Annotated in this window: 97 protein-coding genes, 1 tRNA gene, 7 rRNA genes and 11 pseudogenes (2 of these 116 cut by a window edge); 52 read left to right on the top strand and 64 right to left on the bottom strand. The window is 41.3% G+C overall.

The genetic code is table 11. From position 1 onward, the window contains the following. On the top strand, positions 1-42 hold the final stretch of the coding sequence (locus ACU8V8_RS01655) for an inosine/guanosine kinase (protein WP_446888620.1). The gene continues 1,263 nt to the left of window position 1, outside the view; only the last 42 of its 1,305 coding nucleotides appear in the window; its start codon lies off the left edge, out of view; the stop codon is at positions 40-42. An 8-nt stretch (positions 43-50) separates the two neighbouring features. Here ACU8V8_RS01655 and glsB read toward each other — a convergent pair whose 3' ends face one another. From glsB to rph, 7 genes are all read right to left on the bottom strand, one after another. Beyond that, positions 51-974, bottom strand: coding sequence for a glutaminase B (gene glsB / locus ACU8V8_RS01650; protein ID WP_446888619.1), 924 nt, complete (start codon positions 972-974; stop codon positions 51-53). A gap of 321 nt (positions 975-1,295) precedes the next feature. Beyond that, positions 1,296-1,410: ribosomal RNA gene (gene rrf / locus ACU8V8_RS01645) — 5S ribosomal RNA — on the bottom strand. Between the two features lie 63 nt (positions 1,411-1,473). Further along, positions 1,474-1,588 (bottom strand): 5S ribosomal RNA (rrf, locus tag ACU8V8_RS01640). 135 nt (positions 1,589-1,723) lie between these two features. After that, positions 1,724-4,612: ribosomal RNA gene (locus ACU8V8_RS01635) — 23S ribosomal RNA — on the bottom strand. A gap of 295 nt (positions 4,613-4,907) precedes the next feature. Then, positions 4,908-6,443, bottom strand: a 16S ribosomal RNA gene (locus ACU8V8_RS01630). The 16S, 23S and 5S rRNA genes sit together here, the layout of an rRNA operon. Before the next feature lie 608 nt (positions 6,444-7,051). Continuing rightward, positions 7,052-7,696 (bottom strand): orotate phosphoribosyltransferase, encoded by a 645-nt coding sequence (pyrE, locus tag ACU8V8_RS01625; protein WP_087533049.1) that lies wholly within the window; start codon positions 7,694-7,696, stop codon positions 7,052-7,054. A gap of 22 nt (positions 7,697-7,718) precedes the next feature. After that, positions 7,719-8,432, bottom strand: coding sequence for a ribonuclease PH (rph, locus tag ACU8V8_RS01620; RefSeq protein WP_058560283.1), 714 nt, complete (start codon positions 8,430-8,432; stop codon positions 7,719-7,721). A 177-nt stretch (positions 8,433-8,609) separates the two neighbouring features. Here rph and ACU8V8_RS01615 point away from each other — a divergent pair, with 177 nt between their 5' ends. The 6 genes from ACU8V8_RS01615 (at position 8,610) to ACU8V8_RS01590 (ending at position 14,973) form a co-directional block, all read left to right on the top strand. Then, entirely contained in the window at positions 8,610-9,470 is an 861-nt protein-coding gene (locus ACU8V8_RS01615; RefSeq protein WP_290209522.1) for a YicC/YloC family endoribonuclease, read from the top strand. Positions 9,471-9,590: 120 nt separating this feature from the next. Beyond that, entirely contained in the window at positions 9,591-10,211 is a 621-nt protein-coding gene (gene gmk / locus ACU8V8_RS01610; protein WP_446888618.1) for a guanylate kinase, read from the top strand. Between the two features lie 104 nt (positions 10,212-10,315). After that, on the top strand, positions 10,316-10,591 hold the full coding sequence (rpoZ, locus tag ACU8V8_RS01605; protein WP_058560306.1) for a DNA-directed RNA polymerase subunit omega: 276 nt from the start codon (positions 10,316-10,318) through the stop codon (positions 10,589-10,591). Positions 10,592-10,719: 128 nt separating this feature from the next. Further along, the gene (spoT, locus tag ACU8V8_RS01600; RefSeq protein WP_446888617.1) at positions 10,720-12,819 is read left to right on the top strand and encodes a bifunctional GTP diphosphokinase/guanosine-3',5'-bis pyrophosphate 3'-pyrophosphohydrolase; all 2,100 of its coding nucleotides are present in this window, start codon (positions 10,720-10,722) and stop codon (positions 12,817-12,819) included. Between the two features lie 17 nt (positions 12,820-12,836). Then, positions 12,837-13,229: a RidA family protein gene (locus ACU8V8_RS01595; RefSeq protein ID WP_446888616.1), complete on the top strand. Its 393-nt coding sequence runs from the start codon at positions 12,837-12,839 to the stop codon at positions 13,227-13,229. A gap of 139 nt (positions 13,230-13,368) precedes the next feature. Then, a complete protein-coding gene (locus tag ACU8V8_RS01590) occupies positions 13,369-14,973 on the top strand; it encodes a DUF342 domain-containing protein (RefSeq protein ID WP_446888615.1) in 1,605 nt (534 codons plus the stop codon). A gap of 50 nt (positions 14,974-15,023) precedes the next feature. Here ACU8V8_RS01590 and asnA read toward each other — a convergent pair whose 3' ends face one another. Continuing rightward, positions 15,024-16,019: an aspartate--ammonia ligase gene (gene asnA / locus ACU8V8_RS01585; protein ID WP_446888614.1), complete on the bottom strand. Its 996-nt coding sequence runs from the start codon at positions 16,017-16,019 to the stop codon at positions 15,024-15,026. 189 nt (positions 16,020-16,208) lie between these two features. Between asnA and asnC the strand changes: the two genes are divergently transcribed. The 3 genes and pseudogenes from asnC to recG all read left to right on the top strand — a co-directional run bounded on the left by asnC (position 16,209) and on the right by recG (position 19,539). After that, complete coding sequence (gene asnC, locus ACU8V8_RS01580) at positions 16,209-16,667, top strand: transcriptional regulator AsnC (protein WP_446888613.1); 459 nt, start codon at positions 16,209-16,211, stop codon at positions 16,665-16,667. Between the two features lie 42 nt (positions 16,668-16,709). Then, a pseudogene (gene trmH, locus ACU8V8_RS01575) lies at positions 16,710-17,397 on the top strand (tRNA (guanosine(18)-2'-O)-methyltransferase TrmH). Positions 17,398-17,457: 60 nt separating this feature from the next. Further along, positions 17,458-19,539 (top strand): ATP-dependent DNA helicase RecG, encoded by a 2,082-nt coding sequence (gene recG / locus ACU8V8_RS01570; protein WP_446888612.1) that lies wholly within the window; start codon positions 17,458-17,460, stop codon positions 19,537-19,539. Between the two features lie 94 nt (positions 19,540-19,633). On the opposite strand, the gene ACU8V8_RS01565 is transcribed toward recG, so the two are convergent. After that, the gene (locus ACU8V8_RS01565; protein WP_192542748.1) at positions 19,634-20,551 is read right to left on the bottom strand and encodes a porin; all 918 of its coding nucleotides are present in this window, start codon (positions 20,549-20,551) and stop codon (positions 19,634-19,636) included. Positions 20,552-21,150: 599 nt separating this feature from the next. Between ACU8V8_RS01565 and ACU8V8_RS01560 the strand changes: the two genes are divergently transcribed. From ACU8V8_RS01560 to ACU8V8_RS01545, 4 genes are read left to right on the top strand one after another with little or no spacing between them, the layout of a single operon-like run. Next, the gene (locus tag ACU8V8_RS01560) at positions 21,151-23,256 is read left to right on the top strand and encodes a TonB-dependent siderophore receptor (protein ID WP_192542749.1); all 2,106 of its coding nucleotides are present in this window, start codon (positions 21,151-21,153) and stop codon (positions 23,254-23,256) included. 9 nt (positions 23,257-23,265) lie between these two features. Next, a complete protein-coding gene (locus ACU8V8_RS01555; RefSeq protein ID WP_446888611.1) occupies positions 23,266-23,985 on the top strand; it encodes an ABC transporter ATP-binding protein in 720 nt (239 codons plus the stop codon). Further along, positions 23,985-25,385, top strand: coding sequence for a DUF3526 domain-containing protein (locus ACU8V8_RS01550; RefSeq protein WP_192542751.1), 1,401 nt, complete (start codon positions 23,985-23,987; stop codon positions 25,383-25,385). The genes ACU8V8_RS01555 and ACU8V8_RS01550 overlap by 1 nt, the downstream gene beginning before the upstream one ends. Next, entirely contained in the window at positions 25,382-26,851 is a 1,470-nt protein-coding gene (locus ACU8V8_RS01545; protein WP_446888610.1) for a DUF3526 domain-containing protein, read from the top strand. Before ACU8V8_RS01550 ends, ACU8V8_RS01545 begins: the two co-directional genes overlap by 4 nt. An 89-nt stretch (positions 26,852-26,940) precedes the next feature. Here the strand turns inward: ACU8V8_RS01545 and ACU8V8_RS01540 are convergent, their stop codons facing one another. Then, positions 26,941-27,798, bottom strand: a complete 858-nt coding sequence (locus ACU8V8_RS01540; RefSeq protein WP_446888609.1) for a LysR family transcriptional regulator — start codon at positions 27,796-27,798, stop codon at positions 26,941-26,943. Between the two features lie 91 nt (positions 27,799-27,889). Here ACU8V8_RS01540 and ACU8V8_RS01535 point away from each other — a divergent pair, with 91 nt between their 5' ends. Next, positions 27,890-28,264, top strand: a complete 375-nt coding sequence (locus ACU8V8_RS01535) for a DUF413 domain-containing protein (protein ID WP_446888608.1) — start codon at positions 27,890-27,892, stop codon at positions 28,262-28,264. Positions 28,265-28,370: 106 nt separating this feature from the next. After that, positions 28,371-29,606, top strand: coding sequence for a diguanylate cyclase (locus ACU8V8_RS01530; protein ID WP_446888607.1), 1,236 nt, complete (start codon positions 28,371-28,373; stop codon positions 29,604-29,606). Here the strand turns inward: ACU8V8_RS01530 and rarD are convergent. After that, positions 29,603-30,526 carry an EamA family transporter RarD gene (gene rarD, locus ACU8V8_RS01525; RefSeq protein WP_446888606.1) on the bottom strand — a complete coding sequence of 308 codons (924 nt, stop codon included), beginning with the start codon at positions 30,524-30,526 and terminating at the stop codon, positions 29,603-29,605. The two genes, ACU8V8_RS01530 and rarD, sit on opposite strands and share 4 nt — an antisense overlap. A 52-nt stretch (positions 30,527-30,578) precedes the next feature. Beyond that, positions 30,579-31,034 (bottom strand): thioesterase family protein, encoded by a 456-nt coding sequence (locus ACU8V8_RS01520; RefSeq protein ID WP_446888605.1) that lies wholly within the window; start codon positions 31,032-31,034, stop codon positions 30,579-30,581. Between the two features lie 109 nt (positions 31,035-31,143). On the opposite strand from ACU8V8_RS01520, the gene recQ reads away from it, so the two are divergent. The 4 genes and pseudogenes from recQ to ACU8V8_RS01500 all read left to right on the top strand — a co-directional run bounded on the left by recQ (position 31,144) and on the right by ACU8V8_RS01500 (position 35,668). Further along, positions 31,144-32,967: a DNA helicase RecQ gene (recQ, locus tag ACU8V8_RS01515; RefSeq protein ID WP_446888604.1), complete on the top strand. Its 1,824-nt coding sequence runs from the start codon at positions 31,144-31,146 to the stop codon at positions 32,965-32,967. A gap of 15 nt (positions 32,968-32,982) precedes the next feature. Next, positions 32,983-33,282, top strand: coding sequence for a DUF3630 family protein (locus ACU8V8_RS01510; protein WP_446888603.1), 300 nt, complete (start codon positions 32,983-32,985; stop codon positions 33,280-33,282). 114 nt (positions 33,283-33,396) lie between these two features. After that, positions 33,397-35,051: pseudogene (locus ACU8V8_RS01505) on the top strand (hypothetical protein). 77 nt (positions 35,052-35,128) lie between these two features. Further along, entirely contained in the window at positions 35,129-35,668 is a 540-nt protein-coding gene (locus ACU8V8_RS01500; RefSeq protein ID WP_446889562.1) for a mechanosensitive ion channel domain-containing protein, read from the top strand. A gap of 61 nt (positions 35,669-35,729) precedes the next feature. Here ACU8V8_RS01500 and ACU8V8_RS01495 read toward each other — a convergent pair whose 3' ends face one another. The 3 genes and pseudogenes from ACU8V8_RS01495 to ACU8V8_RS01485 all read right to left on the bottom strand — a co-directional run bounded on the left by ACU8V8_RS01495 (position 35,730) and on the right by ACU8V8_RS01485 (position 38,120). Further along, positions 35,730-36,788: a succinylglutamate desuccinylase/aspartoacylase family protein gene (locus ACU8V8_RS01495; protein ID WP_446888602.1), complete on the bottom strand. Its 1,059-nt coding sequence runs from the start codon at positions 36,786-36,788 to the stop codon at positions 35,730-35,732. Continuing rightward, positions 36,775-37,680 carry a 30S ribosomal protein S6--L-glutamate ligase gene (rimK, locus tag ACU8V8_RS01490; protein WP_446888601.1) on the bottom strand — a complete coding sequence of 302 codons (906 nt, stop codon included), beginning with the start codon at positions 37,678-37,680 and terminating at the stop codon, positions 36,775-36,777. The genes ACU8V8_RS01495 and rimK overlap by 14 nt, the downstream gene beginning before the upstream one ends. 10 nt (positions 37,681-37,690) lie before the next feature. After that, positions 37,691-38,120: pseudogene (locus ACU8V8_RS01485) on the bottom strand (ATP-dependent zinc protease family protein). Positions 38,121-38,270: 150 nt separating this feature from the next. Here ACU8V8_RS01485 and zntB point away from each other — a divergent pair. Then, complete coding sequence (gene zntB, locus ACU8V8_RS01480; protein ID WP_446888600.1) at positions 38,271-39,242, top strand: zinc transporter ZntB; 972 nt, start codon at positions 38,271-38,273, stop codon at positions 39,240-39,242. On the opposite strand, the gene ACU8V8_RS01475 is transcribed toward zntB, so the two are convergent. Continuing rightward, positions 39,220-39,441 (bottom strand): Rho-binding antiterminator, encoded by a 222-nt coding sequence (locus tag ACU8V8_RS01475; RefSeq protein WP_446888599.1) that lies wholly within the window; start codon positions 39,439-39,441, stop codon positions 39,220-39,222. The two genes, zntB and ACU8V8_RS01475, sit on opposite strands and share 23 nt — an antisense overlap. A 68-nt stretch (positions 39,442-39,509) precedes the next feature. Continuing rightward, a tRNA-Arg gene (locus ACU8V8_RS01470) sits at positions 39,510-39,584 on the bottom strand. 252 nt (positions 39,585-39,836) lie between these two features. On the opposite strand from ACU8V8_RS01470, the gene ACU8V8_RS01465 reads away from it, so the two are divergent. Beyond that, on the top strand, positions 39,837-40,019 hold the full coding sequence (locus ACU8V8_RS01465; RefSeq protein WP_446888598.1) for a helix-turn-helix domain-containing protein: 183 nt from the start codon (positions 39,837-39,839) through the stop codon (positions 40,017-40,019). A 29-nt stretch (positions 40,020-40,048) separates the two neighbouring features. Here ACU8V8_RS01465 and ACU8V8_RS01460 read toward each other — a convergent pair whose 3' ends face one another. The 3 genes and pseudogenes from ACU8V8_RS01460 to ACU8V8_RS01450 all read right to left on the bottom strand — a co-directional run bounded on the left by ACU8V8_RS01460 (position 40,049) and on the right by ACU8V8_RS01450 (position 41,748). Then, the gene (locus tag ACU8V8_RS01460; RefSeq protein ID WP_446888597.1) at positions 40,049-40,834 is read right to left on the bottom strand and encodes a phosphotransferase; all 786 of its coding nucleotides are present in this window, start codon (positions 40,832-40,834) and stop codon (positions 40,049-40,051) included. 14 nt (positions 40,835-40,848) lie between these two features. Further along, positions 40,849-41,471 (bottom strand): annotated as a pseudogene (gene pnuC / locus ACU8V8_RS01455) (nicotinamide riboside transporter PnuC). A gap of 25 nt (positions 41,472-41,496) precedes the next feature. After that, positions 41,497-41,748 carry a hypothetical protein gene (locus tag ACU8V8_RS01450; protein ID WP_058560330.1) on the bottom strand — a complete coding sequence of 84 codons (252 nt, stop codon included), beginning with the start codon at positions 41,746-41,748 and terminating at the stop codon, positions 41,497-41,499. A gap of 133 nt (positions 41,749-41,881) precedes the next feature. On the opposite strand from ACU8V8_RS01450, the gene ACU8V8_RS01445 reads away from it, so the two are divergent. Further along, positions 41,882-42,121 carry a DUF2960 domain-containing protein gene (locus tag ACU8V8_RS01445; RefSeq protein WP_446888596.1) on the top strand — a complete coding sequence of 80 codons (240 nt, stop codon included), beginning with the start codon at positions 41,882-41,884 and terminating at the stop codon, positions 42,119-42,121. Between the two features lie 2 nt (positions 42,122-42,123). Here the strand turns inward: ACU8V8_RS01445 and alr are convergent, their stop codons facing one another. The 23 genes and pseudogenes from alr to radC all read right to left on the bottom strand — a co-directional run bounded on the left by alr (position 42,124) and on the right by radC (position 63,071). Beyond that, entirely contained in the window at positions 42,124-43,203 is a 1,080-nt protein-coding gene (alr, locus tag ACU8V8_RS01440) for an alanine racemase (RefSeq protein WP_446888595.1), read from the bottom strand. Then, positions 43,203-44,583: pseudogene (dnaB, locus tag ACU8V8_RS01435) on the bottom strand (replicative DNA helicase). The gene alr and the pseudogene dnaB overlap by 1 nt, the downstream one beginning before the upstream one ends. A 132-nt stretch (positions 44,584-44,715) precedes the next feature. Next, complete coding sequence (locus ACU8V8_RS01430; protein ID WP_446888594.1) at positions 44,716-45,660, bottom strand: DUF4097 family beta strand repeat-containing protein; 945 nt, start codon at positions 45,658-45,660, stop codon at positions 44,716-44,718. A 9-nt stretch (positions 45,661-45,669) separates the two neighbouring features. Continuing rightward, positions 45,670-46,155 (bottom strand): hypothetical protein, encoded by a 486-nt coding sequence (locus ACU8V8_RS01425; protein WP_446888593.1) that lies wholly within the window; start codon positions 46,153-46,155, stop codon positions 45,670-45,672. Next, on the bottom strand, positions 46,142-46,693 hold the full coding sequence (locus ACU8V8_RS01420) for an RNA polymerase sigma factor (protein ID WP_446888592.1): 552 nt from the start codon (positions 46,691-46,693) through the stop codon (positions 46,142-46,144). Before ACU8V8_RS01420 ends, ACU8V8_RS01425 begins: the two co-directional genes overlap by 14 nt. Before the next feature lie 196 nt (positions 46,694-46,889). After that, positions 46,890-48,710, bottom strand: a complete 1,821-nt coding sequence (locus ACU8V8_RS01415; protein WP_446888591.1) for a pilus assembly PilX family protein — start codon at positions 48,708-48,710, stop codon at positions 46,890-46,892. Beyond that, positions 48,711-49,232: a prepilin-type N-terminal cleavage/methylation domain-containing protein gene (locus ACU8V8_RS01410; RefSeq protein ID WP_446888590.1), complete on the bottom strand. Its 522-nt coding sequence runs from the start codon at positions 49,230-49,232 to the stop codon at positions 48,711-48,713. A gap of 1 nt (position 49,233) precedes the next feature. Further along, positions 49,234-49,638: a type IV pilus modification PilV family protein gene (locus tag ACU8V8_RS01405; RefSeq protein ID WP_446888589.1), complete on the bottom strand. Its 405-nt coding sequence runs from the start codon at positions 49,636-49,638 to the stop codon at positions 49,234-49,236. After that, positions 49,635-50,084, bottom strand: a complete 450-nt coding sequence (locus tag ACU8V8_RS01400; RefSeq protein ID WP_421960981.1) for a GspH/FimT family pseudopilin — start codon at positions 50,082-50,084, stop codon at positions 49,635-49,637. Before ACU8V8_RS01400 ends, ACU8V8_RS01405 begins: the two co-directional genes overlap by 4 nt. Before the next feature lie 2 nt (positions 50,085-50,086). Then, a complete protein-coding gene (locus ACU8V8_RS01395) occupies positions 50,087-50,521 on the bottom strand; it encodes a type IV pilin protein (protein ID WP_446888588.1) in 435 nt (144 codons plus the stop codon). Positions 50,522-50,807: 286 nt separating this feature from the next. After that, on the bottom strand, positions 50,808-51,260 hold the full coding sequence (gene rplI, locus ACU8V8_RS01390; protein ID WP_087531154.1) for a 50S ribosomal protein L9: 453 nt from the start codon (positions 51,258-51,260) through the stop codon (positions 50,808-50,810). Positions 51,261-51,295: 35 nt separating this feature from the next. After that, on the bottom strand, positions 51,296-51,523 hold the full coding sequence (gene rpsR / locus ACU8V8_RS01385) for a 30S ribosomal protein S18 (RefSeq protein WP_002962753.1): 228 nt from the start codon (positions 51,521-51,523) through the stop codon (positions 51,296-51,298). Positions 51,524-51,535: 12 nt separating this feature from the next. Further along, positions 51,536-51,838, bottom strand: a complete 303-nt coding sequence (gene priB / locus ACU8V8_RS01380; protein ID WP_087531192.1) for a primosomal replication protein N — start codon at positions 51,836-51,838, stop codon at positions 51,536-51,538. Between the two features lie 68 nt (positions 51,839-51,906). After that, the gene (rpsF, locus tag ACU8V8_RS01375; RefSeq protein ID WP_036980061.1) at positions 51,907-52,248 is read right to left on the bottom strand and encodes a 30S ribosomal protein S6; all 342 of its coding nucleotides are present in this window, start codon (positions 52,246-52,248) and stop codon (positions 51,907-51,909) included. Between the two features lie 200 nt (positions 52,249-52,448). After that, on the bottom strand, positions 52,449-53,876 hold the full coding sequence (lpdA, locus tag ACU8V8_RS01370) for a dihydrolipoyl dehydrogenase (RefSeq protein ID WP_446888587.1): 1,428 nt from the start codon (positions 53,874-53,876) through the stop codon (positions 52,449-52,451). A 199-nt stretch (positions 53,877-54,075) separates the two neighbouring features. After that, positions 54,076-55,983 carry a pyruvate dehydrogenase complex dihydrolipoyllysine-residue acetyltransferase gene (gene aceF / locus ACU8V8_RS01365; protein WP_446888586.1) on the bottom strand — a complete coding sequence of 636 codons (1,908 nt, stop codon included), beginning with the start codon at positions 55,981-55,983 and terminating at the stop codon, positions 54,076-54,078. 11 nt (positions 55,984-55,994) lie between these two features. Next, positions 55,995-58,661, bottom strand: coding sequence for a pyruvate dehydrogenase (acetyl-transferring), homodimeric type (gene aceE / locus ACU8V8_RS01360; protein ID WP_446888585.1), 2,667 nt, complete (start codon positions 58,659-58,661; stop codon positions 55,995-55,997). Between the two features lie 96 nt (positions 58,662-58,757). Then, positions 58,758-59,507, bottom strand: a complete 750-nt coding sequence (gene pdhR, locus ACU8V8_RS01355; protein WP_087531158.1) for a pyruvate dehydrogenase complex transcriptional repressor PdhR — start codon at positions 59,505-59,507, stop codon at positions 58,758-58,760. Between the two features lie 649 nt (positions 59,508-60,156). Next, the gene (ampE, locus tag ACU8V8_RS01350) at positions 60,157-61,008 is read right to left on the bottom strand and encodes a beta-lactamase regulator AmpE (protein ID WP_446888584.1); all 852 of its coding nucleotides are present in this window, start codon (positions 61,006-61,008) and stop codon (positions 60,157-60,159) included. Between the two features lie 24 nt (positions 61,009-61,032). After that, entirely contained in the window at positions 61,033-61,578 is a 546-nt protein-coding gene (gene ampD, locus ACU8V8_RS01345; RefSeq protein ID WP_446888583.1) for a 1,6-anhydro-N-acetylmuramyl-L-alanine amidase AmpD, read from the bottom strand. 141 nt (positions 61,579-61,719) lie between these two features. Continuing rightward, positions 61,720-61,875, bottom strand: coding sequence for a 50S ribosomal protein L33 (rpmG, locus tag ACU8V8_RS01340; protein ID WP_004587947.1), 156 nt, complete (start codon positions 61,873-61,875; stop codon positions 61,720-61,722). Between the two features lie 11 nt (positions 61,876-61,886). After that, a complete protein-coding gene (gene rpmB / locus ACU8V8_RS01335; RefSeq protein WP_006793236.1) occupies positions 61,887-62,123 on the bottom strand; it encodes a 50S ribosomal protein L28 in 237 nt (78 codons plus the stop codon). A gap of 273 nt (positions 62,124-62,396) precedes the next feature. Continuing rightward, a complete protein-coding gene (radC, locus tag ACU8V8_RS01330; protein WP_087531161.1) occupies positions 62,397-63,071 on the bottom strand; it encodes a RadC family protein in 675 nt (224 codons plus the stop codon). Between the two features lie 164 nt (positions 63,072-63,235). On the opposite strand from radC, the gene coaBC reads away from it, so the two are divergent. The 3 genes from coaBC (at position 63,236) to ACU8V8_RS01315 (ending at position 68,104) form a co-directional block, all read left to right on the top strand. Further along, a complete protein-coding gene (gene coaBC, locus ACU8V8_RS01325; protein WP_446888582.1) occupies positions 63,236-64,429 on the top strand; it encodes a bifunctional phosphopantothenoylcysteine decarboxylase/phosphopantothenate--cysteine ligase CoaBC in 1,194 nt (397 codons plus the stop codon). A gap of 112 nt (positions 64,430-64,541) precedes the next feature. Then, positions 64,542-65,129 (top strand): nucleoid occlusion factor SlmA, encoded by a 588-nt coding sequence (gene slmA / locus ACU8V8_RS01320; RefSeq protein WP_446888581.1) that lies wholly within the window; start codon positions 64,542-64,544, stop codon positions 65,127-65,129. Positions 65,130-65,344: 215 nt separating this feature from the next. Then, on the top strand, positions 65,345-68,104 hold the full coding sequence (locus ACU8V8_RS01315; RefSeq protein ID WP_446888580.1) for an alpha/beta hydrolase family protein: 2,760 nt from the start codon (positions 65,345-65,347) through the stop codon (positions 68,102-68,104). Positions 68,105-68,169: 65 nt separating this feature from the next. On the opposite strand, the pseudogene ACU8V8_RS01310 reads toward ACU8V8_RS01315, so the two are convergent. Both ACU8V8_RS01310 and ACU8V8_RS01305 read right to left on the bottom strand, forming a co-directional pair. Next, positions 68,170-70,343, bottom strand: a pseudogene (locus ACU8V8_RS01310) (YgiQ family radical SAM protein). Between the two features lie 103 nt (positions 70,344-70,446). Then, positions 70,447-72,642 (bottom strand): bifunctional diguanylate cyclase/phosphodiesterase, encoded by a 2,196-nt coding sequence (locus tag ACU8V8_RS01305; protein WP_446888579.1) that lies wholly within the window; start codon positions 72,640-72,642, stop codon positions 70,447-70,449. 186 nt (positions 72,643-72,828) lie between these two features. On the opposite strand from ACU8V8_RS01305, the gene ACU8V8_RS01300 reads away from it, so the two are divergent. Both ACU8V8_RS01300 and ACU8V8_RS01295 read left to right on the top strand, forming a co-directional pair. Further along, on the top strand, positions 72,829-73,407 hold the full coding sequence (locus ACU8V8_RS01300; RefSeq protein WP_446888578.1) for an SRPBCC family protein: 579 nt from the start codon (positions 72,829-72,831) through the stop codon (positions 73,405-73,407). Next, complete coding sequence (locus ACU8V8_RS01295; protein WP_446888577.1) at positions 73,376-74,263, top strand: TIGR03899 family protein; 888 nt, start codon at positions 73,376-73,378, stop codon at positions 74,261-74,263. Before ACU8V8_RS01300 ends, ACU8V8_RS01295 begins: the two co-directional genes overlap by 32 nt. Positions 74,264-74,288: 25 nt before the next feature. Here ACU8V8_RS01295 and ACU8V8_RS01290 read toward each other — a convergent pair whose 3' ends face one another. The 8 genes and pseudogenes from ACU8V8_RS01290 to ACU8V8_RS01255 form a co-directional block, all read right to left on the bottom strand. After that, complete coding sequence (locus ACU8V8_RS01290) at positions 74,289-75,068, bottom strand: TIGR04219 family outer membrane beta-barrel protein (RefSeq protein WP_446888576.1); 780 nt, start codon at positions 75,066-75,068, stop codon at positions 74,289-74,291. 3 nt (positions 75,069-75,071) lie between these two features. Then, on the bottom strand, positions 75,072-76,058 hold the full coding sequence (locus ACU8V8_RS01285) for a DUF2333 family protein (protein ID WP_446888575.1): 987 nt from the start codon (positions 76,056-76,058) through the stop codon (positions 75,072-75,074). Positions 76,059-76,066: 8 nt separating this feature from the next. Further along, on the bottom strand, positions 76,067-76,585 hold the full coding sequence (locus tag ACU8V8_RS01280) for a copper chaperone PCu(A)C (RefSeq protein WP_446888574.1): 519 nt from the start codon (positions 76,583-76,585) through the stop codon (positions 76,067-76,069). 99 nt (positions 76,586-76,684) lie between these two features. Further along, positions 76,685-77,008: a hypothetical protein gene (locus ACU8V8_RS01275; protein WP_446888573.1), complete on the bottom strand. Its 324-nt coding sequence runs from the start codon at positions 77,006-77,008 to the stop codon at positions 76,685-76,687. 10 nt (positions 77,009-77,018) lie between these two features. Continuing rightward, positions 77,019-77,222 (bottom strand): PspC domain-containing protein, encoded by a 204-nt coding sequence (locus ACU8V8_RS01270; protein WP_446889561.1) that lies wholly within the window; start codon positions 77,220-77,222, stop codon positions 77,019-77,021. Between the two features lie 11 nt (positions 77,223-77,233). Further along, positions 77,234-77,902 carry a PspA/IM30 family protein gene (locus ACU8V8_RS01265; RefSeq protein WP_446888572.1) on the bottom strand — a complete coding sequence of 223 codons (669 nt, stop codon included), beginning with the start codon at positions 77,900-77,902 and terminating at the stop codon, positions 77,234-77,236. Positions 77,903-78,163: 261 nt separating this feature from the next. Next, entirely contained in the window at positions 78,164-79,123 is a 960-nt protein-coding gene (dusA, locus tag ACU8V8_RS01260; RefSeq protein WP_446888571.1) for a tRNA dihydrouridine(20/20a) synthase DusA, read from the bottom strand. Between the two features lie 330 nt (positions 79,124-79,453). Next, a pseudogene (locus tag ACU8V8_RS01255) lies at positions 79,454-80,072 on the bottom strand (MarC family protein). 93 nt (positions 80,073-80,165) lie between these two features. Here ACU8V8_RS01255 and ACU8V8_RS01250 point away from each other — a divergent pair. From ACU8V8_RS01250 to ACU8V8_RS01235, 4 genes are all read left to right on the top strand, one after another. Further along, complete coding sequence (locus tag ACU8V8_RS01250; protein WP_087531174.1) at positions 80,166-80,600, top strand: transcriptional repressor; 435 nt, start codon at positions 80,166-80,168, stop codon at positions 80,598-80,600. An 81-nt stretch (positions 80,601-80,681) separates the two neighbouring features. After that, positions 80,682-81,149 carry a chemotaxis protein CheX gene (locus ACU8V8_RS01245; RefSeq protein ID WP_087531175.1) on the top strand — a complete coding sequence of 156 codons (468 nt, stop codon included), beginning with the start codon at positions 80,682-80,684 and terminating at the stop codon, positions 81,147-81,149. Then, positions 81,146-81,571: a secondary thiamine-phosphate synthase enzyme YjbQ gene (locus tag ACU8V8_RS01240; protein WP_446888570.1), complete on the top strand. Its 426-nt coding sequence runs from the start codon at positions 81,146-81,148 to the stop codon at positions 81,569-81,571. The genes ACU8V8_RS01245 and ACU8V8_RS01240 overlap by 4 nt, the downstream gene beginning before the upstream one ends. A 227-nt stretch (positions 81,572-81,798) precedes the next feature. Continuing rightward, on the top strand, positions 81,799-82,119 hold the full coding sequence (locus ACU8V8_RS01235; RefSeq protein WP_446888569.1) for a diguanylate cyclase domain-containing protein: 321 nt from the start codon (positions 81,799-81,801) through the stop codon (positions 82,117-82,119). A 72-nt stretch (positions 82,120-82,191) separates the two neighbouring features. Here the strand turns inward: ACU8V8_RS01235 and ACU8V8_RS01230 are convergent. After that, positions 82,192-83,377 (bottom strand): annotated as a pseudogene (locus ACU8V8_RS01230) (NAD(P)/FAD-dependent oxidoreductase). A gap of 309 nt (positions 83,378-83,686) precedes the next feature. On the opposite strand from ACU8V8_RS01230, the gene ACU8V8_RS01225 reads away from it, so the two are divergent. Further along, the gene (locus tag ACU8V8_RS01225) at positions 83,687-85,813 is read left to right on the top strand and encodes a S8 family peptidase (protein ID WP_446888568.1); all 2,127 of its coding nucleotides are present in this window, start codon (positions 83,687-83,689) and stop codon (positions 85,811-85,813) included. Positions 85,814-85,900: 87 nt separating this feature from the next. Here ACU8V8_RS01225 and ACU8V8_RS01220 read toward each other — a convergent pair whose 3' ends face one another. The 4 genes from ACU8V8_RS01220 to ACU8V8_RS01205 form a co-directional block, all read right to left on the bottom strand. Continuing rightward, on the bottom strand, positions 85,901-86,374 hold the full coding sequence (locus ACU8V8_RS01220; protein ID WP_446888567.1) for a redoxin family protein: 474 nt from the start codon (positions 86,372-86,374) through the stop codon (positions 85,901-85,903). Between the two features lie 616 nt (positions 86,375-86,990). Then, positions 86,991-87,105 (bottom strand): 5S ribosomal RNA (gene rrf / locus ACU8V8_RS01215). A 145-nt stretch (positions 87,106-87,250) separates the two neighbouring features. After that, positions 87,251-90,137 (bottom strand): 23S ribosomal RNA (locus tag ACU8V8_RS01210). A 294-nt stretch (positions 90,138-90,431) separates the two neighbouring features. After that, positions 90,432-91,967: ribosomal RNA gene (locus ACU8V8_RS01205) — 16S ribosomal RNA — on the bottom strand. A 670-nt stretch (positions 91,968-92,637) separates the two neighbouring features. Between ACU8V8_RS01205 and ACU8V8_RS01200 the strand changes: the two genes are divergently transcribed. The 6 genes from ACU8V8_RS01200 (at position 92,638) to ACU8V8_RS01175 (ending at position 97,847) form a co-directional block, all read left to right on the top strand. Next, positions 92,638-93,477: a metalloregulator ArsR/SmtB family transcription factor gene (locus tag ACU8V8_RS01200; protein WP_446888566.1), complete on the top strand. Its 840-nt coding sequence runs from the start codon at positions 92,638-92,640 to the stop codon at positions 93,475-93,477. Between the two features lie 15 nt (positions 93,478-93,492). Next, positions 93,493-94,509 carry an ACR3 family arsenite efflux transporter gene (gene arsB / locus ACU8V8_RS01195; protein WP_446888565.1) on the top strand — a complete coding sequence of 339 codons (1,017 nt, stop codon included), beginning with the start codon at positions 93,493-93,495 and terminating at the stop codon, positions 94,507-94,509. Positions 94,510-94,521: 12 nt separating this feature from the next. Next, complete coding sequence (locus ACU8V8_RS01190; protein WP_446888564.1) at positions 94,522-95,013, top strand: phosphatase domain-containing putative toxin; 492 nt, start codon at positions 94,522-94,524, stop codon at positions 95,011-95,013. A gap of 20 nt (positions 95,014-95,033) precedes the next feature. Continuing rightward, positions 95,034-96,044 carry an ArsJ-associated glyceraldehyde-3-phosphate dehydrogenase gene (locus ACU8V8_RS01185; protein WP_446888563.1) on the top strand — a complete coding sequence of 337 codons (1,011 nt, stop codon included), beginning with the start codon at positions 95,034-95,036 and terminating at the stop codon, positions 96,042-96,044. Between the two features lie 6 nt (positions 96,045-96,050). After that, entirely contained in the window at positions 96,051-97,277 is a 1,227-nt protein-coding gene (arsJ, locus tag ACU8V8_RS01180; protein ID WP_446888562.1) for an organoarsenical effux MFS transporter ArsJ, read from the top strand. A 153-nt stretch (positions 97,278-97,430) separates the two neighbouring features. Beyond that, positions 97,431-97,847, top strand: a complete 417-nt coding sequence (locus tag ACU8V8_RS01175; RefSeq protein ID WP_446888561.1) for a hypothetical protein — start codon at positions 97,431-97,433, stop codon at positions 97,845-97,847. 65 nt (positions 97,848-97,912) lie between these two features. On the opposite strand, the gene ACU8V8_RS01170 is transcribed toward ACU8V8_RS01175, so the two are convergent. Further along, a complete protein-coding gene (locus ACU8V8_RS01170; RefSeq protein ID WP_446888560.1) occupies positions 97,913-98,443 on the bottom strand; it encodes a periplasmic heavy metal sensor in 531 nt (176 codons plus the stop codon). A gap of 177 nt (positions 98,444-98,620) precedes the next feature. Here ACU8V8_RS01170 and ACU8V8_RS01165 point away from each other — a divergent pair, with 177 nt between their 5' ends. From ACU8V8_RS01165 to ACU8V8_RS01155, 3 genes and pseudogenes are all read left to right on the top strand, one after another. Then, complete coding sequence (locus ACU8V8_RS01165) at positions 98,621-99,310, top strand: response regulator (RefSeq protein WP_446888559.1); 690 nt, start codon at positions 98,621-98,623, stop codon at positions 99,308-99,310. Further along, positions 99,288-100,703, top strand: a pseudogene (locus ACU8V8_RS01160) (ATP-binding protein). The gene ACU8V8_RS01165 and the pseudogene ACU8V8_RS01160 overlap by 23 nt, the downstream one beginning before the upstream one ends. Before the next feature lie 2 nt (positions 100,704-100,705). Continuing rightward, positions 100,706-101,650 (top strand): alpha/beta fold hydrolase, encoded by a 945-nt coding sequence (locus ACU8V8_RS01155; protein ID WP_446888558.1) that lies wholly within the window; start codon positions 100,706-100,708, stop codon positions 101,648-101,650. On the opposite strand, the gene ACU8V8_RS01150 is transcribed toward ACU8V8_RS01155, so the two are convergent. Continuing rightward, positions 101,623-102,531, bottom strand: coding sequence for a cation diffusion facilitator family transporter (locus tag ACU8V8_RS01150; RefSeq protein ID WP_446888557.1), 909 nt, complete (start codon positions 102,529-102,531; stop codon positions 101,623-101,625). The two genes, ACU8V8_RS01155 and ACU8V8_RS01150, sit on opposite strands and share 28 nt — an antisense overlap. Before the next feature lie 109 nt (positions 102,532-102,640). Here ACU8V8_RS01150 and trmL point away from each other — a divergent pair. Together trmL and ACU8V8_RS01140 are read left to right on the top strand one after the other, a co-directional pair. Next, positions 102,641-103,106: pseudogene (gene trmL, locus ACU8V8_RS01145) on the top strand (tRNA (uridine(34)/cytosine(34)/5-carboxymethylaminomethyluridine(34)-2'-O)-methyltransferase TrmL). A 500-nt stretch (positions 103,107-103,606) separates the two neighbouring features. After that, on the top strand, positions 103,607-105,295 hold the full coding sequence (locus tag ACU8V8_RS01140; RefSeq protein WP_446888556.1) for a putative bifunctional diguanylate cyclase/phosphodiesterase: 1,689 nt from the start codon (positions 103,607-103,609) through the stop codon (positions 105,293-105,295). A 56-nt stretch (positions 105,296-105,351) separates the two neighbouring features. Here the strand turns inward: ACU8V8_RS01140 and gpsA are convergent, their stop codons facing one another. From gpsA to ACU8V8_RS01120, 4 genes and pseudogenes are all read right to left on the bottom strand, one after another. Next, positions 105,352-106,359 (bottom strand): NAD(P)H-dependent glycerol-3-phosphate dehydrogenase, encoded by a 1,008-nt coding sequence (gene gpsA, locus ACU8V8_RS01135; RefSeq protein ID WP_446888555.1) that lies wholly within the window; start codon positions 106,357-106,359, stop codon positions 105,352-105,354. A gap of 3 nt (positions 106,360-106,362) precedes the next feature. Next, positions 106,363-106,849: pseudogene (gene secB, locus ACU8V8_RS01130) on the bottom strand (protein-export chaperone SecB). Positions 106,850-106,898: 49 nt separating this feature from the next. Next, positions 106,899-107,156, bottom strand: a complete 258-nt coding sequence (grxC, locus tag ACU8V8_RS01125) for a glutaredoxin 3 (RefSeq protein WP_446888554.1) — start codon at positions 107,154-107,156, stop codon at positions 106,899-106,901. 31 nt (positions 107,157-107,187) lie between these two features. Continuing rightward, positions 107,188-107,619, bottom strand: coding sequence for a rhodanese-like domain-containing protein (locus tag ACU8V8_RS01120; protein WP_087534388.1), 432 nt, complete (start codon positions 107,617-107,619; stop codon positions 107,188-107,190). 204 nt (positions 107,620-107,823) lie between these two features. Here ACU8V8_RS01120 and gpmM point away from each other — a divergent pair, with 204 nt between their 5' ends. The 8 genes from gpmM to ACU8V8_RS01080 all read left to right on the top strand — a co-directional run. Then, complete coding sequence (gene gpmM, locus ACU8V8_RS01115) at positions 107,824-109,368, top strand: 2,3-bisphosphoglycerate-independent phosphoglycerate mutase (RefSeq protein ID WP_446888553.1); 1,545 nt, start codon at positions 107,824-107,826, stop codon at positions 109,366-109,368. Between the two features lie 3 nt (positions 109,369-109,371). After that, entirely contained in the window at positions 109,372-110,511 is a 1,140-nt protein-coding gene (locus tag ACU8V8_RS01110) for a murein hydrolase activator EnvC family protein (protein WP_446888552.1), read from the top strand. Positions 110,512-110,548: 37 nt separating this feature from the next. Further along, positions 110,549-110,974, top strand: coding sequence for a hypothetical protein (locus ACU8V8_RS01105; protein ID WP_446888551.1), 426 nt, complete (start codon positions 110,549-110,551; stop codon positions 110,972-110,974). Continuing rightward, positions 110,952-111,809, top strand: a complete 858-nt coding sequence (locus ACU8V8_RS01100) for a S41 family peptidase (protein WP_446888550.1) — start codon at positions 110,952-110,954, stop codon at positions 111,807-111,809. The genes ACU8V8_RS01105 and ACU8V8_RS01100 overlap by 23 nt, the downstream gene beginning before the upstream one ends. Positions 111,810-111,843: 34 nt before the next feature. Continuing rightward, positions 111,844-112,608, top strand: a complete 765-nt coding sequence (locus ACU8V8_RS01095) for a divergent polysaccharide deacetylase family protein (protein WP_446888549.1) — start codon at positions 111,844-111,846, stop codon at positions 112,606-112,608. Positions 112,609-113,068: 460 nt separating this feature from the next. Continuing rightward, the gene (gene nadC / locus ACU8V8_RS01090) at positions 113,069-113,914 is read left to right on the top strand and encodes a carboxylating nicotinate-nucleotide diphosphorylase (RefSeq protein WP_446888548.1); all 846 of its coding nucleotides are present in this window, start codon (positions 113,069-113,071) and stop codon (positions 113,912-113,914) included. Positions 113,915-114,408: 494 nt separating this feature from the next. Next, positions 114,409-114,861 carry a pilin gene (locus ACU8V8_RS01085; protein WP_446888547.1) on the top strand — a complete coding sequence of 151 codons (453 nt, stop codon included), beginning with the start codon at positions 114,409-114,411 and terminating at the stop codon, positions 114,859-114,861. Positions 114,862-114,911: 50 nt separating this feature from the next. Continuing rightward, positions 114,912-115,343: the beginning of an O-antigen ligase family protein gene (locus ACU8V8_RS01080; RefSeq protein ID WP_446888546.1), read on the top strand. Its footprint extends 885 nt past the window's final position; the window shows 432 of its 1,317 coding nt (coding positions 1-432); its start codon is at positions 114,912-114,914; the stop codon falls past the right edge of the window.

Here is a 115,343-nt window from a genome sequence, read left to right as displayed (position 1 = left end):
GAGCGAGAAGATTGCCTAGAGCAAGTTTACTGGGAACAGTAAACTTGTGACTAGAATATAGAAATATCGAGCTTTTTAGATAGCAGCTCCAGAGCTGCTATTCCTGCCACAGAATTACCAAAAGTATTTAACCCTGGTGACCACACTGCAACGGTAAATTTATTAGGTAAAACAGCTAAAATTGTACCTGACACCCCAGATTTTCCTGGCATGCCAACTCGATAACCAAAATCTCCCGCAGCATCATATAAGCCACTAGTAAAGAGTAACGAATTCAATTGTTTGTTTTGCAAACTTGAAAGAACTTCCTTACCCGAAATATTATCAACTCCTTTATTTGCAAGAAAGTTATAAGCTTTTGCAAGTTCCACGCAGTTAAGTTCAATAGCGCAAAAATTAAAATACGCCCACAGCACATCATCGACTTCATTATGAAAATTGCCAAACGACTTCATTAAGTGACCCATAGCAGCATTACGGTGACGAAACTCATACTCTGAGTTAGCAACTTTCTTATCAATAACTATGGTGTCATTTCCTGACAAAGCACGAAACGTTTCAAGCATAGAATGCATAGGTGCAGATAAACGGCTATATAAAGCATCACAAGTAACAATAGCACCCGCATTAATAAACGGGTTGCGCGGTAAACCTTTTTCAAACTCAAGCTGCGTAAGAGAGTTAAAAGCAGTCCCCGATGGCTCTTTACCTACACGATGCCACAGCTCATCACCATAGCGCTGTAGCGCAAGTGTTAGTGTCATGACCTTTGATACTGATTGTATCGTAAAACGCTTAGAGCAATCTCCAGCGCAGAAAGTCTGGCCGTCAGTGGTATATATAGCAATTGAAAATTGGTCTGCATCAATTTCTGCCAGCGCAGGAATGTAATCTGCTACCTTCCCTTGAGAAAGCAATGGCTGCACTTCAGCAGTAATCTCATTTAATACTTGTTGGTAATCAGAATTAACCAATATCGCTCTCTCTCTATGCCGATAAAGATAAAATTCTAACATGATAGTTGAGAGCAGTTGAGACCATTTATAGATAAAAATTTATGAACTGGTATTTTCCTGGAGGAGATGAGCTTGACTGGCAACACTTTAAAGGTCATGCTAATTTAAAGGTGTATATTGGACTCTGAAGTGATCGTGGCGTTCTTTAATTCGTGGGTATCAGATACTCAATCCACACTACGGTGTATAGGTTGAGACTGTACGAATGACGTCTTAAAACTGGTAGTTAAGAAAACAAAAAAGCCGTTTCATTTCTGAAACGGCTTTCTCTAATTTAAATCTTGGCGATGACCTACTTTCACATAACAAATGCTACACTATCATCGGCGCTGTTTCGTTTCACTACTGAGTTCGGCATGGGATCAGGTGGTTCCAAAACGCTATTGTCACCAAGAAAATTCTTTTCAATTTTCTTATTATTAATTTTTAAGGTTATAGTTCTTCAACTTAATTTGGAGCCTGGCGATGACCTACTTTCACATAACAAATGCTACACTATCATCGGCGCTGTTTCGTTTCACTACTGAGTTCGGCATGGGATCAGGTGGGTCCAAAACGCTATTGTCACCAAGCAAATTTGGTGTAAGTTCGATTTAATCAAACTTACTAAAATTTGGAATTTCTGATAATAAATTAGTCTTCAGTAATCTACTTTAGTCTATTAACTTCTTCGCTTAAACTGTCGCATAAAACGCGTTTGGCGTTGTATGGTTAAGCCTCACGGGTAATTAGTACAAGTTAGCTTAACATATCACTATGCTTCCACATCTTGCCTATCAACGTTGTAGTCTTCAACGGCCCTTCAGAGACTTTAAAAGTCTAGTGAGAACTCATCTCGAGGCCTGCTTCGCGCTTAGATGCTTTCAGCGCTTATCAGTTCCGAACGTAGCTACCGGGCAATGCCATTGGCATGACAACCCGAACACCAGCGGTTCGTTCACTCCGGTCCTCTCGTACTAGGAGCAACCCCTCTCAATTCTCAAACGCCCACGGCAGATAGGGACCGAACTGTCTCACGACGTTCTAAACCCAGCTCGCGTACCACTTTAAATGGCGAACAGCCATACCCTTGGGACCGACTTCAGCCCCAGGATGTGATGAGCCGACATCGAGGTGCCAAACACCGCCGTCGATATGAACTCTTGGGCGGTATCAGCCTGTTATCCCCGGAGTACCTTTTATCCGTTGAGCGATGGCCCTTCCATTCAGAACCACCGGATCACTATGACCTACTTTCGTACCTGCTCGACGTGTCTGTCTCGCAGTTAAGCTGGCTTCTACCATTACACTAACCGTACGATGTCCGACCGTACTTAGCCAACCTTCGTGCTCCTCCGTTACTCTTTGGGAGGAGACCGCCCCAGTCAAACTACCCACCAGGCACTGTCCGTAACCCCGATTCAGGGGCCAACGTTAGAACATCAAAACTACAAGGGTGGTATTTCAAGGACGACTCCACAAAAACTAGCGTCTCTGCTTCTAAGTCTCCCACCTATCCTACACATGTAGGTTCAATGTTCAGTGCCAAGCTGTAGTAAAGGTTCACGGGGTCTTTCCGTCTAGCCGCGGGTACACAGCATCTTCACTGCGATTTCAATTTCACTGAGTCTCGGGTGGAGACAGCGTGGCCATGGTTACACCATTCGTGCAGGTCGGAACTTACCCGACAAGGAATTTCGCTACCTTAGGACCGTTATAGTTACGGCCGCCGTTTACCGGGGCTTCGATCAAGAGCTTCGTCCGAAAACTAACCCCATCAATTAACCTTCCGGCACCGGGCAGGTGTCACACCGTATACGTCATCTTGCGATTTTGCACAGTGCTGTGTTTTTTAATAAACAGTCCCAGCCACCTGGTCACTGCGGCTCCCGTCCGCTTAGAGAGTAAATCTCATCACAGATAGGAGCGTACCTTCTCCCGAAGTTACGGTACGATTTTGCCTAGTTCCTTCACCCGAGTTCTCTCAAGCGCCTTAGTATTCTCTACCTGACCACCTGTGTCGGTTTGGGGTACGATTCGGTATAATCTGAAGCTTAGAGGCTTTTCCTGGAAGTATGGCATCAGCAACTTCACACCCTTAGGTGCTCGTCTCGTGTCTCAGTCTTAGCAACCCGGATTTTCCTAAGTCACCAACCTACTCACTTTCACATGGACAACCATCGCCATGCTTGCTTAGCCTGCTCCGTCCCCCCATCGCAATTATACCAAGTACGGAAATATTAATCCGTTTCCCATCGACTACGCCTTTCGGCCTCGCCTTAGGGGTCGACTTACCCTACCCTGATTAACATGGGATAGGAACCCTTGGTCTTCCGGCGTGCGGGTTTTTCACCCGCATTATCGTTACTCATGTCAGCATTCGCACTTCTGATACGTCCAGCATACCTCCCGGTACACCTTCAACCGCTTACAGAACGCTCCCCTACCACTCAGAATAAATTCTGAATCCGCAGCTTCGGTGCATAGTTTAGCCCCGTTACATCTTCCGCGCAGACCGACTCGACCAGTGAGCTATTACGCTTTCTTTAAAGGATGGCTGCTTCTAAGCCAACCTCCTGGCTGTCTGGGCCTTTCCACATCGTTTCCCACTTAACTATGACTTTGGGACCTTAGCTGGCGGTCTGGGTTGTTTCCCTCTTCACGACGGACGTTAGCACCCGCCGTGTGTCTCCCGGATAGTACTTTACGGTATTCGGAGTTTGCAAAGGGTTGGTAAGTCGGGATGACCCCCTAGCCTTAACAGTGCTCTACCCCCGTAAGTATTCGTCCGAGGCTCTACCTAAATAGATTTCGGGGAGAACCAGCTATCTCCCGGTTTGATTAGCCTTTCACTCCAAGCCACAAGTCATCCCCTAACTTTTCAACGTTAGTGGGTTCGGTCCTCCAGTTGATGTTACTCAACCTTCAACCTGCTCATGGCTGAGATCACCGGGTTTCGGGTCTATACCTTGCAACTATTCGCCCAGTTAAGACTCGGTTTCCCTACGGCTACCCTAATCGGTTAACCTCGCTACAAAATATAAGTCGCTGACCCATTATACAAAAGGTACGCAGTCACCCAACAAGTGGGCTCCTACTGCTTGTACGTACACGGTTTCAGGTTCTATTTCACTCCCCTCACAGGGGTTCTTTTCGCCTTTCCCTCACGGTACTGGTTCACTATCGGTCAGTTGGGAGTATTTAGCCTTAGATGATGGTCCACCTATATTCAGTCAAAGTTTCACGTGCTCCGACCTACTCGATTTCACTTAAAATGTCTTTTCATGTACGGGACTATCACCCTGTATCGTGGCACTTTCCAGAGCCTTCCATTAACACATAATAAGCTTAAGGGCTGTTCCGGTTTCGCTCGCCGCTACTTCCGGAATCTCGGTTGATTTCTTTTCCTACGGGTACTTAGATGTTTCAGTTCTCCGCGTTCGCCTCGTTAACCTATGTATTCAGTTAACGATACCTGCAAGCAGGTGGGTTTCCCCATTCGGAAATCTTAGTCTCAAGTGCTTTTTACTAGCTCGACTAAGCTTATCGCAAGTTAATACGTCCTTCATCGCCTCCAACTGCCAAGGCATCCACCGTGTACGCTTAGTCACTTAACCATACAACCCAAACGGGTCTTTGTTTCGTGACAGTTTAACTTCGCCAGAAGTTAATATTGAATACTAAAGTAGATACCAATCAACAAACGTAATCGTTCATTAAATGGCACTGAATGATACTGCTATCATTCTTTTTTACTTTTGAAAACTCTGTACAAATAACAATGTTATTCATACGAATTTTATTATCAGCTTTTCCAAATTTTTAAAGAGCATATTAATTAGTTAAGCCAGTGGCTTAGCTAACTAACAATCATCTGTGTGGACACTACGAACAAATAAGTTCTAAATCGTATAAGGAGGTGATCCAGCCCCAGGTTCCCCTAGGGCTACCTTGTTACGACTTCACCCCAGTCATGAATCACTCCGTGGTAAACGTCCTCCCGAGGGTTAGACTATCTACTTCTGGAGCAACCCACTCCCATGGTGTGACGGGCGGTGTGTACAAGGCCCGGGAACGTATTCACCGCGTCATTCTGATACGCGATTACTAGCGATTCCGACTTCATGGAGTCGAGTTGCAGACTCCAATCCGGACTACGACGCACTTTAAGTGATTCGCTTACTCTCGCGAGTTCGCAGCACTCTGTATGCGCCATTGTAGCACGTGTGTAGCCCTACACGTAAGGGCCATGATGACTTGACGTCGTCCCCACCTTCCTCCGGTTTATCACCGGCAGTCTCCTTAGAGTTCTCAGCATTACCTGCTAGCAACTAAGGATAGGGGTTGCGCTCGTTGCGGGACTTAACCCAACATCTCACAACACGAGCTGACGACAGCCATGCAGCACCTGTATCAGAGTTCCCGAAGGCACCAAACCATCTCTGGTAAGTTCTCTGTATGTCAAGTGTAGGTAAGGTTCTTCGCGTTGCATCGAATTAAACCACATGCTCCACCGCTTGTGCGGGCCCCCGTCAATTCATTTGAGTTTTAACCTTGCGGCCGTACTCCCCAGGCGGTCTACTTAATGCGTTAGCTTTGAAAAACAGAACCGAGGCTCCGAGCTTCTAGTAGACATCGTTTACGGCGTGGACTACCAGGGTATCTAATCCTGTTTGCTCCCCACGCTTTCGTACATGAGCGTCAGTGTTGACCCAGGTGGCTGCCTTCGCCATCGGTATTCCTTCAGATCTCTACGCATTTCACCGCTACACCTGAAATTCTACCACCCTCTATCACACTCTAGTTTGCCAGTTCGAAATGCAGTTCCCAGGTTGAGCCCGGGGCTTTCACATCTCGCTTAACAAACCGCCTGCGTACGCTTTACGCCCAGTAATTCCGATTAACGCTCGCACCCTCCGTATTACCGCGGCTGCTGGCACGGAGTTAGCCGGTGCTTCTTCTGTCAGTAACGTCACAGCTAGCAGGTATTAACTACTAACCTTTCCTCCTGACTGAAAGTGCTTTACAACCCGAAGGCCTTCTTCACACACGCGGCATGGCTGCATCAGGCTTGCGCCCATTGTGCAATATTCCCCACTGCTGCCTCCCGTAGGAGTCTGGACCGTGTCTCAGTTCCAGTGTGGCTGATCATCCTCTCAAACCAGCTAGGGATCGTTGCCTTGGTGAGCCATTACCTCACCAACTAGCTAATCCCACTTGGGCCAATCTTTAGGCGAGAGCCGAAGCCCCCTTTGGTCCGTAGACATCATGCGGTATTAGCAGTCGTTTCCAACTGTTGTCCCCCACCTAAAGGCATGTTCCCAAGCATTACTCACCCGTCCGCCGCTCGTCAGCAAAGTAGCAAGCTACTCTCTGTTACCGCTCGACTTGCATGTGTTAGGCCTGCCGCCAGCGTTCAATCTGAGCCATGATCAAACTCTTCAATTAAAAGTTTTTATGTTCCGAAGAACAGCTCAATGAATTCTGAATTTATTTAATATCTTTCGATATTGAATTGACTGTGCTGAATAATTACTAAAAGTAACTATTCTGTTGGTCACTCAGTTTCAATTGAGACTCTAAATTTTTTGCCTTGCTTAGCGAACTAAGCTTGGCTGTTAGAACTCAATCTGTACGAGTGCCCACACAGATGATTGCTTTATATTGTTAAAGAACGTTTGAGTTGCCTTAGCGACTCAAGGGAAGCGAATTTTACGCTTTCCTATTTTTTTGTCAACACTTAATTTTAAATTTTATGAAAAATCTAAACTCAAGTTTTACTTGACTCACTAAGTGGTTTGCTTGCCTCGCTAAGCGTTGCCTGCTCTGCCGTCTCAGTGGGGTCGCATTATAGGGAGAACAGATTTTTACGCAAGCGTTTTTTAAAGAAAACTTGAAATAAAGTGCTGTTCGCTCACTATTCATGCCAAACACTACAAAACCTATACTTAATTTACGTTTTAATAACCTGATTAAGTGATTTAATGTAAAAAGCCCAGTGAAAATCACTGGGCTTTTACTTGATAATAATTAGATGACACTTGAACAATGCTTAATTAAGCAATGCCGTATTGTTCACGGTATGCTTTAACCGCTTCTAGATGTTCATCCATTGTACCTTTGCTTTCAAGGTAACTAATAAGATCAGCTAATTTCACAATAGAAATAACCTTAGTACCAAAGTCACGTTCAACTTCTTGAATAGCTGATAACTCTGCTTTACCTTTCTCTTGGCGATCAAGTGCGATTAATACACCACTTAAGTCTGCACCATTTTGCGCAATGATTTCCATTGACTCACGAATAGCAGTACCTGCGGTTATCACATCATCAACTAACATGATTTTGCCTTTGAGCTCAGAGCCTACTAATGTACCACCTTCACCATGCGCTTTTTTCTCTTTACGGTTAAAGCAATAAGGCACATCTTTATTATGATGATCAGCCAACGCTACGGCTGTGGTGGTCGCAATTGGAATACCTTTATATGCTGGGCCAAATAAAACATCATAATCGATTGCCGCATCTTCTAAAGCTGCAGCATAAAAACGGCCAAGGCGTGCAAGGTCACGGCCAGTGTTAAATAAACCAGCATTGAAAAAGTAAGGGCTAGTACGGCCTGATTTTAAAGTAAACTCGCCAAATTTAAGTACCTGCTTTTCAAGTGCAAATTCAATAAACTCTATTTGATAATCTTTCATTACTATTAAACCTATTACTTTATTAAGCGAGTGCTTGCTTTTGCACGTCAATAATTTCGCGAATTGAATGTTTAGCTAAAGTTAGCAGCTCATCAAGCTCGTCAAACGAGAACGGTTCACCTTCGGCTGTACCTTGCACTTCGATGATTTTTCCTGTTTCAGTTAGAATCACATTCATGTCTGTTTCAGCATCAGAGTCTTCTAGGTATTCTAAATCACTAATCGCTTGGCCTTTATAAACGCCCACAGAAATTGCAGCGATCATGAATTTAAGAGGATTAGAGTTGATCATACCTTTGCTACGCATATGAGTCAGTGCATCGACTAAGGCAACACAAGCACCACTGATAGATGCAGTACGCGTACCGCCATCGGCTTGAATTACATCACAGTCGATTGTAATCGTGTTTTCACCTAATGCTTTTAAATCAACCGCAGCGCGAAGAGAGCGTGCTATTAAGCGTTGAATTTCCATTGTACGACCGCTTTGCTTTCCTCGCGCCGCTTCACGACCATTGCGAGTATGGGTTGAGCGCGGTAACATTCCGTACTCGGCAGTGATCCACCCTTTACCTTGGCCTTTCATAAAACGCGGTACACCTGATTCAACTGTAGCTGTACACAGTACTTTAGTATTCCCAAACTCAACCAGCACAGAGCCTTCGGCATGTAATGTATAATTACGTGTAAATGTAACCGGTCTAATTTGGTTAGGTGTTCTTTCGCTTGGACGCATTAACGATCCCCTTAATTCTGAATTTGACATATTATAAGTATATATAGCGGCAGATGCCATGGTGAATTGTAGAAATGCTATAAGCAAAAACAACATCAACAAAAATTTCCGCTAGAGCTTATGCAGTGATACGGTATAATCAGTTCAATATTGTTTAAATAAACTAGGAAACCATCCATGATCCACAGTATGACAGCTTACGCGCGTCGCGAAATAAAAGGCGATTGGGGCACTGGCACGTGGGAAGTACGTTCAGTTAACCAACGTTACCTTGAAACTTTTATTCGTGCGCCTGAGCAATTTCGTGGCATGGAGCCCGTTATTCGTGAACGCTTACGTAAGCACTTACAGCGCGGTAAAGTTGAAGTATTCTTAAAATTTGTTGCCAACCCTGCCCACGTTGGTGAGCTTTCAATAAATGAATCGCTTGCTGCGCAACTTATAAATAGTGCTAAATGGGTGCAACAACAAAGTAATGGTGACATTAACCCTGTTGATATCCTACGTTGGCCTGGTGTCATGGAAGCCGAAGAGCTTGATATGGACAGCGTTAACACCGCCCTTATTTCAGGCTTTGATCAAGTTATCGAAGACTTTAAATCGGCTAGAGCTGATGAAGGTGCAAACCTTGAAGAAATGATAGCCACACGTCTTGATGCTATTTTAGAGCAAGTTGCTGTTGTAGAAACCCACATGCCTGAAATAGCAAAATGGCAGCGTGAAAAATTAAATCAAAAGTTAGAGGATTTAAAAACCGATATCGATGAGTCTCGCTTAGAACAAGAGCTAATTTACCTTGCCCAAAAGCAAGATGTAGCTGAAGAACTAGACCGCTTAAAGTCGCATGTGAAAGAAACTAAAAAAATCCTTAAAAAAGGCGGCGCATGTGGCCGTCGTTTAGATTTTATGATGCAAGAGTTCAACCGCGAAGCAAACACCCTCGCCTCTAAATCAATTAACAGCGACATCACCAATGCAGCGGTAGAGCTAAAAGTTTTGATTGAGCAAATGCGTGAGCAGATCCAGAATATCGAGTAACCAAATACTCGCTTAAGTAAGCAACTTGAGCAATGTTCGTTAAATAAAGTACAATATCAATATTAAAGGCTTGAGTTATTCGTAACTCAAGCCTATTTATTTTTAGCAGAGAACAAATTCATGACGCAAACTCGCGGAAACTTATTTATATTATCAGCGCCTTCGGGGGCGGGTAAATCAAGCCTAATAAATGCTTTATTAGCAAAACACACTGATATGAAAGTATCTGTTTCGCACACTACTCGCTTGCCTCGCCCTGGTGAAGAAAATGCCGTGCACTATCATTTTGTAACAGTTGACGAGTTTAAACGCTTGATTGAACAAAATGACTTTTTTGAGTGGGCACAAGTATTTGATAACTATTACGGCACATCTAAGCAAGCGATTGAAGAGCAACTCGCTGCTGGTATCGATGTGTTTTTAGATATTGATTGGCAAGGCGCACAACAGATGCGTAAATTAGTTGATGACGTTGAAACTATTTTTATTCTTCCTCCATCCAAACAAGAATTAGAATCACGCTTAAATAGCCGAGGTCAAGATTCAGCCGAAGTAATTGCTGGACGTATGGCACAGGCGCAATCTGAAAGCTCTCACTATGATGAGTATGACTATGTAGTTGTAAATGATGATTTTAATACTGCACTGGCACAAATTGAAACAATAGTGCTTGCAAAACGCTTGTCGTTGCAATGTCAGTCAGTTCGTCATAAAGATCTAATTGCTGACTTAATAAAATAACTATTGATATATTTATAGATAAAAATTAACCACTAGCTATTGGCGAATCTTGCTGGGTGCAGTAAACTACGTCTTTGCTTAAAAATTTATTTGGAGTGCTGAAGATGGCTCGCGTAACTGTTGAAGATGCAGTAGATGCAATTGGTAATCGTTTTGACTTAATTTTAGTTGCGGCTCGTCGTGCCCGCCAAATCGCAGTGGGCGGTAAAAACCCACTGGTTGACCCAGAAAACGATAAGCCAACAGTCGTTGCTTTACGTGAAATTGAACTTGGTTTAGTTGATAGTTCATCAATGGATGTTATTGATCGTGAAGAGCAACAACACCAAGAAGCGGCTGAAATGGCTGCCGTTGCTGCTATCGTGGGTGGCAACCAATAATCTGACTTCCCGGTCCGATTTAGCCAACGGTGTAGTATTTCTACTCTAGCCGTTGGCAATCCCTTCTTTTCATCGTATATTCTTAACATACCGTTACCTATTTGCTTCACGAGAACATTGGAGTGTGAATGTATCTTTTTGAAGGTTTAAAAAAGAAAATATCAGAATACTTGCCACCGGCAGATGTAGAACTGGTACAAAAAGCCTATGTAGTTGCTCGAGAAGCGCACGAAGGTCAAACTCGCTCAAGTGGCGAACCTTATATAACTCACCCCGTTGAAGTGAGCCAAATTCTTGCGGGCATGCACTTAGACCATGAAACTCTCATGGCTGCCTTGATGCACGATGTAATCGAAGATACCGATTTTAGTCAACAAGACTTAGCCGAAATTTTTGGCGACACTGTTGCAGAGCTAGTTGAAGGCGTGAGCAAGCTCGATAAACTTAGCTTTAAAGATAAAAAAGAATTCCAAGCTGAAAACTATCGTAAAATGATTATGGCCATGACGCAGGATATTCGCGTTATTTTAATTAAGCTTGCCGACCGTACTCATAACATGCGAACTTTGGGAGCGCTTCGTCCTGATAAGCGACGCAGGATTGCAAGAGAAACACTTGAGATTTATGCACCCATCGCTAACCGTTTGGGTATTCATGATATTAAAAATGAACTAGAGGATTTAGGCTTTCAAGCCCTCTACCCTATGCGCCACAGAGCGCTAAAATCGGAAGTTGCAAAAGCACGTGGAAACCGCAAAGAAGTTATTTCAAATATTCAAACAGAAATAACAGCGCGTCTAGAAGAAGCGGGTATTACTGCAACTGTATCGGGGCGTGAAAAACACTTATATAGCATTTATAAAAAGATGCTAAATAAAGAGCTGCTGTTTAATGAAGTCATGGATATTTACGCGTTTAGAATTGCCGTAGAATCTATGGATACCTGCTACAGAGTGCTGGGTGTTGCGCATAACTTATACAAACCAATAGAAACTCGCTTTAAAGATTATATTGCCGTACCAAAAACCAATGGTTATCAATCTCTGCACACTTCACTTGTCGGCCCTCATGGCATTCCAGTTGAGATACAAATTCGTACTCATGATATGGACCATATGGCTGATAAAGGGGTAGCAGCACATTGGATGTACAAAAAAGCCGGTGATGGCGCAGGTCATACGGCGCAACAACGTGCTCGTCAATGGATGCAAAGCTTATTAGAGCTACAGCAAAGTGCAGGTTCATCATTTGAATTTGTTGAAAACGTTAAAACCGAATTATTCCCTGAAGAGATTTACGTATTTACTCCAGATGGCCGTATCGTCGAGTTGCCAATGGGTGCAACGGCTGTTGATTTTGCTTATGCTGTTCATACTGACGTAGGTAATACCTGTGTTGGAGCCAGGGTTAACCGCAAGCCTCACCCACTGAGTAAAGCATTAGATACAGGCCAAACCGTCGAAGTCATAACCAGCTCTGGTGCACACCCAAATGCAACTTGGCTTAACTTTATTGTTACCGGTAAAGCACGCTTAGGGATTCGTAATTACTTAAAAAATCAACATCAAGAAGAAGCGCTGCAATTAGGGAGGCGCTTACTTGATTCAGCATTAGGTGAAGCCAAATTCAGTGACTTACCTGATGAAAATATAACACGAGTATTGGACGAGCATAATTTAAACACTGTATTAGAGTTATTGGTTGAAATTGGCTCTGGTAATCTAATGAGTATGTTAATCGCTCGGCGTTTGCTGCAAAACGATGATGAAGATTTAAGCGATATAGCGAAGAATGCAAAAGCAACTATCATCGGCACCGAAGGCATGCTGGTTAACTACTCTAAATGTTGCCGCCCAGTGCCAGGTGATGCCATTACTGCCCATATAAGCCAAGGTAAAGGCGTTACCGTGCACCGCCAAGAATGTAAAAACATTCGAGGTTGGGAGTCTGAACGCTCTAAATACCTAATCGTAAAATGGGACGATAACCCAGAAAAAGAATATATTGCTGCCCTGCGCGTTGAAATAATCAACCATCAAGGCGCACTGGCAAAACTAACCAATGTCGTGGCAACTACACAAGCAAATATAGTTGAAATAACGACTGATGAAAAAGAAAGTAATCTCTATGTGATGGATCTTGGGATCACCGTTAAAAACCGTGTTCACGTTGCTAACATCATGCGCCGTATTCGCGTAATGCCTGATGTGCAAAAAAGTCTATCGTAAAAAATAATAGGAAAATCATGAACAAAGCATTTATTTCTACTGAACAAGCCCCTGCAGCTATTGGTACATACAGCCAAGCAGTTAAGGTCGGCACTGCAGTTTACCTATCAGGGCAAATACCACTTGTGCCTGAAACAATGGAAGTGATCTCAGAAGATTTTGCACAGCAGACTCACCAAGTGTTTAAAAACATCAGCGCGGTTTGCAAAGAGGCCGGTGGTACCATTCAAGACCTCGTTAAAGTAAATATATACCTAACGGATCTATCAAACTTTGCTACTGTTAACGAAGTAATGAGCCAATACTTCAAAGCTCCTTATCCTGCCCGTGCAGCAATAGGCGTTCGCGCTTTACCTAAAAACGTACAAGTTGAAATAGATGGCATCATGGAATTGCCTTCAACCAACTAAACCTATCAGGCATCCAAACTATTTGGATGCCACTCCCCTCTAATAGCCACCCTAATTTCTTGACAGTTATTAATTTCTCTAGCACTCTATAATGATAAAAATAAAAACCTTTAACTTTAGTAGTGCAAAAGGATAATGTGTGTTTAAGCTAGCCCATAATGGTAACGTATTACTGGATGTAATAGAGCATTCACCTCCCAGCGCCGCTTTTGTAATTGAAGCGCTTGAGCGATCTAAATTTTGTGAATGTCGTGTTGATCAAGAGTCCATTAAAGCCTATTTTGATGCGCCTAGTAATGAGCGTACTATTGTCGTTGCCAGTAAACATGATGCTACTCTCGTTGTAGCTATCAGTGACGATAAAATGCTTGCAACCGGTGAACTAACATTAGCGCAAGGTGGTAAAGTTCTCGACTTGGATACAGCCAAACAACAATTAATAAAAGCAGGTATCGCAAGAGGGTATAAGCAAGCCTTTTTAGAGCAGCTATTACAACAACAATTTGAACTACCCGCGGGACATACAGCGAAAGGAATATTAGCCAAAGGCCGCCTCCCGGTAGATGGGTTATCGTCACGATTAATCCCGCAAGTACAAACTTTAAAAGAACGTTTAAATGCCCCCAAACTGCGTGAAGATGGCACCGTAGATATGCGTGACTTCGGCAAGCTCGCAAGTGTTGAGCCTGGTGTACTTCTAATTCAACAACAACCTGCAACTCCCGGCAAAGAAGGCTTTACGGTGACTGGTGATTCGCTTCCAGCAAAACCAGGCGAAAGCTTCTCTTTAGTCGCAGGTGAAGGCACTGAAATATCAAAAACAAACCCTTTAGAACTGGTTTCGACTATTTCCGGAGTGCCTGTTGAAATAACCAATGGTATGCGCGTTGATGACATTTATACCGTTAAAGACGTTAATGTTAAAAGCGGCCATGTTAACTTTGATGGCAGTGTTATCGTTACCCAAAATATTGAACCTGGTATGAAGGTCACTGCAAAAGGTGATATTACTGTCATGGGTACCGTTGAATCTGGCGAACTCACCGCTCAAGGCAATATTACTATCAAGCAAGGAGTTATCGGCCACCAGCTAGATGATAAGTCTTTATCTTGCAAAATTATCAGTGCTGGTGATATCCACCTTTCTCATGCTCAATATAGCTTCATCAGCGGCAACAATATTTTTATTGAGCGCCAAGCGAGCCACTGTATGATGAAAGCCACGCGTTTATTACAAGTTGGTCAAAAAGATAACCCTCAAGGCAAAATATTTGGTGGTGAAGTACTTGATGCCGGTATGATCATCGCTGGCGAAATAGGCAATGAATCTGGCGCTAAAATGTTAATTAATATGGCAACTTCTGGTAAAGAGATCACTGAAGAGACTGACAACTGTTTTAAAGAGTTAGCTAAAACAGATGAGCAACTCGACACCTTGCAAGCAGCCTTAGAAAAAGCTGATTTAGTTAAAGATGCAGATAAGAAAAAGCAACTTATCGCAAAAATAGGTGCCACCCAACAGCATTACTGCCAGCAGGCGGAGCAACTTGAACAACGCCTTTCAAAATTAGAGCATCATTTACATGACTTACTTAATGACGCAAATTTAGCAGTGAACAAGGTACTTCACTCCGGTGTTGAAATTCATATTTTTGATAAAGTTTTAAAAACTAACCGTAACTACCCTCCTTGCAATGTAAAATTACAAGAAGGTAAAATCGAAGTAGAGTTTAAAACTAGTTAACTTCAAAGTTAAACATTCAGAGGCCTTACGCCTCTGGATCTGAACTTATTTTAGAGTATTCCTGCTACTTCTTGCTTTAGCTCTTCGCTCCAAACACCAACCTGAACTTGACCAATATGTGGCTTTTGTAACAGCAACATTGCTAGTCGAGACTGCCCGATACCACCACCAATGGTTTGTGGAAATTCATTTGCCAGTAGCTGTTTATGCCAATCGAATTCTAAACGCGCTTGATCTGCAGTAATTTCAAGCTGCTTCATTAATGCATCTGGACTTACTCGAATGCCCATTGATGATATTTCAAAAGCATCTTCTAGTACTGGGTTCCAGACAAGAATATCACCGTTTAAGCCACTGTATTGTTCACACGTTTGGGTAGACCAATCGTCATAATCCGGTGCACGCACATCATGTATTTTACCATCACCTAGTTGACCTCCAATACCAATTAAAAACACAGCTCCATACTCTTGTGCAATCGCTTTTTCGCGCTGCTTTGCGGTAAAGTCAGGATACATTTGGCGAAGTTGTTCTGAATGTACAAAGGTAATTTTCTCAGGCAAAAAACCTGCGATACCAAATTCATCTGCAACAAACTGCTCTGTTGCTTTTAAGCCTTGATAGAGCGAGTTGACAGTCTCTTTGAGTTTTTCAAGTGAGCGCTCTGATGTGGCACAAATAACCTTTTCCCAATCCCATTGATCAACATAAACTGAGTGAATTGGGCTCAAAGATTCTTCATCTGGGCGCAATGCTTTCATGTGAGTGTATAGCCCTTCGCCTACCGCAAAGCCATGTTGTGCCAAGGTTTTACGCTTCCACTTAGCGAGTGAGTGTACAACTTCGAATTGACTACCTGGGAGCGTTTTTACCGATACGCTTACCGCGTTTTCAGTGCCACTTAAGTTATCTTGAATGCCATCACCCACTTTAGCCAAAATGGGGGCCTGTACTTCAATTAGCCCTAATTTCTGCTCAAGCTGCTGTGAAAAAAACTGCTTAACTTTACTTATTTGCTGCTGTTGCTGCACATAGTGTGAACTCATAATAATTGGCCTCATTCCCAGTTATTGTTACTTGCTTATTTTGTCGCTGCGACAAACTTCAATAAAGCAATCCTCAACCATTTAGCAACAAAATTCAATAACCAACAACAAAAACAGCCTCAACATATAATTTCAATTAAAATAGTGGTATAAAAAACAAATATTCAATAATTATAGAGCCAAAATTATATGGAAAATTATCAAATCGATAATCTCGATAAACAGATACTTCACGCCTTAATGGATAATGCGCGCACAGCTTATGCCGAATTAGCTAAACGCTTTGCTGTAAGTGCCGGCACAATTCACGTGCGCGTAGAAAAAATGAAGCAAGCAGGTATTATTGCTGGCACGCAAGTAAAGATTGATGCAAAACAGCTTGGCTATGATGTGTGCTGCTTTATTGGCATTAACTTAAATAACGCGCGAGATTACCCACAAACCTTGATACTGCTTAAGGAGCTTGAAGAAGTTGTTGAGGCGTATTACACCACCGGTAACTACAGCATATTTATAAAGGTAATGACCCGTTCAATTGACCACCTACAAGATGTATTAATCAATAAAATACAGGCCATAGAAGCAATACAATCGACAGAAACTCTGATCTCACTGCAAAACCCCATTAGCCGCAGTGTTATGCCTTAAGGTATAATTACGTTAATTACGAGTTAAAAGAGAAAATAAAGAATGGAAAACACACGTTTTCATCGAGTTAAAAGTGTATTGGATCGCCGCCAAACAGATTTAACTGTATGCTTAGAAGATGTGCATAAGCACCATAATTTATCAGCCATAGTAAGAAGCGCTGATGCTGTGGGCTGCCACCATGTGCATGCTGTATGGCCTGAGAATCAAAAATGGCTTACCAATAATACTTCTGGAGGAAGCAAGAACCTGGATTGATACACACCTTCATAAAAATATAGATGATGCTGTCAGTACAATGCGTAACCACAACCCTGACGTACAAATACTTGCAACACACTTGAGCCCAGATGCAATTGATTATCGTGATATTGATTACACAAAACCCACCGCAATTATTGTAGGCCAAGAAAAAACTGGGATTTCGCCAACTGCACTGGCCCACGCCGATAAAAATATCATTATTCCAATGCAAGGAATGGCACAATCATTAAATGTATCTGTGGCTGCTGCACTGATTTTATTCGAAGCACAACATCAGCGCTTAAAGGCGGGCTTATACAATCGTAATATGTTGCCAAGCGGCATAAAGCATACGATGCTGTTTGAAGGTTGCCATCCAATTATTGCACAAAAGTGCAAAGAAAAGTCTTTACCTTATCCTGCACTGGATGACAATGGCGAGATCATCGCGGATGAAGCTTTTTGGCACACACTAAAACATGCTTGATGCCTTGCTTGTTCGCACGTAAACTCAAAAACATCTAAAAATGAAAGTGTTGAGCCTATTTTGTCAAAGCCTGATTTAAGTCGTTACCCAATTACAGATCTCAAAGGTGTTGGGCCAAAAATGGCTGAGCGCCTAAAAAAGTTAGGCATTACTACAGTACAAGATATGCTCTTTCATTTGCCGTTACGATATGAAGATCGCACTCGAATTTATGCCATCAATGAGTTACAACCTCACAGCCATGTCAGTATTGAAGCCACCATCGAAACCAGTCAAATAACCTTTGGTAAGCGCCGAATGCTAGTGTGCCAGGTAAACGATGGCACAGGTAGATTAACACTGCGATTTTTTAATTTTAGTGCTGCGCAAAAAAATGCCATGAGTGGGGGGAAAATCATTCGTTGTTTTGGGGAAATTCGCCGCGGGCGTGTTGGCTTTGAAATGACTCATCCTGAGTACAGTATTAGCGACACACCTTCTGAGCAACCTACAGCAACAACATTAACACCTGTGTACTCAACCACCGAAGGTTTAAAACAACTCTCTATTCGCGCTTTGAGTGATCAAGCCATTACATTATTAGAGAAATATCAAATTGAAGAGTTATTACCCGAGCAGTTTCAACATGCAGGGATAGGACTGACACAGGCTTTATATCTACTTCACCGCCCTAACAATGATGTAGATGTTACCGCGTTAGAGCTTGGCACTCACCCTGCTCAACAAAGGCTGGTATTCGAAGAGTTATTGGCACAAAACCTAAGCTTATTAAAGTTACGCCAACAAGGTCAGCAAGTAAAAGCCGTCGCGCTTACTGCTAGTCAGCAACTTGAGAATAACTTTCTTGCTCAACTCTCCTTTGCCCCGACTAACGCGCAAAGTCGCGTGGTGAACGAGATTAAAGCCGACTTACAACATACTTATCCAATGATGCGTTTGGTTCAAGGTGATGTAGGCTCAGGTAAAACCTTGGTAGCAGCTTTAAGTGCGCTGACAGCAATAGCACAGGGCTATCAGGTTGCATTAATGGCTCCTACAGAAATACTTTCTGAGCAACACGGTATTACCTTTACTCAGTGGTTTACAGACTTAGGCATAACAACGGCCTGGCTTGGTGGTAAAACTAAAGGGAAAGAGCGTAATGCAACACTAGAAAAAATCGCTTCAGGTGAAGCACAAATGATTGTAGGGACGCATGCATTATTTCAAGAGCAAGTTACATTTAATAACCTGGTACTAATTATAATTGATGAGCAACACCGGTTCGGTGTTCATCAGCGTTTATCACTGCGTGAAAAAGGCCGATTTGGAGATTGCTACCCGCACCAGTTAGTGATGACAGCAACACCCATCCCTCGTACACTTGCGATGACAGCCTACGCCGACCTAGAAACCTCGGTGATAGATGAATTACCACCTGGGCGCACACCAATCACCACAGTTGCAATACCTGATACGCGCCGTGATGAAATCATTAATCGTGTGAAAACAGCGTGCAATGAGCAAGGTAGGCAAGTGTATTGGGTGTGCACCTTAATTGATGAATCCGAAGTACTGCAATGCCAAGCGGCTGAAGACTCTGCATTACAATTAACCCAAGCACTCCCAGAGTTAAAAGTGGGCCTTGTACATGGACGAATGAAACCCGCAGAAAAACAAGCCATCATGAGTGATTTTAAAGCAGGCAACATTCACGTATTGGTGGCAACAACAGTCATAGAGGTGGGCGTAGATGTACCAAATGCCAGTTTAATCATTATTGAAAATCCTGAGCGATTGGGACTTGCACAGTTACACCAATTACGCGGACGCGTAGGCCGTGGTGCTGTTGCTTCTCACTGTGTGCTGCTTTATCACGCCCCTTTATCTGCAACAGCACAAAAACGCTTAGGAGTATTAAGAGATAGTAATGATGGCTTTGTTATTGCTGAGCGTGATTTAGAAATACGCGGGCCAGGTGAGGTGCTTGGTACTAAGCAGACAGGATTAGCTGAGTTTAAAATCGCTGATTTAAACCGTGATAAACAAACACTCAATCAAGTTAGGCCTATCGCAATGCAAATGCTTAACCAATACCCAGAGCAAGTAGAAAAGCTCATCCAGCGCTGGCTTGCTGGTAAGTCAGCTTATGCACAGGCTTAAAGCATTAAATATTGTGCAAACAAAGGTTAAACATACAAAGAAGCTACAAGGCCCCAAGCAATAGCAACAGGGCCTTAAAAATTAATATAGAATCCTAAAACTTATATTCCATACCTAACGCTATATAGTCTTGATCCACATCACTCTCTAAATCATAGGTTGAATAAAAGCCAAACAACTTAATATTTTTTGTAAACTTATGATCAACACCTACTGAGATCGCAGAGTTGTTATCACCATCTTTAAAATCAATCGTTTGATACTGTAATTTGAACGTATTGCTATTCAAAGTATATGCCGCATTGACTAAATAGCCATCAGCTTCACCAGTCCCATCAACTTTTTCTTGCTTTTGATACATAGCGCCTAATTTAATATCAGCCACTTTACCTTGAAGACTTGCGCGGATGACATCATACCCATTTACTTCGCTATCAGCTGCAATAGATGCATAAAGTTTGCTTTTTTTAAGACCCGAATCTCCGTATGTAAGAGCTAATGAATAACCATTCTCTCCTTCACTGTCTTTTTCGGCAACATAAGTTGCAAGCACTTTTAAACCATTAAAGTCATTCGAAGAATAGGTAACCGTATCACTTAAGCGGTTATCACCTTTAAATAGATTTTTTATATCACCTTCAAGGTCGTTAAATAAGTCCAACTTCCCTTGAGATTGCTTTAAAGCTGTATCATTGCGACCAATAACGAGTTGCCCAAAGCTGCCTTGCAAACCAACATATTGATTACGAGAAGTAAAAGTATCTTTTGAGTCATCTGATACATTGACCTGAAATTCAAATTTGTAAACAGCTTCTAAGCCTTCACGCAGCTTTTCTGAGCCTTTGAACCCGATACGAGAAGCATTACTCTTAACCTCTGTAAACGATTCATCGCCATCATCTGAGGACTGCACGGTTACATTTGCTTTACCGTACACATGTACATCCGCAAATGCCGAAAAAGATAAACCACCAAATAAAGCTAGGAATAAGCTAGACTTTGCAAATTTCATGTCGTTTCCTCAATAATCGCAACGAAAAACACATACTCGTGTTTGATTGAGCGCAGTGTGCCAGTGAAAAATGACAGAAAGATGACAACTGAAACAAAAACGTCAATTTATATTCATAAAAAGTAATTATTTTTGTAATTAAAGTATATTTTTAAGAACATGCGTTGGTTATAAAGTTAGACAGTCTGTAGTATATGTTGGACTTATTAAAACTGTACTGCACCACAACTTATAAACACATGGTCAGTTCATTATAGAAGCAATACGATTAGTTTAAACAAAAATAAATATTTTGCTATATTACAGCTTCATTTACATTTATTTACATTAACTTTATACCAAAAAATGTAACAATATAACAACACATAAAATAACTAATAATATGCTTTGCTCACTTAATACTTGCTAGTAAAGGTGATCTCCGCCAGCCATAATAAGCGCTCATTTTTTATTATCCCCATTCTCAAAATAAAAAAACAAACACAACAAAATGATAACTATTATCACTTCCAATTAAAATTCAAACATGTCATATTCGCTATGTTATAACATTTAAAAGCAATAATTACTTACACTACTTAAATTCAGGTTGGAAAAAAATGAAAAGGTCTGCTCTAACAGTAAGTGTTCTTACTGGTTTATTTTCAATGCAATCATTTGCAACTCAATCTATTGAAAAACTTGAAGTTCAAGGTACGCGTACACCACTTTATAGTACCCGAGATGTAAATGCCTCGGCACTAGGGATCAAAGATCCTCAGTTTTTACCTATTTCTATTCAATCTTTTTCTGAAGAGTTAATAACGAATCAAAGAGTAAAAACTTTGAGCGAAGTGCTTGCTAATGATGCATCTGTACAAAATACGGCTATCGGCACAGTATTTGATTTTGTCAGCCTGAGGGGCTTTCAACTCGATTGGACAAATGGTCTAAGACGAGATGGGCTCGCTCTTGCTCCTTATCAGGATGTTCCACTGGAGAATATTCAACGAATCGATATTATTAAAGGCCCATCAAGTTTGGTCTCAGGTTTTAATAATCCTGGCGGTACGATTAACTATGTAACGAAGCGCCCAACGATGGACTCCTTTTTAGATATCACGACAGAATTTCGTAGTCGTGCGGGCCGTTATATTCATGTAGATTTTGGTGGCCCCTTAGATAGTGAGCAAACTTTTGGCTATCGTATCAATGCCGCAGTAGAAAAAAATGGCGACTTTACCGGTGGTGACGATCTAGAAAGGCACTTTTTCAGCGCAGCTCTAGACTGGCAACTGTCTGACCGTATTTTTATTCGCTTAGATGGCGACTATCAAGACAAAAGCACTGTATCACAACCACTTATTGGTTTAGCGCGTGACCCAAATGATGATAGCCATTCCGTGCTCCCTCCTTATGTAGACACGAGTGAAATATTACTTGGCCAACCTTGGGCAAGATATAAAACCGAGTCCTTCAATATAGCGGCGCGAGTGGATTTTTGGCTCAATGATAATTGGCAGTGGGTTAACCAAGTCGCACTTTCTGGGAATGACAGATTCACTATTTTTCCTGATATATATTCAGTTGACTTAGAAGGAAATGTTCTATCAGCAAGTATTCAAGTCACGCCAGATGAAACCTATGATACGGTTTCTGCCCACAGCTTCTTTACAGGGCAACTTGTTACTGCAGGTATTGAACATGAACTCGTTATTGGCGCAAGTATTCGTGACTACCAATCTAAAGATGGTCGCTGGTTTGAGTTAGACAATCCTGTTGGTAACATATTTAGCCCTACACATGTAAGTAAACCTGAATTCCCAGAATACCCCGACCCAACAACAACAGACACAACCGAAAGCTCATTTTTCATTACCGATACCCTGCATTTTAATGATGTATTTTATGCGACTCTAGGGCTGCGTCATATTCAATATAAAAAAGATCAGACCGCACCAAACCAAGCTAAATCAACATTAGATAATCGCACCTTCAGCACACCTATCATTGGCTTAAATTATAACCCGAACGATCAACTCGCTTTTTATGCCAGTTACTCTGAAGGTGCTGGAGAAGGTGGCGTAGCAGTAATTGGCAGTGGAGCAATTAATGAGGGCGAATCGTTAGGGCCACAAGAAAGTGAACAAATAGAAGCCGGTATAAAATACCAAACTGACTCAATGAACTATTCCGTTGCAGTATTCGAAATTGAAAAAATGCTGGAATATCATAACCACATCACCAATTACTTTGTACAAGATGGGACTCAATCTCATAAAGGTATCGAACTTAATGCCAGCGGCTCGTTTATTAAAGGCCTATCGACTGTTGCTTCGATAACATTTATGGACCCTAGTTTGGATGAACTTGATGGTGAACCCGCACTCAATGGTAACCGTCCTGCAAATGTACCTAAATTCCAAGCAAATTTATTTTTAGATTATCAACTACCTTTCTTAGAAAACCTAAGTGTAAATGCAGGCATGTTTCATGTGGGTGAACGGGAACAAAATGTTAATAACAATTTGAACCTTCCGGCTTATACACGCTTTGATTTAGGTGCCAAATATCACTTTAGTGATTTTAATACCACACTGCGAATTAAGGCCGAAAACCTATTTGATAAAGAGTACTGGCTGTCTGGCGGTGCTAAAGGCATAGATTGGGGCGTCGCACCAGGTCGCGGCCGGACACTTATTGCATCATTAAGCGTCAGCTTTTAAGGATAAATCATGACCACACCAATTATTCAAATTAATAACTTACAAAAGCGCTTTGGAGAATATCAAGCCCTTCAAGGTTTAAGCTTGGCCGTACATCAAGGAGAGATTTTAGCGCTGCTTGGTCCTAATGGCGCAGGAAAAACAACTACCATCAATTGCCTGTTAGGTTTTTTACAACCTGATGCAGGTGAAATCACCATTGCAGGAGTAAACCCACAACTCGATGTCGTAACAGCAAGGCAGCATTTAGCGTATATTCCCGAGCAAGTGGCTCTCTACCCTCGCCTTACTGGGCTTGAGAATCTCGCCTATTTCAGCAAAGTGGCGAGCATCGAAAAAACCGATGACGAATTTCGTGCCCTACTCGCAGAAGTAAAACTACCAAGCCATGCTGTAAATAAGTCCGTTGCAACCTATTCAAAGGGAATGAGACAAAAAGTAGGGATCGCTATAGCACTTGCAAAACAAGCTAAAGCATTGATTTTAGATGAACCAACTTCAGGCCTTGATCCATCAGCCAGCCATGAGTTTAGTCAACTCATACAATCGCTAGCGAAGCAAGGTGTCGCAATTTTAATGGCGACCCACGACTTATACCGTGCTCAAGAGGATGCGCATCGCGTTGCAATTATTAATCAAGGGCAATTAGTCGACACGTTACTTTTCGAACAATTAAAAGAAGTCCAACTTGAATCTGTATACCTTAAACATATCAAGGTGGACGCCTAATGTTACAAAGTACTTTTAAAAAAGAATGGCTCGATACTAAGCGGCAAGGTCAAGTACTCTGGCTGAGTGGCATTGCTGTTTTGTTATTATTACTGGCTTGTGTGACTGGTTTTAAGAGCCATCAAGGCTATCAGCAAGCCGTAAACGAGGTATCTCAATCAGAGCAATTACGCTGGCTGAACCAAGGTGAGAAAGGCCCCCACTCTGCAGCTCATTACGGCATTTATGTCGTTAAGCCTACCACGCCACTGGCAGCACTCGATGATGGATTACAAGCTTACCAAGGAAATGTATTGAGGTTAGAGGCGCACATTCGTAACGATAGCTTATTTAGAAGCGCACAAGATAACTTGCCATTGTCGCGCTTTGGGAGCTTATCACCCGCCTTCGTGTTGCAAGTATTATTACCCTTATTGATCATTTTAATTGGCTACCCATTACTTGCACGGGAGCGTGAGCAAGGCACTTTAAAACAACTACTTGCAGCAGGTGCAAGCCCTGCAAAGTTGTTTTTTGCTAAATGTGCTTTGCTTTTCACACTTTCATGCCTGTTCTTGCTACCTGTTGCACTTTTTTTACTTTATAGCCAAACTGCAAACGAGGCGCCTTATACGCTAAGAAGTGCTCTATTTTTACTCTCTTATTTAATTTATCTATTACTTTGGTCATTGATCACTACGACACTCTCTAGCCTGCTTCCTACGGCACGACGCGCATTAATTACATTACTTACTATTTGGGCATTCACAACATTATTAATGCCAAAACTTGCAATGAATATTGCAACCACCTTGCATCCTCAAGGGTCTGGTCAAACGTTTCAGGCAAAACTTGAAAGCGAGGTTTATACCGATGCACGCCTCGATGCGATTGAAAAATTTAAGCAGCAAACACTCGCCCAGTATGGCGTCAGCCAAGTAGCTGATTTACCCTTCGATTATGCAGGAGCACAACTCCAATTTGGTGAACAATACGCCGACAAAATATTTGATCGCTTATTTAAAGCCCGTTTAGAACAGCTTGAAGCACAGTCACAAAGCTACCAGTTGGCAGGGTTGTTAACTCCCTTTATCGCAGTACAAACACTCTCGATGGCGACCGCAGCCACTGATTTTAGCCACCAACAATCTTTTGAAAATGCAGCAGAGCAACATCGTCGTCTTATGCAAGAAGTCCTTAACTTTAATCAAAGAGATCATGGTCATAAGGCTGAGGGACATTACTCCGCAGGAAAAGAGCTATGGCAGCAGATCCCTAAGTTTTCATACCAATACCCACGTTTTGCTCACTACCTGCCTCACTACGTTATTAGCCTCATAAGTCTTGGCTTTTGGCTAATTGTACTGGTGCTACTTAGTTTATTTGCAATTAAAAAGCTACGTTTAGAGGAACAAAGATGAAGCGCCTAATATTAGCTACTGAGCTTAAAAACCTATGGCGAGAGAAACTCGTACTCACACTTTTTCTTACCACCAGCGTGCTTGCATTCGTGGCATTCTTTAATGCCCATTATTTTACTAATAAGCAGCGCGACATAGTACTTGCTGCCCAACAAATGCAGCAACAAACAATTCAAAATGCTAAAACAGGATTACCCGAGAGGCTCGCGAGTACCGAAAATCATAAATGGTGGGAAGACCCGTACGACCTACGCGGACAAGCTTTTTACTTGATGCAAAATTACGCTACCAAAACTCCGCTCGCAACGGCTCCTATCGCAACGGGACAAGCTGATGTATTACCGTATTATTTTAAAATGCTGATTAAAGAAAAGCAGCATATTGTTCATCAATATGATTATGTCCACCCGCTTTCACTGTTACTTGGTCAGTTCGATTTAAGCTTTGTGGTGATCTATTTACTGCCATTGCTCATTATTAGCATTTGTTTTAATGCTTTAGCGAGTGAACGCCAAGGCGGACAGTTAAGGCTACTAATGCTTCAAGGTGGCAGTGCCACGCATCTACTCACCTACCAATTACTACTACGAAGTGCGTTGATTCTAATGCCATTTCTACTCATAAGTAGTCTACTTTTGGTTATCATAAGAGACCAAATAGGTGTTACTGAACTACTGAGCTATAACCTTATTGTACTGTGTTATTCTGGGTTTTGGATTGCTTTAACAGCTTGGATTAATAGCCGGGCCAAAAGTGCCGCAAACAATGCTGCGACTCTCGTTACCTGTTGGCTCGCTTTGGTGATTGTTGTTCCAGCTTTGATCAATACAAGCATTGCTTTACTCGACCCAACGCCTTCACGTATTCACTATATAGATAGTCTTCGAGCAGCCAGCGATGACGCTCAAAAAGCGAGTGAAAAAACCTTAGCTCAGTATTTTCAAGACCACCCAGAGCTTGCAAAAAATGGCAGTGGCGCCAGTGATTACGCCACCAAAAAAATTGCAACAATAAACTCTGTTGAACGCGCAATGGAAGTTCAAGATGCACGCTTTTTAAACGCGCAGCAAGCACAACAACAAAGCGCCCAAAAACTACAGTATCTTTCCCCTGCGCTTATTGTCCAAACACTATTGGTAGATTTAGCTGGAAACGGTTTGACGCGTCATCACGCTTTTATGAGCGAAGTTGAAGCTCATCATCATGCACTACAACGTTTCTTTGCCAACGAGATTGCCAAAGCTAATCAAAGAGGAGACTTTGCACCATGTGATGGTTGTAGCGCAAAGCCAACGCTCACGAATCTTGCGGATATTCCTCAATTTAGCAGCAAATTTGCTACACCTGTGTACAGCTACACACCATTAACCTGGTTGCTGCTACTAGCCGTTGGCCTTCTCCTTATAGCAAAACGTCGCGTCAACAAACTAGACAGTGCGAGTAACAAAGAGGTGCTAGTAGTATGAATTATCTATTTTTTAGATGACGAAGGGATTTATATAGCCAGTTACCAAATAGTAACTGGCTATAAGGACACTTTTATATTCAACAGGAACTATTTATAACTTATTTTTAGCTCCATCAGGAGGTTGACCAATTTTTCCAGTAGTGGGGTTTGTTCATTGTCTCTATGATATGCAACAAACACATCCCGGGATGTGTGGGCCACATCTTCAACATGATAAAGCTCACCTGCCTTTAATTGCTCCCAAACAAGCAACTGAGGAATAAACGCACTGCCGCCGCATTTTAAAATTAAATCGAGTGCTATACGCCCTGTACTGGTTCTAAAATAAGGAGGTGCGTGACCATTAAACTCACGTGCATGCCATAACGAAAAGGACGTTCCCCAATCAACATACACATACTGATTATCGAAAAAGTTCTCACTATTTGCAGCTTCAAAGGCACTAACAGGAATGATTGGTAATTCACATATTCGCTTAACAACAAGTTCATCAACCTTCGGAGGGTCGAACAGCACAGCAAGATCTAATGTACGCTCTAGTAATAAACGAGTGCTTTCTTGTTGAGCCTTAACTTCAGCCACAAGTGACACACCCGGCATCGCAGAGACAATATTAGTAATACCGAACTGCAAAAATGCATCCCAAACATTTGGGGTGCCTGCTAGGCTAATTTGCTTGTGCATATTATCTGCAAGCGCAACATCAACTTTTGCTCTTTGCATTCCGGTTATAATCATTTGTGCATGGGGTAATAAACGCTCGCCCGGTGCTGTTAGTTGAATATTGTTACGCTGACGAATAAACAGATTAACTCCAAGCCCTTGCTCTAATTGTCGTATCCTAAAGCTTACCGCAGACTGAGTTATATATAAGTTTTCAGCCGCTTTACCAAAATGGCGAGTACGCACTACTTCAACGAACGTTTTTAATAAATCTATATCCAATTATTTATCCTCACGATAAAAATTTTTTGTTTAATAAATTGCGCAACTTGATCCATACTCCTGCATGAAAATAGGGCATGAGGAAACAGCCATGAGCAATGATATTTCACTACTTCGCCAAGCGTTCGTTAGTCAGCGCCAGTTCTATGATGATCAAAACTTTCCGCGAGGTTTTGGCCGCAGCGGTAACTTTACTTTACTCGAAGCCAGTATTCTTGAACAACACGGTATTGTGCTAAAAGGTTTATACAATAAAACCTTGGAACCTCAAAACGAAATTCAAGAACAATTTTTAGCCGTGATTACAGGAAATTTAGAGCCAAGTAACCCAATTGAAAGAGCATGGCTAAAGTATCTAAAATTAACAACTTGTAAAACCAAGTTTCATACTTTATTTGGTCGTTCAAAAATGTCGGGGCCCGTGCCGCGCAACCAAGATTATTATACTGAGTCTGACGGGATATAAAGTAAAACAAGCAATTTACATATAATGTAATTTGCTTTTTTGTGTATTACCAGTTACAACTTGTATAAGTTGTTTTTCTTATACAAGTTAGTAAACAAGGTGTTGCGTGACACGAAAGATACTCATTATTGAAGATACGCCAACCATCGCCCGTGTTCAACAACATATCGCCATGAAGATTGGCTATGATGCCGACATAGCGGGCTCTCTGGCAGACGCACAGGACTTAATAAGTAAAAATAACTACTATTGCGCAGTGGTGGACTTTATTTTACCTGATGCGCCTAATGGTGAGGCCGTGCCATGTACTGTGGGAGCAGATATACCCACCATAGTAATGACGGGCAATATAGACTCTACCACGCGAGACACCGTTGAAAACTACCCTATCATTGATTACATCACTAAAGAAAATAAACAAGCCTATCATTATTTAGAAAAACAACTGCAACGCCTGCCACGCAATGAGAATGTTAAAGTACTCGTAGTTGATGACTCTGTTGCCACTCGCTTGCACATCTGTGAACTATTGAGGCGTCACAAATACCAAATCCTTCAAGCAAATAACGGTATTGAAGCGCTTGCTATGCTTGAAGAAACACCCGATATTGCCGTAATTATTACCGATAATGAAATGCCTAAAATGAATGGCGATGAATTATGTAGCGAAATCCGCCGGCGTTATAGTAATGATGAAAAAGCGATTATTGGCATTTCAGGTTCAGATGCGCCCTATCTATCAGCTCGTTTTTTGAAGGGCGGAGCAAACGACTACCTCCGAAAACCATTTAATAATGAAGAGTTTTATTGTCGCTTAAGCCAAAACGTTGACATGCTTGAGCAAATTAACACCATTCGGCTACAAGCAAATACCGATTATTTAACTAAACTCCCTAATAGACGTTATTTTTTTGAAGAAGCAAGTAAATCACTAAAGCAACTTAAAAAACAGCAATTAACCTCAGCCATGGCCATGATTGATATTGATCATTTTAAAGCAATTAATGACACCTATGGTCATGATGCGGGTGATGAAGTACTCAAAGGGTTATCGATTTGCTTTGCAAAGCACTTTGAGCAACACTTGGTTGCTCGATTAGGTGGTGAAGAATTTGCTATTTACTTTGCTGACACGAGCAAAAGTAAAGCGATACAACAGCTGGAAACGTTCCGTAGCTTTATTGAACTACACAGCCCCGAGTTTAGCAAAGAGAAAATCAAGTTCACCATCTCTGTAGGTTTTACTCAAGAGCCTGTGTATCAAATTGACGAACTACTAAAACAAGCCGATATAAAATTGTATGACGCCAAAGAAACCGGCCGTAATAAAGTTGTTGCTTAAACAGGTTTGGTTGCGGTTAGGCTATTTTCACGCTTGCGCTTTTTTGATTGTCGGTATGAATCCCAACTAAAAATAGCTAATGCACTCCAAATACATGCAAATGTAACGACTCTTTCACTGCTAAATACTTCCCCATAAAACATCACAGCCAGCACAAACATTAAACTTGGCCCAATATACTGAAAGAAGCCTAAAGTTGTGTACTGTAAACGCTTAGCCGCTCCCGTGAAACAAAGCAGCGGTAATGTAGTAATAACACCCGCGCTGATCAACAATAGGTTAGTATGCCACTCATTTAACGTTAAGTTAGAGCTTGTAGAGGGTGTCATAAAGCCCCAATAAGCAATTGCAACAGGTAATAAAATTACCGCTTCGAGTAATAAGCCTGGCAAAGATTCTATTGGCAGCTTTTTGCGTAATAACCCGTAAATAGCAAACGAACCCGCCAATGAAAATGCAACAATAGGAAAAGAGCCAAAACTGATCAACTGTACTGCCACACCACTCAATGCCAAAGCCACCGCGACCCCTTGCCACTTACGTAGCTTTTCTCCTAAAAACAACATGCCAAGTAACACGTTTAATAATGGGTTTATGTAATAACCCAAACTTGCATCGAGCATATGATCGTTATTCACCGCCCAAATAAATAAGCCCCAATTAAAGCCTAAAAGGGTTGCCGTTAAAGTAAGCATTAATAATAACTTAGGTTGCTTTATCACATGTTTAATTTTATGCCACTGCCTCATCACTGAGACAATTACAATAATAAATAAAACGGACCAAACAACACGGTGCATGAGTATTTCAAATGCTGATATATGCTGTAATAGCTTAAAATAGATAGGCGCAAGGCCCCACATAAAAAAGGCTAAGCAGGCTAAAATAACGCCTTTACGTTGTTCAGGGTTAGTTGGCATAAAAATATTCTAAACATGAAAAAGGCGGCTAGTTTACTCCCCGAATAAGGTTTTATCCAACTAAATAAGTCCCAGTGCCAAATGCTATTTGCACTCCCTGCTCATTATGCAGCTCCATTCGACAAACACATACCTTATTACCTGAGCGAATAAGCTTAGCACTGGCTGTAAATTCCAACCCTTTACCTGGACGCAAATAGTCGGTTCGCAAATCAATTGTGCCTAAGGTCGCCAACTTCTTTTGAATATCTAACACATCAATTTCTTCTAACTTGTCAATAATAGAAGCCGCCGCAAGCATGCCGCCGACATTATCAAGCACTGCCGAAATAACTCCCCCATGGAGTATTTTTTGAGTAGGGTTGCCAATAAAAACATCCTGCCATGGGAACGTAATTTGTGCTTGCTCAGAATCAAGTGATTTTACACTGATTTTTAAAAACTGATTAAACGGCATTTTTTCTACAAATACGTTTGCGACCTGGCTAATTAACATTGTTTTATTCATTATTATTGTCTGCCTTTCATAACTGGTAAGATGAGTAAAGCACAACTAAAAGAAAAGTGCGATAAAAAGCACCTATGCAAGGTCGTCTAAAAGCTCTAAAATAGGCGAGATGAATACACAAACCCCAACACCAAGTACTATAGTACGCAGTCCAGCAGCCATACTTAAACAAGTTTTTGGTTATAGCGAATTTCGTGATGGCCAAGAAGCGGTTATAAATGCCGCGCTTAACGGCCAAGACTCTCTTGTACTGCTACCTACTGGTGGCGGAAAATCTGTGTGTTATCAAGTTCCCGCGCTAGCCCTCGATGGCTTAACAGTGGTTATTTCGCCATTAATATCTTTGATGCAAGACCAGGTTGCACAATTGCAAGCTCTCGGAGTTAAAGCTGCCTACGTCAACAACAGCCTTAATCGAGACGAACAACAGCAAATTTATCAGCAATTACACAATGGTTTAATCAAGCTATTATATGTTGCCCCTGAAAAAGTTCTGCAAAGAGAGTTCTTAGAACGCCTCAATCACTTGAATATCAGTTTATTTGCAATCGATGAAGCACATTGTGTATCGCACTGGGGCCATGATTTTAGACCCCATTACTGCCGCCTAAGTGAACTAAAACAGCACTTTCCTGCGGTTCCAATGATGGCACTGACTGCGACCGCCGATAAAGCTACACGTTTTGATATAGTTCAACAATTAGGCCTGCAAGCTCCTTACATTCATACGGGCAGCTTTGATCGGCCAAACATTCGTTACACCATAGAAGAAAAATTCAAACCGTTAGCACAGCTGCTTCGCTACTTAAAAGAACAACAAAATCAAAGCGGCATTATTTATTGCACTAGCCGAAAACGGGTTGATGACATTGCCGAAAAGCTGGCTGATGCAGGCCTAAATGCCGCAGCTTACCATGCCGGCATGAGCAATGAGCAACGTCAATTTGTGCAAACAGGCTTCGCTCGTGATGACATTCAAATTGTAGTGGCAACGGTTGCATTTGGTATGGGTATCAACAAACCCAACGTGCGTTTTGTATTGCATTACGACATTCCAAAAAGTATCGAAGCTTACTATCAAGAAACTGGCCGAGCCGGTCGTGACGGTCTTGCTGCAGAAGCTATTATGTATTTTGATCCTGCTGATATCGGCCGAGTTAGACGTTTTTTTGAAGACATTGAAGATGAGCAACGCCGCCGAGTTGAAGAGCAACGCTTCAATGCCATGGCAAGTTTTGCCGAAGCCCCCACCTGCCGCCGACAAATTTTATTAAACTATTTTAGTGAATATCAGCGCGAGCAATGTGGTAACTGTGATATTTGCTTAAACCCGCCAAAAACATTTGATGGCACCCTGGTAGCTCAACAAGCTCTTTCCTGCGTTTACCGTGCTGAGCAACGCTTTGGTTTAGGTTATATCGTCGAATTACTGCGCGGAGCTAACACCAGCCGAATTCGTGATAACAATCACCACCAGCTAACTACTTACGGCATCGGTAAAGACCGCAGTAGTGAATTTTGGCTTAGTATTTTACGCCAATTGATACACCAAGGTTTATTAAGCCAAGATATTACCCAAGGCTCAGCGCTTCGTTTGACCGAAGGCGCTCGTGCTGTTTTAAAAGGTGAATACGCTTTGCAAATGGCTGAGCCGCGGCTGCAAGCTAAACATGTTTACCAAGATAAACTCGCGCAATTTAATTACGATAAAAAACTATTTGCAAAACTTCGAGCCTTGCGTAAGCAACTTGCTGATGACGATGATGTCCCGCCGTATGTGGTATTTAACGATAAAACACTCGCCGAGATGGCACAGTTAATGCCGACTAACGACAGTGAGTTTTTAAAAGTGTCAGGTGTTGGCTTTACCAAACTTAATAAATACGGCAGTCCATTTTTAACAGCTATTCGCAACTACCTCGCACAGCCATAAAGAACGAGAAACACAATGACCGACTTTCAATTAGACAGCCAGCATAACGCCATTATTGTCACCCCTAGTCAAATGCCAAACGACGATGATTTTGAGCTGTGGGCACATTTATTACTACATATGCCAGAGCTTAAAATAGCTGAATTTGAAGCCGGTGCAGATCGCCATCAGTTGCGTTTTAACTATGAACAGCAAAACTTTAATTTGAACTTTGAACATTATAGTAATAGTGTTTGGATCAATGGTGAAGGCGCCGAAGCTGAGCATTTACTTGCGGCACTAGCACATTACTTTCTTACAAATATGCAACAATGAACTAGACATACATAATTAGTTAGTGTGTAGTGTACACATACTAAAAATTCATGTTAAAGGGTTCATATGGTCGTTAACTGGTATCGAAAAACATTACTGCTTAGCTACTGTAGCATGGTTTTATTTAGCCCTTTAATAAAGGCTAATTCTATCGGAAGTAGCGGATGTAGTAATCAACGAACGATTACCCCTGCAGAGCAAAATTTGCGCCGCCAACTCGAGGGTAATGAACGACTCCCAGAAAAAACAGCTAATGCAAAAATAGCAAATATCAATTTAGATCAGCTCAACGTATTCAATACCCAATTAGAAGCAGAAAACAACGCGCTGTTTAGATTCGCCAATCGCGTCCATATGACAACAGAACCAGATGTAATAAAAAATATATTGCTCTTTGAGGCAGGTGACGAATACCACCCCAAAAAGCTTTCAGAATCAGAGCGCCTTTTACGCAAGCAAAGCTACTTATACGATGCAGATATCAGCGGTGAACTTAACTGTGATGGCGACATAAATGTCAACGTTGCTACCCGTGACTTATGGACTTTATTGCCAGAAATAAGCTTCAGCCGCACTGGAGGTGAAAACAAATCCAGCATTGGCTTTAGAGAGTCTAATTTATTTGGCTGGGGTAAGCGTTTATCTATCTCTCGCACCAGTGACGCTGATCGCGATGGCTATTTATTTGTGTATGATGACCCTAATATACTTTCTAGTCGCTACCGTGGTCGTGTAGAGTATTCAGATAACGACGATGGTAAACGCCATTTATTAGAATTGACCTACCCATTTTATTCAATCGATACCCCCTACAGCTATGGCCTTGTAAGCTATTCAGATCAACGTATTGAGTCCCTTTACAAGCGCGGTGAAGTATTTAGTGAGTTTGAACAAAAAACCAATTACAACCAATTGCATTTTGGCCACTCAAAGCAATTAGGTAATAGTTGGACGCAGCGTTTGAGTGTTGGCTACATTTTTGAAGAACACTCATTTAATGCCATACCAGCGACTCATACACCACTGGCCGAGAGCCGAGATTTGAGTTATCCCTATGTCAGCGGTCATTGGTTTGAAGATCATTTCATTAAAGTGCGCAATTTCGACAGCATTTACCGCACTGAAGATTTAAACCTGGGCTGGAATGTGCAAGGCTTAGTTGGTTACTCTAGCGAAGAATTAAGCGATGACAATAGCCGTGCTGTGTATTCATTTAATGCTAAAAAAGCTCACTTTAGTGGTGACAACACTCTATGGCGTTTTTATGCCAGCCTAGATGGTTACTGGAACGAACAACAAAGCAAAATCGAAAATCTGTTTGCCACCAGCCAAATGCAATATTATTTAAATACCAGTTTTGAGCAATCTTGGTATGCTAAAATACGCCTTGACTACGCAAAGAACCTCACACACGATAAACAACTTAACTTAGGTGGTGATAACGGCTTACGAGGTTACCCTCTTAATTACCAACAAGGTGATCGAAGCTTTTAATCAACTTGGAAAAACGCTATTACTGGGAATACGACTTACTGCAATTATTTAAGGTCGGTGGTGCTGCCTTTATTGATATAGGACGCGCGTGGTTCGACGATAAACACAATGGCGCCAACGGACAAGTTTTAAAAAATGTAGGCATGGGTCTCAGACTTGCGCCGAGCCGTGCAAATGCTGGCACAGTGATCCACTTAGATATAGCAGCTCCGATTGATAGAAATGATGATGTTGATTCTGTGCAATGGTTGGTAACTGTTAAAAACTCCTTTTAAAGGCTGCTAGAAAGGCTAAAATAACTCAACTGTGCAACTGATTTGGATAAACTGTGGAATTACTTGATATTCTTAGTATGCAATATAAATGGGTAGTAACCTTAGTTGCCTTATTAACCTTTCCTTTGCTGTTAAAATTCACCAAAAAATTACTCGAAAAAACCATCAAAGGTAAAGTCGATATTCACCGAAAATATCGCGCAGAGCTACTGCTAAAAATTATCCTCGCAATTGTGATGGTATGCTTAGTATTAGTATTTTGGGGCATTGAACTGCGTGGTCTACTCGTCCTAGGTTCATCATTGTTTGCTATGCTCGGCGTCGCTTTATTTGCCGCATGGTCACTGCTGAGTAACTTAACCTCATTTTTATTAATGTTTATACAAAATGATTGCCGCGTTGGTTATTGGGTTCGCGTTATTGATGGGGCTAATTTTGTTGAAGGACGTATCGTTGAAATGGGCTTAATGAATGTCGTATTAGAACACATTGATGGTCACCGTGTAATTTATCCAAACAACCTATTTGTAACGCGCCCGGTGATGGTTTTAAATAAAGAGCCAAAACCAACTAAGGTTGCCGCACACAAGCGAATTCTAGGTCCTAAAAAACCTTAAATTAAGAAAGGCGCTTGTAAGTTTCCATGCAAACGCCTTGTTATAGTAAATGACGAATTAACTAATTATTTAAATCAGCTGTTTTTAATTCATCATCTAAATCATTAATACCATCAATAAAGGTTTCAAGCTGCTGTTCAACTAAGCTATTAGCATGTGCAAAATAGGCAATATGAAACACAGCATCACCCTCATTAACTAACGGCATAGTCTGTTGGCCAATAATAATTCCACTGCGAGGAGCTAGTAACTCTAGCTCAGAATCACCTAGTGGGCTACTTATATAAGCCAAAATCTGGCCTTTAACAACTCGCTCCCCCAGTGAAACTTGCGCACGAACAATACCATCAACCTCTGCGCGCACCCAACTGGTTGAGCTTGCGATTATAGGATCAGGCAACTTTTTAGCACGTTTACCTCGAATCATTTTTAAATGACGCATCACATAATCGACCCCTTGCATCCCTGCTGCAATGGCAATGGGATCAAACCTAAGCGCTTCACCCGCTTCATAGGTAATAACGGGAATACCTAAATTAGCAGCTTCACTTCGCAATGAACCATTACGCAGCGAGGCATCAATGACCGCTGGTGTACCAAAGGCTTTTGCCATTTCAGCCGTCGCTTCATCGCTTAAATCTGCCCTAATTTGCGGTAAATTAGTTCTATGTATAGCACCTGTATGCAAATCAATAATGTGGGTGCAATGGACTGCTACTTGCGAGAAAAACATATGCGCCATGCGACCCGCTAATGAACCGCGAATAGATCCCGGAAAACTACGGTTCATATCACGGCGGTCAGGTAAATAACGCGACTTATGAATAAAGCCAAACACGTTAACAATAGGGACCGCAATCAAGGTACCACGTAACTGGCTGGCATCAATTTTAGCAAGTAACTGGCGTACGACTTCAACACCATTGAGCTCATCACCATGGATAGCAGCGCACACCATTAATACAGGGCCTTCTTGCACCCCATTGACCACTTCAATTGGAATGTTTAACGGCGAATGGGTATAAAGCTTTGCCGCTTCAAGTGCTAGTGTTTTTCGCTCCCCCACCCCTACGGTTTCACCTAATAAAGAAAAGGCACTATTAATTTTAACCTTTGCCACGTGTTGCGGTCCCTTTTGTTGCTGCTGCTTTTTCGATAAAGTCGATCACCATGCCTGCAATGTCTTTTCCGGTTGCCACTTCAATCCCCTCAAGACCAGGAGATGAGTTTACCTCCATCACTAATGGACCACGAGATGAGCGCAGTAAATCAACACCTGCGACATTTAAACCCATAGCTTTCGCAGCCGCAACCGCAGTTTTACGCTCTTCAGGCGAGATACGAACCAAAGTCGCGCTACCACCACGGTGTAAGTTTGAACGAAACTCCCCCTCTTGCGCTTGACGTTTCATTGCAGCAATAACTTTGTCACCTAATACAAAGCAACGAATATCCGCGCCACCGGCTTCTTTAATGTATTCTTGCACCATGATATTCGCTTTTAAGCCCATAAATGCTTCAATTACACTTTCGGCTGCTTTACGCGTTTCAGCCAATACAACACCAATACCTTGTGTGCCTTCTAATAACTTAATTACAACCGGCGCACCGCCAACCATCTCAAGTAAGTCTTTTACGTCATCAGGCTTACTAGCAAACCCTGTTACCGGCATGCCAACACCTTTACGTGATAATAACTGTAATGAACGCAATTTATCGCGAGAACGTGAAATCGCAACCGATTCATTCACAGGAAATACATTCATCATTTCAAACTGACGTAAAACAGCACAACCATAAAATGTAACCGATGCGCCAATACGCGGAATAATCGCATCGAAATCTTTTAAATTTTCGCCACGATAATGGATCTCAGGCTGCTCAGAGTTAATATTCATATAGCAACGTAATGCATCAATCACTTTTACTTCGTGACCTCGCTGCTCAGCCGCTTCGATAAGACGACGTGTTGAATACAAATTTCTGTTACGAGATAAAATACCAATTTTCATAGTTAAAACCTTAACTACCTAATAAATGAGATAAAGCCGGATCAACGACTATGCGATTTTCCATTGCTGTACGCCCTAGCAACATTCTAAACTTCATACTTGAGCGACGGGTAAGCGTCACTTCAATAGGCCAGCTGTTGTTACCGGCATGGAGCATGGTTTCAATAAAGTAGCGTAACTGGCGCTCTCCACTGGAGCTGGTAACGTACTTTATTTTTTTTACTTTTTGCTTCACACACAACTTCTGTGTGCTCATCATCTTGTAATGGTTGTGCTGTAAAACGAACCCACTGCTCACCATCACGACTAAATTCTTCTATATTAATGGCATGTATGCATGACGTCCGAGCTCCGGTATCAACCTTCGCCTTGATCTTACTTATGCCAAGCTCAGGTAAACTTAACCACTCACGCCAACCAACTGTAATTTTTGCCGTCATAAATGCGCCCTTTAATAAAAAAATGACTTATACGCGATTGCCAAATAAACACCAACAAAATAAATTCATCGACTAGATTAATTAATTCGATTGACCTGACCTTAACAATAGTCAACTATATTCACCATAAAGCATTAATGGAAATCTTCTATGTTCAATGGCTTACTTCACGCAGTGCTACTCGATGGCAAAGGCGGTGCACGCACACTAGACACTAGTAGTACTCTTGATAATTGGCAACCGCAGCAAGGAAAACTTTGGCTGCATTTAGATTACTCCCAAGATCAAGCGGTTGACTGGCTAAAAAACAGCGAGCTTTTGACTGATTATGAATTAGAATCATTAATAGCCGATGAAACCAGACCACGCCTAAGTAAAGCGGCCAATGGCTCGATGTTATTTTTGCGCGGCGTCAACCTCAACCCGGCACAAAGCCCTGAAGATATGGTGTCACTGCGTCTATTTATTAATGACGATATTGTGATCACAACTCGTAGGCGTCGCTTGTTATCTGTACAAGATGTACTGGAATCATTGATGCAAAGCGATGGTCCATGCAATATTTCTGAATTAGTATGTCATCTAACACAAAATTTAACGTCTCGAATGCAAACTGTGATTGATGAACTCGACGATACTTTAGATATTTTTGAAGGTGAAATTGATGAGCCGACAAAACGCTTTGATAACCAAGGCTTATCACAGCTACGCAGACAAACTATTGCTTTAAAAAGATACTTACGCCCACAAAAGGAAGCACTAAGCTCGCTTGCAACTAACCGTTTTTCATGGTTAGAAGAAACAGATAAAGCCAAACTAAATGAAACCACTAACTTGCAGGTGAGATACCTTGAAGAATTAGATAGTGCGATTGAACGCGCCCAAATTATTCAGCAAACAATCACCAATCAAGTGTCAGAGCAACTTAACCAGCGTATGTATGTAATGTCTGTTGTTGCCGCGTTATTCTTACCGCTAGGCTTTTTAACAGGCCTACTCGGCGTTAACGTGGGAGGGATCCCGGGCACTGATAACCCGTATGCGTTTAGCGCATTTGTAATATTTTTAATCGTGCTTACTGGCGGTATTGGCGTTTATTTTAAAAATAAGCAATGGCTTTAATTTTATCGAGACGGACTTTATGTTCGCCTTGAGGCAATTCCAACAACAAAAACTCTCCCAGCCCTTTATGGTTTTCAAGGTTAATCGCTTTACCTGTTAGTGTTTCATCGTGAGTTGTTGTAATTGTGACCTTAGCTTGCTGTATACAAAAAAGCTCAAACTGATCGTAATCACCACACGCAATTGGTTGATAAGCCATAATTGATCTCAAAAAGAGTAAAGTTAAAGTATAACAAAGGAAATTGGATGATATATGAGAAAAGCAAATGGCGCTCTCGGCAGGAATCGAACCTGCAACTTAGCTTCCGGAGAGCCACGTGATATCCATTTCACCACGAGAGCACATTTGTTGCCGCCACACCGACTCGCGATATCGATGCTTTAGCACGGGCAATAATAAAGACATCTTCACCGAAATGCTAGCATCTGTTGCTTATATGGCTATTTATTACACTAAAAATAATAATTTACTTCACAATAACGCAAAAAACAGCTATTAAATAATACTGAACAAAAAATAATAACCATTTTGTAACATATCTCAGGTTATAAAGCCTTCTTTTATAAAATGGCTAAGCACGGGGAAGTAAATCTATGAGTTTAATGTCAACCGAACAAGTGGCAGAGTTTTTAGGAGTTAAAGTGGAGCGTGTTAAACGCCTAGCAAGAGAGAGTTTACTTATTGCTAAAGGAGAAGATGCCAATGGTGAACCACAGTTTGATGCTGATGAAGTAGCTAAGTATAAAGAGCTAGCTGCACGATTTGGTGGTTTATAGCTAAACTCTTTACTATTTGACTTGCTGGGTTATTTAAGTAAATACTCCAGCTGCTTATCCAATATCTCAACTTTTTCATTCACTCCACGCTCGTGGTACCAACATATACACAACACTAAAAACACCACTTGGTAGTGCTTCAGTTTTTCTATTGAGAAGTTAAACGACTGCCCTTTGGGCAAACAGCGCTGATAAGTGTTAAGTAACGCCATTTTTTGCTGAAGGTTTAACTCAAAACTAACCACTAGTGCAGCTAAGTCAAAGTAAACATCATTGCTTTTAGCGTACTCAAAGTCGATTAAATACATACCCGATGAGTTAGTGATAATATTCTCTTTAACCAAGTCATTGTGACAAAACCCATTGTCTCTCGGCTGACTGTAAATATACTCAAGCGATGCCTCAACGGTTTGTTGATAGCCTTGGTAGAGTAAGGTGTTACGGTAATAATCAAGCTCGTACTTTATATCCATAGGCTCTGTTGACACAGTATGCTGATGTAAACTTACCAAGCTGTGTATCAGCTCAGCGGTGTAACTCCCTTGTGCTATATCACCCTCTATATATTCAAAAATAGCGAGCTTGTTAGCTTTATCAGCCCAAATTGGCGCGGGGCAAATTTGAAGTGCTGCAAATCTAGCTTGTGCATCTAACCCAACCTGTGGCCAGTGATCGCGATAACATTTTAGTAAGTAGGCGCTGCGGCTGGTGCGCACTAAAAAATTGTCATTACTTAATCCACTGTGTAAACGTTCACTGCTTAGAATATTAAGCTGAGGGTCAAAAGCGCTAAATATAGCGCTTATTTTATTCATAGTCATAGCTAGTCTTATAACTGTGCTAATGGCTTAGCTTGGTCCTGTTCGTACTCTTCGTACCAGGTTTTAAAGCCCCAAGCTGCCATAATGGTGTAGAACACAAACAAGGCTAGCGTTGGGTAATAGCCCTTTTCGTAATATAAATACATTGATGCAGCATCAATGACTATCCAATATAACCAATTCTCAAGCACTTTTTTAGCTACTAAGTAGGTAGTCACTACAGCAAAACAAGTCGTAAAGCTATCTAGATAGGCAAAGTCTGCATGAGTGTAGGTTGTCATGATATACCCAAGGATAAGGGCGACAAGTGAAGTAACAGCAATAATAACTAGGTGCTGATTTAGGCGCCATGAGGTTATTGCCAACTCATGTTTATTTGCTCCCCCTTACGCCACACTAACCAACCATAAACGGCCATGTACATATAATAAAAGTGCAGTAGCGACTCCATTAATAAAGCACCGTTCCAATACATAATGGTATAAATTAATGTACTAAAAAATGCCGCGGGCCAACACCAAAGGTTTTCCTTGATAGCTAGTAACAGGTAGGCCATAGACAACGCCACCGCGATATATTCCCAATGCGACATTGCAGTAAAGCCTGCCAGAGTTTGATTTATAAAATCCATTATTGGCTCACTAAGGTATTAATGGTTATTCAGGAGAAAGATCGCCAGATAGAAACTTACAAACAAAAATCGCTTTACCAAATTCTTCATATGAACGCTTTATTTCGGTATTCAGTACCGACATAACGAGATCATAGTCACCAAATATTTGAGTTGATAACGTATTAGTGATGACTTTTAAATCATCGTACGTATTTAAACGGTCAATAAACCCTTTAATAAATGGAATGTAGTCTTGGTGCAGTGGGTATTTACTGATCTCTACAGATAATTTCATTGTTAATTGTTTCCATTACTAAAAAATAGTGCCGCTATTGTAACTCGGCGTTGCTTACAAGTCATTCAAAGGTAGAGAGGATGACAAAGAAGGTGTAAAATCAGTTTAATTTAGTTTTCCTTTTGAGCATCCCATGGCACGACGCATTACCTACACCTTTAAAAACCAACCTCGTGAAATTAATTTTGCTAAAGATAAGTACCAAGATATGTATCAAGCAATCGCCGCGGCTGAAGGCATCGATTTAACCAACTATTTAACTATGGTACGCCAAATTGAAATGACGTCTAAGGGTTCTGCGGCGGTGCGTAACTTTCGCGATCAAGAGTTTGCTCGAATGGGTTTTGCTGATATCTACTTTATTAAAGAGTAGCCTTAATCGAGGTACTCGTAGCTCACTCGCGGGGTAATATTACACAGTAACTCATAAGGGATAGTCGTTGCACATTGCGCTATCTCTTCAACAGGTAATTCTGGCCCCCACATTACTACCTCGTCACCTACTTTGATATTGTCGCTATTGTTGCCTATGTCCACACTTATCATATCCATAGATACATTACCGGCAATGCCATAGCGCTTATCGCCAATTACAACAGGTGTGCCATGCTTTGCATGACGAGGGTAACCATCGCCATAGCCCATCGCAACCACTGCAAGCTTAGTTGGCTTTTCACTTTGCCAGCGTCCGCCATAACCTACACATTGCTGTGCATCCACATCACGAATAGCAATAACGCGAGTAGTTAAACGCATCACAGGTTTTAACGCATGCTCACTGCCTATTGCGCCTAACATTGGTGATACACCATACATCATCAAACCTGGGCGCACCCAGTCACCATGACCATTAGGCCAGGCGATTATACCTGCTGAATTTGCTAAACAATGCGCTTGTTGCTTGTCTGCAACTAACGTATCAAACAAAGCAATTTGTTTAGCCGTTTTGCTGTCACTAATATCATCGGCACATGAAAAGTGAGTCATTAAATTAATGCTACTCTTGGCATTGGAGGTGGCACTCAAACGCTGATAAAAATCATCTAATTGCTCTGGCGCAATTCCTAGTCTATGCATGCCGGTATTTATTTTTAACCAGCAACTAATTGGCGCATCAAGTTTTGCTTGTTCAAGTGCGATAAGCTGATTTTCGTCGTGAATTATTGTTTGGAAATTATTGGCTAATAAAATGGGTAAATCATCAGGATGAAACACCCCTTCTAACAACACAATGGGCTTTGTAAGGCCACCAGCGCGCAGTGCTAATGCTTCGTCAATTCTTGCTACGGCAAAAGCATCTGCATCATTTAAATGCTGTGCTATTTTAACTAAGCCATGGCCATAAGCATTGGCTTTTAATACTGCCATCACTTTACTGTTAGGTGCAAAATGCTTCACTTGCGCAAGGTTATGCGCAAGGTTAGTTAAGTTAATTTGGGCGACAGCTAAACGCATTAGTATTCATCATCAACGGCTGGGCCCGCGTAATTATCAAAACGCGAAAATTGCCCTTGGAAAGTTAACCGAACTTTACCGATTGGGCCGTTACGTTGCTTACCGATAATAATCTCAGCGATGCCTTTTTTCTGTACTATCTTCGTTATAAACTTCATCACGGTATATAAACATGATCAAATCGGCATCCTGCTCGATAGAGCCTGATTCACGTAAATCAGAGTTGATTGGACGTTTATCAGCACGTTGCTCTAGGGTACGGTTAAGCTGTGATAACGCGATTACAGGGCATTGCAACTCTTTAGCTAGGGCTTTTAGTGAGCGAGAGATTTCAGCAATCTCTAAAGTACGGTTATCCGATAAACTAGGTACTCGCATCAACTGTAAGTAATCGACCATGATCATACTAATGCCGCCATGATCGCGGGCAATACGACGTGCTCTTGAGCGTACATCGGTTGGCGTTAAGCCTGATGCATCATCGACATACATTTTGCCTTTTTCCATCAACAACCCCATGGTTGACGATAAGCGAGCCCAATCTTCATCATCAAGTTGGCCTGTACGTACTTTGGTTTGGTTAATACGACCAAGGGATGCCAGCATCCTCATCATAATTTGTTCTGAAGGCATCTCTAGTGAGTAAATAAGCACCGGCTTATCTTGCGTCATCGCGGCGTGTTCAGCTAAGTTCATCGCAAACGTTGTTTTACCCATCGATGGACGTGCTGCCACGATAATTAAATCTGACGGCTGCATACCGGCGGTCATTTTATCTAGATCGGCATACCCGGTACTCACGCCTGTTACACCATCTTGTGGTGATTGATAAAGCTCTTCGATTTTATCAACGGTTTTTTCAAGTATGTTATGAATGCTTTGCGGACCTTCGGTACTTTTAGTACGTTGCTCGGCAATTTTAAATACTTTGCTTTCTGCAAAATCGAGCAAGTCATGGCTTGTTCGCCCTTCTGGGTTAAATCCCGCCTCTGCAATTTCATTAGCCACACCAATCATTTCACGAACAACAGCACGTTCGCGTACGATATTGGCATAGGCATCGATATTTGCGGCACTTGGGGTATTTTTCGCGATTTCAGCTAAATAAGCAAAACCACCAATATTACTCAATGAGTTCTTTTTCTCTAAACTCTCAGAAATCGTGATCAAATCAATAGGATCACCTATTTCTGCAAGCTCAACCATGGCTTCAAAAATAAGCTTATGGGTACGGGTATAAAAGTCTTGCGAAACGACTAATTCGGCAACACGGTCAAATGCTTGATTATCAAGCATTAAGCCACCTAAAACAGATTGCTCTGCTTCAATGGAATGGGGAGGAACTTTAAGGGTGTCGACTTGTTTATCTGGTTTAGCCATAACTTCGCAATACTAACAGTGAATAGGCCTATTCTATCGACTTGCTGAGGTTGTGAAAATAGCTAAGCAAGATTTCTTTTCTTGCTTAGCATCGTTTCAAGTTGATAACTTAGATTATGAGGTTAACAACAGCTACTTTTGCTTTTTCAGTTCAATGCGCCCACTTATGGTATCCATTTCTATATCTGCATTGCCACCATTTATACTGAATTCAAGCTCGCTGGCCGGGCCATACTTCGCCTTGTTCACTTTATCTGAACTTAATTTGTTGATAATTTTACCATTAGCATGGGCTTCTATTTCAAACTCTGCAGATACATCCGCAGGAAAATAAAACTCTGCATCCCCACTGACTGACTCAAAGCGAACACCTGCTTTATCAAGTAGACGATTAATTCGTACTTCAGCCTCGCCATTAACCGTGTTGATGCGTAACTTTTGAATAGTATCAAGGGTAAAGTCAATATCTCCATTAACATTTTCTAATCGTACATTTTGTGCTTTCGACGTTGATTTAATATCACCATTTACAGCAGTAAAACGTAATGTACCTTGTGAATCTTTATCGTTAATTTCACCGTTCACAGTTTCATAGCGAATATCACCATTTAGGTTTATTGCATTCACATCACCATTAACCGTTTCAACGCTTATATCCCCTTCAATAGCAGATAGAGTAATATCACCATTGACTACATCAATCTCCGTTCCATTACTTAGTTTGCTCGCGATGACATTTACATTCACACCTGATAACTCTAATTCGCTACTGCTGGGCATGAAAATAACCAGATCGGAGCCATCACCACTATTCCAACCCAAATTTCCACTGCGTGGCATTTTTACAATAAACTCTATGCGATCGTCTTCAACTTCAAGGCGGTAACCTTTAGCTTTATCATCAAGTTCACCACTGATTTTAAGCTCAGCTTTATCCCAACCTTCAACACGCACGTCCCCACGCTGATTATCAATAAAAATACGTTTACTAGCTGGTACGTTAATTTGTTCATCGATTTTTTGTCCTGCGGTTGCCACCAGTGGCAACAACCCTACTGCAAAAATTAATGCTTTCATTTTCTACTCCTAAATTGTTTGCCACTTAGGTGCATGCACCTTATTAATTAAATCTAATTGCTGTTGATAAACTTGCGCTAACATACTTAACAGTGCTGAGTTATTAGGTTCATTCTCAAGCGCTTGTTTTATTGCGCTTTCAGCTTCTTCAAGTTCATTCAATTGTTGCTGCCAATTATCTGTAACCGCTGGGCTACCTTCGTATTGCACCAGTAAACTTTGTTTTTGCTTTGCAAAAAAATCACTCATTGCCACAACACTGTTAGTTTGCGGTGTTTTTATAAATAACTGCGCAGTCAAAAGCGCTGCTACGGTACAGGCCGCAATGGCTGCCAATTTATTCCAACCACTATTTTTAGCTTTTGTCTCATTCTTTGGCTTTGCTATTGCTCTTTCAATGCCTGGCCACAAGTCTTTTTCTGGCGCAAGTTCAGGCTCTATTTCATTTAATGACTGAGTTAGAAATTGTTCAAAATCTGGCTTATTCATTTTCATACCACTCTTTTAATAACTGACGGGCACGATGATATTGTGATTTACTTGACCCTACTGCCATATCTAACATGGATGCAATTTCTTCATGGCGATAACCCTCGATAGCATGAAGAACAAATACCATACGCGCTCGCTCTGGCAACCGTAAAACTAACTTATCCAAACCATTGAGTCCTTGGCAGTCATCGGCACTTTGTTCGTCCATGCCACTTTGCTCGAAGCTCACGACTTTTTGTAACCAGTTCTTATGCTTACGCAAATAACTAATCGCAATATTACTAGTAACACTATGCAACCAAGTAGAAAACTGCGACTGCCCTTCAAAGCTCGCTATTTTATGCCACAGTTGTACAAACACTTCCTGAGTTGCATCTTCGGCGTGTTCACGATCCGCTAATAAGCGTAAGCACAAACCATAAACTCGCTTTACATGCATTGCATATAAAGTCGCATAGGCTTGTTGATCGCCACTTTTTACTTTTTCGATTAACACAGACTCTGTGTGTTCACTAAAAGCATGCTTTGCATTTATCAACATCGCAGATGTTGTCCCTTTATGATTTTTATTCTGAACTAAGTGTATACCCAAGTACTATGGAAATACGATTTTCAGAGTTTTTATGTTTCTTGAATAGTTAGACGTGCGCAGGTGGTGAAAAGGTTTAAATGGAATGAAATTTTTTAGTTTTAAAAAATACGGCTAACTTAAAAGTTAGCCATTTTACGGAATTTATTTAAATTTTTGATTCAACCGGTTCTTCGATGCTTTTGTCAGGAGCTTTATACGACCAACCTAGAAAAACTAGCTTTGCATCTGCTGTAGCCCCCCCTCCGCTCACATTTGCTAAGCTCATGTCGTGATGAATCCCTCCATCCCCAGAAGCTGTAACTGTTTTACCACGAATCGACCCACTAAACCCACCATTAGCGACTACGTTAACATCTGTTTTAGGCGCATAAATTGCTGCATATAAATCTGAATTAGCACTAATATCTATCCCATCAGACCCAGTAAACCCCGAGTAGATACTAAACACAGGCTTTCCAGACTCAGTCAAACCGTGCTTCATAGTAATTGCTCCATCATCAGCACTCATTGAAACTGTACCTGAAATATAAAGAGTTAAACTACTATCTACGGCGATATCAATGAAGGAGTCACCTGTCATAATAAAATCACCACTAACAATTAAAGTAACATCACCACCTGTCACCTTTAAGTTGCCGTTATTTAAAGTGAAGTTTCCTGATTTAAGTACTTTTTGGTCAACTTGCTCGTTAATTGTAGCCAGTTGATAATTCAGCGTTGCCGGTGGCTCACCTAACCAACTTTCCCAAGTGTAGCTCCCAGGATTCGCTATTTTAGATTGGCCAATTTCAGGTGCTAACTCATAAATCACTCGAGTTTCGGGTTTACCAACAACTAAGGTTGTGGTGCTGTGGTTAACAACAATATCTTCGGCTGTTGGGTCGGTTAGATCATTTACAGCGCTTTCAATATCAATAGGATCACACTGCACTTTACTGGCTTCAAAGTTATCAGGGTCTTGATAAGGTACCAATTCAACACCTGGCGATTGCTTAAACTTAGCATCAGAATATGCAATACCATCTTGCTTTAAGTGTTCAGCTAAGCCCGCTGGCGCTTTTAATGTATTACCATACATAACATCAAGTGGTTCATTATTTTTATTTACGAGGATTGTGCTTGCACTATTATTTGGAAAAATTAAATCGTTATTAGCGCGAACAACCCCCAGTATTTTCCCTTGCTTCCATATTACGTCACCTGCCGATAATACATCGCCGCCCACAGCTGTATCTAAAGGAAACCCTTCAGGTAAAAGTGGATCTGTAGACACAGTGAAATTAGAGTCTATAGTGATATTATTATTCGCGCGTAATGATCCTGTGATGGGGGATGAGCCACTGAAAATAATACTCCCCGTTGCATGAACGCTCCCCCAAATAGTCGAAGCGCCAGATAACGTCACGTCTTTGTCTTTATAAACGGTGCCAATTACAGCTGCGGCTTCTGCTTTATCAGCTTCATACTCACCTAAGCTCGAATCGTAGCTATCAATACGGCCACTAGCACTAAGCGATACCCCTTCACAACCCACGATTGCATTTTCAAAAGGAGAGCCCGCTTTCCCAGGTGAGAAGCCAAACCGCGCGACTAAATTGCTTTGTGCATCACCATTATAACGCTCACCAAGGCTAGCTATCTCTGGTTCACCTGCGGCATTTTTACTAAGACTTGCGTTGTAGGTTGCATCAGTGCCGATCAATCCAGTGCCGGAGGCATTACCAGTAGCGGCAATTAAGCCATCGATATCTAATGTTTTATCATTCAATAAAGCTTGTTGTAACAGTTTAGCTTCTTCAAACACACCTTTTTCTGCCAGTAATCGGCTATTCATTTTCTTTTGAAAATTACCGCTCATGCGTTCTTGAACAATATTTTCACGTAATGAATTTAGTACCACAATACTTGCCATGCTAGTCAGTATAAGTACGGTTATAAGTGTAAAACCATGTTGTTTATTATTCATTTACACTCCCCCAAAGGCATTATTTAAAATCACATTAGATACAGCGACATCAATTTTAATTGTATTACCAAACTGCGCTGGTAAGTTTTCAGGGCCAACATTAATGCTGACCAAATTATTATTAATTGAAAATGTTAACGCTTTAACTCCTGTTAAAAGTCGCTCAGCATCTGCGGCTCCGAGTTTGCACATCAAATTTTCTCCCTGCAAACTGTAAATCTCATCAACAGCCGCAGCAGACACCTCTCCAATACAAGTGATAACACCTGTAGGTTGTTTAATAGTGATACTCAAACCATCTGCTGAAACCACCGGTAATTCGGGTGTTTGCTTGATACTACGAGTAAATACTTTGCTGGTATACCGTATTACTTCTTGTGCATTTTCCAGCTCTTTGCTCACCATAATCGTGCCTTTTATTGCAGAGTAAGACAGGCTTACCCCGGCTAATAAAAATGCTCCCGCAGCTAATGCAACCATTAACTCAACTAAGGTATAACCTCGATTACTTAGACCTGTCACTTTAAATACATCCTGCTGGTAGTGCAGGAAAACTGGCATTTAAAGAAATTTGGTTCTCCGCTGAGTCCGTCATTCGTTCATCTGACCAAGCGACGCTTAGTTGCATGTCATCCGCATATACAGCAGGCAAAGTCAGTTGATAATCACTTGTTTGAGGTCCAAGTGAAGCACGAAACCCAACGTCATTAAAAAGGTCTGGGTTAGTGACTTGGAGTTCACATAATCGCGGCCAAATGCGCTCTAACGTGTTTTGTCCTTGCACTAGTGATACTGTGTAGTTAAAACTGTTGGTCGCATATTGCAACGACTTTAATTGCGCTGCTGCAAGACCAAGTAAAGCGATACCTGCAATCACCACTGAAAGCATTACTTCTAACAATGAAAAACCATTTTGTTTCGCCATCATGCACATGCCGCAGTTTTCTCTGCCAGCCAATTTTGACCGCTTTTTAAAATGCACAAATAGTAATCGACCGTTTTATGATTATCATCTTGAATTAAAATTTCGCTCGCTGCTGATATTTCACCACTAGCCCACACAGTACGATCAACTAAACCTACCGAGATACCTTGATGTTGAATTACAAATTCTTTTAAAACGGTTTCAACACCATCTACAGGGGCTTTTACTTGCCACTTAGCGCCACTGACCACTAACTTAATATCACGATCGCGTTTTACCGCCTCACTACGAGCGTATTTATATACGCTATTCAACTGATTAGCCGTAGTCACGACACGATCTTGCATGATTTGTTGACTAAAAGACGGAAACGCTAATACCGCCATAATCGCAACGATCCCAACCACAATCATCAACTCTACTAAGGTAAACCCTGTTGTTTTAGCCATTATTACTCCCAGCAACCATTGGCGTCAGCAGCCTGTGTGCCATCATGCTTTATGACTAATGCTCCACAGCGATCTCCCGCTTGAGCTGTCCCCCCCTTTGGTGTTGCTGTTAATGTGAATGCCCGACTTTTAAAATTTGCATTGGCAGCACCACCTGCAGCACGATCAAATGCGACATAGGTAAAAGTATAAAATTCAGTATTCGCCGCAGTATTAAAAGTATTGGGATAGCCACCATTACGCGAATAAATACGTTCCAATACAGCTCCATGCTGTAGCATCACCTGCTGAATATCGGCACGACGACTACGTTGCATATGCTCAGTATAAGAAGGCATAGCAACACTGTATAAAATACCTAAAATTGCCACAACAATTAATAATTCAACTAATGTGAAACCTGTAAGCTTTACATTATTTACTGTCAGATCTTTCAATTTCTACATCCTTAACACTATGCCCAGTGCACAAACAATATACAGTGACAACGCTGTCAATGTCAAGATCTTGTAATCTTATAACAATGTAGTTACATTATTCTAAGTATAAACTATTGATTTTTATTTTTTTGGATTTAGATCAAACAAGGTAGAGACGTTATCTAAAAAAGGAACTTTAATGTATTGCGGTTAAATTTAAGCAATCACCCAATCAAGATGCGAGTGATATAATAAATAAAAAAGCCGTACTTTTCAGCACGGCTTTTTTTGCTTAATTTAAAAATTAAGCTTCAGCGATCACGATTACTTTGATAGTAGCCGTTACGTCTGAGTGTACTGCGATTGCAACGTCAAATTCGCCTGTCTCACGGATAGTACCTAGAGGTAAACGAACTTCTGATTTAGCAACTTCAACACCAACAGCTGAGATAGCGTCGGCGATGTCACGAGTACCGATTGAACCGAATAATTTACCTTCGTCACCAGCTTTAGAAACTAGTGTAACTTCAGCTAATGCTTCAAGTTTATCAGCGCGTGCTTGTGCAGCAACAAGCTGTTCAGCGATTTTCGCTTCAAGCTCTGCACGACGTGCGTCAAAAGTTTCAATGTTAGCTTTAGTTGCAGGAACTGCCTTACCTTGCGGGAAAAGGAAGTTACGTGCGAAGCCAGATTTAACAACAACCTGGTCACCTAGGCCACCTAGGTTAGCGATCTTATCTAGTAGAATAACTTGCATGTTTCTACACCTTTTAAAAACTGTTAATCCGCTGCTTACTTATGTAAGTCAGTGTATGGAAGAAGGGCTAAGTAGCGAGCACGCTTGATAGCAGTTGCTAGCTGGCGCTGGTATTTAGCGCTTGTACCTGTGATACGGCTAGGTACGATTTTGCCACTTTCTGTAACATAGTTTCTAAGAGTAGCTAGATCTTTATAATCGATTTGTTGTACGCCTTCCGCTTTAAAGCGGCAGAACTTACGACGTCTGAAATAACGTGCCATGAGATAAATTCCTCAATTAATTCTTTCTATATGCTGAGCATGCAAAACCAATTGGCTAAGGCCGTTACGGCCTTCGTGGCGATTTAAAAAACCACTCACTTGCAATGCCTGCCCAACGTGCAAATGTTGAGTCTGTTGTTGCATTTGCTTACCACTAGCAACCACTTGAAGTCTGACATAACTATTACGGTTAAGGTCTGCTTCAATTTGCATCGATTTATGTTCTACAACAAAAATACAATGCGGGATGCCAGCAGGGCTTTGGCTATATTTGGGCGTTTTACAAACGACTCCAGATAATGTTAGTTGATTCATGTAAGGGTTAAGCTTTTGGCTCATCTTAATAACTCAACTGCACAGCGCCATGCTTGGACTCAAAACAATTAAGCAGCTGGTGCTTCTTTCTTCTCTTCTCTTACAAGAGGAGACGCTTCAGTTACAGCGTTTTTAGTACGCATAACTAAGTTACGAAGCACTGCATCGTTGTAGCGGAAAGTAGTTTCTAGCTCGCTGATTACTTCAGTTGGTGCTTCAACGTTCATAAGAACATAATGAGCTTTATGAAGCTTGTTGATTGGGTAAGCCAATTGACGACGGCCCCAGTCTTCAAGACGATGGATAGTACCACCTGCTTCAGTGATAGAACCAGTATAACGTTCGATCATACCAGCAACTTGCTCACTCTGATCAGGGTGAACCATGAATACGATTTCGTAATGACGCATGGATATTCCTTACGGTTAATAGAGCCTTCTACCGTTTCAGCCAGTCGGTTTAAGGCAAGGAATTAATATTAATTAGGCCGAAATGAGCGCGCATTTTACGCTTAGTTGGATAATTAAGCAATAAATATTTTAGGTCAGCTATAAAAACAAAAAACCCAAGCATAGGCTTGGGTTTTTAAACAATTAACTACAAGAAGAGCTTACTTCTTCTTTTTAACTGCTTTCTTGTTTGGTAAATCAGTGATTGAACCTTCAAAGATTTCAGCAGCAAGGCCGATTGATTCGTTCAATGTTGGGTGAGCATGAATAGTAAGCGCTAAGTCTTCGCCATCTGCGCCCATTTCAACGGCTAAGCCGATTTCACCAAGCATTTCGCCTGCGTTGATACCAACCATAGCACCACCAATTATGCGGCCACTGTCTTTATCAAAAATAAGCTTAGTTTGACCTTCAGTACGAGCAGATGCTATTGCACGACCTGATGCAGCCCACGGGAATACCGCTGTTTCGATGCTTAAGCCTTGCTCTTTGGCTTCTTTCTCTGTGACACCAACCCAAGCGATTTCTGGATCAGTATACGCTATTGAAGGGATACATTTAGGGTCAAAGAAGTGCTTTTGACCAGAAATAACTTCAGCAGCAACATGACCTTCATGAACCGCTTTGTGTGCAAGCATAGGTTGACCAACAATGTCACCAATCGCGAAGATGTGGTTAACGTTTGTTTTAAGTTGCTTATCAACATTGATAAAGCCACGCTCATCAACATTTACGCCCGCTTTGTCAGCATCAAGCAATTTACCGTTTGGTGTACGGCCAACAGCAACTAACACTTTGTCATAACGTACAGGCTCTGCCGGTGCATTTTTACCTTCAAACGTTACATATAAACCATCGTCTTTTGCTTCAACGCCAGTTACTTTAGTAGACAGCATTACATTAAACTTGTCTTTAACGTAACGTTGGTAAATTTTGATAACGTCTTTATCAGCTGCTGGTACTAATTGTTCAGCAAACTCAACTACGTCGATGTCAGAACCAAGTGCACGATATACAGTACCCATTTCTAGACCGATGATACCACCGCCTAAAACAAGTAGTTTCTCTGGTATATCTTTAAGTTCTAGTGCGCCAGTTGAATCAATTACACGATCATCTTCAGGGATGAAAGGTAAGTTAACAGGCTGAGAACCGGCTGCAATAATAGCATTATCGAATGTAATCGTTGTTGCGCCATCAGTACCTTCAACTGCGATAGTGTTACTGCCAGTGAATTTACCGTAGCCGTAAACCACTTTAACTTTACGCATTTTAGCCATGCCATCAAGGCCGCCAGTTAACTGACCAATAACAGAGTCTTTCCAAGAGCGGACTTTGTCTAAATCGATTTCAGGCTTACCAAAAGTGACACCATGAGATGACATTTCTGCAGCGTCATCAATTACTTTAGCCACGTGTAAAAGTGCTTTTGAAGGGATGCAACCCACATTAAGACATACACCGCCTAATGTGTCGCGAGATTCTACTAATGTAACTTCTAAGCCCAAGTCAGCAGCACGGAAAGCCGCAGAATAACCACCAGGACCACCGCCTAGTACAACAACTTGAGTTTTTAATTCGTTGCTCATGCTTTTACCTTAATTGTTTGAACGGGACACTGCCCTAAAGTTTAACTGCCATGTTTCTGCATGGGCAGAAAGTCAGAGCAGATCAAAAATTTATGCAAGATATACAAAGATTGTATCATTGCAAATGGTAAAAATCCCAGCAAAAAAAACTGGCTGGGATTTGATTCTATTTATTTAGCTATATGCATCAATTGCTGCATTACATTACTAGTTGGCGAATATCGCTCATGTAACTTGCAAGAGTTACAGTAAAGCGTGCCGCTAGTGCACCGTCAATCACCCTATGGTCGTATGACATTGAAAGTGGAACCATTAATTTAGGTTCAAACTCTTTGCCATTCCATTTTGGTTTCATTTCAGATTTAGATACACCTAAAATAGCAACCTCTGGCGCATTAACAATTGGCGTAAATGCAGTACCACCAATACCACCTAGGCTTGAAATAGTAAAACAACCGCCTTGCATATCAGATGCTGTTAACTTACCTTCACGCGCTTTAACAGATACTTCCATTAATTCACGCGATAGCTCAATAATGCCTTTTTTATCTACATCTTTAAATACTGGTACAACTAGACCATTTGGCGTATCTACAGCAACACCGATATTGATATACTTTTTAAGAATTAAGCTTTCACCATCGTTAGATAGTGATGAGTTAAATGTAGGGAAGTCAGCCAATGCTTTTGCTGCTGCTTTCATTACAAATACTAGTGGCGTGATTTTAACGCCTAGCTTTTTCTTCTCCGCTAGTGCATTTTGCTCTTTACGGAAAGCTTCAAGGCTAGTGATATCAGCTTCATCAAACTGGGTAACGTGAGGGATTTGCACCCAGTTACGGTGTAAGTTTTTACCTGATAGCTTTTGAATGCGAGATAGTTTCTTCTCTTCGATTTCACCAAATTTAGCAAAATCAACTTTTGGCCATGGAATTAAACCAAGTTCGCCACCACCTGCATTGCCATTACCCGCAGATAACTGACCAGATTCAACTTGCTTAACTAGGTTTTTAACATAGTTTTGCACATCTTCTTTAACAACACGGTTTTTACGACCTGAGCCTTTTACGTTCGCAAGGTTAATACCAAACTCACGAGCTAAACGGCGAACAACTGGCGATGCATGAGCATAGGCACTGTTGTTTTCAAAGCTTTCATTACTTGCTGTTGCAGGTGCGGCTTGTGGCGCTGGAGCAGATTCTACTTTAGCCGCTGGCGCTGATGCCGGAGCCGCTTTTTCAGTTGACGTAGCAGGTGCACTGCCCTCTACTTCAAAAACAAAAATAAGTGAGCCAGTCGATACTTTATCGCCCGCTGCTACTTTTATTTCTTTTACTGTGCCCGCAAACGGCGCAGGAACTTCCATTGCCGCTTTGTCGCCTTCAACGTTTAAGATTGATTGATCTTCTTCAACCTTATCGCCAACTGCAACCATAATTTCAGTGACTTCTACTTCATCACCGCCGATATCAGGCACGTTAACGTCTTTACTGCTTGGCGCTGAACTTTGTGCAGGAGCTGAGTCAGCCTTTGGAGCTGCTTCTGCTTTCGCGGCTGCAGGCTCACTTCCAGCAACTTCAAAAACAAACACTAAAGAGCCTGTTTTTACTTTGTCGCCAGTCGCGATTTTGATTTCTTTAACTGTACCTGCGAACGGTGCTGGTACTTCCATAGCCGCTTTGTCGCCTTCAACGTTTAAGATAGATTGCTCTTCTTCAACGCTATCGCCCACTGCAACCATGATTTCTGTGACTTCAACTTCATCATCACCGATATCTGGTACGGTCACTTCTTTGGTTGCTGAGCCTGAAGAGGCAGCAGGTGCTGCATCTTCAGATTTAGCCGAAGTTTCTGGCGCTTTTTCTTCGCCAGCACTTTCGCCTTCAAAAATCATAATTAAAGAGCCAGTGGTAACCGTGTCACCTTCGCTTACTTTAATTTCTTTAACTGTACCCGCTTGAGCAGCTGGTACTTCCATTGATGCTTTATCGCCTTCAACAGTAAGAAGTGATTGGTCAACTTCAACAACGTCGCCAACACTTACTAAGATTTCGGTTACTTCAACTTCATCGCCACCGATATCTGGTACATTAATTTCAATACTCATTGCAAAACCTCTTAAGCGTACAGTGGGTTAAGTTTGTTAGTGTCGATGTCGAACTTCTTAAGTGCGTCAACAACCACTGACTTTTCAACTTCACCACGTTTAGCAAGTTCAGATAACGTAGCAACAACAACATAACCTGCGTTAACTTCAAAGTGACGACGTAAGTTTTCACGGCTGTCTGAACGACCGTAACCGTCAGTACCCAATACTTTGTAGTTACTGCTAGGGATGAATGAACGCGCTTGTTCAGCGTAGTTTTTCATGTAATCCGTTGCTGCAACGGTAACAGAGTCATTCAATACGCTAGTGATATAAGGCGTTTTTTGCTCGCTTTCTGGGTTAAGCATGTTGAAACGCTCAACATCTTGACCATCGCGAGTAAGCTCATTGAATGAGGTTACTGAGTAAACGTCTGATGCAATACCGTAGTCATCACTTAAAATGGCTGCTGCTTTACGTACTTCAGTCATGATAGTACCTGAGCTTAGTAGTTGTACGTTGGCTTTTTTACCTTCGTAGCTTTCAAGCTTATAAATACCTTTACGAATACCTTCTTCAGCGCCTTGTGGCATTGCTGGTTGCGCGTAGTTTTCGTTCATCAGCGTTAGGTAGTAGTAAATGTTTTCTTGATCTTCACCGTACATACGACGAATACCATCTTGAATGATCACCGCTACTTCGTACGCATACGTTGGGTCATAAGAGATACAGTTAGGTACAGTGTTTGCAAGAATATGGCTGTGACCATCTTCATGCTGTAGACCTTCACCATTAAGCGTTGTACGACCCGCAGTTGCACCGAGTAAGAATCCGCGTGCTTGTTGGTCACCCGCCATCCATGCCATATCGCCAACACGTTGGAAACCGAACATTGAATAGTAGATGTAAAATGGGATCATTGGTAAGTCATTCGTGCTGTAAGACGTTGCCGCAGCAACCCACGATGACATTGCGCCTAACTCATTGATACCTTCTTGAAGTACCTGACCTGATGTGGCTTCTTTATAGTAAGAAACAATATCACGGTCTTGTGGCGTGTAGTTTTGGCCATGCGGGTTATAAATACCGATTTGACGGAATAAACCTTCCATACCAAATGTACGCGCTTCATCAGCAATGATTGGCACGATGTTTTTGCCAATACCTTTGTCTTTTAGTAACACGTTAAGTGCACGTACAAAGCCCATTGTTGTTGAAATATCACGCTTTTGCTCTTCAAGTAATGGCTTGAATGCTTCTACTTCTGGTAGCTGTAGCTTTTCAGAGAAGTTAGGTATACGTGTTGGCGTGTACCCCTTTAAGTCTTTACGGCGCGCGTGTAAGTACTTGTACTCTTCAGAACCTTCTTCAAGCTCTAAGTAAGGCAAGTCTTTAATTGCTTCGTCAGATACAAGATCTTGTAGACCTAAACGCGAACGTAAGTGTTCAACGTGAGTCATGTCCATTTTCTTAACTTGGTGCGCGATGTTTTTACCTTCAGCCGCTTCACCCATGCCGTAACCTTTAACAGTTTTAGCAAGAATTACAGTAGGACGGTCGTTAGTTTGCTCGGCCTTTTTAAATGCAGCATAAAGTTTTGATGGCTCATGACCACCACGCTTAAGTGCAAAAATTTCGTCATCCGTCATATCTGCAACAAGTGCTGCTGTTTCAGGGTAACGACCAAAGAAGTGTTCACGTACGTAAGCACCGTCTTTCGCTTTATATGTTTGGTAATCACCATCGATGGTTTCGTTCATCAATTGTAAAAGCTTACCTGTAGTATCTTTAGCAAGTAAGATATCCCAGCCACTGCCCCATACAACTTTGATAACGTTCCAGCCAGCACCTTTAAATAGACCTTCAAGCTCTTGAATGATCTTACCGTTACCCATTACTGGGCCATCTAAGCGTTGTAAGTTACAGTTAATTAGGTAGCAAAGGTTATCTAGCTTTTCACGAGCCGCAAATGAGATTGCGCCACGTGATTCTGGCTCATCCATTTCACCATCACCTAAAAACGCATATACGCGCTGGTTTTTAGTGTCTTTTAAGCCACGGCCATCTAAGTATTTTAAGAAACGCGCTTGGTATATCGACGCGATAGGACCCAGACCCATAGATACTGTAGGGAACTGCCAGAATTCAGGCATTAATTTAGGGTGTGGGTATGATGGTAAACCGTTACCGTCTACTTCTTGGCGGAAGTTATCTAGCTGAGCCGCAGATAAACGACCTTCAACAAATGCACGCGCATAGATACCTGGAGAAATATGACCTTGATAATAAACTAAGTCACCACCATCTACGTCATTAGGTGCTTTAAAGAAGTGGTTAAAACATACTTCATAAAATGCAGCAGAAGACTGGTAAGACGCCATATGGCCGCCTAAGTCGAGGTCTTTTTTCGATGCACGCAATACAATCATGATTGCGTTCCAACGAATAATAGAACGAATACGGCGCTCAAGGTTTACATCCCCAGGGTATGCAGGTTCTTGATCTACCGGAATCGTATTAACGTAGTTCGTGTTGATGCCTGTAGGCATATCAACACCGTCTAAACGGGCTTGCTCTAATACTTGCTCAAGTAAAAACTGAGCACGCTCAACACCTTCTTCACGCACAACTGATTCAAGAGCTTGTAACCACTCTTGTGTTTCTAGCGCGTCTACGTCAATTTTATTGACTTCAGACATACGGAGGTTTCCTTATGTTTAAAATACGAATGTTTTTAATTAATACTGTGTATTGTGTGTTTCAATACCGTACTTGCTTAAATTATTATCTTGTTTCTAATTCTGTTTAGTGCGTCTTAAACTACGTTCAATACGCGAGTGCTCTTTACCTGCTTCAAGTAGCGCCTCTTCAATGAAAGCTAAGTGAGCATTACTGGCTAAACGAGCTTGTTCAGGATTCCCTTCTATAACTGCATCCATTAATAAACGGCGATGCTCTGCTAACTGCTTACTAATGTGCGGCTTTTCTAGCAATACCGTTAAATTCTGTAATACATTTTGTTCAAGTAGCGCTTGCATCCCTCGCACTAAGTGAAGCAACACTACATTATGCGACGATTCTGCAACACTAAAATGAAACGCATTAATTGCTTTGGCTTTTTGCTGTAAATCATCATTAGCTAAGGCAATACACTCAAAACTTTGTTTCACTTTTTCAAAGTCAGTGCTAGTACCTCTAAGTGCTGCATAATAGGCAGCAATACCTTCGAGTGCATGGCGAAACTCTAATAAGTCAAACTGTGATTCAGGGTGCTTACTGATCAAATCAAATAACGGATCAGTTAAACCTTCTTCAAGCTGATTCTTAACAAACGTACCGCCGCCTTGGCGGCGCGTTACCAACCCTTTAGCCTCTAGCTTTTGAATCGCCTCACGCAATGAAGGGCGAGAGACTTCAAACTGTTTGGCGAGTTCACGCTCTGGCGGCAATTTTTCGCCCGGTGCTAATGATCCCTCAAGAATCATATTCTCAAGTTGCTGTAAAATAACATCCGACAATTTTGCTGCTTTAATCTTTAAAGACATTAATCAACGTCCGCGTTGTAATAGGCTCTGGCTTCATAAATACCAGTTTGTGCCTGTAGCCGAAACCAAAAGGTAAATTGGTCATACCAAATTTGAGCCATACGTTATCAAAAAGCAAGTTTACTGTCAATTTCATGAGCAGCCCGCATACAAAACTAGCCTAACGCATTTAGCTCAAAGATTAAACAGTAGGTGATAACCGCTGACTTTGGGAAGGGTTTTTAATAAAACACGAAATGGTCTGACCAGATGACACACCCTGAGAAGCGGGCGATTACTATCAACAAATAACTTAAAAATTTTTGCTCAAAGAGAAGTGAATGAGAAAAAGCAGCGGGTAACGAGCTGCGGGTTATAATCGTAGGAAAGCGCTTTAGCGCCGATTGGCTTTAACACAAAACCTAAAACAATCACGGCTAAAGCTTATTCCCACAAAGTAAAATCATACCCCAACCCCCGTAGGAGAGCGCTTTAGCGCCGATTGGCTTTAACACAAAACTTAGAACAATCACGGCTAAAGCCTGTTCCCACAAATAAAATCACATCCCAACCCCCGTAGGAGAGCGCTTTAGCGCCGATTGGCTTTAACACAAAACTTAGAACAATCACGGCTAAAACTTGTTCCCACAAAACACACAACACCCATTTCTTACGCCAAACCACCAAACAAGGTGAGCAGTGCAATAAGCACTAAATAAAACAAAACATTACGCTTTACCAACTTCATCATACAGGTTGCTTCAACCGCACAGCCAAAGTGCTGCCGCTCAATTTGCTCCGCTGCTAATGCGGTATTTGTCACTACTTTTCGATTACTCACTGAAAAGTCAAATGCGTAACGCAGTAAGCAGCTGGTGCCTTTATTAAAATTACCAATAACTAAAAAACCAAAGCTGGTAATACGTGCCGGTAGCCAATCAAGCCAAAATAATAATTTATGAATCAATTTGAAGCGTGCCACATATGCGACTTTTTGGTCTTCGCGCACTAAATCAGCATAAGTCCGCACTAGTGCATAAAGTACAGCACCTGGCGCGCCTAATATGACAAACCAAAAAATGACCGCACAATAAAAGCGAAAATTTATCCAGGCTAATGTTTGCCCAAACGTTTCACCATCAGGTTCATCTTCAGTTTTGTTTTGGCCCATTTGCAGGGCATACAAGCTTGCCGCCTCACGATCCTCTCGGGTAAGTGCATTTAAATACGCCTTATATAAAACACGATGTTTAGCACAACCAAAGCAAACCAATAACACCACAATATTGACAGCAAGTTGCCAAAGCACAAAATCAGAAAAAGTATAAATCAAAGCGATTGCTATAACTGGCAGAATTAACCAAATTAAAAAACCATGGTTAGAATTAAACAAGCCTTTTTCGCTTAGCTGCCTATTAGAGCGTGTTAAATAGCTCTGTGCATAATGGCTTATCTGCCAATAATCTGAGCGTGCACCTAAACGTTCCAAAATCAATGCGATAATAATAGAAATTAAAATCATAGCGGTCTCTTTGCTAAAAGCAGGTTAAAAAAGGGCAGCTAAATAATGTTGCCAATCAAAGCTTTCACCTGGATCTGTTTTTCGCCCTGGCGCAATATCACAGTGCCCAACAATACGTTTTTTAGTTATTGCGGGGTATTTATTCATCAATAACTTAGTTAATGATTGTAATGCATTATATTGCATTTGGGTATATCCACTCACATCCGTTCCTTCAAGCTCAATACCAATACTAAAATCATTGCATTGTTCACGTCCTAAAAAATCAGATTTCCCTGCATGCCAAGCTCGCTTTGTAAACGGCACATACTGTATAACCTCGCCCGTACGCTTAATAAAACAATGAGCTGACACTCTAAGCCCTTGCAGGTCGCTAAAAGAAGGATGAGTCTGGCAATCAATATTCCCCATAAATAAATCATCTACATAAGGTGTTGCAAACTGCCCTGCAGGCAATGAAATATTATGAATAACTAATAAAGAAATGTCTTCTGCGCATGGTCGCTCATCGAAATGAGTACATGCTCGCTGAATGACTCCTTGTACCTTTCCCGCATTATCAATATACATAGTAGCTTACCGCCATGACAATTTGTTGATTATGCTAAAGGATTTATAAAGTTAATGATAGCCGAAAGCAGCGCTGAGAGTTGGCTAAAAACAAAAAACCCAGCATAAGCTGGGTTTTTGATATTCTGAAGAGAACTAAAATTACTTGATTTTAGCTTCTTTGAAAATCACGTGTTTACGAGCCTTAGGATCGAACTTTTTGATTTCCATTTTTTCAGGCATGTTACGCTTGTTTTTGTCGGTAGTGTAGAAAAAACCAGTACCAGCAGTTGAAACTAAACGGATTTTATCGCGCATGATTCAGTTCCTTAAACTTTTTCGCCGCGAGCACGGATTTCTGTAAGAACCGCGTCGATGCCTTTTTTATCGATAATACGCATACCTTTAGTAGTAGTGCGTAATGTTACAAAACGTTTTTCACTTTCAACCCAAAAACGGTGTGTTTGTAGGTTAGGTAGGAAACGACGTCTAGTCGCGTTTCTCGCGTGTGAACGGTGATTACCAACCGCAGGACGCTTACCTGTAACTTGACATACTTTAGACATGTCTATATATCTCCAATAACTTCGCTCGAGCTTAATTTAACCTAAGGCCATGTATTTCTGCCCTAGAGAATAAATCGAAGGGCGCTCTTTATACAGCTTTTACAGGCAAAGATCAAACAATGATCTATCCAATCAGCTCATATGTAAATTTGATAGCGGCTAATTATAAAGATCGAAAGCCCTTAGGGAAAGTAAAAACTGCATTTAAATTAAACTAATTTGTCAAAAACACTTAAACAGCTTATTTTTAACACACTTAACTAGCAAACAAAGCTAAATAAGGCCCCTCTCTGCGAACGAAATACAATTATCTGCACCCACAATGATGTGATCTAAGATATTTATATCGACTAATTGTAGTGCTTGTTGCAATTTATTAGTGATAAGTTTGTCAGCTTGGCTGGGCTCGGCGATGCCTGATGGGTGATTATGGGCTAATATAAGTGCCCCGGCATTATTTTTAAGCGCAGCTTTTACAACTTCACGCGGATAAACAGATGCTGAATTAATCGTGCCATAAAAAAGTGTTTCTTCTTTAATAAGTCTATTTTGACTATCTAGATATAGCACCATGAACACTTCTTGTTGTAAGCCTCTAAGTTCAAGGGTTAAATAATCGTAGACTGATTGCGGTGAATTAAATACCGCTTTTCGCTGGCATTGCTCTATCATATAACGCCTACTGAGCTCTAGTACGGCTTGCAATTGTACGTACTTTGCTGTGCCTAAGCCTTTTTGGGCGCAAAAATCTTCCAATGATGCATTAAATAAATTGTGCAGTGTTTCATTTTGAGTCATTAAATGTTGTGCAAGCTCAACGGCATTCATACCAGGCAAGCCTGTTCGTAAGAATATAGCTAACAACTCAGCATCGCTTAGCGACTTTGCCCCCTTATTTAATAATTTTTCACGCGGGCGTTGCTCCACAGGTAGTGAATTCAGCTGCATTATTTTGTCCCTAAAACAAACCATTCATTTAACTGTAATCTAAAAATAAAATTTCGCCTGTAAAACCGTAAATAAAATTCAAATTAAAAGCTTCGTGCCAAAGCCAAAGATTTGCTATCGTTAGTGCATATCGACAAAGGTTTTATCAGCACATGGCAGAGTTAATGACAAAGTTAAAAAATAAAAAAATTGTACTTGGGATCACCGGTGGTATTGCGGCTTATAAATGCGCAGAGCTAGTAAGGCGATTAAAAGAGCAAGGCTGCGAAATAAAAGTGGTTATGACCGAGTCAGCAAAACATTTTATAACACCTCTCACCATGCAAGCCGTTAGCGGTGAAATTGTATCAGACTCGTTGCTAGACCCTTCTGCAGAAGCTGCAATGGGCCATATTGAGTTTGCCAAATGGGCTGATTTAATTTTGGTTGCCCCTGCCAGCAGTAATATCATCGCAAAAATGGCCGCAGGCATCGCTGACGACCTGCTAACAACCTTATTATTAGCAACACCAGCAAAAGTAGCCATCGCTCCTGCCATGAACCAACAAATGTATGCTCACCCAGCTACCCAAGCTAACTTAGCAACGCTAGCTCAGCGCGGTGTAGATATTTGGGGTCCAGGTAAAGGCGAGCAAGCGTGTGGTGATATTGGCGCAGGGAGAATGCTCGAGCCAAGCGAGTTAGTTACTCTTTGCACTAAGCCAGCTCACCCGCAATTACTCGCAGGTAAAACAATTACAATTACCGCAGGCCCCACTCGTGAGCCACTTGACCCAGTTCGTTTTATATCTAATCATAGCTCAGGAAAAATGGGCTACGCACTTGCACAAGCAGCACTTGATTTAGGTGCAACAGTAAACCTTATATCAGGTCCAGTTACTATCCCCCCGCCGAGCGCAGCAAAACTCACAAATATTGAAAGCGCAGAACAATTACTACAAGCGTCTCTTACACTTGCAGTTCAATCTGATGCCTTTATTGGTTGCGCTGCCGTAGCTGATTATCGCGCAGCTAACGTTGCCGAACAAAAAATGAAAAAACAAGGTGATGAGCTCACTCTTACATTAGTAAAAAATCCAGATGTAATTGCTGCGGTAGCAAACCTAACTCAAGGGCGACCATATACCGTAGGCTTTGCCGCTGAAACACAAGATGTTGCTAGCTACGCCAAAGGTAAACTGACCAATAAAAACCTCGATATGATTTGTGCAAATGATGTATCACAATCAAACTTAGGCTTTAACTCAGATCATAATGCTTTAACACTGTACTGGCATACTGAGCAAAAAGAATTAGCAATAGATACAAAAAGCGCGCTCGCACTAAGTGTGATGACTGAGCTTGCTAAACGATTGTAAAAAGGCTGGAAAGAAGCTGAATAAAACATTAACATATCCCCACTCATTAGCTCAAAAAATGAGTGGCCAACTCTGGCAAAGCTCAATAAATAATTAAAAGAAAGGAATGTTCATGCCTGCGACAAAAAGAAGTAATCGCAAAGAGCAAATACTACAAGCACTCGCACAGATGCTAGAAACCAGCCTAGGCCAACGTATAACTACGGCAAAACTCGCTGCCGAAGTAGGCGTGTCTGAAGCTGCGCTTTATCGTCATTTCCCGAGTAAAGCACGGATGTTTGAAGGCTTGATTGCGTTTATTGAAGACACGCTATTGTCTCGCATTAACCTTATCCTTGAAAACGAAAAAGAAACCCAAAGCCGCATCTACAATATTTTATTACTGCTTTTGGCGTTCGCTGAAAAAAACCCAGGGATCACCCGAATTCTAACCGGCGATGCACTACAAGGTGAGCAAGAGCGATTACGAGAACGTGTACAAAGTTTATTTGAAAAACTAGAAACTCAAATAAAACAAGTGTTACGTGAACGAAAATTACGCGAAGGCAAAACCTTCCAGAGTGATGAACTCACCATCGCTAACTTTTTACTCGCGTATATTGAAGGTAAAATGAATCAATTTGTTCGTAGTGACTTTAAGGTTAAACCAAGCGCTCAATTTGAGAAACAATGGCTAGAACTGCAAAAGATTTGGCTATAAGTTTGCTAGTTTGCTAGTTTGCTAGTTTGCTAGTTTGCTAGTTTGCTAGTTTGCTAGTTTGCTAGTTTGCTAAAATATTAACCTTGTGAGTTATGCTTACAAGGTTTTTTTGTATTTGCTATCTTAACTCTCATTTTCGTGCGCTTATCGCTTCTACTCGAATTGTTTAACAAACCCGTTATGATAAGGGTAATGAAACAAAACGAGAATTAATAATGAAAGCGCAACTCTCTCTACTCAGCATTGCCCTTGTAGCAAGCTTAAGTAGTGCAACAGCAAATGCTAAAGATGCACTACAATTTAAAGATGTATTTGATTTTAAAGCAGCCAAAGGTACTCAGCTGTCTGAAGATGGTAATATTCTTACTTTTAGCGCGGCACCTTATCGTGGTGATGCAAGCGGCCAAGTGTATAACCTAACTAATAACAAATTGATTGCAGAAGTACCACGTGGAACAAAACCAACAATAAACAAAGCCGCTAACTGGGTTGTATTTACCCAAGTCCCTACTTTGCTCGAAAGAGAAACCACTAAAAAGAAAGATACACTGAAAAATAACCTAGTGCTAGTTAATACCCTCAGCGGTGAGCAACAACAGTTTGATGATGTAAAAGACTATAAACTTTCAGATGATGGTAATTGGCTCGCTTATCGCTTAAACAAAAAAGCCGATAAAAAAGACAGCTCTAGTGATGCAGATAACGACAAAACAAGCGAGATCAAACCCGATAAAAAAGACACCGCTTATGATTTAGTCGTTGTTAACTTGAACAATAAAACTAGCCACACGATTTCGCAGGTATTGAACTACGCAATAAGCAGTGATGCAAACCAGTTACTCGCCAGCCAAATAGACAACGACGGGACTGATAACCAAGTTACCTTGCTCACGCTTAATAATGATTTTACCAGCAGTGTACTGATTGATGAGCCAGGTGTTGTGGTTAATAAAATAGCGTGGCACCCAACACAAAATATTGTGGCCTTTACTCTAGGCAATTATGTTAATGATGATATGCGCCGCCGTGACTACCAATTAAAGCTTTATAAAAACGAGCAACTGACTGATATAAAATCGGCCGATACAGCATGGCAAATAGGTAAAACGGCCAAGTTAGAATGGTCAGAAGACGGTGAACGCCTATATTTTGAAAACAGACCAAAGCTTGCAGCTAAGCTAAAAGCAAAAGAATATACCGATGAAGCATCATTGTATGATTACGATACTATTCGCGACCAAAAAGGCTTAAATGTTTGGCACAATAACGATGCTGAAATTAAACCTCGTGAAGAGCAACAATGGAATAAAGCCAATAAAAACCGCCACTATCAAAGTGTTTACTTTTTAGCTAGTGACAAATCAGTACAATTAAGTACACCAGAGATGCCTGAGGTTGCACTCAATACAAAACGCGATACCTTGTTGGGCTACTCTAATCAAGCGTATTTAGAGCGCATTATGTATGGTGGCTTTTTTGCTGATTATTATGCGGTTGATGTAAAAACGGGTGCACAAAAATCAATTATTAAAGATTACCCTTTTAGACCAAGCCTTTCACCAAATGGTGAGTTTGCCGCTTACTTTAATGACAGCCAAGTACAACTGAAAGACCTAGCTAACAATAAAATTAGTAGCTTAACTAAAGCAATTCAAGCAACTTTTGCTGATGACAAACACGACTACCCATCGACACAACCAGGCTATGGTTTTGCTGGCTGGCTTACCGATAGCAGTCAAGTCTTGGTGTATAGCAAATACGATATTTGGGCGTTTGATGTAACCACTCAGCAAGGCACACGTTTAACAAATGGTAAGCCTAGCAATACACAATATCGAATTATCAAACTTGATAAAGAGCAAATCGGCTTTAAACAAGATGAAACTTTACTACTTAGTGCTACAAACTTACAGCACAAACAAACCGAAATTGCGAAACTAAGCCTAGTAGATAACGCAATTACTAAAGTACTTACTGGCAACAAACGCTTTGATGTTATTAACAAAGCGAAACACGCCAATAAGTATTTATTTACTGAGCAAACCTATCAGCAGTTCCCTGATATTTACCAAACCGACTTTAGCTTTAATAAACCACAAAAGGTCACTAATTTAAATCCGCAAGTTGATAACTTTGCATGGGGCCAAGCGCCTGAGCTTATCAGCTATAAAGGGTTTGATGGAGAAGACCTACAAGGCGTACTCATTAAACCTGCGGGCTACAAAAAAGGCGATAAAGTGCCAGTGGTGGTGTATTTTTACCGCTATATGAGTCAACGCATGTATGACTTTCCTAAAATGGAGCTAAATCATCGCCCTAACTTCCCGATGTTCACATCAAACGGTTACGCAATCTTTTTACCTGATATTCGCTTTGAAATAGGCCATCCAGGTAAGTCATCGACGCAGACCATGATCAATGCAACCCAAAAGCTGATTGATTTAGGGGTTGCCGACCCAGATAAAATTGGCTTACAAGGCCATTCATGGGCGGGATATCAAAGTGCCTTTATGATCACCGAAACTGACATGTTCAAAGCCGTAGTATCGGGTGCACCAGTATCTAACATGACCAGTGCCTACAGTGGTATTCGCTTAAAGTCAGGGCTTGCGCGCCAGTTTCAGTATGAAACAGGGCAAAGCCGTATCGGTAAAAACTTGTTTGAAGCGCCTGAGCTTTATATTGAAAACTCACCGGTGTTTTTTGCCGACAAAGTAAATACCCCTATCTTAATCATGTTTGGTGATAAAGATGACGCTGTGCCATGGCATGAAGGTGTGCAATATTACTTAGCACTGCGCCGTGCTGGTAAAGATGCCACCTTCTTACAATACGAAGGCGAACCACATCATTTAAAGAAATTCCCGAACCAAGTGGATTTCTCGATTCGTATGATGCAGTACTTTGATCACTATTTAAAAGGCAAACCGGCCGCTAAATGGATGACTGAAGGTGAAGCATTTATTGAGGAATAAGCTGAAGAATAAGCAGCTATATAAAAACGCCCAGCAATTGCTGGGCGTTTTTATGAGCGCTTAAGTTATCGTGCGCGCTGGCGGTTACCGCCCACTTTAGGCTTGGTATTGGCCTTTTTAAACTGACTAAAGCCAGTATGGCGACTCAACGCTGGGCGACCCCCTTGCCTGGCTTAGCTGATTTTTCATCGCGGCTTTCTTCTGGTACCAAGCAGTTAGGTCCTTTACCAATAAGCTTTGCTTTACCCATTTTGCGTAATGCTTCACGGATCATCGGCCAACCAGCAGGGTCGTGATAGCGTAAAATAGCTTTATGTAAGCGACGTTGGCGCGCACCTTTTGGAACAGCTACTTGCTCAGTGTTATTTTTTATATTACGTAACGAATTCATCTCAGTATGATAAATCGTGGTCGCATTGGCCATCGGTGACGGGTAAAAGTTTTGTACTTGATCAAGCTTAAAGTCATTTGATTTAAGCCAAAGTGCCATATTGACCATATCTTCATCTTTAGTGCCAGGATGAGCTGAGATAAAATAAGGGATCAAATACTGCTTTTTACCCGCTTCTTTAGAATACTTATCAAATAGCTCTTTAAACTGATCATACGCCCCCATGCCTGGCTTCATCATCTTAGATAATGGCCCATCTTCGGTATGCTCCGGTGCTATTTTTAAGTACCCGCCGACATGGTGAGTCACTAGCTCTTTTACATAACGAGGATCTTGAACAGCCAAGTCATATCGCACACCTGAAGCAATAAGGATTTTTTTCACTCCTTTTACTTCACGGGCTTTTTTATATAAATCAATGGTTGGAGTATGGTCGGTGTCCATATGTTTACAAATATCAGGGTAAACACATGATAAACGGCGACAGGTACTCTCAGCTTTTTTACTCTTACAACGCAACTTATACATATTCGCTGTAGGGCCACCTAAATCTGAGATCACCCCAGTAAAACCCGGTACTTTATCGCGAATTTGTTCAATTTCATCAATGATCGACTCTTGTGAGCGACTTTGAATAATTCGCCCTTCATGCTCTGTAATTGAACAGAACGAGCAACCACCAAAACACCCTCGCATAATATTCACTGAGGTTTTGATCATATCATAAGCAGGGATCTTCGCATCACCATAACTTGGGTGCGGAATACGCTGATAAGGCAGACCAAATACGGCATCCATTTCATGGGTTTCTAACGGGTATGCCGGTGGGTTCACCCAAATAGAGCGATCGCCATGGCGTTGAAATAACGCACGGGCACACCCAGGGTTAGTCTCTTGGTGCAAAATACGTGAGGCGTGTGCATACAAGGGTTTATTAACGCTTACTTGTTCAAACGCAGGTAACTTTACGTAGGTTTTTTCCCAAGGTTTAGGGCGTGCCGGTTGTATGGTTATAGGTTTAGCGGCTTCAGCTTTTAAATCAATGCCGGCTTTTTTAAATTCACTTTTACTACAACCCACATCGTCAGCGCCGTATGGGTTAGGAATAGGATCAATTTTGCCTATTTTATCAATGGCCGTAGAATCACTACCACGCCAACCTGGAAGTGGTTCTTTGCGAATAACCGCAGTACCACGAATGTCTTGAATGGTGTCCATGGTTTCGCCAGCAGCAATACGATGTGCAACTTCCACCAGCGGACGCTCAGCGTTACCATAAATCAGAATATCTGCTTTAGCATCAAACAAAATACTACGACGAACTTTTTCTTGCCAATAATCGTAATGGGCAATACGGCGTAAACTGGCTTCAATACCACCAATTACGATAGGAATTCCTTTATATGCTTCTCGACACTTCTGAGAATAAATCATTACAGCACGATCAGGGCGCTTACCACCTACATTTCCTGGTGTATAAGCATCATCATGACGCATACGCTTTTCAGCGGTATAACGATTGATCATTGAATCCATGTTGCCGGCTGTTACACCAAAAAATAGATTCGGTCTACCAAGCTCCATAAAGGCATCTTTTGACTGCCAATCAGGCTGGGCAATAATGCCGACTCTAAAACCTTGCGCTTCGAGTACTCGGCCAATAACCGCCATGCCGAAACTAGGGTGATCAACATACGCATCGCCACTAATAATAATGATATCGCAGCTATCCCAGCCAAGTGCATCCATCTCTTGTCGAGTTGTAGGTAAAAATGGTGCCGTGCCATAACACTCAGCCCAATATTTGGGGTATGAGAATAAGGCTCGTTTAGCTTTTAGTGCGCTCATAATTAATGACCAATTGCTTTAAAAAAGGCCGCAAAGTATACCCGAATAAATCACTAAGCGATATTAACGATTATCCTAATTACTTTAATAGCAACCTTTATAGCTACCTCTGCTGCTCAATAAATTGAATTAGCTCTGCTTCAGGCATAGGTTTAGCATACATAAAACCTTGCACTTCATTACAACCTAATTGCTTGAGTAAATCTGCTTGTGCTTGAGTTTCAACACCTTCTGCAATTGTTTGCAAACCTAACTGAGCACCTAATGCAATAACCAGTGCAGCTATTGCACCCGAGTCGTTGTCTGGAATATCTTTAATAAAATCTCGGTCAATTTTCAAACGGTTAACCGGTAGTTTTTGCAAATAACTCAATGAAGAAAACCCTGTGCCAAAGTCATCAATCGCCACTTCAACACCACAGTTTTTTAATTCTTGCAGAGTAGCGATTACCATGCCAAGTTCGTCCATTACCACGCTTTCAGTCACCTCAAGCTCAATGTACTTTGGTGATACCTGATATTTTAACAAGGTATTTATTACTTGCTGTGCATAACCATTAACTTTAAATTGCGGCACTGATACATTCACTGCAATTCGCACAAAAATGCCCATAGCCTCTAAACGCTTTTGCTGCAGGCATGCTTGCTCTAATACCCATTGACCAATATCAACAATCAACCCTGCATCTTCTGCAAGCGGTACAAAAATAGCTGGAGATATATAATTACCTCGCCCAGATGGCCAACGTAACAGAGCTTCACAACCAATTAATGATAAATCATCAAGAGCAAATTGCGGTTGATACCAGACTTCTAATTTATTACTTTCAAAATCTTGGCGCAGTTGACGAATAATGCCTAATCGCCACGTCATCTGCTCTTCCATATCAGGAGTATAGTAAACTGCCAAATTACTTTTTTGTTTCTTAGCTTGATTCAGTGCGATATAAGCAAGCTTTAATGTTTGCATTCCAGCGGCTTGAAAATCCTTTTGCTCACATACTCCCACTCTAAATTTAATTGGCAGCACATGCTCAGCAGCAAGAAAAGGCAAATTTAGGTGTTCAAACAATTCTTCTGTATCAAAGCGTTCGCGTTCTATTAAAAAACCAAACACATCAGCGCCAATACGTGATAACAACTTGGCTGTTGGGTATTCCTGTTTTAGCCGCTCAACGATGGCAACCAATAAGTGATTGCCAGCCTCTTGACCAAGACCATTATTTATATCTGAAAAATGAGCTACATCTATTATTACAAAGACATGTTCGTTATTATTTACTCTATGATACTTTTCTACTTGCTCAATAAAATCAGTACGATTAGCCAGACCTGTCAGTGCATCTTTAAACGCTGCGTCCCTGAGCCGGTTAAATAACCTAACGTTATCTAACCCCACACTAACGTTAGTTAAAAATATTTCTGCAAATTGTAATTGATCTAAACTTGGCTGTTTTGCATAGTCTAAAAATAATGCTGCTTGACGGTTTTTACTTTTTAATAAAAATGTTGTGTCGTGTTCGGTGTATTGATGTTCACCCAGCTCTAAGCATTTTTGCACTTGTAGAATTATTCGGCCATCATCAAGCTGTTCAATTCCTTGACCAAAAAATTCACTAAACTCGCTACAACCACCTAATGCAAATACCCGATTACTGTCATCTAATGTGCCGCACACAATGCCCCTTGGTTTGCAATCGAGTATCACCGATAACTGCTTTATCACAGCCATCGTAAATGCTTTAATATCGGTAAAACCTAAAATAGCTTTTGAAGCGCATAGAATATTATTCAGTGCTTTGCTTTGATATTCTAATTTGCAAACTTGCTCATACGAGCGAATCGCTGTCACTAAGGAGGTTACTAACTTACTGCGGGTCAGCTCAGTTTTAGTTTTATAATCATTAATATCATAATTACGTATTACCTGTTCTTCCGGCGCATAACCCGGCTGACCAGTACGTAAGATTATTCTCACATTATGATTTTGTAATGTCTCTCTCACTTCTTTTACTACTTTTAAACCTGCATCATCAGATTCCATAACAACATCAAGCAATAAAACAGACACATCACTAATACCACAAAGTAATTCAACGGCTTCACTGCCGGAGTAAGCATGATGAAAACGTAACGCCTTTCCCCAGAGCTCAACACCTGATAGTGCAAGTTTAGTAACAGAGTGAATTTCAGGGTCATCATCAACGATTAAGATATCCCAGTACCCTGTAGGTATAGTTTCAGTAAGCGGCTCTTCTTCATGATCAGTAAATAAAAAATCATTGTGCTCTGACGACATTATAAATCCTTCAATTATAAATACTGCGCACGGCACCTAAACTAAAACCATGTCCTATAAGATTTTAACTTATCATTATTTGGCATATGGTACAGTAATAATGTTTAATATAGGTGAATGACACATTAGCTATTATAGTCAATGATTAACACCTTGTTACACTCGAAATCAATTATATTTTAAGGAATGAATATTAAGATTTTACAAAAATTTATACGGTTTACTTTCTTTATTAGCATTGTAATTGTTGTTGTTGGCTTATTATTACCGCAACAATACCAAGTAAATAAAAGCGTCAAAATAAATGCTAAAGCAACCGAAATAGCACCGTATATCAGCGATTTTGGCAAATGGCAGGTTTGGTCCCCATGGGAAAAACTCGACCCTAGCATTGAGTTTCACATCGCAAAACCGAGCTCTGGAGTAGGTGCCCATCAATTTTGGCAAAGCCAATGGGGCGCTGGAGAAATGACCATAACAAGTATAAGTGAATCCGCCATCAAGTTTAATATTTTATTTAATGATGAACATATTGCCAGCGGAATGATTAGTTTTTTTGAGCAACAAACTTACACGCGTGTTGTTTGTGAGATCACCGCAGAAGTAACAACTTCACTTGTTGGTGGCTATCTGGCCTTATTAAATCAATATATTTTGACTAATACGGTTGAACTTGGCCTTAATAACTTAAAAACCACCATGCAATTACACATCATAGATAACGAGAGTCACGATGACAGTCAAAGCAGCTCAAGCAAAAATTAACCTAGCACATATTATAGAATCTAAGCTTGGCTATGCGATGGTAAAGAATAGCTCTACTCGCATAAGCTCTGATAGTGATAGCAGTTATAGTGCTCAAGGGAAAAGTAAATTGCCGTATAAAATAAACAGCGACAATACAGTACTGACTCGCGCACAAAACCGGCAACAGCTGCTTTTAGTGAATCAACAACAAAATATTGAAGCAATAATGGCTATGGCATTGAGTTTTTGTCCTGATGTTACCTGCAACGGGCAGCCTGACAGCGACTGGGTTGAGCGCTTTATTGCATTGTGTGAAGATACATCGAGTGAGTCGATGCAAAAGCTTTGGGCTAAAATCTTAGCGGGTGAAACAGTCTCTCCAGGTACTTTTTCAATTAAGAGTCTACAAACTCTCAAACAAATGACCCAACGTGAAGCCGATGCATTGCAAAAATGTACTGCTATATGCGGTTTTAATGAAAAAGATGACAGCCATCTCATCCTTCTAGGGTTTTACAAAAAGCCCTCTATTTTTGATTTACTACGTAAAGGGAATAAGGTCTCGCTTAATTTAGGTAAAGCTGGGCTTAGCTTTCCTGATGTACTCACCCTAATGGACATAGGTTTAATTTATCGTAAAGAAATAGAATCTGCGGCACTTAAAAGCGAGCAGGAACCTAATCTAATATTTTTAAACCAGCGCGTTACACTGAAATCTAAAAACAATGATTTGGTATTAAGTTACTATAAATTCACACAAACTGGTGATGAGCTACGAAAACTTATCAACATCCCAATTAACAAAGGGTATAAACAACTGTTAAGCACGGCACTAGAGGAAGAGTTTGAAGTTACGTGGCACACTAATAAGTAATGCCACGATGAACATCTAAAGTGATTTAGAAGTGAACTTGGATACCCGCGAATGGGCCTGATGCATCTAGATCAGTATAAATATCATCAATATCATCAAGTTCTAAAGTCATTTGGCGGTAACCTGCTTTAATCGCTACATCTACAGCTAAGTTATCAATTAATTCCCAAGCAATACCAGCTTGGTAATCTTGCACTTTACTATCATCAATTGCTAATAAGCTGCCTTCGAAGAAAACACTCAAACCAGTTAAAGGTAAGCCCACTTCTGCACGACCATATACTAATGGTATAAAACCAGAGAAATCGACGGTTTCTGTAACCCTATCCCCTTGCCCATCAGAAGTATTAATATCGCCAGTAACAACAACTTCCCCATCAAACTGCTTAGCATTCACACCTAAGTCAATTGATACTAAATCATTGTCAAAAATCTCATAATAAAGAATATAATCAACATGAGAGAAGTCAGTCATTGCTGTTGCATCTGTTCCAGGTTTAAAAGTAGAACCATCAAACGTAAAGCCATCACTACTAATTGTGGTGTTACCATTTAACTCAAGCTCGGTATATTTTAGCTTTATATTTGGCACCAGTGGAATTGGGTGTTCTAAAGCAGCGTAGTAACTTGTGAAGGTTTCATCATCGAAATTAAAGCTCTGCATATTACCTCGATCTGCAAAGCTACCCGAGTTGTCCGCTTGCCAAGCATCAACCCCTACGTATAAGCCTAATAAAGTGTCAGCGTGAGCTGCTGGTGCCAAACATGCCATTGAAAGGGCAGCAGCTAGACAGTACTTTTTCATGTTTTATCCTTGCGCTAAAAGTTCGCTAAGTTCAATAAGAGCCGCATTGGCTCGTGAAATATAATTTGCCATTACTAATGAGTGATTTGCCACAAGTCCAAAACCACTACCATTTAAAATCATCGGACTCCAAACAGTTTCTTGGGTTGCCTCTAACTCACGAATAATCTGTTGTAAGCTAACACGGGCATTTTTCTTTTCTAATACATCAGCAAAGTCGTATTCTACAGCTTGCAAAAAATGTAATAAAGCCCAAGTTGCCCCTCGCGACTCGTAAAAAACGTCATCTATTTCCCACCATGAAGTTTTAACTTGATTCTGTAGTGGGCTATAGGTCGCTTGATGAGCTTCTTTATCACCCGCTAAATCGGTATTTAATCTATCTTGGCCAACACTTGCACTTAAACGCTGGCTTAAACTACCAAGACGTTTTTCAGCCTCTTTTAACCAACTGCGTAAATTGTCAGCACGTGCATAAAATTGACTTTCACGATCGCTTTGATCTGCAATTTGCGTTCGATAAACAATTAAAAAATCGATACCTTTTTGATATTCACTTTCAGCACTAGGCCACGCCCACGCCTCTGAGCTAATATTAAATTGTGGTTGTGCTTTTTTCAAAGCTACATGCTCAGTAGACTGAGATTGGGAACGGCTAAAATCTTTACGCATAGATAAAGCAAGATCACGAGACATCTCTAACGCCCCATACTCCCAAGCTGGCATATTATCCATAAGTATACTCGGCGGCATCATATCATTAGATAAATAACCTCCAGGCTTATTTAACAATGTACTGGTTACGTTTATTAGCGCCGATGTAGTGGTATAACCTGTAACAAGTTTTTCACCGCGTTGCTGGGCATCTTGCTTAGCTTGAGTTAAAACATTTACTCGGCTAGGCTCTGCGCTCCAATAAACAGCTAATGCGTAAAACAAAATAAATATAAGTACAATTGCCCCAATAATTTTCCCTTTATGTTGTGACATTTAACCTCCTAATGATGCGTGTGATGCTGCTTAGATTGTGAAGCTTGCTCGACCTGACTTTCTAAAGAAACAACCTGAGCTTGAGTAAAAACTCGGTTTCCATCACTAAAATATAGCGTGAGTTTTAATTCTTGCCCGGCTTTTATTGCTTCGCTTGGCTCAAACGCCATCAAATGATATCCGCCAGGTTTAAAATCGAGTTGTTGATGTGCTTTGATTAATAATGTGTCGACTTTCTGCATTTTCATCATACCATTAACATGAGCATGCTCATGAATTTCTACACGCCCTAAACCATCAATAGCGGCTTTTGTTAGCGTTACATCAGCATTACCATGATTAACAATACTTAGGTAACCTACCGTCGATTTGCTGGCTGGTAAGAAGACTCTTACCTGCGCATTGTTTACAATGATCTCACTATCCCCATCATGGTGATGATCTGCGTGTGCTTTTACCATTGGCGAAAATAGGCTCATTACTAAAAGAGCCGATGAAAGCAATGTGATTAGTGGCTTAAATGTCATCTCTATCCTTGTTATAAAAAATCATTTTATTGGCTAAATTTAGCATAATTGTGAAAAAATAGTCAGTAAAATTAGCAACACCAGCACAGTTCGTAAAAATTAAGCCACTTTTTTATTATCTGCAATAAGCCAACACAAGCAGACTATAAGCAATAAAGGCCAAGCTATCATTACAGAGCCAAACAATAATGCTAAAACCACGCCCACCCCAACAATAATACCTGCACCTAATAATCCAGCACTTACCAGAGCTATCACAGCAATTACAGCTACAACAGACAGCAACGCACCAAATAACTCAATACCTACCCAGCTTAAATCAGCAATAATAAGCGGTAGTTGCCATGAATCAAACTGCACCACCTGAAATGGGCTATATATTATAAATACGATTATTAATAAGCAAATTGCAATTATTTTCATGACTCCCCCACTACGCCTTACTATCTAGACAAAAGTGTGCAGCCAAATAACCGCCACCAATAAATAATGGAAACTGAATAAAGAGCAGAATAGTCACTAATCGCGTCGCCCAGATAGGAAAGTCAAAACGACGTGCAAAACCACTACACACACCCGAAATTTTTTTATTCAAGGCGTCTTTGTACCAGTTCTTTTCATTGTTATAAGTATTCATCATATTATCTCCTAAGCTGTTTGCTTCATTTTTACTTTTAATGCTGCAAATTCTTGCTCTAATGCTTCATCTTTAACGAGCGCATCGATTTGCTCTGCTGTGCTACTTTGCGTTTTAGTCATATCATAAGCATCAACTTGTGACTCTATTGATTCAACACGGCGCTCAATAACATCAAAACGGGATAACGCATCTGCTATTTTTTCACTATTTAATTGATGATTAACACGCATTCTGGCATCAAGTAGGTTATGAACTTTTTGCAAGCTTGCCTGCTTTGCTTTTGCCTCAGTCAATTTACTTTGTAAACGCTGGGCATCGTCTTGAAGTTTCTTAAGTGAATCGGCTAATTTAACAAGCTCTGGCTCAATAGCTGCAAGCTCATCGCTTACATGTTGTTTTTCTTTTAATGCAGCAGTTGCGAGGTCATCCCTTCCTTTTGTCACAGCTAGCTCTGCTTTAGTTTGCCAGTTATCAATACTAACTTGCTTTTGTGCTTGCTCACGCTTTAATGCCTTTTCTTCACATAGAATGACTGCAGCTGTTGAGCGACATTCATCAAGTGTTTGCTGCATTTGTTGAATAACTAAGTTTAATAATTTTTCTGGATCTTCAGCTTTATCTAATGCCGAAACTAAGTTTGCTTGAATAAGATCTGTTACGCGGTTCATTATGCCCATGATTATCTCCTGTTGATGATGGGTGATTACAACAAGTAGATTCCAAGACTTATGCCAAGTTAGCCAATTTAAAAATTTTATATTAAAAATCAATAAACTAAACTTAACTAACAATAAATAAAGATGACTTTGAGCTGAATATAGAAGTGTCAAACTGACTAAAAAACTAACATTTTGACTAAAGTTTAGGATTAAAAAAAGCTGCATTAAGCAGCTTTTTTGCTTGAGATAGAAATGCTAATTAACCTGAACTCTGGCTATTTACTCAGGAACGAAACTTAATGCTTTATCCATCACTAACAAGTCTGCTTGCTTGCCATGACCGTTTTCAGACAAATGACGACGAAAGCCTCTCGCGCCTGGCTGACCTTGAAAAATACCCAGCATGTGACGTGCAATATGCCAAAAGTTTGCACCTTGCTGCATCTCTGCCTCAATATAGTCATACATTGAGCGTACTACATCATGGCGAGATAAAGTGAAAGGTTGTGCATTATAGATGGCTTCGTCTACTTCACTTAAAATAAATGGATTACTATAGGCTTCACGGCCAATCATTACACCATCTAAATGCTTAAGGTGCGTTTGACTGTCAGCAATTGTTTTTACACCTCCATTTAAACTTAAATGTAATTGAGGGTAATCTTTTTTAAGTTGGTAAACACGCGGGTAATCAAGAGGAGGAACTTCGCGGTTTTCTTTAGGGCTTAAGCCATTTAACCACGCTTTACGAGCATGAATAATAAAATCATCACAGCCAACTTTGTGACTGGCTTCAATCAACTCACATAAAAACTCATATGAATCTTGTTCATCTATACCTATACGGGTTTTAACCGTGACAGGTATATTCACCTCAGCCTTCATAGCTGCGACACACTCAGCAACAAGCTGTGGCTCCCCCATTAAACACGCACCAAACCGCCCATTTTGAACACGGTCAGACGGACAGCCAACATTCAGATTGACTTCATCATAACCACGTTCTGCTGCCAACTTAGCGCATTTAGCAAGTGCTTGGGGATCAGAGCCTCCCAATTGCAAAGCAACCGGATTTTCATGCTGATTAAAATGAAGGTAATCACCACGACCAAACAAAATTGCGCCCGTAGTAACCATCTCAGTATAAAGTACTGTGTGCTTTGTCATTTTACGATGAAAAGTACGGCAGTGGCGATCTGTCCAATCAAGCATGGGTGCAACAGAAAAGCGTCTATTCAAAGTAAAATCCTTAGGTAGTAAAGCAAGTATTAAAAGCGCTGCATTTTACACAAATAGCACTGCTGCTTCAATGATAAGCTCTTCGTAAATAAGGGGGAGCCTAAGTAACTGTTTATCTGTTTTCTTTTACTAGGTTTTCGTAGTTAATACTGGCTAATTTAACGTCTACGAACTCAAGAACTTTAAATTATTAAGCTTAGCGCCCACAGCCAGCTTTGTTGTTTGCTTCTGTGTGTTCAAAAGAAGCTGATGTACGCAGCTCTTTAAACTGCTATATTACTTGGCAAAAATTATCAGTATTGTGAGCGGAGGGTTGAATCAATGAACTTTTTAATTACACCTTAAAGCCAAATGGCAGCGAATCACCGTGACTAATAAAATAATCACAGCATCCGATGATAAAATTAACCCCATAATCCGACTAATTATACTTGTTCCACTATCTCCTATTAACTTATGAACATGAGTCGCTAACAACAGTAAAATTAAAACCACGAATAAAACAGCGAGCATCATAGTAGAAGTTAATATTTGTTCTACCCACGTGTATTCTGTTGCGCGTCATTAACACTGCACCAAGCATTGCTCCGGGGCTTGCAATGGATGGAATAGCCAATGGAAAGATGGCTGCTTCAGTGCTATCCCTTACACTTTTTATTTCTTCTTCAGGTTTACTCTCACCAAAGATCATTGATAAAGCAAATAACATAAGTACTATTCCACCAGCTATTTGAAATGCAGATAAGGGAATGTTGATCGCATTTAGTAGCGCTTCACCAGCGACAACAAAAAATAGTAATACAGCGGTAGAAACGGTTACAGCTTTATAGACAACCTTGCGCTTAAACTTTTCACTATCTCCTTGAGTAACAGCGATAAAAACAGGAACAGTGCCGATTGGATCGATAACCGCAAAAAAGATGATGAATATCGCTAAAAGCTCATTCATTGCTAGACTTCCTAGAATAAAACTGTCTAATAAAAACGCTGCAACTACAACACAATATGTTAGTATGTCATGGTAGCGTAAGGATAAGAGCAGATGAATATAGAATCACTCGTTAGTAAAGCAAAACAAGTGTGTGACAATCGTGGTGCACGATTTACACCAATCCGTGAAAAAGTATTTCGCCTTCTAGCAAGTGCGCAAGGTGGTGTTGGCGCCTATGATTTATTGGAGCAATTAAAACTCACTGAATCTGGGGCAAAACCAGCAACCATTTACCGAGCTCTTGATTTTTTAGCCGAGCTGGGTTTTATTCACAAAATAGAAAGTACAAATGCATTTATGTTGTGCCATCATTTTGATCATATTCATCCGGTGCAACTTTTAATCTGTGATAGTTGTGGCTTTGTTAAAGAGCTTCATTCCACAGTTATATCACATGAGCTAAATAGCTTAGCCGGTGAAAGTGGCTTTGTTGTTTCAGGGCAAACTATTGAAGCACATGGTAGATGTGCGTCTTGTATTGAATAGTTTTGTGCAGCGGTAAAAATAGCCGCTACACTTAAATGTATAATAACAGTGTAACTGTAAACCTTAAGGGATAATTTAAATATGAATGTAGAGTTCATCAATCCTTTTCTAGCATCATTATTAAATGTATTGAGCACCATGGCGCAAACAGAATTAAAGCCTGGCAAGCCTAGAATTAAAAAAGATGAAATTGCCTGTGGTGATGTTTCAGGGCTAATCGGTATGGTTGGTCCACAAACCAGAGGCTCATTCTCGATTACTTTTGACGAAAGTTTAGCGCTTACCATCATGGAACGAATGCTTGGTGAACGTCCTGACTCTGTCAATGAAGAAGTAACTGACATGGTTGGTGAAATTACCAATATGGTAACAGGTGGCGCAAAAAACCTACTTGGTGAAAAAGGCTATGATTTTGATATGGCAACACCTATTGTAGTCTCAGGTTCTGAACATACTATTACCCACAAAAGTGAAGGTGCCAAGATATTAATTCCTTTCACTTCAGACTCAGGTAATGCAAATATCGAAGTTAGCTTTGATAAACTATGAGCTGGCTACAAAAAAGTATTAATTTGAAACCTCGCGAGCGAGGTTTTCATATTATTGACGATGAAATCACATCACAACTTCCCGAATTAACCAATTATAAAATAGGTTTACTCCACCTATTTATACAACACACCTCTGCAAGTTTAACAATCAACGAAAATGCAGATCCCACCGTACGTATGGATATGGAAAGCCACTTCAATAAATTCGTACCTGAATGCCAACCTTACTATCGTCACGATTATGAAGGTGATGACGATATGCCAGCCCATATAAAAACGAGTACTTTAGGCTGCGAGTTATCTATCCCTATTAACAATGGTCGCCTACAGCTCGGTACTTGGCAAGGTATTTACCTAGGTGAACACCGAGTTCTCGGCAGCAGCAGACGCATAATAGCAACCCTACAAGGGCTAATTTAGCTAGCTATAAAACTGCTAAAACTTTACTTTTATTATACCTGTAAGCTTCATACCGACACCTTATTGACCATTGATTTCCTAAGTAACCTACATCTACAAAAACTATAATAAAAACCTGATATAAGTAATAATCAGGTATAAACGCTTTTTATATTAAAGGAAGATAATAGCATGCTCGATTTTTGGTACAAAAAGCTACCTATGTACCCAAAAGACCATAAAGACTTTTGGCGCACAAAGTTGATAGCCCACACTTTGTTATTGGCAAGCTGCTATTTTGTAGTGTTAACCTTGCTAAATCTCTTCTATTTTGCAAGTTACGATATCGCTTTATTAGCGAGCAAAAGTTCGAAGATTCATCTGTCACTATAGAAGATTCATCTGTCACTATAAGTATAGGTTTAACAGAGTTACAGTCTGATGATACCGTTAAAAGTTGCCTCGAAAGAGCTGATAGTGCACTCTTTAAAGCCAAAAACAATGGCCGTAACACCGTTTATTATAGTGATAACAATTTAAAAATTGTGGCCTACCCTAACGCCTCGTAGGAGAGCGCTTTAGCGCCGATTGGCTTTAACGCACACCCAAAATCATCACGGCTGAAGCCATTCCCGAATTTCCTAACAATACTGCCCAGCGGCAAATCCACAGCTCCACGCATATTGGAAGTTATACCCGCCAAGCCAACCTGTCACGTCTGTAACTTCACCAATAAAATACAAGCCTTGGGCTTTTTTAGCCTCAAAGGTTTTTGAACTAAGCTCATTAGTATCTATGCCACCCAGAGTAACTTCAGCAGTGCGATAACCTTCTGTGCCATTTGGTTTGATTTGCCAATTATGAATGTAATTAGTTAACTCATCAATTTGGCTATGAGTGAGCTGATTAACATTACAATCAGGGATTGCTTTACTGTCATGTAAAATTTCAATAAACCGTTTTGGTAAAATAGCCGACAAACTATTTTTCAATGACTTTTGCGCTTGAGTTTCTCGCCATTGCGCTAATAGTTCTTTTAAATCAACTTCAGGTAAGAGGTTAATTGTTACCGCCTGCCCCGCTCGCCAAAATGAGCTTATTTGTAAAATGGCAGGGCCCGATAACCCCCTGTGTGTAAACAGAATATTCTCTTTAAAGCTCGTTCCATTCTCACTACTTACAACACAAGGAATACTAATACCAGACAAGCCTTCAAAGCGCTCTTTATCATGTTGGTGCAATGTAAATGGCACAAGTGCGGCCATTGTAGGTAAAACATTCAAACCAAACTGCTCAGCAATTTTATAGCCTATGGGGCTAGCGCCCAGTTTTGGCATGGTTAAGCCGCCAGCAGCAACCACTAGAGATTCACAATCGTAAGCATTTTGCTCAGTGATTACTCGGTAGCCACTATCTGTTCTTTCAACATTTAATACTTCATTACGAAGCGCTATATTAACACCCGCCCAGTCGCATTCAGTAAGCAAAATATCAACGATATCTTGAGCGCTGTTATCACAAAATAACTGACCTAGCGTTTTATGATGATAAGCCAAACCATGACGGTCAACCAACTCAATAAAATCATGCTGGGTATAACGACTTAGACACGATTTTACAAAATGAGGGTTACCGCATAAATAGTTCTCAGGACTCGCATTTTCGTTAGTAAAATTGCAGCGTCCACCACCACTAATGAGAATTTTACGACCGGGCTTTTTTGCCCATATCAAGTACTGTAACGCTTCGGCCACGGTAGCCAGCTTGCGCTGCACACATTAATCCAGCGGCTCCGGCGCCAATCACTATTACATCAACTTGGGTCATTTAATTATCTCGAGCAAAATTTTCTAGATTATAACAAATTTAGAGCAATACCATGAGTTGAATTTAATTACTGTGTTATTCGCAATAAAACAAATAACTCTCAACACACCAAAAACCAGCACTTTATAACTAATGCGCAATAAAAAACAACAACTAAATATCCATTTAGCCATATAAGCATCTCTATATAACCAAATTCGAGACAATCATAATAAAACGTTATTTTAACTATTTTAACAGATCATTTACTTTTGTTCCCCTTCACGATAATTCATTGCGAAGAAAAACCATAACAATCTAGGGATAATTATGACAACTACAACAAGTTTCAAAAAATGTGCGATAGCACTTACATTAGGTACACTCTTTAGCGCAACCACCAGTATGGCAAATCCAAGTCAAGCAATTATACCATCAATGGCTGAAACAGCGGCAAAACTTCAAGGCCAGGACCCTTTAGGTACTCGCTTTATTATTAAATATAAAAACAATAGTAGCGAAATGGCAACACTTTCTACCGCAGATACCAGCCCACAAATAATGAATAAGAAAGCACAGGGCTTTGTTAAAAACTTTACCAGTAAAAAAGGCAAAGTTAAGGCGCAGTATGTACGTGCAATGGCCTTGAGTAATCACCATGTTATGCGTGCCGAGAAAAAGCTAAGTCCTGATGAAGCACAAGAATATATGCAAGAAGTTATTGCTTCAGGCAATGTTGAATATATTGAAATTGACCAGATGCTAAAACCATTCGCCACGCCTAATGATCCAATGTATGCCGATCAATGGCATTACTATGAGCAAGCTGGCGGCTTAAACCTACCAACAGCTTGGGATACCGCAACAGGTGCAGGCGTTACTGTTGCTGTACTTGATACTGGTTATCGGCCACATATTGATTTAAACGGTAATATTCTACCGGGTTACGATATGATTTCAGATACCTTTGTTGCCAATGATGGTGGGGCACGTGATAACGATGCTCGCGACCCTGGTGATGCGATTAGCGCAAATGAATGTGGCTACACTCATGGTGCACAAAGCTCTAGTTGGCATGGTACGCATGTGGCAGGTACTGTTGCAGCTGTTTCTAATAATGGCGAAGGTGTTGCTGGTGTCGCTTATGACGCCAAAGTAGTACCTGTACGTGTACTGGGTAAATGCGGCGGCTTAACATCAGATATCGCTGACGGGATTATTTGGGCATCCGGTGGCTCAGTTTCTGGCATCCCAAGCAATGCAAACCCTGCTGATGTCATTAATATGAGTTTAGGCGGCAGTGGTTCGTGTAGCTCAACAACACAATCTGCAATTAACCAAGCTCGTGGCAATGGCACTGTCATAGTCATTGCTGCAGGTAACGATAACGATAACTCAGCTAACTACAACCCCGGTAACTGTAGCGGCGTAGTGAACGTTGCATCTGTTGGCCGTAATGGTGGCCGTGCGTACTACTCCAACTACGGTAGCAATATTGATGTTGCAGCCCCTGGAGGCGCACAAAGCTTTGCAAATGATTCTGAAGGCGTACTTTCAACACATAACTCAGGTTCATCAAGTCCTTCTAGTGATAGCTATCACTATTCACAAGGTACATCGATGGCCGCGCCACATGTTGCTGGTGTTGCAGCGCTAATTAAGCAAGCTAAACCATCTGCTACTCCTGATGAAGTCGAAAGCATTTTGAAATCAACTACACGCTCATTTTCAGCAACATGTACGAGCTGTGGTACGGGTATTGTTGATGCCGCAGCAGCGGTGGCAGCTGCCAGTGGTGGTACTCCTCCTGTTGGCAACAATGAGCTTCTTGATGGCCAAACACAAACTAGTTTAAGCGGTGCAGCAAGCAGTGAAGTCTTTTACACAATGACCATACCAAGTAGTGCAAGCAATGTTACTTTCACGATGAGTGGCGGTTCGGGGGATGCAGATTTATATGTTCGTGCAGGCAGTGCACCAACCACTTCAACCTACGATTGCCGCCCTTATAAAGGCGGTAATAGTGAGGAATGCTCTATCGATAATCCAACAGCAGGTACTTATCATGTAATGCTGCGTGGTTATTCTGCTTATTCTGGTGTTAGCTTAGTTGGTAATTTAACAACAACAGGTGGTGGTTCTGGCACCCCTCAAGCAGGCGGTGATACAGTTGAAAACGTATCTGCTAATGCAGGCCAATGGAAACATTATACTCTTGATGTACCAGCGGGTATGGCAAGTTTTACTGTGACTACTTCAGGTGGCTCAGGTGATGCAGATCTATTTGTTAAATTTGGTAGCCAACCAAATACTTCAAGCTACGATTGCCGCCCTTATAAAAATGGCAATACTGAAACCTGTACATTTAGCAATCCACAAGCCGGAACATGGCATATGAGCGTTAACGCGTATAGAACATTCTCAGGCCTTACCCTTGATGCTCAATACCAACCATAAATAAAGCGAGAGCGTCATTCAAGTCGCTCTGACATAACCAGTTTCCCCTGGTGATTTTTAGCCGAGCTTTTTTGCTCGGCTTTTTTATTAAAGCGTATTTAATACCGCCTCAGCTCGACTTACGGCAAATTCCTTATCCTGCTCAACATATAAACCTATCACCGTCTGGTCGTCGATAACCATGGCATAACGTATTGAACGTACACCACCAAAGCCAGCAGTATCTTTATCAAGTCCTAGCGCCTTGGTAAAACTAGCATCACCATCAGCAAGCATATTTATTTCTTGTGCGTTATGTTGTTCACCCCACGCCTTCATAACAAAAGCATCGTTCACCGAAACACAATAGATAGCATCAATGCCCTTCGCTTTGATTTTATCTGCAAACGTAACAAATTCAGGCAAGTGTGCATTTGAACAAGTTGGCGTAAACGCACCGGGCACTGCAAATAAAACCACTTTTTTATCTGCAAAAAGATCTTCATTTGTAAGTGTTTGCATTCCGTCATCAGTCAATTTAGTTAAACTTACAACTGGTAAATTTTGGCCTTGAGTAATCATTTTATTTCCTTAGCTTTAGTGTGAGTAGTAAGTGTAAAACGCAAATAATAACAATGCGATGAATTTCAATAAATTAAAAAGGGGGGCTTTATAACTAAAGCAAAAGTTTCGTTGTTCAGAGCAAACCATTAATGTTTGCGAGTTTGATCAGAATAAATTTCAACGCGGTAGTCAAGTACTTCGTCTCTTTACTCTCGCTAACTCGAGAACTATTTTTATCCATGGCACGCTACGGTGTATTGATTGACACTGTGAGGATCGCTATCGTGCTTTGTTTCAGACAACAAAAACCCCTTATATTGCTGTAACGGGTTTCTCTTCTTTGGAGCCTGGCGATGACGTAGTGCCCACAGCGGTAGAGAACAACATAAAACAAATGCGACACTATCATTGGTCGGGGCTCGCCTTCGAGCTGTTTCGCTTCACTACTGAGTTCAGTATGGGGTCTTGGCTACGAACTTTATCCGTGGGTTTCGTGATACTCAACCCACGCTACGGTGCTCAGGTTGACGTAGTGCGGCTCGCTAACTTTACTCTCGCTAACTCGCTTGCTATTTCACTTTCCTGCAAACGTAAAAAAGCCCGACTCTTTCGAATCGGGCTTTCTCAATTTGGAGCCTGGCGATGACCTACTTTCACATAACAAATGCTACACTATCATCGGCGCTGTTTCGTTTCACTACTGAGTTCGGCATGGGATCAAGTGGGTCCAAAACGCTATTGTCACCAAGCAAATTTGGGCGTTAATCCGTATCGCTACGCACTAACTGAATTTGGAAAATATCTGATAATATTTTTTAAGTCTTTCTAAGTAATATCTACTTTAGTCATATTAACTTCTGTCTAAACTGTCGCATAAAACGCGTTTGGCGTTGTATGGTTAAGCCTCACGGGTAATTAGTACAAGTTAGCTTAACATATCACTATGCTTCCACATCTTGCCTATCAACGTTGTAGTCTTCAACGGCCCTTCAGAGACTTTAAAAGTCTAGTGAGAACTCATCTCGAGGCCTGCTTCGCGCTTAGATGCTTTCAGCGCTTATCAGTTCCGAACGTAGCTACCGGGCAATGCCATTGGCATGACAACCCGAACACCAGCGGTTCGTTCACTCCGGTCCTCTCGTACTAGGAGCAACCCCTCTCAATTCTCAAACGCCCACGGCAGATAGGGACCGAACTGTCTCACGACGTTCTAAACCCAGCTCGCGTACCACTTTAAATGGCGAACAGCCATACCCTTGGGACCGACTTCAGCCCCAGGATGTGATGAGCCGACATCGAGGTGCCAAACACCGCCGTCGATATGAACTCTTGGGCGGTATCAGCCTGTTATCCCCGGAGTACCTTTTATCCGTTGAGCGATGGCCCTTCCATTCAGAACCACCGGATCACTATGACCTACTTTCGTACCTGCTCGACGTGTCTGTCTCGCAGTTAAGCTGGCTTCTACCATTACACTAACCGTACGATGTCCGACCGTACTTAGCCAACCTTCGTGCTCCTCCGTTACTCTTTGGGAGGAGACCGCCCCAGTCAAACTACCCACCAGGCACTGTCCGTAACCCCGATTCAGGGGCCAACGTTAGAACATCAAAACTACAAGGGTGGTATTTCAAGGACGACTCCACAAAAACTAGCGTCTCTGCTTCTAAGTCTCCCACCTATCCTACACATGTAGGTTCAATGTTCAGTGCCAAGCTGTAGTAAAGGTTCACGGGGTCTTTCCGTCTAGCCGCGGGTACACAGCATCTTCACTGCGATTTCAATTTCACTGAGTCTCGGGTGGAGACAGCGTGGCCATGGTTACACCATTCGTGCAGGTCGGAACTTACCCGACAAGGAATTTCGCTACCTTAGGACCGTTATAGTTACGGCCGCCGTTTACCGGGGCTTCGATCAAGAGCTTCGTCCGAAAACTAACCCCATCAATTAACCTTCCGGCACCGGGCAGGTGTCACACCGTATACGTCATCTTGCGATTTTGCACAGTGCTGTGTTTTTAATAAACAGTCCCAGCCACCTGGTCACTGCGGCTCCCGTCCGCTTAGAGAGTAAATCTCATCACAGATAGGAGCGTACCTTCTCCCGAAGTTACGGTACGATTTTGCCTAGTTCCTTCACCCGAGTTCTCTCAAGCGCCTTAGTATTCTCTACCTGACCACCTGTGTCGGTTTGGGGTACGATTCGGTATAATCTGAAGCTTAGAGGCTTTTCCTGGAAGTATGGCATCAGCAACTTCACACCCTTAGGTGCTCGTCTCGTGTCTCAGTCTTAGCAACCCGGATTTTCCTAAGTCACCAACCTACTCACTTTCACATGGACAACCATCGCCATGCTTGCTTAGCCTGCTCCGTCCCCCCATCGCAATTATACCAAGTACGGAAATATTAATCCGTTTCCCATCGACTACGCCTTTCGGCCTCGCCTTAGGGGTCGACTTACCCTACCCTGATTAACATGGGATAGGAACCCTTGGTCTTCCGGCGTGCGGGTTTTTCACCCGCATTATCGTTACTCATGTCAGCATTCGCACTTCTGATACGTCCAGCATACCTCCCGGTACACCTTCAACCGCTTACAGAACGCTCCCCTACCACTCAGAATAAATTCTGAATCCGCAGCTTCGGTGCATAGTTTAGCCCCGTTACATCTTCCGCGCAGACCGACTCGACCAGTGAGCTATTACGCTTTCTTTAAAGGATGGCTGCTTCTAAGCCAACCTCCTGGCTGTCTGGGCCTTTCCACATCGTTTCCCACTTAACTATGACTTTGGGACCTTAGCTGGCGGTCTGGGTTGTTTCCCTCTTCACGACGGACGTTAGCACCCGCCGTGTGTCTCCCGGATAGTACTTTACGGTATTCGGAGTTTGCAAAGGGTTGGTAAGTCGGGATGACCCCCTAGCCTTAACAGTGCTCTACCCCCGTAAGTATTCGTCCGAGGCTCTACCTAAATAGATTTCGGGGAGAACCAGCTATCTCCCGGTTTGATTAGCCTTTCACTCCAAGCCACAAGTCATCCCCTAACTTTTCAACGTTAGTGGGTTCGGTCCTCCAGTTGATGTTACTCAACCTTCAACCTGCTCATGGCTAGATCACCGGGTTTCGGGTCTATACCTTGCAACTATTCGCCCAGTTAAGACTCGGTTTCCCTACGGCTACCCTAATCGGTTAACCTCGCTACAAAATATAAGTCGCTGACCCATTATACAAAAGGTACGCAGTCACCCAACAAGTGGGCTCCTACTGCTTGTACGTACACGGTTTCAGGTTCTATTTCACTCCCCTCACAGGGGTTCTTTTCGCCTTTCCCTCACGGTACTGGTTCACTATCGGTCAGTTGGGAGTATTTAGCCTTAGATGATGGTCCACCTATATTCAGTCAAAGTTTCACGTGCTCCGACCTACTCGATTTCACTTAAAATGCATTTTCATGTACGGGACTATCACCCTGTATCGTGGCACTTTCCAGAGCCTTCCATTAACACATAATAAGCTTAAGGGCTGTTCCGGTTTCGCTCGCCGCTACTTCCGGAATCTCGGTTGATTTCTTTTCCTACGGGTACTTAGATGTTTCAGTTCTCCGCGTTCGCCTCGTTAACCTATGTATTCAGTTAACGATACCTGCAAGCAGGTGGGTTTCCCCATTCGGAAATCTTAGTCTCAAGTGCTTTTTACTAGCTCGACTAAGCTTATCGCAAGTTAATACGTCCTTCATCGCCTCCAACTGCCAAGGCATCCACCGTGTACGCTTAGTCACTTAACCATACAACCCAAACGGGTCTTTGTTTCGTGACAGTTTAACTTCGCCAGAAGTTAATATTGAATACTAAAGTAGATACCAATCAACAAACGTAAACGTTCATTAAATGGCACTGAATGATACTGCTATCATTCTTTTTACTTTTGAAAACTCTGTACAAATAACAATGTTATTCATACGAATTTTATTATCAGCTTTTCCAAATTTTTAAAGAGCATATTAATTAGTAAACTCAATGAGTAAACTAACTAACAATCATCTGTGTGGACACTACGAACAAATAAGTTCTAAATCGTATAAGGAGGTGATCCAGCCCCAGGTTCCCCTAGGGCTACCTTGTTACGACTTCACCCCAGTCATGAATCACTCCGTGGTAAACGTCCTCCCTAAGGTTAGACTATCTACTTCTGGAGCAACCCACTCCCATGGTGTGACGGGCGGTGTGTACAAGGCCCGGGAACGTATTCACCGCGTCATTCTGATACGCGATTACTAGCGATTCCGACTTCATGGAGTCGAGTTGCAGACTCCAATCCGGACTACGACGCACTTTAAGTGATTCGCTTACTCTCGCGAGTTCGCAGCACTCTGTATGCGCCATTGTAGCACGTGTGTAGCCCTACACGTAAGGGCCATGATGACTTGACGTCGTCCCCACCTTCCTCCGGTTTATCACCGGCAGTCTCCTTAGAGTTCTCAGCATTACCTGCTAGCAACTAAGGATAGGGGTTGCGCTCGTTGCGGGACTTAACCCAACATCTCACAACACGAGCTGACGACAGCCATGCAGCACCTGTATCAGAGTTCCCGAAGGCACCAAACCATCTCTGGTAAGTTCTCTGTATGTCAAGTGTAGGTAAGGTTCTTCGCGTTGCATCGAATTAAACCACATGCTCCACCGCTTGTGCGGGCCCCCGTCAATTCATTTGAGTTTTAACCTTGCGGCCGTACTCCCCAGGCGGTCTACTTAATGCGTTAGCTTTGAAAAACAGAACCGAGGCTCCGAGCTTCTAGTAGACATCGTTTACGGCGTGGACTACCAGGGTATCTAATCCTGTTTGCTCCCCACGCTTTCGTACATGAGCGTCAGTGTTGACCCAGGTGGCTGCCTTCGCCATCGGTATTCCTTCAGATCTCTACGCATTTCACCGCTACACCTGAAATTCTACCACCCTCTATCACACTCTAGTTTGCCAGTTCGAAATGCAGTTCCCAGGTTGAGCCCGGGGCTTTCACATCTCGCTTAACAAACCGCCTGCGTACGCTTTACGCCCAGTAATTCCGATTAACGCTCGCACCCTCCGTATTACCGCGGCTGCTGGCACGGAGTTAGCCGGTGCTTCTTCTGTCAGTAACGTCACAGCTAGCAGGTATTAACTACTAACCTTTCCTCCTGACTGAAAGTGCTTTACAACCCGAAGGCCTTCTTCACACACGCGGCATGGCTGCATCAGGCTTGCGCCCATTGTGCAATATTCCCCACTGCTGCCTCCCGTAGGAGTCTGGACCGTGTCTCAGTTCCAGTGTGGCTGATCATCCTCTCAAACCAGCTAGGGATCGTTGCCTTGGTGAGCCATTACCTCACCAACTAGCTAATCCCACTTGGGCCAATCTTTAGGCGAGAGCCGAAGCCCCCTTTGGTCCGTAGACATCATGCGGTATTAGCAGTCGTTTCCAACTGTTGTCCCCCACCTAAAGGCATGTTCCCAAGCATTACTCACCCGTCCGCCGCTCGTCAGCAAAGTAGCAAGCTACTCTCTGTTACCGCTCGACTTGCATGTGTTAGGCCTGCCGCCAGCGTTCAATCTGAGCCATGATCAAACTCTTCAATTAAAAGTTTTTATGTTCCGAAGAACAGCTCAATGAATTCTGAATTTATTTAATATCTTTCGATATTGAATTGACTGTGCTGAATAATTACTAAAAGTAACTATTCTGTTGGTCACTCAGTTTCAATTGAGACTCTAAATTTTTTGCCTTGCTTAGCGAACTAAGCCAGGCTGTTAGAACTCAATCTGTACGAGTGCCCACACAGATGATTGCTTTATATTGTTAAAGAACGTTGCGATTAAAGCGCTTTGCTTTACGTCGCTAGGGCTGCGCATGTTACGCTTTCCTATTTTTTTGTCAACACTTAATTTTAAACTTTATGATAAATCTAAACTCAAGTTTTACTCGACTTACTAAGTGACTTGCTTGCCTCGCTAAGCGTTGCCTGCTCTGCCGTCTCAGTGGGGTCGCATTATAGGGAGAACAGATTTTTACGCAAGCGTTTTTTAAAGTTATTTGCAATTAATTGGCATTTGGTATTATTTTCACACGAACAGCGTAAAAATACAGCTAAAGTATCCAAAAAATGACTTCTATAACCTACTTAACTTTATATTTAGCTAATATTCATACTATTAAAACTTAAATTATTACTTTAAAACGCACACTCAAGCTTGAATATAAAATAAAACGAATATACACTTTACTGCATATTCAATGTAAGGCGTTATTTATGAGTAATCAAACTTCAACTAAGCGTTCTGTTTTATTTCTTTGTACTGGTAACTCTGCTCGCTCACAAATGGCTGAAGCATTACTTCGTCACAAAGCAGGCGATCTATTTGACATCTCCAGTGCGGGCACATCACCAGAAATGATTGACCCCCGTACCTTAGATGCCCTTAAGAAATTTGGTTTAACTATAGATGATCTTAAATCTAACAGTGTCGATGAATTCTCAGGTCAAGAGTTTGACTTTGTTATTACCCTTTGTGATAAAGCGAATCAAGAATGCCGTAACTTCCCTGGCGCCAAAGCACAATTAGCTTGGGACTTCCCTGATCCTAAAGAACGATGCTGTAATAACCCTTTTTCTACCACATTAAGTGAATTAAATAATCGCTTGTCGATGTTTTTACTTTTAGAAAACAAAAATCAGCCAGATAATAAGGCAGCATCAAGCCAACGTATTGATGAACAAATCTCTGAACTTGATAACCATACTATTGATCCTATTTCATTTTATAAGTGCTTAACTGACGACATACGTTTAAAAACACTGATGCTCACTAATTATCACGGTGAATTGTGTGTATGTGAATTGATGGAAGCGCTACAAGAAAACAGCCAACCTAAAGTGTCACGTAATTTAGCAGTATTAAAGCGAGCGGGCATAATCACAGATAGAAAGCATGGCCAATGGGTTTTTTATAAAATTAATCCAGAACTTCCTATATGGATAAAAAAAGTGATCAGCGAAACCACCGAAAATAATATTTCGCTGATAGCTAAAAATTTAGAAAACCTTACTAATATGTGTAACCGCCCAAGCAAAACTGACTTTTGCCGCTAAGTATAGGAGATTAAAATGGGAATTTTCGAACGTTATCTATCACTCTGGGTTGGTTTAGCCATTATTACTGGTGTATTACTTGGTCAATGGCAGCCTGAAGTGTTTCAAATGATTGCTGATTTTGAGGTGGCCCACGTAAATATTGCTGTCGCTGTATTTATTTGGGTGATGATCTTTCCGATGATGGCACAAATTGATTTCTCATCAATTAAAGATGTCGGTAAAAACCCTAAAGGGCTAATACTGACACTAATAATAAACTGGTTAATCAAACCTTTTACTATGGCCGCTTTAGGCTGGTTATTCTTTAACTTTGTATTTGCCGATTTGGTTGATGCACAAACAGCACAAGAGTATATAGCTGGCATGATTTTACTTGGTGTAGCTCCCTGTACTGCTATGGTGTTTGTATGGTCGCAACTCACTAAGGGTGATGCCAACTACACGCTCATCCAAGTCTCTGTTAATGATGTCATTATGATTTTTGCATTTGCACCTATCTCTGCTTTGTTGTTAGGTGTCAGTGATATTCAAGTGCCATGGGAGACACTACTTATATCAGTGGTGTTGTATGTATTACTACCATTAACCGCTGGGGTACTCACCCGCAAGGCATTAAACAAAGGTAAAGACGAGCAAGCGTTAAATCAATTTTTAGCGAAGTTAAAACCTTGGTCTATGGTTGGCTTGATCGCAACTGTCGTTCTACTATTTGGTTTTCAAGCGAATACGATTCTGGCAGAGCCGCAAACAATCGTGTTAATTGCTATTCCGCTGATCATTCAAACCTATGGCATTTTTGTTATTGCATATGCTGCGGCTATTTGGATGAAGCTGCCGCAAAAAATAGCAGCGCCTTCTTGCTTAATTGGCACCTCAAACTTTTTTGAACTCGCTGTCGCTGTGGCTATTTCATTATTTGGCTTACATTCTGGTGCCGCATTAGCAACGGTTGTTGGTGTATTAGTAGAAGTACCCGTGATGTTATCGCTAGTTGCCATTATAAATCGCACCCAACATTGGTTTAAATAAAAGGAATAACAGATGCAACGTCACCCATATGACACATTAATTTTAGACAATGGCGCAAAGCTTATTTTTACACCTTGCCCTGGCAGCAAAGAAGCATCGCTTGAAGAGTCAGTTATCACATTGCAACAAGCTGGTACGAATATAGTACTCACCTTGATGCACGATGAAGAGCTTGCAAAAAACAATGCCGAGCAACTGCCAATATTGTGCAAACAGCACAATATAACTTGGTTGCAACTGCCAATTTTAGATGATGCAGCGCCAGCACAGGAATTTGCAACACAATGGCAAGAACATAAAAGCACCATTGTTAACGCAGTAAAAAATCAAGCCACTATCGCCGTACACTGTAAAGGTGGTTCGGGTAGAACGGGCTTAGTAATAGCCCTTATTTTATTAGCGCATGGCATGCCTAGTGACGAGATAATTAAGCAAGTCCAAAACATTAGGCCAAATGCGTTAAGAAATACACACCAACTAAATTATTTTAACTCGCAGTTATAATCAGTATTAAGGAATAAACAATGACTATTAAAGTAGGTATAAATGGTTTTGGCCGGATGGGTCGATTATCAATGCGCGCAGCATTTGATTGGGATGATATAGAAATTGTTCAAATCAACGACCCTGCCGGTAACGCCGCAACATTTGCCCATTTAATGACGTTTGATTCAGTGCACGGTAAATGGCACCACGAAGCAAGCCATACTGACGATACTATTATCATAAATGGTAAAACCATAGCTTTTACGCAAAACACAAAAACCCAAGACACGGATTGGTCACAATGTGATGTGGTAATTGAAGCTTCTGGTAAAATTAAAACTAAAGCACTACTGCAAGCTTACCTTGATCAAGGTGTAAAACGCGTCGTAGTTACGGCACCAGTCAAAGAGGACGGTATTTTGAATGTTGTAATGGGTGTGAACGACCACCTTTATAACAAAGAAACTTACCCAATAGTTACCGCAGCATCGTGTACAACTAACTGTTTAGCGCCTGTTGTAAAAGTTATTCATGAAAAAATTGGTATTAAACATGGCTCAATCACCACGATTCATGACATTACCAATACCCAAACAATTATTGATGCGCCGCATAAAGATTTGCGCCGTGCGCGCTCATGTGGCACGAGTTTAATTCCAACAACAACAGGTTCAGCAACGGCTATTACGCATATATTCCCTGAATTAAAAGGTAAATTAAACGGCCATGCTATTCGTGTCCCACTAACGAATGCATCAATCACAGATTGTGTGTTTGAGCTTGAACGTGGTACTTCTATTGATGAAGTAAACGCTTTACTTAAAGATGCCGCAGCTGGTGAGCTAAAAGACATCATGGGTTATGAAGAACGCCCTCTGGTATCTATCGATTATAAAACCGACCCTCGCTCAAGCATTATAGATGCACTATCAACTATGGTGATCAACGACACACAAGTGAAACTCTACGTGTGGTACGACAATGAGTGGGGTTATGCAAATCGTACGGCAGAGCTGGTACGTAAAGTTGGCCTAGCCGATAAGGAATAGTTGACCGTGGATCGATTAAAAGCACTTCCGCCACAAATCAAACAATACCTAGTTATTACCGGTAATTATTGGGCGTTTACCCTGACTGATGGCGCGCTACGCATGCTTGTAGTGCTGTATTTCCACCAGCTTGGTTACAGCCCGCTTAGCATAGCGATGTTGTTTTTGTTTTATGAAATTTTTGGGGTAATCACTAATTTAGTGGGCGGATGGCTTGGCGCTCGATTCGGTTTAAATAAAACCATGAACATTGGTTTAGCCTTGCAAATAGTATCGCTAGCCATGCTCATGGTACCTGTTGACGCACTCACTGTTATTTATGTTATGGCAGCACAGGCGTTATCTGGGATCGCAAAAGACCTCAATAAAATGAGTGCAAAGAGTGCAATTAAACTCCTTGTACCAAAAGATGCGCAAGGCCAGCTATATAAATGGGTCGCTATATTAACTGGCTCTAAAAATGCGTTAAAAGGGGTTGGTTTCTTTTTAGGTGGCGTATTGCTGACTTTGCTTGAATTTCATGGCGCAATACTCGCCATGATTTGCATGCTTACAGCAGTATGGCTATTTAGCTTATTCGCGTTAAAAGAAGACTTAGGCAAAGCTAAAAACAAAGCTAAATTTAGTGAGTTATTTTCAAAGAGCAAAGCCATTAATGTACTCTCCGCGGCGCGTTTATTTTTATTCGGCGCCAGAGATGTCTGGTTTGTAGTGGCACTGCCAGTATTCTTAGCTGCAACATTTGACTGGGATCACTGGTGGGTTGGCGGCTTTATGGCAAGCTGGGTAATTGGCTATGGCATAGTGCAATCATTTGCGCCTGCTTTTACTGGTAAAAAGTCAGGGCAAGTACCCAATGGCCGTAGTGCATTTTTATGGGCTAGCTACTTAACCATCATTCCTGCACTGATAGCCTTAGCGCTGCATTATGATTTTTATATACAAGCAGCCATTATTATCGGCTTACTGATCTTTGGTGCAGTCTTTGCCATTAATTCATCCTTACACAGCTATTTAATTGTCAGCCTAGCTGATAGCAATGGCGTGTCTCTGGATGTAGGTTTTTATTACATGGCCAACGCCATGGGCAGATTACTAGGTACGGTACTGTCGGGTTGGGTATATCAGCAATACGGGCTTGAAGCCTGTTTATGGATTTCAAGTTTATTTATTGCCTTAGCCGCCCTGCTCTCACTGGCATTGCCACAACAAGCCGAAGTATCGGCACAATAATTTAATCCATTCCTGCATGGTGTTTACTATGCAGGGCTTTACATTTTCTAAATAAGACAACTAACACCTCACTAAATTACCCGAATGTGGAACGATTAATGCATTATTTTGACACTAACAAACATGTCAATATATAGTCGCACGGGACGCACAATGAATCTAACCAACATACCTTCATCATTAATTACTGATCCAAATTTTTTAAAGCAAACCCAAGCAGGAACACAACCCGTGGACCAAGCTGAAGATAACTCATCAGTTGCGGAAAAAGATACAGATGAAAACACCGCGCAAGATGATACGAATACTGATGAAACGGCACAAACCACTCAGCAACAAATGATTACAAACATAAAAACACTACAAGAAAAAATACGCGCACTTGAAGCAGACACCAGCCTGACAAAAGCGGAGCAGCAAACACAAATTGGCGAATTACAGCAGGAATTAGACAGTGAGTTAATTTCGATACAATTGAGCGTTAAAAAGAATGTATCTACGCTAATGGGGAGTTTATTTTCATCAGCAGGAAACACCAGCTCCGGCCTGTTTTTTAATCATAGTGCTTAATCACAAAAAAGGCGAAAGTTACCTTTCGCCTTATCACCGTTGAGCTTAACAAAAAATATTTACCATTAACTTTCAGTTGTTTCTTCAACTTTTTTATCGCCACGCTTACCTTTTTTATGGCCTTTATCTTTCATTTTTTTAGCAAAACGTTTTTTCATTTTGCCATACTTTTCGCGTTGCTCAGCATTCAAGATTTGCCAAACTGTATGTTCCATCTTAAGTTTTTGCATAGCAAATTTTTCAGCTTTGGCTTCACGTGAGTCAATAAGCTCTTGTGCTGCATTTTCATCAAATGTCGCTTTTGCTAACAACACATCCATTTTAGCTTTGAATGCTTCGCGCTCAGCTTTACGGGCATCTTTATCGCCACGCATTGCTTTCATTTGCTCTTTTTGCGCTTCAAAAGCGGCTTTTAATTGCGCTTGCTGCTCTTGTGTTAAATCTAACTTTTCAGCACCACGCTCCGAAAGTAAGAAACGTGCTTCATGTGGGCCTTTATGATGCATACCACCTTTTGCCATAGCAACACCTGTACCAAGTGTTGCTGTTGCTAATCCACAGATTAATACTAGTTTAGTTAGTTTACGTGTGATCATAATCATTACCTCTTGGTTGGGAATATTATTCACTTTGGCTGCTGCCTTAGCGAGTAAGTGAACTATAACAACTGCAATGCAAAGCAACGCAAATGAGTGTAAAGGTTATGTAAAGATTACCATTTATACACTTTACTGGGTAAAATGTAGTTATTGCAGCATAGCGAGGTTGGCTAAATGAAATTATTAATGATTGATGATGATACAGGGTTATGCGAACTCCTGAGCGAGTACCTAACAGCGCAAGGCTATACCGTTGAGTGTGTTCATGACGGAGAGCAAGGACTAAAAAAAGCACTTGAGTACGACTACGCGCTTATTTTACTTGATGTCATGCTGCCTAAACTAGATGGCTTTGAAGTGCTCAAACAGTTAAGGCAAAAAAAGTTAACCCCAGTAATAATGCTTACTGCAAAAGGCGAAGATTTCGATCGCATTTTTGGTCTTGAGCTCGGTGCTGATGATTATATTCCTAAGCCTTTTAATCATCGGGAATTACTCGCTCGAGTAAAAGCAATTACCCGTCGCATCGAACATATCGCAAGCTTGAGCAACACCAGCTCTAATAAACTAACCGTTAATAATATTATTATTAACCTTGCAGCACGCGAAGCTTATGTTGACAACAACGAGCTCAGCCTAACTGGCACAGAGTATGAAGTACTGGCTTTATTAGTAAAAAATGCTGGCGAAGTAGTAAGTAAAGAACAAATTAGTGAGGAAGTACTGGGCAGACGCTTAGCCTCTTTTGATCGTTCAATCGATATGCACGTCAGCAATATTCGTAAAAAAATTGCAGAGTATAATAGCTCTGAACGCATTAAAACTATGCGAGGAACTGGCTATGTCTTCATCCGCGGAGAGTAAGAACACCCGCTTGGCTTGGTTAAAGCACCCTAAAGACTTTTTATTTTTTAAAATCTTTGCCTGGTTTTGGCTAACCGTTATCGGCACGATCACCGCTTTGATCTTTTTAAGTAACATTGCTACGAACCAAGTAAGCACTGAAGAGTTACGCGGTCCAATGAAAAAAAATCTTGAGTACACAGCCAAGAGTATTGAACGCAGTGCCATAAAACACAAAAAAAACGGCAGCTGAAATATTAAATCATCCCCGGCTAACCAAGCGCAAGTTACTCTATTTAAACTCTGATCAAGCAGAAAACTCATTAACCAGTCGCCTACCTGCTGATGATGTGGATTTAAACATACTCAACTTTACTAAGACGATGTCGCCGCAAGTGATCTTCACAGAAAGCTATCAAGCGTTTGGTCCAGTTATGGTAAACCTACCGGAGGGGACGTTCTACCTTTACGAAATCGATGAAAGCCACCCAGCACCGTTTTTAATACGATTAAAGCTAATGCCAATTTGGCTAAAGACCACGATTGCCTTGCTCGCTTCACTGACCCTGAGCTTTATTTTTAGCCGTAACTTAATCGCCCCCATAAACCACTTAAAGCAAGCAGCAATAAAGCTCTCAAAAGGAGACTTAGCTGCTCGCGCAAATATTAATGAAAATAGACGAGATGAGTTGGGTATTTTAGGCAGAGACTTTAACAGTATGGCCAGCCAAATTGAGCAATTAGTTACAGCGCAAAAGCGTCTGTTAGCTGATATTTCTCATGAATTGCGCTCCCCTCTCACACGCTTAAAAATGGCAACAGGCCTTGCGCAAATGCAAGCATCTGATGCAAACCAAACATATTTAGAGCGGATAGAAAAAGAGGCAAATCAACTTGATAAAATGATTGCCGACGTACTGCAAGTTTCGCGATTAGAAGCCAAAAGCCAAACTTTGTCATTACATAAACAATCAATGCAAGTTATTATTAATCATGTACTTAACGACGCCCAATTTGAAGCTAAGCAATGCAATAAAACTTTACTGGTTGAAGGTGAGCTTAACCTAGATATTTATTGTGATGAAAGCCTTATCGCCAGTGCCCTGGAAAATGTATTACGTAATGCGATTAAATACGCTGAGCATACCATCACCATAAAGCTAGCACTAACACAGACCATTAACATTGAAATAAATGATGATGGCCCAGGTGTCGAACCTGCTAACTTAACCCGATTATGCGAGCCTTTTTTAGGCAATCAGATGCCAGAGATAGAACAAGCGGTGGCACCGGTCTAGGCTTAGCCATTGCTAAAAACGCGATTACAGCGCACGCAGGTAACTTAACCCTGCATAATCAGAAGCAGAGCGGTCTTAGCGTTAAAATTGTTTTACCCATTAAGAAGCAACAATAACTATGTTTTATAGCTCAGAGCAAACCCTGCTAAACCAGCAACAAGACATTACAGATTTTTTTACCCAGCAGGTAACTAAACAGCACTTAGCGACAGCCAATGGTGATTTATATTATGGCTTTGCAATACCAGAGCACGCACATACCGCAGTGGTTATTAGCTCAGGTCGTATCGAAGGGCTCGATAAATACCAAGAGCTACTGTGGGAATTATATAAAAATAACTATGCCGTGTTTATTGTTGACCATCAAGGTCAGGGGCGCTCCTACCGTGCTTTAGCAAATCCTCATAAAGGCTTTGTAAAACAGTTTTCTGACTATGCTCAAGATCTCGATTTATTTGATAACCAAATAGTCAAACAATTCTGGCAGGGTAAAAAAATTATGCTTGGTCATTCTATGGGCGGGGCAATTGCATTTGATTATCTAGCTCGGTTTGAAAATAACTACAGTGGCGTATTTTTATCAGCGCCAATGTTTGATATTTACACCAAAGGCACACCAAAACCCCTTGCCAAATTAGCGGCTAAAATTGCCTGTTTATTAGGGCTAAATACGCTGTATGCGTTTGGCCAAGGGGACTATAAGCCTGAAGAGTTTGCGGTAAATAGCCTAACAAGCAGCGAGATTCGCTATCAACTTTTTCGTAAAACATACCATAAAGAACCGAGTCTTCAGTTAGGAGGTGTAACCTATGGCTGGCTTAATGCCGCTTTTACGTTTATTACAAGCATAGAGCAGCTAACGCTCCCCGTGCCTATGTTTATTGCCAGTGCCCAATTGGATACCGTGGTGGATAACCAAGCTCAACATAACATTACCCACAAGCAAAAAACGGCTATTTTAGAAACGTTCAGTGAGGCAAAACATGAGTTACTGTTTGAGCAAGACACAATTCGTAGAGCGGTATTAACTCGCTTTTATGAATTTTCAGGCTCACTTACTTGAGTTTGGCTAAGTGATAATGGGTCTTGATGGATTAAAATATCCATCTCACAATCAAATTTGGCTTGGATCATAGCCACAACCTCATCAGCCACATAGTGTGCTCTGATCAGCGGTAAAGTATCTTCAAGCTCCAAATGCATTTGAATAAACTTTACTTTACCCCCTTGGCGAGTACGGACATCATGAACACCAAATACATCAGCATGGCTGTTTGCAATCTCAACTATCTGGCTTTTTTCTTCGTCTGGTAATTCTTTGTCCATTAAATGATCGGCACTTTGTCGGGCTATATCCCAACTGTTATAGAGTAAGTAACCCGCTACACCAATTGCGAATAATGGATCCGCGTACTGCATCCCATTTTGTGCTAATAAAATAGCCACCAGCACAGCAGCATTTAGAATAATATCGCCTTTATAGTGTACGGAGTCAGCTTTAATCGCTATTGAATCGGTATGATTGACAACTTTTGTTTGAACAAACACCACTACGAGGGTACAAGCGATAGCAAAAATGCTCACCCATACACCTAACATTGAATGACTTAGCACTACAGGGTTAAATAACCGCTCAACACCATGAAACGCTAACAAACAACCAGATCCGGCAATAAATGCTGCTTGACCAAGCCCCGCTAGCGCTTCTGCTTTGCCATGGCCAAAACGGTGATCATCATCAGCAGGCCTAAGGGCATAGCCTAACACCAAAAAGCTCATCGCAGATGCCGTTATATCCATTAATGAATCTGTCAGCGAGCCAAGCATAGATGCAGAGCCCGACGCCAACCATGCCCAGCATTTAGCTGCTATCATCAGGCTAACCATAACCATAGTGACCGCACTGGCGGTTTTCACCCAAAATTCATAACTGCGATGATGCACTTTTTTTACCTATACGTAAGCAACTCTTATAAACAGAGTATATCATTTTTTTAAAATGTTTAGTGTATACTCATAAGAGTAAAAAATTAGCTTATAATAAGGCACCTTCATGCTCGACATCGTTTTATACCAACCTGAAATTCCGCCAAATACGGGTAATATTATCCGTTTGTGCGCTAATACCGGATACTCACTTCATCTTATAGAGCCCTTAGGCTTTGAGTGGGACGATAAACGAGTAAAAAGAGCTGGCCTTGATTACCACGAGTTTAGTAACGTACAGCGCCATGCTTCATTTGAAGCCTACCTTGAAAAATGCCAACCAAAAAAAAGTATATGCATGCACCACTAAAGGCAGTCAGTTTCATCATCAAGCTAGCTATGAAGCCGGCGATTGCTTAGTCTTTGGCCCTGAAACTCGCGGCTTACCGGATGAACTCATACAATCGTTACCCGGTGAACAGCGGGTGCGTATTCCTATGCAAGCCAACAGCCGTAGTATGAATTTATCTAATGCCGTTGCCGTATTTGTATATGAATCATGGCGTCAATTGGGCTTCCCTAACGCGCAATAGACTAAAACTTAGCGTCTGTGCATGGCGCTAATATACAGCTTGTAGCACCACCTTCTACTTTAATTAATTTCATACTCGCTAATTCGCCATAAAGCATTTCCTAAACTAAGATCAATGAGTTGTTCTTTTTCATTGATTGATGGTATTTGATGCGCACACTCTTGCTAATAAGTTACTTATATTACGCACTATTTAGTGCCTCATTGATGGCCAGCACTGACGCGTTTAAAAACACTACTATTTTTAGCTCTTCTGTAAGTACCTCTGTATATCAAAAGGATTACGCGCTCAATTTATTTAATAGTTCAACCGTAAGTTCAGCCCAAGCGGTAATCAAAAATCAACTAACCTCTCCTTCAAATACAAATAATTTCAACTCAGGTTTCATACTCTCACCTCTAACTAAATATTTACTAATTGCTCTGGCTTTCCTCGTTCTCATTTTATTAATTGTCTATAAATTAAAAAGCAATGCTAAACACGATTTAGTAACCGCATTAATGACCCAATCAAAAGACGCTATTTTGATCGCTGACGAAAACTTTGAGATCACTGTAGTAAACCAAGCATTTACAACCATCAGTGGCTATAAACTCGAAGATGTCATTGCAAAAAAACCTAAAGCATTAACCCAACAAGGGCGAGACAAAAAACTAGAAAACCTTATTTACGATGAACTTGAAACCGAGGGTTACTGGTCTGGTGAGATTTGGAACCTACGTAAAGATGGTCAACCTTATGCTCTTGATTTATCTATTACTAAAGTAATCACGTCTCACTTGCGTAAAAACAAAACGCATTACATAGGTTTATTTTCAGATGTTACCGCACGTAAAAATAATGAACGTGCCATGCTCAAACTTACTATTAAGGATTATGTTACTGGTCTATCTAATAGAGCCATATTTATTGAGTCAGTAAATAAAGCAATAGAAAGTTGCAATAATAAATACCCAAGTTTAATGATCATTTTTATTGATCTAGATAACTTTAAAAAGATAAATGACTCACTTGGACACTGCATCGGCGATGAACTACTCAAAGAAGTTGCCGCAAGGCTAACAGCCAATTTAGATTCCGGTTATACCATAGCCCGCCTGGGAGGCGATGAATTTGCAGTGCTTATACCACCTTACCTTTACTCTGATAAAACAACATTTTATGCAAAAAAACAAGCTGATAAAATATTAAAACAGTTTCAGCTTCCTTTTATGCTTAACGGCATTGAGAGTTATATTTCAGCATGTTGTGGTATTGCTGCTTACCCTGAAAATGGCTACAGCAGTGAAGCAATTATGCGCAGCGCTAATAGCGCACTTAACCACGCTAAAAAGATGGGCCACAATAATTATCAATTTTTTGATAAAGCTAAACACACCATTGACCCAAATGAGTTAAGTAAAGAAAGTGCGCTTTTCCATGCTATTAATAACAACGACTTTGAATTATTTTATCAAGCAAAGTTTAATGCCGAAAAAGATCAGCTACACGGTTTTGAAGCTTTAGTGCGTTGGCCACAAGCTGACGGTACCGTGATCAGTCCTATCGAGTTTATCCCTTTGGCAGAGCAAAATGGTGCGATAATCCCTTTAACAGCCTTGCTGATGAAGCAACTATTTAAACAGTTAGAAGCTTGGCGCTCAGAGAGTATTGATTTTGGTAAAGTTGCAATGAATATATCCGCATTGCATTTTCAACAAACCAGTTTAGTTGAAACACTCACGGAGTGTTTAGCAACATTTGATGTACCCGCTCGTTGTATAGAACTTGAGATAACCGAAAGCGCCATGATGGACAACCCTGAATTTGCACAACAGCAAATGAATCGCATTAAAGCGTTAGGCTTTACTATTGCGCTTGATGATTTTGGCACTGGGCATTCCTCTTTGGGCTACCTTAAACGCTTTTCGATTGATACCTTAAAAATAGACCGCTCATTTATTCAAGACATCACCGAAAGTGAACAAGATAGAAACATCACCGCAACGATTATCCGTTTAGCAAAATACTTGCATATTGATGTAGTCGCAGAAGGGGTAGAAACTAAATCACAAGCCTATATGTTGCATGTCATGGGTTGCAGTATCATGCAAGGATATTACTATAGCCGCCCGCTTCGCGCTGAAAAAGTACCATCATTCATCACTAAACATAGCCTAATAAAAACCACGAACTCTATGCATAACTAACTAACAAAAAAGCGCAGTGCAAAACACTACGCTTTATTATACATCATTAAAACACGCTATTCTGATTTTTGCTCACGGCCCAACAATGCCATAGCGGCTTCTTTTACGTCTTTATTCTCATAAAGAACTTGATATATTTGCTCTGTAATAGGCATCTCAATACCCGTACGTTGAGCAAGTAAATACACTTCTTTGGTATTGCGATAGCCTTCAACAACTTGGCCAATGGACTCAATAGCAGCCTCAACTCCTTCACCTTTACCAAGTGCTAAACCAAAGCGACGGTTTCGTGATTGGTTATCAGTACAGGTTAGTATTAAATCACCAAGACCTGCCATACCCATAAAGGTTTCTGACTTAGCTCCCAATGCGCAACCTAAACGACATAACTCAGCTAACCCTCGGGTGATCAATGCTGTGCGCGCATTAGCACCAAAGCCAAAGCCATCTGACATGCCAGCGCCAATAGCGATAACATTTTTAACCGCACCACCGAGTTGAATGCCAATAAAGTCATCATTGTTATACACCCTAAATGAACGGCCACAATGTAATAAATCAGCTAACTGTTTGGCAAATGTAGTCGATGTAGACGACACTGAAATAGCTGTTGGTAAACCAATGGCCATTTCTTTTGCAAAAGTCGGCCCTGATACCACAGCTAACGGCACATCATCACCCAACTCTTGCTGCGCAACTTCTTGTAATAAACGCCCGGTATTTGGTTCAAGCCCTTTTGTTGCCCAAGCAACTTGTGCACCTTCACGTAGTGATGGCTTAATTTGACGTAACGTATCGCCAAATGCGTGACTGGGTACGACTACCAATATAATTTGGCTATCGTTAACTGCGGTATGTAAATCTGCTTCAAGAAGTAAAGTGTCAGGGAAAGTGACATCGGGTAAGTAACGTTGATTTTTCCGCTCAGCTGCAAGCGTGGCAACGTCGTCGCTATTGCGGCCCCAGAGCGTCACGTGGTGACCATTTCGGGCTAAACAAATAGCAAGGGCGGTGCCATAAGACCCCGCCCCTAATACAGTAACAGCTGAATTTGCTGTACTCATAAATTATGCGTCTGCTGTTGCCTGATCAGTTTGCGCTGCACGTTGCTGCATGTATTGAGCAAACAATGCATCAAAGTTAACTGGCGCAAGGTTAAGTTGTGGGAATGTACCACGATTAACTAAGTTAGAAACTGCTTCACGCGCATATGGGAATAACACATTAGGGCAAAAAAGCACCTAGCATGTGTGCAAGTTGAACTTCTTCAACTTCAGCGATAGTAAAGATACCCGCTTGTTGAATTTCACATAAAAACGCAGTTTCTTCGCCGATCGACGCAGTCACAGTTAGCGCTAAAACAACTTCAAATACACCTTCGTCTAATTTATTAGAGCGAGTATCAAGATCAAGCTTTACTTCAGGTGTCCATTCTTTTTGGAAGATAGCCGGTGAATTTGGCGTTTCGAAAGATACATCTTTAGTGTAAATACGTTGAATAGTAAATTGTGCGCCAGCGTCTTGTGCTGCTACGTTTTGGTTTTCTTCGTTCATTGTAATTCCTAACTTTAATCGTTTTTATAATAAATTCGTTAACTGGCTTTTAAGCGTTTAGCTTAGCATCAAGTTTACCTTGTGCTTCAATTGCCATCATGTCGTCACAACCGCCGATATGCTCATCATTAATAAAGATTTGCGGTACTGTGCTCGCACCACCTGCTTTTGCAATCATTTCATCGCGAAGCTGTGGCTGTACACCAATATCAATATTTTTAAACTGTACACCTTTGCTTTCAAGCAATGCCAAGGCACGTTGACAAAAAGGGCAATACGCTTTGGTGTATAGAACAACATTACTCATAAAAAATCCTCTATCGGCTGGCTTAATCTTGTTAGCGGCCGGTTGTCGTAGGTAGGCCAGCACTTTGCCAAGCGCCCATACCACCAGATAAAATATAAACTGACTCAAAACCCGCTTTATGCATTGCTGTTGCAATACCTGAAGCCGTCATGCCCGTTGTACATACTAATATAATGGGTTTGCTCTTAGACTTTTCAAGGCTTGAGAAGTCAGATTGTTTCGCTTTTTCTGGGTTGAGGTGTTCAGCCCCTGCTATACGGCCATTGTTAAATTCTTTTTGTGCACGTATATCAACAACTAAGCCATCTTCACGATTGATTAATAACGTTAATTGTTGCGGGTTTATTTGGCGAATTGCTGAAAATTTACTTTTAAACCAACCACCGACGATTAGCGCAACTAACGCCACCCAAGCCAAACTTAAAATCGGATGATTACCGATAAATTCAATATATTGATCCATGCGTCTTCCACTATGAAAATTGTCCCGCGCATTGAGCGCTGGGGTTAATACATCGGGGCTAGCCCCTAGCCACGCAAGTATACGTGCTTGATGAAAAATTACCAGAGAGTGAAATATATTAATATCGCGCTTTTTGAATGCTGATCCACAAGCAAAAACACGGTATGCTAACAAACCAACAGGTGGTAATTTTCAGGAGCTAAAATGACACAGCATAAAAAACCTCTCGTATTAATGATTTTGGATGGGTGGGGATACCGCGAAGACGAGCAAAGTAATGCCGTCTTAGCAGCTAACACGCCCGTATTAGATGAGCTTTGGGCAACACGCCCTCACACATTAATTTCAGGCTCTGGTTTAGATGTTGGTCTTCCTGATGGTCAAATGGGTAACTCAGAAGTAGGCCATGTTAACTTAGGTGCAGGGCGTATTGTCTATCAAGACTTCACTCGCATTACTAAATCAATTGATGATGGCGAATTTGAGCACAACCCAACCTTGGTTGAAAATATAGATAAAGCCGTTAACGCAGGTAAAGCCGTTCACCTAATGGGGCTATTAAGCCCAGGCGGTGTACACAGTCACGAAGATCACATTGTTGCCGCGATTGAAATGGCTGCTAAACGAGGTGCTAAAGAAGTTTACTTTCATGCATTTTTAGATGGCCGTGATACACCACCACGCAGTGCCCAGGCATCAATTGAACGTATTGAAGCATTATTTAATGAGCTTAACTGCGGCCGCTTAGCCTCAATTGTTGGTCGCTATTATGCAATGGACCGTGACAACCGCTGGAACCGTGTAGAACAAGCATACGACTTAATGGTCAGCGGCATCGCGCAACATACCTATACTAATGGTGTTGACGCATTAGCAGCAGCCTATGAACGCGACGAAAACGATGAATTCGTAGCCGCCACAGCAATTGCAGCTGATGGCCAACCAGCTGCTCAAATCAATGACGGCGATACCGTGATCTTTTTAAACTTTAGAGCTGACCGTGCCCGCGAAATGACTCGCGCATTTGTTGATGCTGACTTTGACGGCTTTGCCAAGAAAAAAGCCCCTCAATTAAGTGGCTTTGTCATGCTAACTGAATACGCCGCGGATATAGATGCCCCTGCAGCCTTTGCTCCTGAGCCATTAGTTAATGTACTTGGCGAATGGTTTGAAAAGCACAACAAAACGCAGCTGCGCATTTCTGAAACAGAAAAATACGCACACGTGACTTTCTTCTTCAGTGGTGGCCGTGAAGATGAATTTGAAGGCGAAACCCGCGAGCTAATCCCATCGCCTCAAGTTGCTACCTATGATTTACAACCTGAAATGAACTCTGAAATGCTCACCGACAAACTTGTGGCAGCAATTAAGAGTGGACAATACGACGCCATTATTTGTAATTACCCAAATGGTGATATGGTTGGTCACTCTGGTGTATTTGAAGCTGCCGTAAAAGCATGTGAAGCCGTTGATCATTGTATTGGTCGCGTTGTAGCTGCTTTAGAAGAGTTTGGCGGAGAAGCACTGATCACTGCCGATCATGGTAATGCAGAGCAAATGGCGAATCCTTCTACCGGCCAAGCACATACCGCACATACCAGCGAGCCAGTCCCCTTTATTTACGTAGGTCGCGACGCAACACCAACTGATGGCAAGGCACTTAGTGATGTAGCCCCCACCATGTTACACCTGATGGGCATGGAACAGCCTAGCGAAATGACTGGCACACCTATCATGACATTGAAATAAACCATGATAAAAAGTATTAACCAGTTAATTGGTAGTCTGTTAATGCTTACTTCATTCGTTGTTGCTCCGGCAATAGCGAATGAAGACCGTACTAAAAAAGACTTATCACAGATACAGAGCGCATTAAAACAAAGTGAAGCTGAGCTCGCAGCCCAACGCAAAGATATCGCCAAGCTACAAAAAACCTTACAACAGCATGAGCTAAATATTGCTAAAAATGCAAAAGCGCTCAATATTGCAAAGCAATCAATTAAAGACACTGAAAAACAACAAGCTCAACAGCAGCAACAAGCAAACACATTACTGCAACAGCAAAAACAGCGACAACAAGCACTGGCGGCACAATTAAAAAGTGCCTATATGTCAGGTGGGCACGACTACTCGAAAATGCTACTTAACCAACAAGACACCGCCCAAGTTGAGCGCACATTAAGTTATTACAATTACTTAAATAAAGCCCGCATAGAACAAATTGAAGAACTAAAAGCCTTGCTGGTAGAAATAGAAGCCGTACAGCTTGAACTTGAAAAAACTAAGCAACATTTACTGGCTTTACATCAAGAACAAACAACCCGACACCAAGCATTAGTTGATGCACAAAAGCAGCGTAAAACCAATATTAAGCAACTAAAAGCAAAATTAAACTCAACCGAAAACTCTATTAATTATTTAAAAGAAAACGAAAAAACACTGGTAACCACATTACAAGAGCTTGAAAAAGAAAAGACCCAAAAAGTAGAGTTACTGGGCCTTAATACCAGTAAAGGAAAATTAAACTGGCCAACAAAAGGTAAACTTGCCCACAAATTTGGCCAGCGTAAACACGGCGGAATCGATTGGAAAGGCGTGTTAATTAGCGCCAATGAAGGCAGCCAAGTTAGTAGCGTCCATAACGGCCAAGTTGTTTACGCTGACTGGCTCAAAGGGTATGGCTGGGTCATTGTTGTTGATCATGGTGAAGGATTCATGAGCCTTTATGGGCATACACAAACCTTGCTTAAAGATGTTGGCGACATGGTTCGTCAAGGCGATATTATTGCATTAGTAGGTCAAAGCGGCGGACAAGCAAATTCTGGTCTATACTTTGAAATACGCCATAAAGGACGCGCAGTAAATCCTGTTAAATGGTGCAGACGACTTTAATTGAATAAACGTAGCTGCACCCCATGGGGAGCAGCTGATGCCAACAACAAAAATGACCTCTTTTAACCTGCAGCATAATGTTATTAGCTGCAAACTGATTACTTACCTACTTTTGGTTAGTATTTTAATATGCCTGAGCTTTAGCAGCTTAGCCGTCACCTCGATTAGCGATCTTAAAAGCCAGCAAAAGCACGAAATTCTTTATAATATACATGCCTATTACGTTGAAGATTTGCCACTGCAAAGCAGCTTTGATGATCAGCAACAATTCGAAACCTTACTAAAAAACCTCGACCCTTATTCAAAGTTTTTAGATGAAAGCGAACTCAATGCTCTTTTTAATAGCACCAATGGTCGTTACACCGGCTTAGGCATTGAAGTGCAAGAGCTAGATGAACATATCATTATTATCAATGCACTAAAAAACTCACCGGCATACCATGCAGGAATTCAAAAAAAATGATATTTTATTGGCCATAAACAACCGCCCGGTTACCAATAAAAAAATCAGCCAAGTGGCAAATATGATCCAACAAAGTGAATCAACCACGATTCATTTGAGTATTCAAAGAGACAACTCAAAAGTGCCACTGGACTTTGCAGTAACCCGCAAAGAGATAAACCTCGAAAGTGTAACCAGTTCACTTTATGATTTTGGTATTGGCTATATGGCTATTGATAGCTTCACCAACCATACATTGCATGACGTTTCACGCCAATTAGCTAAATTAAAAAGTAATAATGGCGGTGCATTAACAGGCCTTGTTCTAGATTTGCGCGACAACCCCGGCGGCACATTACAAAGCGCAGTTGCGGTGTCTGACTTATTTTTACAAAGCGGCACTATAGTCACCACTAAAGGTCGCTTTTATGATGCTAATCAGCACTTTGAGGCAAGCAAAGGAGACATACTAAACGGCTCTCCTATCGTTGTTTTGATTAATGAAAACTCAGCCTCTGCCGCCGAGATACTAGCAGCTGCCTTAAAAGATAATAACCGAGCAACATTAGTAGGTAACAAGTCGTTTGGTAAAGGTTCTGTGCAATCGCTCATTCCATTAGGTAATGGCGATACCGCATTAAAGCTGACCACAGCAAAGTATTTTTCGCCTTCAGGCAAGTCGATAGATGGCGTAGGAGTTGCTCCTGATGTGGCTATTAATCAATCAGCTCTTTCACAAATAGATAAAGTCGCTATAATAAAAAATGAACAAGGAAAAAGTGATCAACCATGGCTTGGCAGCAGCCCGACTGATCAACAGTTACTTAAAGCAACACAATTACTGTCTATGAAGTGACCTTTGCTAATAACAGATAATAAAAATTATAAATGTGAAAAAACTGATTTGGCTATTAATAGCTATTTGCTCCTTGCCTGCATTAGTACAAGCAAAGCAGATAGCTATTGTGATTGATGATATTGGTAATCATCAGCGCGACTTAGAAACGTTAAACCTTCCTGGTAAAATTTCGTATTCGATTTTGCCCCATACCCCCTTTTCGCAAATTTTTGCCAAACTTGCCAGTCGTTCCGGCAAAGAGTTACTACTTCATGTGCCAATGCAAGCCCTAGATAATAGCAAAGCCCTCGGTCCAGGAGCATTGACAAGTGATATGGATAAAGAGCAACTACAACATACTCTTTATAGTGCACTGGCGAGCCTCCCCGAAGTTAAAGGGGTTAATAACCATATGGGCTCAGCGTTAACACAAAAAAGCCAACCCATGAAATGGACCATGGAAGTATTAAAGCAACGTGGCCTATATTTTTTAGATAGCCGCACCACTAGTTTGAGCCAAGCGCAAAACGTAGCAAATTTATATGGGGTAGAAAATGTAGGTCGCCATGTATTTTTAGACAACATCATCAACGAACAACAACTGCAATTTAGGTTTGATGAACTAAAACACAAAGCCCAGCGCTATAATTTCGCCATTGCCATCGCACACCCCTACCCTGAAACCATCGAGTTTTTATCGCGTAAACTCCCCGAGCTGGAACAACAAGGCTTTGAGCTCGTGCCGCTATCGCAGCTGGTAGAGCGAAAATATATACAACTCGCACAGGCAGAGCATAAAGGGATGAGTGCGAGGTAAGCTTTAAAGTTACAAGGGGAAAGGAGCTAGGTGCTAAATATCTTGCCTTTTGTGGGAACAGGCTTTAGCCGTGATTGTGTTTTAGGCTTAGAATATGTGTTAAAGCCAATCGGCGCTAAAGCGCTCTCCTACGATGGTAAAAGGTGCTAGGTTTATAGCCCGCTGCCCGTTACACATCGCCCATGCCTTTCCTCATTTACCCTCATTCATTTCTCTTTGTGAAAATCGTTTTAAGAGATTTATTCACAAAGAGGTTATGAGGCGCTGCGCTTAAGAGGAAAATATATATGGGTTATGTATTCTCATTTACCCTCATTCACTTCTCTTTGTGCAAATAAGTATTTAACTCCCTTACCCTAACCCCGTAGCTCCCACCCTAAGCATTTATTTGTTCTCATTCACTTTCAGTTTCAAACATAGTAAAATTTTACCAATTTCCTAATTATAATGAGCTTTTATAATGTCAATTCCGCACAGCCTTTTAAGCCAGCTAGTTAAACTTGCCCTTGATGAAGACCTTAATCACCAAAACGCAGAGCAAGGCGATATAACCGCAGCCTTAATCCCGCAAACACAACAAGCCAATGCAAAAGTAATTACCCGTGAAGACTGTGTATTTTGTGGCAAAGACATTATTTTAGAAGTATTCAACCAAGTAGATCCTAGCGTTTTAGTTAATGTGCTAGTAAATGATGGTGATAGCGTTAAAGCAAACGATACATTATTTACTGCAACGGGTTCTGCACGGGCTATTTTAACAGCAGAGCGTACAGCACTTAACTTTATGCAAACTCTATCAGGCACAGCAACAACCACTGCGCATTATGTAAAAGAGCTTGCAGGCACAACAACCCAATTACTCGATACTCGTAAAACAATTCCTGGTTTACGTGCATTACAAAAATACGCAGTTAAATGTGGTGGCGGGGCAAATCATCGTATTGGGTTGTTTGATGCGTTTTTAATAAAAGAAAACCACATTGCAGCCTGTGGCGGTATTGATAAAGCGGTTGCGCAAGCCAAGCTTAATCACCCAAGTAAACCGGTTGAAGTAGAAGTTGAATCACTTAATGAGCTAGATCAAGCCATAGTTGCCGGCGCAGATATTATAATGCTAGACAACTTTACTCCAGAGCAGATAAAACAAGCTGTCGAATTAACCGATAAGCGGGCAAAGCTAGAGGTTTCGGGCAATATGACCATAGAAACCCTTAAAACCTATTCACAAGCTGGGGTAGACTTTATTTCAAGCGGGGCGCTTACAAAAAATTTACAATCAATCGACTTATCAATGCGATTTGAGTAATTATTCTTAAAGTTCCAAATTTAATATTTACCTAATCCGTTGACAATTTGTACAAAAAAGCTTTAAATAAGCCAAAAGGCTTATTTTGTTACAAAGTGTTAATTTTAGAGCCCCATTTAATAAAAAATGATGTTAAGATAAGCCAAGAGAACTAAAAAAGCCTAAAAGCACTAATCCTAAATAATTATTTTTTGTTTTTTTACATTTGTTTGCTTTCAATTAGGTTAAAAGTAGCGATAACTTAAATTGTGTTTTTTACGCTAGGAAAGTTCATAAAATGACGCTAAATGCTGTTAAATTAGCTTTCAAAACGTAATTTTAGTGCTAAAGTAATTCTAATAGCCTACTTTTTCCTTCACAAAGGTTAGGTACACTTAGATTAGATAGAACGATTTTAAAAAAACCGTAAGATAAGCAAGTTATATTAGCTAAGGCACAAACCATCACTAATAAACTGATTAGCTTACATACACACTATCCTTTAGGAGAGGAACATGGAAAAAATGACACAACAAAGTCAAAAGGGTTTTACCCTAATTGAATTAATGATTGTAGTTGCAATCATCGGTATTCTTGCAGCAGTAGCACTGCCTGCTTATCAAGATTATACAACTCGTGCAAAAATGAGTGAAGTTGTTACTTTTGCGGGTTCAGCTAAAACTGCAGTTAGTGAGTGTATTATAACTACTGGTGATATTACTGCATGTAATAGCAATGCAAAAGTAGGTTTAGATACTAGCGGTATTTCATCTACTTATGTTGCCTCAGTTGCCGTAAGTGGTTCTGGTGTAATAACAACTACTGTCCAAGGAACTAATGTTACAGATTTAGATGGCTCTACATTAGTTTTTACTCCAACAGAAGCTAATGGTGGCATAACTTGGGCCTGTGCAATAAGCAGTAACACTTTAAATAAATACGTACCGCAAAACTGTCGCGCAAGCTAATTCAATTGATCTGACATAAAGCTCTTTTCTATTAAAGAGCTTTTTACCTTATGAACATCATAAAGCTTAATTATCACTCTCTTATCCCCTCCTTTTTTTTGGTGTTTTGTCTACTTCCATTTATTGATGAATCTTTGTTAGGCTTGTTTAATGAGAAGAGATTGTTTCAAACGCTCGTACTCATTTTATTTTTTGTATTTTATTTTCAGTTGCTTAAAATAAATAGAAGAGTAAAGTTGTTGTTAGCTTTAGTTCTGTTCATTGGTTTCGCCAGTACATTACTCAGTAATAATATACTAAATACAAGCTTAATTTATCTTCATACACTAATGCTAATAAACCTTGTTTTTTTAGGTTATAAAATAGAAGAAAATAACTCTATTTTATTTTATACGATATTCTTCTCTAACGTATTTGTAGTATCTTATTCATTACTTAATTATTCTTTTTTCATTCTATCAAGTGAGGCACCATTTCCTGAT

It is taken from the genome of Pseudoalteromonas sp. SaAl2 (assembly GCF_052947895.1).
The sequence above is the reverse complement of the archived record's forward strand: the minus strand, read 5'-3'. Positions and strand labels throughout refer to the sequence as shown.

Excerpts from the sequence above, each read along its gene's own strand:
- gmk (WP_446888618.1), top strand. The coding sequence starts at position 9,591 with ATGACGCAAACTCGCGGAAACTTATTTATATTATCAGCGCCTTCGGGG.
- zntB (WP_446888600.1), top strand. The coding sequence starts at position 38,271 with ATGTTCAATGGCTTACTTCACGCAGTGCTACTCGATGGCAAAGGCGGT.
- spoT (WP_446888617.1), top strand. The coding sequence starts at position 10,720 with ATGTATCTTTTTGAAGGTTTAAAAAAGAAAATATCAGAATACTTGCCA.
- ACU8V8_RS01265 (WP_446888572.1), bottom strand. The coding sequence starts at position 77,902 with ATGGGCATAATGAACCGCGTAACAGATCTTATTCAAGCAAACTTAGTT.
- gpmM (WP_446888553.1), top strand. The coding sequence starts at position 107,824 with ATGACACAGCATAAAAAACCTCTCGTATTAATGATTTTGGATGGGTGG.
- ACU8V8_RS01165 (WP_446888559.1), top strand. The coding sequence starts at position 98,621 with ATGAAATTATTAATGATTGATGATGATACAGGGTTATGCGAACTCCTG.
- gpsA (WP_446888555.1), bottom strand. The coding sequence starts at position 106,359 with ATGAGTACAGCAAATTCAGCTGTTACTGTATTAGGGGCGGGGTCTTAT.
- rpmG (WP_004587947.1), bottom strand. The coding sequence starts at position 61,875 with ATGCGCGATAAAATCCGTTTAGTTTCAACTGCTGGTACTGGTTTTTTC.
- ACU8V8_RS01295 (WP_446888577.1), top strand. The coding sequence starts at position 73,376 with ATGACAGTCAAAGCAGCTCAAGCAAAAATTAACCTAGCACATATTATA.
- ACU8V8_RS01100 (WP_446888550.1), top strand. The coding sequence starts at position 110,952 with ATGCAGGAATTCAAAAAAAATGATATTTTATTGGCCATAAACAACCGC.
- ACU8V8_RS01315 (WP_446888580.1), top strand. The coding sequence starts at position 65,345 with ATGAAAGCGCAACTCTCTCTACTCAGCATTGCCCTTGTAGCAAGCTTA.
- ACU8V8_RS01405 (WP_446888589.1), bottom strand. The coding sequence starts at position 49,638 with ATGATGGCGAAACAAAATGGTTTTTCATTGTTAGAAGTAATGCTTTCA.
- ACU8V8_RS01430 (WP_446888594.1), bottom strand. The coding sequence starts at position 45,660 with ATGAAAGCATTAATTTTTGCAGTAGGGTTGTTGCCACTGGTGGCAACC.
- pdhR (WP_087531158.1), bottom strand. The coding sequence starts at position 59,507 with ATGTCTTTAAAGATTAAAGCAGCAAAATTGTCGGATGTTATTTTACAG.
- ACU8V8_RS01535 (WP_446888608.1), top strand. The coding sequence starts at position 27,890 with ATGAGCAATGATATTTCACTACTTCGCCAAGCGTTCGTTAGTCAGCGC.
- ACU8V8_RS01445 (WP_446888596.1), top strand. The coding sequence starts at position 41,882 with ATGGCACGACGCATTACCTACACCTTTAAAAACCAACCTCGTGAAATT.
- radC (WP_087531161.1), bottom strand. The coding sequence starts at position 63,071 with ATGCAGCTGAATTCACTACCTGTGGAGCAACGCCCGCGTGAAAAATTA.
- rpsR (WP_002962753.1), bottom strand. The coding sequence starts at position 51,523 with ATGGCACGTTATTTCAGACGTCGTAAGTTCTGCCGCTTTAAAGCGGAA.
- pyrE (WP_087533049.1), bottom strand. The coding sequence starts at position 7,696 with ATGAAAGATTATCAAATAGAGTTTATTGAATTTGCACTTGAAAAGCAG.
- ACU8V8_RS01565 (WP_192542748.1), bottom strand. The coding sequence starts at position 20,551 with ATGAAATTTGCAAAGTCTAGCTTATTCCTAGCTTTATTTGGTGGTTTA.
- ACU8V8_RS01420 (WP_446888592.1), bottom strand. The coding sequence starts at position 46,693 with ATGTTGATAAATGCAAAGCATGCTTTTAGTGAACACACAGAGTCTGTG.
- asnA (WP_446888614.1), bottom strand. The coding sequence starts at position 16,019 with ATGAGTTCACACTATGTGCAGCAACAGCAGCAAATAAGTAAAGTTAAG.
- ACU8V8_RS01550 (WP_192542751.1), top strand. The coding sequence starts at position 23,985 with ATGTTACAAAGTACTTTTAAAAAAGAATGGCTCGATACTAAGCGGCAA.
- ampD (WP_446888583.1), bottom strand. The coding sequence starts at position 61,578 with ATGTATATTGATAATGCGGGAAAGGTACAAGGAGTCATTCAGCGAGCA.
- rpmB (WP_006793236.1), bottom strand. The coding sequence starts at position 62,123 with ATGTCTAAAGTATGTCAAGTTACAGGTAAGCGTCCTGCGGTTGGTAAT.
- recQ (WP_446888604.1), top strand. The coding sequence starts at position 31,144 with ATGAATACACAAACCCCAACACCAAGTACTATAGTACGCAGTCCAGCA.
- ACU8V8_RS01240 (WP_446888570.1), top strand. The coding sequence starts at position 81,146 with ATGAGCTGGCTACAAAAAAGTATTAATTTGAAACCTCGCGAGCGAGGT.
- ACU8V8_RS01280 (WP_446888574.1), bottom strand. The coding sequence starts at position 76,585 with ATGACATTTAAGCCACTAATCACATTGCTTTCATCGGCTCTTTTAGTA.
- asnC (WP_446888613.1), top strand. The coding sequence starts at position 16,209 with ATGGAAAATTATCAAATCGATAATCTCGATAAACAGATACTTCACGCC.
- ACU8V8_RS01595 (WP_446888616.1), top strand. The coding sequence starts at position 12,837 with ATGAACAAAGCATTTATTTCTACTGAACAAGCCCCTGCAGCTATTGGT.
- ACU8V8_RS01510 (WP_446888603.1), top strand. The coding sequence starts at position 32,983 with ATGACCGACTTTCAATTAGACAGCCAGCATAACGCCATTATTGTCACC.
- ACU8V8_RS01275 (WP_446888573.1), bottom strand. The coding sequence starts at position 77,008 with ATGAAAATAATTGCAATTTGCTTATTAATAATCGTATTTATAATATAT.
- ACU8V8_RS01120 (WP_087534388.1), bottom strand. The coding sequence starts at position 107,619 with ATGGATCAATATATTGAATTTATCGGTAATCATCCGATTTTAAGTTTG.
- ACU8V8_RS01450 (WP_058560330.1), bottom strand. The coding sequence starts at position 41,748 with ATGAAATTATCTGTAGAGATCAGTAAATACCCACTGCACCAAGACTAC.
- ACU8V8_RS01245 (WP_087531175.1), top strand. The coding sequence starts at position 80,682 with ATGAATGTAGAGTTCATCAATCCTTTTCTAGCATCATTATTAAATGTA.
- priB (WP_087531192.1), bottom strand. The coding sequence starts at position 51,838 with ATGAATCAACTAACATTATCTGGAGTCGTTTGTAAAACGCCCAAATAT.
- rpoZ (WP_058560306.1), top strand. The coding sequence starts at position 10,316 with ATGGCTCGCGTAACTGTTGAAGATGCAGTAGATGCAATTGGTAATCGT.
- ACU8V8_RS01460 (WP_446888597.1), bottom strand. The coding sequence starts at position 40,834 with ATGAATAAAATAAGCGCTATATTTAGCGCTTTTGACCCTCAGCTTAAT.
- ACU8V8_RS01270 (WP_446889561.1), bottom strand. The coding sequence starts at position 77,222 with ATGAATACTTATAACAATGAAAAGAACTGGTACAAAGACGCCTTGAAT.
- ACU8V8_RS01085 (WP_446888547.1), top strand. The coding sequence starts at position 114,409 with ATGGAAAAAATGACACAACAAAGTCAAAAGGGTTTTACCCTAATTGAA.
- rpsF (WP_036980061.1), bottom strand. The coding sequence starts at position 52,248 with ATGCGTCATTACGAAATCGTATTCATGGTTCACCCTGATCAGAGTGAG.
- ACU8V8_RS01560 (WP_192542749.1), top strand. The coding sequence starts at position 21,151 with ATGAAAAGGTCTGCTCTAACAGTAAGTGTTCTTACTGGTTTATTTTCA.
- ACU8V8_RS01615 (WP_290209522.1), top strand. The coding sequence starts at position 8,610 with ATGATCCACAGTATGACAGCTTACGCGCGTCGCGAAATAAAAGGCGAT.
- ACU8V8_RS01475 (WP_446888599.1), bottom strand. The coding sequence starts at position 39,441 with ATGGCTTATCAACCAATTGCGTGTGGTGATTACGATCAGTTTGAGCTT.
- ACU8V8_RS01400 (WP_421960981.1), bottom strand. The coding sequence starts at position 50,084 with ATGGCTAAAACAACAGGGTTTACCTTAGTAGAGTTGATGATTGTGGTT.
- grxC (WP_446888554.1), bottom strand. The coding sequence starts at position 107,156 with ATGAGTAATGTTGTTCTATACACCAAAGCGTATTGCCCTTTTTGTCAA.
- ACU8V8_RS01110 (WP_446888552.1), top strand. The coding sequence starts at position 109,372 with ATGATAAAAAGTATTAACCAGTTAATTGGTAGTCTGTTAATGCTTACT.
- ACU8V8_RS01185 (WP_446888563.1), top strand. The coding sequence starts at position 95,034 with ATGACTATTAAAGTAGGTATAAATGGTTTTGGCCGGATGGGTCGATTA.
- coaBC (WP_446888582.1), top strand. The coding sequence starts at position 63,236 with ATGACAAAGTTAAAAAATAAAAAAATTGTACTTGGGATCACCGGTGGT.
- ACU8V8_RS01155 (WP_446888558.1), top strand. The coding sequence starts at position 100,706 with ATGTTTTATAGCTCAGAGCAAACCCTGCTAAACCAGCAACAAGACATT.
- ACU8V8_RS01200 (WP_446888566.1), top strand. The coding sequence starts at position 92,638 with ATGAGTAATCAAACTTCAACTAAGCGTTCTGTTTTATTTCTTTGTACT.
- ACU8V8_RS01415 (WP_446888591.1), bottom strand. The coding sequence starts at position 48,710 with ATGAATAATAAACAACATGGTTTTACACTTATAACCGTACTTATACTG.
- aceE (WP_446888585.1), bottom strand. The coding sequence starts at position 58,661 with ATGTCTGAAGTCAATAAAATTGACGTAGACGCGCTAGAAACACAAGAG.
- ACU8V8_RS01250 (WP_087531174.1), top strand. The coding sequence starts at position 80,166 with ATGAATATAGAATCACTCGTTAGTAAAGCAAAACAAGTGTGTGACAAT.
- ACU8V8_RS01285 (WP_446888575.1), bottom strand. The coding sequence starts at position 76,058 with ATGTCACAACATAAAGGGAAAATTATTGGGGCAATTGTACTTATATTT.
- rarD (WP_446888606.1), bottom strand. The coding sequence starts at position 30,526 with ATGCCAACTAACCCTGAACAACGTAAAGGCGTTATTTTAGCCTGCTTA.
- ACU8V8_RS01465 (WP_446888598.1), top strand. The coding sequence starts at position 39,837 with ATGAGTTTAATGTCAACCGAACAAGTGGCAGAGTTTTTAGGAGTTAAA.
- ACU8V8_RS01300 (WP_446888578.1), top strand. The coding sequence starts at position 72,829 with ATGAATATTAAGATTTTACAAAAATTTATACGGTTTACTTTCTTTATT.
- ACU8V8_RS01520 (WP_446888605.1), bottom strand. The coding sequence starts at position 31,034 with ATGAATAAAACAATGTTAATTAGCCAGGTCGCAAACGTATTTGTAGAA.
- ACU8V8_RS01545 (WP_446888610.1), top strand. The coding sequence starts at position 25,382 with ATGAAGCGCCTAATATTAGCTACTGAGCTTAAAAACCTATGGCGAGAG.
- arsB (WP_446888565.1), top strand. The coding sequence starts at position 93,493 with ATGGGAATTTTCGAACGTTATCTATCACTCTGGGTTGGTTTAGCCATT.
- alr (WP_446888595.1), bottom strand. The coding sequence starts at position 43,203 with ATGCGTTTAGCTGTCGCCCAAATTAACTTAACTAACCTTGCGCATAAC.
- aceF (WP_446888586.1), bottom strand. The coding sequence starts at position 55,983 with ATGAGTATTGAAATTAATGTACCAGATATCGGTGGCGATGAAGTTGAA.
- ACU8V8_RS01105 (WP_446888551.1), top strand. The coding sequence starts at position 110,549 with ATGCCAACAACAAAAATGACCTCTTTTAACCTGCAGCATAATGTTATT.
- ACU8V8_RS01170 (WP_446888560.1), bottom strand. The coding sequence starts at position 98,443 with ATGATCACACGTAAACTAACTAAACTAGTATTAATCTGTGGATTAGCA.
- ACU8V8_RS01190 (WP_446888564.1), top strand. The coding sequence starts at position 94,522 with ATGCAACGTCACCCATATGACACATTAATTTTAGACAATGGCGCAAAG.
- nadC (WP_446888548.1), top strand. The coding sequence starts at position 113,069 with ATGTCAATTCCGCACAGCCTTTTAAGCCAGCTAGTTAAACTTGCCCTT.
- ACU8V8_RS01290 (WP_446888576.1), bottom strand. The coding sequence starts at position 75,068 with ATGAAAAAGTACTGTCTAGCTGCTGCCCTTTCAATGGCATGTTTGGCA.
- rph (WP_058560283.1), bottom strand. The coding sequence starts at position 8,432 with ATGCGTCCAAGCGAAAGAACACCTAACCAAATTAGACCGGTTACATTT.
- ACU8V8_RS01500 (WP_446889562.1), top strand. The coding sequence starts at position 35,129 with ATGCAATATAAATGGGTAGTAACCTTAGTTGCCTTATTAACCTTTCCT.
- slmA (WP_446888581.1), top strand. The coding sequence starts at position 64,542 with ATGCCTGCGACAAAAAGAAGTAATCGCAAAGAGCAAATACTACAAGCA.
- rimK (WP_446888601.1), bottom strand. The coding sequence starts at position 37,680 with ATGAAAATTGGTATTTTATCTCGTAACAGAAATTTGTATTCAACACGT.
- ACU8V8_RS01425 (WP_446888593.1), bottom strand. The coding sequence starts at position 46,155 with ATGAAAATGAATAAGCCAGATTTTGAACAATTTCTAACTCAGTCATTA.
- ACU8V8_RS01225 (WP_446888568.1), top strand. The coding sequence starts at position 83,687 with ATGACAACTACAACAAGTTTCAAAAAATGTGCGATAGCACTTACATTA.
- lpdA (WP_446888587.1), bottom strand. The coding sequence starts at position 53,876 with ATGAGCAACGAATTAAAAACTCAAGTTGTTGTACTAGGCGGTGGTCCT.
- ACU8V8_RS01305 (WP_446888579.1), bottom strand. The coding sequence starts at position 72,642 with ATGTCGTCAGAGCACAATGATTTTTTATTTACTGATCATGAAGAAGAG.
- ACU8V8_RS01220 (WP_446888567.1), bottom strand. The coding sequence starts at position 86,374 with ATGATTACTCAAGGCCAAAATTTACCAGTTGTAAGTTTAACTAAATTG.
- ampE (WP_446888584.1), bottom strand. The coding sequence starts at position 61,008 with ATGATTTTAATTTCTATTATTATCGCATTGATTTTGGAACGTTTAGGT.
- rplI (WP_087531154.1), bottom strand. The coding sequence starts at position 51,260 with ATGCAAGTTATTCTACTAGATAAGATCGCTAACCTAGGTGGCCTAGGT.
- ACU8V8_RS01555 (WP_446888611.1), top strand. The coding sequence starts at position 23,266 with ATGACCACACCAATTATTCAAATTAATAACTTACAAAAGCGCTTTGGA.
- ACU8V8_RS01175 (WP_446888561.1), top strand. The coding sequence starts at position 97,431 with ATGAATCTAACCAACATACCTTCATCATTAATTACTGATCCAAATTTT.
- ACU8V8_RS01140 (WP_446888556.1), top strand. The coding sequence starts at position 103,607 with ATGACCCAATCAAAAGACGCTATTTTGATCGCTGACGAAAACTTTGAG.